Origin of the sequence: Arthrobacter psychrolactophilus, from assembly GCF_003219795.1 — a bacterium.
Lineage (GTDB): Bacteria > Actinomycetota > Actinomycetes > Actinomycetales > Micrococcaceae > Specibacter > Specibacter psychrolactophilus.
The window spans coordinates 1-111,969 of the sequence record NZ_QJVC01000006.1 but is presented as its reverse complement, the minus strand read 5'-3'; the positions used below and the strand labels follow the sequence as shown (position 1 = coordinate 111,969).

Annotated in this window: 120 protein-coding genes and 4 pseudogenes (1 of these 124 only partly in view); 67 read left to right on the top strand and 57 right to left on the bottom strand. The window is 58.3% G+C overall.

Annotation, left to right across the window (positions count from 1 at the left end; all coding sequences use genetic code 11):
* Window positions 1–680, bottom strand: the 5' portion of a protein-coding gene (locus CVS30_RS09255) for an MFS transporter (RefSeq protein WP_110485065.1). Its footprint begins 526 nt before the window's first position; 680 of the gene's 1,206 nt are visible here — the first part of the coding sequence; it begins with the start codon at window positions 678–680; the stop codon falls past the left edge of the window.
* Between the two features lie 147 nt (window positions 681–827).
* Between CVS30_RS09255 and CVS30_RS09250 the strand changes: the two genes are divergently transcribed.
* From CVS30_RS09250 to CVS30_RS09235, 4 genes are all read left to right on the top strand, one after another.
* The gene (locus CVS30_RS09250) at window positions 828–1,625 is read left to right on the top strand and encodes an IclR family transcriptional regulator (RefSeq protein WP_110485044.1); all 798 of its coding nucleotides are present in this window, start codon (window positions 828–830) and stop codon (window positions 1,623–1,625) included.
* Between the two features lie 109 nt (window positions 1,626–1,734).
* A complete protein-coding gene (locus CVS30_RS09245) occupies window positions 1,735–2,868 on the top strand; it encodes a cupin domain-containing protein (protein ID WP_110485043.1) in 1,134 nt (377 codons plus the stop codon).
* Window positions 2,865–3,689: a fumarylacetoacetate hydrolase family protein gene (locus CVS30_RS09240; RefSeq protein WP_110485042.1), complete on the top strand. Its 825-nt coding sequence runs from the start codon at window positions 2,865–2,867 to the stop codon at window positions 3,687–3,689. The genes CVS30_RS09245 and CVS30_RS09240 overlap by 4 nt, the downstream gene beginning before the upstream one ends.
* Window positions 3,689–4,408 carry a maleylpyruvate isomerase family mycothiol-dependent enzyme gene (locus CVS30_RS09235; protein ID WP_110485041.1) on the top strand — a complete coding sequence of 240 codons (720 nt, stop codon included), beginning with the start codon at window positions 3,689–3,691 and terminating at the stop codon, window positions 4,406–4,408. Before CVS30_RS09240 ends, CVS30_RS09235 begins: the two co-directional genes overlap by 1 nt.
* Window positions 4,409–4,483: 75 nt before the next feature.
* Here CVS30_RS09235 and CVS30_RS09230 read toward each other — a convergent pair whose 3' ends face one another.
* The 5 genes from CVS30_RS09230 to acs all read right to left on the bottom strand — a co-directional run bounded on the left by CVS30_RS09230 (window position 4,484) and on the right by acs (window position 10,120).
* On the bottom strand, window positions 4,484–4,987 hold the full coding sequence (locus CVS30_RS09230) for a MarR family winged helix-turn-helix transcriptional regulator (protein WP_110485040.1): 504 nt from the start codon (window positions 4,985–4,987) through the stop codon (window positions 4,484–4,486).
* 150 nt (window positions 4,988–5,137) lie between these two features.
* Window positions 5,138–5,632: a CoA-binding protein gene (locus tag CVS30_RS09225; RefSeq protein WP_110485039.1), complete on the bottom strand. Its 495-nt coding sequence runs from the start codon at window positions 5,630–5,632 to the stop codon at window positions 5,138–5,140.
* Window positions 5,629–6,987 carry an O-acetylhomoserine aminocarboxypropyltransferase/cysteine synthase family protein gene (locus CVS30_RS09220; protein ID WP_110485038.1) on the bottom strand — a complete coding sequence of 453 codons (1,359 nt, stop codon included), beginning with the start codon at window positions 6,985–6,987 and terminating at the stop codon, window positions 5,629–5,631. Before CVS30_RS09220 ends, CVS30_RS09225 begins: the two co-directional genes overlap by 4 nt.
* Entirely contained in the window at window positions 6,987–8,165 is a 1,179-nt protein-coding gene (sfnG, locus tag CVS30_RS09215; protein WP_110485037.1) for a dimethylsulfone monooxygenase SfnG, read from the bottom strand. The genes CVS30_RS09220 and sfnG overlap by 1 nt, the downstream gene beginning before the upstream one ends.
* Window positions 8,162–10,120 carry an acetate--CoA ligase gene (gene acs / locus CVS30_RS09210; RefSeq protein ID WP_110485036.1) on the bottom strand — a complete coding sequence of 653 codons (1,959 nt, stop codon included), beginning with the start codon at window positions 10,118–10,120 and terminating at the stop codon, window positions 8,162–8,164. Before acs ends, sfnG begins: the two co-directional genes overlap by 4 nt.
* 260 nt (window positions 10,121–10,380) lie before the next feature.
* On the opposite strand from acs, the gene CVS30_RS09205 reads away from it, so the two are divergent.
* The 3 genes from CVS30_RS09205 to CVS30_RS09195 all read left to right on the top strand — a co-directional run bounded on the left by CVS30_RS09205 (window position 10,381) and on the right by CVS30_RS09195 (window position 12,954).
* Window positions 10,381–11,004, top strand: coding sequence for a flavin reductase family protein (locus CVS30_RS09205; RefSeq protein ID WP_245934526.1), 624 nt, complete (start codon window positions 10,381–10,383; stop codon window positions 11,002–11,004).
* 148 nt (window positions 11,005–11,152) lie between these two features.
* Window positions 11,153–11,707, top strand: a complete 555-nt coding sequence (locus CVS30_RS09200) for an NAD(P)H-dependent oxidoreductase (protein ID WP_110485034.1) — start codon at window positions 11,153–11,155, stop codon at window positions 11,705–11,707.
* 131 nt (window positions 11,708–11,838) lie between these two features.
* On the top strand, window positions 11,839–12,954 hold the full coding sequence (locus CVS30_RS09195) for an FAD-dependent oxidoreductase (protein WP_110485033.1): 1,116 nt from the start codon (window positions 11,839–11,841) through the stop codon (window positions 12,952–12,954).
* Window positions 12,955–13,026: 72 nt separating this feature from the next.
* Here the strand turns inward: CVS30_RS09195 and arfA are convergent, their stop codons facing one another.
* From arfA to CVS30_RS09160, 7 genes are all read right to left on the bottom strand, one after another.
* Entirely contained in the window at window positions 13,027–14,565 is a 1,539-nt protein-coding gene (gene arfA / locus CVS30_RS09190; RefSeq protein ID WP_110485032.1) for an arabinosylfuranosidase ArfA, read from the bottom strand.
* A 51-nt stretch (window positions 14,566–14,616) separates the two neighbouring features.
* Window positions 14,617–15,519 carry a carbohydrate ABC transporter permease gene (locus CVS30_RS09185; protein WP_110485031.1) on the bottom strand — a complete coding sequence of 301 codons (903 nt, stop codon included), beginning with the start codon at window positions 15,517–15,519 and terminating at the stop codon, window positions 14,617–14,619.
* A gap of 3 nt (window positions 15,520–15,522) precedes the next feature.
* Window positions 15,523–16,461, bottom strand: a complete 939-nt coding sequence (locus tag CVS30_RS09180; RefSeq protein WP_110485030.1) for a carbohydrate ABC transporter permease — start codon at window positions 16,459–16,461, stop codon at window positions 15,523–15,525.
* 75 nt (window positions 16,462–16,536) lie between these two features.
* Window positions 16,537–17,859 carry an extracellular solute-binding protein gene (locus tag CVS30_RS09175; RefSeq protein ID WP_110485029.1) on the bottom strand — a complete coding sequence of 441 codons (1,323 nt, stop codon included), beginning with the start codon at window positions 17,857–17,859 and terminating at the stop codon, window positions 16,537–16,539.
* 265 nt (window positions 17,860–18,124) lie between these two features.
* Window positions 18,125–18,553 carry a GNAT family N-acetyltransferase gene (locus CVS30_RS09170; protein WP_281268076.1) on the bottom strand — a complete coding sequence of 143 codons (429 nt, stop codon included), beginning with the start codon at window positions 18,551–18,553 and terminating at the stop codon, window positions 18,125–18,127.
* 168 nt (window positions 18,554–18,721) lie between these two features.
* The gene (locus tag CVS30_RS09165) at window positions 18,722–19,726 is read right to left on the bottom strand and encodes a LacI family DNA-binding transcriptional regulator (RefSeq protein WP_110485028.1); all 1,005 of its coding nucleotides are present in this window, start codon (window positions 19,724–19,726) and stop codon (window positions 18,722–18,724) included.
* Between the two features lie 127 nt (window positions 19,727–19,853).
* A complete protein-coding gene (locus CVS30_RS09160; protein WP_110485027.1) occupies window positions 19,854–20,897 on the bottom strand; it encodes a LacI family DNA-binding transcriptional regulator in 1,044 nt (347 codons plus the stop codon).
* A gap of 209 nt (window positions 20,898–21,106) precedes the next feature.
* Here CVS30_RS09160 and CVS30_RS09155 point away from each other — a divergent pair, with 209 nt between their 5' ends.
* The 6 genes from CVS30_RS09155 to CVS30_RS09130 are packed head-to-tail and all read left to right on the top strand — an operon-like array spanning window position 21,107 to window position 27,294.
* Window positions 21,107–22,432, top strand: coding sequence for an extracellular solute-binding protein (locus tag CVS30_RS09155; RefSeq protein WP_110485026.1), 1,326 nt, complete (start codon window positions 21,107–21,109; stop codon window positions 22,430–22,432).
* Window positions 22,429–23,367 (top strand): carbohydrate ABC transporter permease, encoded by a 939-nt coding sequence (locus CVS30_RS09150; RefSeq protein ID WP_110485025.1) that lies wholly within the window; start codon window positions 22,429–22,431, stop codon window positions 23,365–23,367. Before CVS30_RS09155 ends, CVS30_RS09150 begins: the two co-directional genes overlap by 4 nt.
* Window positions 23,368–23,416: 49 nt before the next feature.
* Window positions 23,417–24,262 carry a carbohydrate ABC transporter permease gene (locus CVS30_RS09145; protein WP_245934528.1) on the top strand — a complete coding sequence of 282 codons (846 nt, stop codon included), beginning with the start codon at window positions 23,417–23,419 and terminating at the stop codon, window positions 24,260–24,262.
* 22 nt (window positions 24,263–24,284) lie between these two features.
* Window positions 24,285–25,490 (top strand): Gfo/Idh/MocA family protein, encoded by a 1,206-nt coding sequence (locus CVS30_RS09140; RefSeq protein WP_110485023.1) that lies wholly within the window; start codon window positions 24,285–24,287, stop codon window positions 25,488–25,490.
* Complete coding sequence (locus CVS30_RS09135; protein WP_110485022.1) at window positions 25,487–26,185, top strand: ThuA domain-containing protein; 699 nt, start codon at window positions 25,487–25,489, stop codon at window positions 26,183–26,185. Before CVS30_RS09140 ends, CVS30_RS09135 begins: the two co-directional genes overlap by 4 nt.
* The gene (locus CVS30_RS09130) at window positions 26,170–27,294 is read left to right on the top strand and encodes a Gfo/Idh/MocA family protein (protein ID WP_110485021.1); all 1,125 of its coding nucleotides are present in this window, start codon (window positions 26,170–26,172) and stop codon (window positions 27,292–27,294) included. The genes CVS30_RS09135 and CVS30_RS09130 overlap by 16 nt, the downstream gene beginning before the upstream one ends.
* Before the next feature lie 232 nt (window positions 27,295–27,526).
* Here CVS30_RS09130 and CVS30_RS09125 read toward each other — a convergent pair whose 3' ends face one another.
* Both CVS30_RS09125 and CVS30_RS09120 read right to left on the bottom strand, forming a co-directional pair.
* Entirely contained in the window at window positions 27,527–28,930 is a 1,404-nt protein-coding gene (locus CVS30_RS09125; RefSeq protein WP_110485020.1) for a GntP family permease, read from the bottom strand.
* Window positions 28,931–28,995: 65 nt separating this feature from the next.
* On the bottom strand, window positions 28,996–29,541 hold the full coding sequence (locus CVS30_RS09120; protein ID WP_110485019.1) for a gluconokinase: 546 nt from the start codon (window positions 29,539–29,541) through the stop codon (window positions 28,996–28,998).
* 191 nt (window positions 29,542–29,732) lie between these two features.
* Here CVS30_RS09120 and CVS30_RS09115 point away from each other — a divergent pair, with 191 nt between their 5' ends.
* Window positions 29,733–30,467, top strand: coding sequence for a FadR/GntR family transcriptional regulator (locus CVS30_RS09115; protein ID WP_110485018.1), 735 nt, complete (start codon window positions 29,733–29,735; stop codon window positions 30,465–30,467).
* Between the two features lie 738 nt (window positions 30,468–31,205).
* Here CVS30_RS09115 and CVS30_RS18575 read toward each other — a convergent pair.
* The 3 genes from CVS30_RS18575 to CVS30_RS09100 form a co-directional block, all read right to left on the bottom strand.
* Window positions 31,206–31,451, bottom strand: coding sequence for an ArsR/SmtB family transcription factor (locus tag CVS30_RS18575; RefSeq protein WP_181419757.1), 246 nt, complete (start codon window positions 31,449–31,451; stop codon window positions 31,206–31,208).
* Window positions 31,355–32,047: a DUF5937 family protein gene (locus CVS30_RS17985; protein WP_370800702.1), complete on the bottom strand. Its 693-nt coding sequence runs from the start codon at window positions 32,045–32,047 to the stop codon at window positions 31,355–31,357. The genes CVS30_RS18575 and CVS30_RS17985 overlap by 97 nt, the downstream gene beginning before the upstream one ends.
* A 112-nt stretch (window positions 32,048–32,159) precedes the next feature.
* Complete coding sequence (locus CVS30_RS09100; protein ID WP_110485015.1) at window positions 32,160–33,581, bottom strand: MFS transporter; 1,422 nt, start codon at window positions 33,579–33,581, stop codon at window positions 32,160–32,162.
* A 78-nt stretch (window positions 33,582–33,659) separates the two neighbouring features.
* Here CVS30_RS09100 and CVS30_RS09095 point away from each other — a divergent pair, with 78 nt between their 5' ends.
* Entirely contained in the window at window positions 33,660–34,250 is a 591-nt protein-coding gene (locus CVS30_RS09095; protein ID WP_110485064.1) for a helix-turn-helix domain-containing protein, read from the top strand.
* 368 nt (window positions 34,251–34,618) lie between these two features.
* On the opposite strand, the gene CVS30_RS09090 is transcribed toward CVS30_RS09095, so the two are convergent.
* Both CVS30_RS09090 and CVS30_RS09085 read right to left on the bottom strand, forming a co-directional pair.
* A complete protein-coding gene (locus CVS30_RS09090) occupies window positions 34,619–35,041 on the bottom strand; it encodes a PRC-barrel domain-containing protein (RefSeq protein ID WP_110485014.1) in 423 nt (140 codons plus the stop codon).
* A gap of 57 nt (window positions 35,042–35,098) precedes the next feature.
* A complete protein-coding gene (locus tag CVS30_RS09085; protein WP_110485013.1) occupies window positions 35,099–35,530 on the bottom strand; it encodes a CBS domain-containing protein in 432 nt (143 codons plus the stop codon).
* Window positions 35,531–35,734: 204 nt separating this feature from the next.
* On the opposite strand from CVS30_RS09085, the gene CVS30_RS18650 reads away from it, so the two are divergent.
* Window positions 35,735–35,968, top strand: coding sequence for a metallothionein (locus CVS30_RS18650; protein WP_110485012.1), 234 nt, complete (start codon window positions 35,735–35,737; stop codon window positions 35,966–35,968).
* 212 nt (window positions 35,969–36,180) lie between these two features.
* On the opposite strand, the gene CVS30_RS09075 is transcribed toward CVS30_RS18650, so the two are convergent.
* Window positions 36,181–36,618: a MerR family transcriptional regulator gene (locus CVS30_RS09075; protein WP_245934525.1), complete on the bottom strand. Its 438-nt coding sequence runs from the start codon at window positions 36,616–36,618 to the stop codon at window positions 36,181–36,183.
* Window positions 36,619–36,631: 13 nt separating this feature from the next.
* On the opposite strand from CVS30_RS09075, the gene CVS30_RS09070 reads away from it, so the two are divergent.
* The 6 genes from CVS30_RS09070 to CVS30_RS17980 all read left to right on the top strand — a co-directional run bounded on the left by CVS30_RS09070 (window position 36,632) and on the right by CVS30_RS17980 (window position 40,477).
* The gene (locus tag CVS30_RS09070; RefSeq protein WP_110485011.1) at window positions 36,632–37,057 is read left to right on the top strand and encodes an Hsp20/alpha crystallin family protein; all 426 of its coding nucleotides are present in this window, start codon (window positions 36,632–36,634) and stop codon (window positions 37,055–37,057) included.
* A 203-nt stretch (window positions 37,058–37,260) separates the two neighbouring features.
* Window positions 37,261–37,575, top strand: coding sequence for a J domain-containing protein (locus tag CVS30_RS17795; protein ID WP_146233380.1), 315 nt, complete (start codon window positions 37,261–37,263; stop codon window positions 37,573–37,575).
* Window positions 37,576–37,593: 18 nt separating this feature from the next.
* Window positions 37,594–37,968 (top strand): hypothetical protein, encoded by a 375-nt coding sequence (locus tag CVS30_RS09065; protein ID WP_110485010.1) that lies wholly within the window; start codon window positions 37,594–37,596, stop codon window positions 37,966–37,968.
* A gap of 147 nt (window positions 37,969–38,115) precedes the next feature.
* A complete protein-coding gene (locus CVS30_RS09060; protein ID WP_110485009.1) occupies window positions 38,116–38,544 on the top strand; it encodes a hypothetical protein in 429 nt (142 codons plus the stop codon).
* 452 nt (window positions 38,545–38,996) lie between these two features.
* On the top strand, window positions 38,997–39,794 hold the full coding sequence (locus CVS30_RS09055; RefSeq protein WP_110485008.1) for a GAF and ANTAR domain-containing protein: 798 nt from the start codon (window positions 38,997–38,999) through the stop codon (window positions 39,792–39,794).
* A 539-nt stretch (window positions 39,795–40,333) separates the two neighbouring features.
* Window positions 40,334–40,477 carry a hypothetical protein gene (locus CVS30_RS17980; protein WP_181419756.1) on the top strand — a complete coding sequence of 48 codons (144 nt, stop codon included), beginning with the start codon at window positions 40,334–40,336 and terminating at the stop codon, window positions 40,475–40,477.
* A gap of 227 nt (window positions 40,478–40,704) precedes the next feature.
* Here the strand turns inward: CVS30_RS17980 and CVS30_RS09050 are convergent, their stop codons facing one another.
* A complete protein-coding gene (locus CVS30_RS09050) occupies window positions 40,705–41,982 on the bottom strand; it encodes an FAD-binding protein (protein ID WP_110485007.1) in 1,278 nt (425 codons plus the stop codon).
* A gap of 238 nt (window positions 41,983–42,220) precedes the next feature.
* Here CVS30_RS09050 and CVS30_RS09045 point away from each other — a divergent pair, with 238 nt between their 5' ends.
* The 3 genes from CVS30_RS09045 (at window position 42,221) to CVS30_RS09035 (ending at window position 44,700) form a co-directional block, all read left to right on the top strand.
* Window positions 42,221–42,679, top strand: a complete 459-nt coding sequence (locus CVS30_RS09045; protein ID WP_146233379.1) for a MarR family winged helix-turn-helix transcriptional regulator — start codon at window positions 42,221–42,223, stop codon at window positions 42,677–42,679.
* A gap of 56 nt (window positions 42,680–42,735) precedes the next feature.
* Window positions 42,736–43,158: an organic hydroperoxide resistance protein gene (locus tag CVS30_RS09040; protein WP_110485005.1), complete on the top strand. Its 423-nt coding sequence runs from the start codon at window positions 42,736–42,738 to the stop codon at window positions 43,156–43,158.
* Between the two features lie 132 nt (window positions 43,159–43,290).
* Entirely contained in the window at window positions 43,291–44,700 is a 1,410-nt protein-coding gene (locus tag CVS30_RS09035; protein ID WP_245934524.1) for an FAD-binding oxidoreductase, read from the top strand.
* Between the two features lie 118 nt (window positions 44,701–44,818).
* Here the strand turns inward: CVS30_RS09035 and CVS30_RS18305 are convergent, their stop codons facing one another.
* The 3 genes from CVS30_RS18305 to CVS30_RS09025 are packed head-to-tail and all read right to left on the bottom strand — an operon-like array spanning window position 44,819 to window position 46,642.
* Entirely contained in the window at window positions 44,819–45,124 is a 306-nt protein-coding gene (locus CVS30_RS18305; RefSeq protein WP_245934523.1) for an MFS transporter, read from the bottom strand.
* Window positions 45,070–46,209, bottom strand: a complete 1,140-nt coding sequence (locus CVS30_RS09030; RefSeq protein WP_245934522.1) for an MFS transporter — start codon at window positions 46,207–46,209, stop codon at window positions 45,070–45,072. The genes CVS30_RS18305 and CVS30_RS09030 overlap by 55 nt, the downstream gene beginning before the upstream one ends.
* The gene (locus CVS30_RS09025; RefSeq protein ID WP_110485004.1) at window positions 46,202–46,642 is read right to left on the bottom strand and encodes a MarR family winged helix-turn-helix transcriptional regulator; all 441 of its coding nucleotides are present in this window, start codon (window positions 46,640–46,642) and stop codon (window positions 46,202–46,204) included. The genes CVS30_RS09030 and CVS30_RS09025 overlap by 8 nt, the downstream gene beginning before the upstream one ends.
* A 123-nt stretch (window positions 46,643–46,765) precedes the next feature.
* On the opposite strand from CVS30_RS09025, the gene CVS30_RS09020 reads away from it, so the two are divergent.
* The 3 genes from CVS30_RS09020 to mtnN all read left to right on the top strand — a co-directional run bounded on the left by CVS30_RS09020 (window position 46,766) and on the right by mtnN (window position 49,975).
* A complete protein-coding gene (locus CVS30_RS09020; protein WP_110485003.1) occupies window positions 46,766–48,625 on the top strand; it encodes a glycerophosphodiester phosphodiesterase family protein in 1,860 nt (619 codons plus the stop codon).
* A 139-nt stretch (window positions 48,626–48,764) separates the two neighbouring features.
* On the top strand, window positions 48,765–49,217 hold the full coding sequence (locus CVS30_RS09015) for an S-ribosylhomocysteine lyase (RefSeq protein WP_442319998.1): 453 nt from the start codon (window positions 48,765–48,767) through the stop codon (window positions 49,215–49,217).
* Complete coding sequence (gene mtnN / locus CVS30_RS09010) at window positions 49,214–49,975, top strand: 5'-methylthioadenosine/S-adenosylhomocysteine nucleosidase (protein WP_110485061.1); 762 nt, start codon at window positions 49,214–49,216, stop codon at window positions 49,973–49,975. The genes CVS30_RS09015 and mtnN overlap by 4 nt, the downstream gene beginning before the upstream one ends.
* Before the next feature lie 85 nt (window positions 49,976–50,060).
* Here mtnN and CVS30_RS09005 read toward each other — a convergent pair whose 3' ends face one another.
* On the bottom strand, window positions 50,061–50,663 hold the full coding sequence (locus CVS30_RS09005; protein ID WP_110485001.1) for a DUF1349 domain-containing protein: 603 nt from the start codon (window positions 50,661–50,663) through the stop codon (window positions 50,061–50,063).
* A gap of 208 nt (window positions 50,664–50,871) precedes the next feature.
* On the opposite strand from CVS30_RS09005, the gene CVS30_RS09000 reads away from it, so the two are divergent.
* From CVS30_RS09000 to CVS30_RS08980, 5 genes are all read left to right on the top strand, one after another.
* A complete protein-coding gene (locus CVS30_RS09000; protein ID WP_110485000.1) occupies window positions 50,872–52,536 on the top strand; it encodes an ABC transporter substrate-binding protein in 1,665 nt (554 codons plus the stop codon).
* Between the two features lie 25 nt (window positions 52,537–52,561).
* Window positions 52,562–53,539 (top strand): ABC transporter permease, encoded by a 978-nt coding sequence (locus tag CVS30_RS08995; RefSeq protein WP_110484999.1) that lies wholly within the window; start codon window positions 52,562–52,564, stop codon window positions 53,537–53,539.
* Window positions 53,536–54,330, top strand: a complete 795-nt coding sequence (locus CVS30_RS08990; RefSeq protein ID WP_110484998.1) for an ABC transporter permease — start codon at window positions 53,536–53,538, stop codon at window positions 54,328–54,330. Before CVS30_RS08995 ends, CVS30_RS08990 begins: the two co-directional genes overlap by 4 nt.
* Window positions 54,327–56,015 carry a dipeptide ABC transporter ATP-binding protein gene (locus CVS30_RS08985; RefSeq protein ID WP_110484997.1) on the top strand — a complete coding sequence of 563 codons (1,689 nt, stop codon included), beginning with the start codon at window positions 54,327–54,329 and terminating at the stop codon, window positions 56,013–56,015. Before CVS30_RS08990 ends, CVS30_RS08985 begins: the two co-directional genes overlap by 4 nt.
* Before the next feature lie 170 nt (window positions 56,016–56,185).
* The gene (locus tag CVS30_RS08980) at window positions 56,186–56,812 is read left to right on the top strand and encodes an ATP-binding protein (RefSeq protein ID WP_220033900.1); all 627 of its coding nucleotides are present in this window, start codon (window positions 56,186–56,188) and stop codon (window positions 56,810–56,812) included.
* Between the two features lie 19 nt (window positions 56,813–56,831).
* Here CVS30_RS08980 and CVS30_RS08975 read toward each other — a convergent pair whose 3' ends face one another.
* The gene (locus CVS30_RS08975; protein ID WP_110484995.1) at window positions 56,832–57,146 is read right to left on the bottom strand and encodes a hypothetical protein; all 315 of its coding nucleotides are present in this window, start codon (window positions 57,144–57,146) and stop codon (window positions 56,832–56,834) included.
* A 142-nt stretch (window positions 57,147–57,288) separates the two neighbouring features.
* On the opposite strand from CVS30_RS08975, the gene CVS30_RS08970 reads away from it, so the two are divergent.
* On the top strand, window positions 57,289–57,519 hold the full coding sequence (locus tag CVS30_RS08970; RefSeq protein WP_110484994.1) for a hypothetical protein: 231 nt from the start codon (window positions 57,289–57,291) through the stop codon (window positions 57,517–57,519).
* A gap of 371 nt (window positions 57,520–57,890) precedes the next feature.
* Here CVS30_RS08970 and CVS30_RS08965 read toward each other — a convergent pair whose 3' ends face one another.
* From CVS30_RS08965 to CVS30_RS08935, 7 genes are all read right to left on the bottom strand, one after another.
* Window positions 57,891–58,196 carry a putative quinol monooxygenase gene (locus CVS30_RS08965; RefSeq protein ID WP_110484993.1) on the bottom strand — a complete coding sequence of 102 codons (306 nt, stop codon included), beginning with the start codon at window positions 58,194–58,196 and terminating at the stop codon, window positions 57,891–57,893.
* A gap of 272 nt (window positions 58,197–58,468) precedes the next feature.
* The gene (locus CVS30_RS08960) at window positions 58,469–58,843 is read right to left on the bottom strand and encodes a PASTA domain-containing protein (RefSeq protein ID WP_110484992.1); all 375 of its coding nucleotides are present in this window, start codon (window positions 58,841–58,843) and stop codon (window positions 58,469–58,471) included.
* A 174-nt stretch (window positions 58,844–59,017) separates the two neighbouring features.
* A complete protein-coding gene (locus CVS30_RS08955; protein WP_110484991.1) occupies window positions 59,018–59,770 on the bottom strand; it encodes a hypothetical protein in 753 nt (250 codons plus the stop codon).
* Window positions 59,771–59,893: 123 nt separating this feature from the next.
* Window positions 59,894–60,157, bottom strand: a complete 264-nt coding sequence (locus CVS30_RS08950) for a hypothetical protein (protein WP_110484990.1) — start codon at window positions 60,155–60,157, stop codon at window positions 59,894–59,896.
* 815 nt (window positions 60,158–60,972) lie between these two features.
* Complete coding sequence (locus CVS30_RS18570; RefSeq protein ID WP_110484989.1) at window positions 60,973–61,293, bottom strand: DeoR family transcriptional regulator; 321 nt, start codon at window positions 61,291–61,293, stop codon at window positions 60,973–60,975.
* Between the two features lie 984 nt (window positions 61,294–62,277).
* Entirely contained in the window at window positions 62,278–63,042 is a 765-nt protein-coding gene (locus tag CVS30_RS08940) for a TspO-related membrane protein (protein WP_181419755.1), read from the bottom strand.
* A gap of 411 nt (window positions 63,043–63,453) precedes the next feature.
* The gene (locus CVS30_RS08935) at window positions 63,454–64,323 is read right to left on the bottom strand and encodes a DUF1295 domain-containing protein (RefSeq protein ID WP_110484987.1); all 870 of its coding nucleotides are present in this window, start codon (window positions 64,321–64,323) and stop codon (window positions 63,454–63,456) included.
* Between the two features lie 145 nt (window positions 64,324–64,468).
* Here CVS30_RS08935 and CVS30_RS08930 point away from each other — a divergent pair, with 145 nt between their 5' ends.
* From CVS30_RS08930 to CVS30_RS08920, 3 genes are read left to right on the top strand one after another with little or no spacing between them, the layout of a single operon-like run.
* Window positions 64,469–64,930, top strand: coding sequence for a MarR family winged helix-turn-helix transcriptional regulator (locus CVS30_RS08930; protein ID WP_146233378.1), 462 nt, complete (start codon window positions 64,469–64,471; stop codon window positions 64,928–64,930).
* A complete protein-coding gene (locus tag CVS30_RS08925; RefSeq protein ID WP_110484985.1) occupies window positions 64,927–66,795 on the top strand; it encodes an AMP-dependent synthetase/ligase in 1,869 nt (622 codons plus the stop codon). Before CVS30_RS08930 ends, CVS30_RS08925 begins: the two co-directional genes overlap by 4 nt.
* Entirely contained in the window at window positions 66,792–67,232 is a 441-nt protein-coding gene (locus CVS30_RS08920; protein ID WP_110484984.1) for a DUF2177 family protein, read from the top strand. Before CVS30_RS08925 ends, CVS30_RS08920 begins: the two co-directional genes overlap by 4 nt.
* 238 nt (window positions 67,233–67,470) lie before the next feature.
* Here the strand turns inward: CVS30_RS08920 and CVS30_RS08915 are convergent, their stop codons facing one another.
* On the bottom strand, window positions 67,471–69,510 hold the full coding sequence (locus CVS30_RS08915) for a DHA2 family efflux MFS transporter permease subunit (protein WP_306418762.1): 2,040 nt from the start codon (window positions 69,508–69,510) through the stop codon (window positions 67,471–67,473).
* On the opposite strand from CVS30_RS08915, the pseudogene CVS30_RS18565 reads away from it, so the two are divergent.
* The 5 genes and pseudogenes from CVS30_RS18565 to CVS30_RS18130 all read left to right on the top strand — a co-directional run bounded on the left by CVS30_RS18565 (window position 69,410) and on the right by CVS30_RS18130 (window position 73,534).
* Window positions 69,410–70,254: pseudogene (locus CVS30_RS18565) on the top strand (alpha/beta hydrolase). The gene CVS30_RS08915 and the pseudogene CVS30_RS18565 overlap by 101 nt on opposite strands.
* 1,200 nt (window positions 70,255–71,454) lie before the next feature.
* Window positions 71,455–72,339 (top strand): VOC family protein, encoded by an 885-nt coding sequence (locus CVS30_RS08895; protein ID WP_110484980.1) that lies wholly within the window; start codon window positions 71,455–71,457, stop codon window positions 72,337–72,339.
* A 57-nt stretch (window positions 72,340–72,396) separates the two neighbouring features.
* Window positions 72,397–72,894, top strand: a complete 498-nt coding sequence (locus CVS30_RS08890; protein ID WP_245934521.1) for a DUF1801 domain-containing protein — start codon at window positions 72,397–72,399, stop codon at window positions 72,892–72,894.
* Window positions 72,895–73,177: 283 nt separating this feature from the next.
* Window positions 73,178–73,324, top strand: a pseudogene (locus CVS30_RS18560) (hypothetical protein); the annotation flags it as partial.
* Window positions 73,325–73,327: 3 nt separating this feature from the next.
* Window positions 73,328–73,534: a hypothetical protein gene (locus CVS30_RS18130; protein WP_110484979.1), complete on the top strand. Its 207-nt coding sequence runs from the start codon at window positions 73,328–73,330 to the stop codon at window positions 73,532–73,534.
* A gap of 241 nt (window positions 73,535–73,775) precedes the next feature.
* Here the strand turns inward: CVS30_RS18130 and CVS30_RS08880 are convergent, their stop codons facing one another.
* From CVS30_RS08880 to CVS30_RS08870, 3 genes are all read right to left on the bottom strand, one after another.
* Window positions 73,776–74,723, bottom strand: coding sequence for a patatin-like phospholipase family protein (locus CVS30_RS08880; protein WP_245934520.1), 948 nt, complete (start codon window positions 74,721–74,723; stop codon window positions 73,776–73,778).
* Window positions 74,724–75,232: 509 nt separating this feature from the next.
* Window positions 75,233–75,946 carry an SDR family oxidoreductase gene (locus CVS30_RS08875; RefSeq protein ID WP_110484978.1) on the bottom strand — a complete coding sequence of 238 codons (714 nt, stop codon included), beginning with the start codon at window positions 75,944–75,946 and terminating at the stop codon, window positions 75,233–75,235.
* 32 nt (window positions 75,947–75,978) lie between these two features.
* Complete coding sequence (locus tag CVS30_RS08870; protein ID WP_110484977.1) at window positions 75,979–77,055, bottom strand: alkene reductase; 1,077 nt, start codon at window positions 77,053–77,055, stop codon at window positions 75,979–75,981.
* Between the two features lie 170 nt (window positions 77,056–77,225).
* Between CVS30_RS08870 and CVS30_RS08865 the strand changes: the two genes are divergently transcribed.
* Entirely contained in the window at window positions 77,226–77,831 is a 606-nt protein-coding gene (locus tag CVS30_RS08865; protein ID WP_110484976.1) for a TetR/AcrR family transcriptional regulator, read from the top strand.
* Here the strand turns inward: CVS30_RS08865 and mmuM are convergent.
* Complete coding sequence (mmuM, locus tag CVS30_RS08860) at window positions 77,821–78,795, bottom strand: homocysteine S-methyltransferase (RefSeq protein ID WP_110484975.1); 975 nt, start codon at window positions 78,793–78,795, stop codon at window positions 77,821–77,823. The genes CVS30_RS08865 and mmuM overlap by 11 nt on opposite strands.
* 411 nt (window positions 78,796–79,206) lie before the next feature.
* Between mmuM and CVS30_RS08855 the strand changes: the two genes are divergently transcribed.
* The 6 genes and pseudogenes from CVS30_RS08855 to CVS30_RS18300 all read left to right on the top strand — a co-directional run bounded on the left by CVS30_RS08855 (window position 79,207) and on the right by CVS30_RS18300 (window position 83,873).
* Window positions 79,207–80,073 (top strand): alpha/beta fold hydrolase, encoded by an 867-nt coding sequence (locus CVS30_RS08855; RefSeq protein WP_110484974.1) that lies wholly within the window; start codon window positions 79,207–79,209, stop codon window positions 80,071–80,073.
* A 43-nt stretch (window positions 80,074–80,116) separates the two neighbouring features.
* Window positions 80,117–81,112: an NADP-dependent oxidoreductase gene (locus CVS30_RS08850; RefSeq protein WP_110484973.1), complete on the top strand. Its 996-nt coding sequence runs from the start codon at window positions 80,117–80,119 to the stop codon at window positions 81,110–81,112.
* A 61-nt stretch (window positions 81,113–81,173) separates the two neighbouring features.
* Window positions 81,174–82,031: an alpha/beta fold hydrolase gene (locus tag CVS30_RS08845; protein ID WP_110484972.1), complete on the top strand. Its 858-nt coding sequence runs from the start codon at window positions 81,174–81,176 to the stop codon at window positions 82,029–82,031.
* A 163-nt stretch (window positions 82,032–82,194) separates the two neighbouring features.
* Window positions 82,195–82,548 carry an MmcQ/YjbR family DNA-binding protein gene (locus CVS30_RS08840; protein WP_110484971.1) on the top strand — a complete coding sequence of 118 codons (354 nt, stop codon included), beginning with the start codon at window positions 82,195–82,197 and terminating at the stop codon, window positions 82,546–82,548.
* 322 nt (window positions 82,549–82,870) lie between these two features.
* Window positions 82,871–83,302 (top strand): hypothetical protein, encoded by a 432-nt coding sequence (locus CVS30_RS18125; RefSeq protein ID WP_220033899.1) that lies wholly within the window; start codon window positions 82,871–82,873, stop codon window positions 83,300–83,302.
* Window positions 83,232–83,873, top strand: a pseudogene (locus CVS30_RS18300) (AAA family ATPase). The gene CVS30_RS18125 and the pseudogene CVS30_RS18300 overlap by 71 nt, the downstream one beginning before the upstream one ends.
* Before the next feature lie 667 nt (window positions 83,874–84,540).
* Here the strand turns inward: CVS30_RS18300 and CVS30_RS08830 are convergent.
* Window positions 84,541–85,140 carry a TetR/AcrR family transcriptional regulator gene (locus tag CVS30_RS08830; RefSeq protein WP_110484970.1) on the bottom strand — a complete coding sequence of 200 codons (600 nt, stop codon included), beginning with the start codon at window positions 85,138–85,140 and terminating at the stop codon, window positions 84,541–84,543.
* A 99-nt stretch (window positions 85,141–85,239) separates the two neighbouring features.
* Between CVS30_RS08830 and CVS30_RS08825 the strand changes: the two genes are divergently transcribed.
* From CVS30_RS08825 to CVS30_RS08815, 3 genes are all read left to right on the top strand, one after another.
* Window positions 85,240–86,052, top strand: coding sequence for an SDR family NAD(P)-dependent oxidoreductase (locus CVS30_RS08825; RefSeq protein ID WP_110484969.1), 813 nt, complete (start codon window positions 85,240–85,242; stop codon window positions 86,050–86,052).
* Between the two features lie 181 nt (window positions 86,053–86,233).
* Window positions 86,234–87,283 (top strand): saccharopine dehydrogenase family protein, encoded by a 1,050-nt coding sequence (locus CVS30_RS08820; RefSeq protein WP_110484968.1) that lies wholly within the window; start codon window positions 86,234–86,236, stop codon window positions 87,281–87,283.
* Window positions 87,280–87,882, top strand: a complete 603-nt coding sequence (locus tag CVS30_RS08815) for a TetR/AcrR family transcriptional regulator (protein ID WP_110484967.1) — start codon at window positions 87,280–87,282, stop codon at window positions 87,880–87,882. The genes CVS30_RS08820 and CVS30_RS08815 overlap by 4 nt, the downstream gene beginning before the upstream one ends.
* A gap of 1,221 nt (window positions 87,883–89,103) precedes the next feature.
* Here the strand turns inward: CVS30_RS08815 and CVS30_RS17970 are convergent.
* Entirely contained in the window at window positions 89,104–89,262 is a 159-nt protein-coding gene (locus CVS30_RS17970; RefSeq protein WP_181419753.1) for a hypothetical protein, read from the bottom strand.
* Here CVS30_RS17970 and CVS30_RS18555 point away from each other — a divergent pair.
* A complete protein-coding gene (locus tag CVS30_RS18555; protein WP_110485057.1) occupies window positions 89,256–89,402 on the top strand; it encodes an ATP dependent DNA ligase in 147 nt (48 codons plus the stop codon). The two genes, CVS30_RS17970 and CVS30_RS18555, sit on opposite strands and share 7 nt — an antisense overlap.
* 192 nt (window positions 89,403–89,594) lie before the next feature.
* Here the strand turns inward: CVS30_RS18555 and CVS30_RS08805 are convergent, their stop codons facing one another.
* From CVS30_RS08805 to CVS30_RS18550, 5 genes are all read right to left on the bottom strand, one after another.
* On the bottom strand, window positions 89,595–89,828 hold the full coding sequence (locus CVS30_RS08805) for a CsbD family protein (protein WP_220033897.1): 234 nt from the start codon (window positions 89,826–89,828) through the stop codon (window positions 89,595–89,597).
* 70 nt (window positions 89,829–89,898) lie between these two features.
* A complete protein-coding gene (locus CVS30_RS17965; protein ID WP_181419752.1) occupies window positions 89,899–90,372 on the bottom strand; it encodes a hypothetical protein in 474 nt (157 codons plus the stop codon).
* A gap of 96 nt (window positions 90,373–90,468) precedes the next feature.
* Window positions 90,469–90,735, bottom strand: coding sequence for a DUF7218 family protein (locus CVS30_RS08795; RefSeq protein WP_110484966.1), 267 nt, complete (start codon window positions 90,733–90,735; stop codon window positions 90,469–90,471).
* A gap of 41 nt (window positions 90,736–90,776) precedes the next feature.
* The gene (locus tag CVS30_RS08790) at window positions 90,777–91,340 is read right to left on the bottom strand and encodes a YciE/YciF ferroxidase family protein (protein WP_110484965.1); all 564 of its coding nucleotides are present in this window, start codon (window positions 91,338–91,340) and stop codon (window positions 90,777–90,779) included.
* A gap of 742 nt (window positions 91,341–92,082) precedes the next feature.
* A complete protein-coding gene (locus CVS30_RS18550) occupies window positions 92,083–92,292 on the bottom strand; it encodes a DUF4235 domain-containing protein (RefSeq protein ID WP_370800665.1) in 210 nt (69 codons plus the stop codon).
* A 287-nt stretch (window positions 92,293–92,579) separates the two neighbouring features.
* Here CVS30_RS18550 and CVS30_RS08780 point away from each other — a divergent pair, with 287 nt between their 5' ends.
* Window positions 92,580–93,029, top strand: coding sequence for a hypothetical protein (locus tag CVS30_RS08780; RefSeq protein WP_110484964.1), 450 nt, complete (start codon window positions 92,580–92,582; stop codon window positions 93,027–93,029).
* A gap of 537 nt (window positions 93,030–93,566) precedes the next feature.
* Here the strand turns inward: CVS30_RS08780 and CVS30_RS08775 are convergent.
* Window positions 93,567–94,553 carry a DNA topoisomerase IB gene (locus CVS30_RS08775; protein WP_110484963.1) on the bottom strand — a complete coding sequence of 329 codons (987 nt, stop codon included), beginning with the start codon at window positions 94,551–94,553 and terminating at the stop codon, window positions 93,567–93,569.
* 936 nt (window positions 94,554–95,489) lie between these two features.
* Between CVS30_RS08775 and CVS30_RS08765 the strand changes: the two genes are divergently transcribed.
* The 8 genes from CVS30_RS08765 (at window position 95,490) to CVS30_RS08730 (ending at window position 100,198) form a co-directional block, all read left to right on the top strand.
* On the top strand, window positions 95,490–95,687 hold the full coding sequence (locus CVS30_RS08765; protein ID WP_110484961.1) for a hypothetical protein: 198 nt from the start codon (window positions 95,490–95,492) through the stop codon (window positions 95,685–95,687).
* A gap of 204 nt (window positions 95,688–95,891) precedes the next feature.
* Complete coding sequence (locus tag CVS30_RS08760; RefSeq protein WP_110484960.1) at window positions 95,892–96,161, top strand: GlsB/YeaQ/YmgE family stress response membrane protein; 270 nt, start codon at window positions 95,892–95,894, stop codon at window positions 96,159–96,161.
* 163 nt (window positions 96,162–96,324) lie between these two features.
* Window positions 96,325–96,807, top strand: coding sequence for a pyridoxamine 5'-phosphate oxidase family protein (locus CVS30_RS08755; protein WP_181419751.1), 483 nt, complete (start codon window positions 96,325–96,327; stop codon window positions 96,805–96,807).
* A gap of 40 nt (window positions 96,808–96,847) precedes the next feature.
* Window positions 96,848–97,249, top strand: a complete 402-nt coding sequence (locus tag CVS30_RS08750) for a hypothetical protein (RefSeq protein ID WP_146233376.1) — start codon at window positions 96,848–96,850, stop codon at window positions 97,247–97,249.
* A 68-nt stretch (window positions 97,250–97,317) separates the two neighbouring features.
* Window positions 97,318–98,217 (top strand): glucose 1-dehydrogenase, encoded by a 900-nt coding sequence (locus CVS30_RS08745; RefSeq protein ID WP_110484957.1) that lies wholly within the window; start codon window positions 97,318–97,320, stop codon window positions 98,215–98,217.
* A 70-nt stretch (window positions 98,218–98,287) separates the two neighbouring features.
* Window positions 98,288–98,785, top strand: a complete 498-nt coding sequence (locus CVS30_RS08740; RefSeq protein ID WP_110484956.1) for a CinA family protein — start codon at window positions 98,288–98,290, stop codon at window positions 98,783–98,785.
* 52 nt (window positions 98,786–98,837) lie between these two features.
* A complete protein-coding gene (locus CVS30_RS08735) occupies window positions 98,838–99,872 on the top strand; it encodes an iron-containing redox enzyme family protein (RefSeq protein WP_110484955.1) in 1,035 nt (344 codons plus the stop codon).
* Between the two features lie 59 nt (window positions 99,873–99,931).
* Window positions 99,932–100,198 (top strand): CDGSH iron-sulfur domain-containing protein, encoded by a 267-nt coding sequence (locus CVS30_RS08730; RefSeq protein WP_306418763.1) that lies wholly within the window; start codon window positions 99,932–99,934, stop codon window positions 100,196–100,198.
* Between the two features lie 7 nt (window positions 100,199–100,205).
* Here the strand turns inward: CVS30_RS08730 and CVS30_RS08725 are convergent.
* A pseudogene (locus tag CVS30_RS08725) lies at window positions 100,206–100,742 on the bottom strand (DUF6328 family protein).
* Window positions 100,743–101,049: 307 nt separating this feature from the next.
* Here CVS30_RS08725 and CVS30_RS08720 point away from each other — a divergent pair.
* Window positions 101,050–101,724 (top strand): DUF6766 family protein, encoded by a 675-nt coding sequence (locus tag CVS30_RS08720; protein WP_110484954.1) that lies wholly within the window; start codon window positions 101,050–101,052, stop codon window positions 101,722–101,724.
* A gap of 58 nt (window positions 101,725–101,782) precedes the next feature.
* Here the strand turns inward: CVS30_RS08720 and CVS30_RS08715 are convergent, their stop codons facing one another.
* Together CVS30_RS08715 and CVS30_RS08710 are read right to left on the bottom strand one after the other, a co-directional pair.
* Window positions 101,783–102,943: a carboxylate-amine ligase gene (locus tag CVS30_RS08715; RefSeq protein WP_110484953.1), complete on the bottom strand. Its 1,161-nt coding sequence runs from the start codon at window positions 102,941–102,943 to the stop codon at window positions 101,783–101,785.
* A gap of 183 nt (window positions 102,944–103,126) precedes the next feature.
* Window positions 103,127–103,414 (bottom strand): DUF3040 domain-containing protein, encoded by a 288-nt coding sequence (locus CVS30_RS08710; RefSeq protein WP_110484952.1) that lies wholly within the window; start codon window positions 103,412–103,414, stop codon window positions 103,127–103,129.
* 655 nt (window positions 103,415–104,069) lie between these two features.
* Here CVS30_RS08710 and CVS30_RS08705 point away from each other — a divergent pair.
* Window positions 104,070–105,215 carry a carboxylate-amine ligase gene (locus tag CVS30_RS08705; RefSeq protein ID WP_110484951.1) on the top strand — a complete coding sequence of 382 codons (1,146 nt, stop codon included), beginning with the start codon at window positions 104,070–104,072 and terminating at the stop codon, window positions 105,213–105,215.
* Window positions 105,216–105,217: 2 nt separating this feature from the next.
* Here CVS30_RS08705 and CVS30_RS08700 read toward each other — a convergent pair whose 3' ends face one another.
* The 3 genes from CVS30_RS08700 to CVS30_RS17790 all read right to left on the bottom strand — a co-directional run bounded on the left by CVS30_RS08700 (window position 105,218) and on the right by CVS30_RS17790 (window position 107,133).
* Window positions 105,218–105,676, bottom strand: coding sequence for a DUF6328 family protein (locus tag CVS30_RS08700; protein ID WP_245934519.1), 459 nt, complete (start codon window positions 105,674–105,676; stop codon window positions 105,218–105,220).
* Window positions 105,677–105,757: 81 nt separating this feature from the next.
* Complete coding sequence (locus tag CVS30_RS08695; protein WP_110484949.1) at window positions 105,758–106,024, bottom strand: DUF7218 family protein; 267 nt, start codon at window positions 106,022–106,024, stop codon at window positions 105,758–105,760.
* A 716-nt stretch (window positions 106,025–106,740) separates the two neighbouring features.
* Window positions 106,741–107,133, bottom strand: a complete 393-nt coding sequence (locus tag CVS30_RS17790; RefSeq protein WP_146233375.1) for a hypothetical protein — start codon at window positions 107,131–107,133, stop codon at window positions 106,741–106,743.
* Between the two features lie 396 nt (window positions 107,134–107,529).
* On the opposite strand from CVS30_RS17790, the gene CVS30_RS08685 reads away from it, so the two are divergent.
* The 3 genes from CVS30_RS08685 (at window position 107,530) to CVS30_RS08675 (ending at window position 109,806) form a co-directional block, all read left to right on the top strand.
* A complete protein-coding gene (locus CVS30_RS08685) occupies window positions 107,530–107,949 on the top strand; it encodes a hypothetical protein (RefSeq protein ID WP_110484947.1) in 420 nt (139 codons plus the stop codon).
* 1,002 nt (window positions 107,950–108,951) lie between these two features.
* Window positions 108,952–109,107 carry a hypothetical protein gene (locus CVS30_RS17960; RefSeq protein WP_181419750.1) on the top strand — a complete coding sequence of 52 codons (156 nt, stop codon included), beginning with the start codon at window positions 108,952–108,954 and terminating at the stop codon, window positions 109,105–109,107.
* Window positions 109,108–109,290: 183 nt separating this feature from the next.
* Window positions 109,291–109,806, top strand: coding sequence for a hypothetical protein (locus CVS30_RS08675; protein WP_181419749.1), 516 nt, complete (start codon window positions 109,291–109,293; stop codon window positions 109,804–109,806).
* Window positions 109,807–109,886: 80 nt separating this feature from the next.
* On the opposite strand, the gene CVS30_RS08670 is transcribed toward CVS30_RS08675, so the two are convergent.
* The 4 genes from CVS30_RS08670 to CVS30_RS18110 all read right to left on the bottom strand — a co-directional run.
* A complete protein-coding gene (locus CVS30_RS08670) occupies window positions 109,887–110,597 on the bottom strand; it encodes a GAF and ANTAR domain-containing protein (protein ID WP_181419748.1) in 711 nt (236 codons plus the stop codon).
* A 1-nt stretch (window position 110,598) separates the two neighbouring features.
* On the bottom strand, window positions 110,599–110,889 hold the full coding sequence (locus CVS30_RS08665; protein ID WP_110484943.1) for a hypothetical protein: 291 nt from the start codon (window positions 110,887–110,889) through the stop codon (window positions 110,599–110,601).
* Between the two features lie 15 nt (window positions 110,890–110,904).
* Complete coding sequence (locus CVS30_RS08660; protein ID WP_110484942.1) at window positions 110,905–111,636, bottom strand: GAF and ANTAR domain-containing protein; 732 nt, start codon at window positions 111,634–111,636, stop codon at window positions 110,905–110,907.
* A gap of 46 nt (window positions 111,637–111,682) precedes the next feature.
* A partial coding sequence (locus tag CVS30_RS18110) for a hypothetical protein (protein WP_220033896.1) occupies window positions 111,683–111,969 on the bottom strand: 287 nt, incomplete at its 5' end.

Genomic DNA, 111,969 nt, shown 5'->3' with positions numbered 1-111,969 from the left:
GGCAACCAGGTACCCAAGCCGTACCAGGCAAACAAGGTAGCCACGGTGGCGAGAGCAAACAAGAGGCTTGCCCCCAAATACGGGGCCTTGAGCAAGGCGCTGAAGCCGCCACGCTCCGCCGTCGACCGCGGAGCCGCAGTCTTAGGCAGGTACTTGAAGCCCAGGGGAACCACGAAGATCAGCGCTAGACCTGCGATCAGGAACATGACGGGCCAGCCAAAGAGTGGAATCAAGGGAATACCTACCAAGGCCGCCAAGGTCCCACCGATCGGAACACCGGACATCATCAAGGTGGCAATCGCAGAACGCCACTTCTCGGGCACCAATTCGGCCACCAAGGCATTAGCCGAGGGGACCAAGCCACCCAAGCCGATACCGGCTAACAGGCGAAGGCCACCAAAGACATAAGCGTTGGGGGCAAAGGCACATGCCGCGCTCAGAACCGAAAAGGCAATGGCACACGCCAAGATGGTGCGGCGGCGCCCCAGAGCATCAGCGAGGCGACCGGCGACGATCGCGCCAATCATCATGCCCACAAAGGCCAGTGAACCAACCGTTCCGGCGGTTGCCTTCGTCAGGCCCCATCCGGTGTCGTTGATCAGGGAGGACTGGACGGTGCCGTAGACAATCAAGTCATATCCGTCGAAGACCACGAGTAGCCAGCAAACGAGAACGGCCATCAACGATGCCCGCGGGAATTTAGTGGGCTGGCCGGCTGATCTGGCTCGACTCTGACCGGCAACTACGCCGGCCGCGCCAGGGGTGTTTGTGTAATCCATCTCATAAGGGTGGCCCACTTCACACGCCACAGGCAATATAATTCTGTCATGCAGAATATCGATCCACGTAAGAAGCCTCAATATCCCATCGAGGCCGTCGACAACGCCCTGCGCCTCCTCCAGTTGCTGCGCGACGGCGGAAAGTTGCGCCTCAAGGATGCTGCCGCCGAACTGGGGGTTGCCCCATCTACGGCCCATCGACTCCTAGCCATGCTGGTCTACCGTGGCTTTGCCGTGCAGGACGAATTTAAGAACTACGTTCCTGGGGAAGCCATTGGGGTTGGCCCGGCGAGACTGGGCTGGACCCGATTGCTGCGTCAGCTGTCCCAGCCCCATATGGAGCTTCTGTCGGGGCGCCTGAATGAAACCGTCAATCTCATGGTGCGCGTAGGAACCAAGGTGAGATTCCTCAGCACCTCCGAGGGCAGCAATGCCTTGCGGGTGGGAGATCGACAGGGCAGCGTCATGCCTGCCCATAAGGCTTCGGGCGGCAAGGCAATCCTGGCCGAATTGGACCCCGTCATGGTTCACAAGCTCTTCTCCAGCAATAGTGCAGAAATTGGTGGTGACTACATTTCCGAACAGGCCTATCCCGCTTTTCAGCGCGAGTTGGACGCGGTTCGGCGCAATGGCTTTGCAGCAAACTTCGAGGGCACCGAGGAGGGCATTAGTGCGCTAGGCATGAGCCTGCATAATTGGCGCGGCGAGGTCATCGGCGCCCTGAGCGTCGCCACGCCCTTGGCTCGCTTTAGGCCCCTCTTCGACGCCGGCCTCGTGCAAGCCATCGGCGAGACGCGTCGACAGCTTGAGGTCGACATCGCCGCAAACCCGGCCGACGGCGAATGAAAGAAGATTCTGACAGGCAGAATTAGTTTGATGGGCTGGGCAGTCCCCGCCTAGGGTTGTGACGAGAGCAACATTTTTCAGGAACGTCGATCACAGCAGGAGGACAAAAGTGTCTATCAATGCCGAGAACATCACGCATGATTCGGTTGCGGCCGGGGCAGCCGTGCCCGAGGCGACGCCGGAAGAGGCTGCCGCGTTGGAGGTGCTGTACCAGGACTTTGAATCGGAAAATCTGATCCCGTTGTGGACGCAGATCGCGGACTTGATGCCGATGGTTCCCACACCCAAAGCCGTGCCGCATGTGTGGCGTTGGGACACGCTCCTGCCCTTGGCTGAGCGATCCGGTGATTTGGTGCCTGTGGGTCGTGGTGGGGAACGCCGTGCGATCGCCTTGGCGAACCCGGGTCTGGGTGGCAAGCCCTACGTCACCCCGACACTCTGGGCCGCCATCCAGTACCTCGGTGGACACGAGACCGCACCGGAACACCGTCACTCACAAAACGCGTTCCGTTTTGTGGTTGAGGGCGAGGGTGTTTGGACCGTTGTCAACGGTGACCCGGTGCGCATGTCCCGCGGTGACTTCCTGCTGACCCCGGGCTGGAACTTTCATGGCCACCACAACGAAACAGATCAACCCATGGCCTGGCTCGACGGCCTGGATATCCCGTTTGTGCATTACACCGATACCGCCTTCTTTGAATTCGGCACCGAGCGGGTCACGGACGAATCCACCCCAGACATCTCCCGCTCCGAACGACTCTGGGCCAACCCGGGCCTGCGCCCGCTCTCGGGCCTGCAGAACACCATTTCCTCCCCCATCGGTGCTTACCGTTGGGAGCACACCGACAGGGCTTTGACCGAACAGCTTCGCCTCGAAGATGAGGGCCACCCCGCCACGGTCTCCCAGGGCCATGCAGCTGTTCGTTTCGTGAACCCGACCACGGGCGGGGATGTCATGTCTACCATCCGGGCCCAGTTCCACCGCCTGCGGGCCGGCGCTTCCACGGACACCGTCCGCGAGGTCGGATCGAGCGTGTACCAGGTCTTCGAGGGCCGCGGCTCGATCGTCATCAACGGCGAAACGAACGTCCTCGAGAAGGGCGACCTGATCGTCGTCCCCTCCTGGGCAGCCTGGTCACTCCACGCAGAGACCGAATTTGATCTCTTCCAGTTCGGCGATCACCCCATTATTGAACGTCTTAACCTCAACCGCAGCTACACCGAAGGACGCGCCACCTCATGAAACTCCTGACCCTCCGCACCCCCAATGGCACCCAGGCCGTCCGCCAGGATGGCGATACCCTCATCGAGATCGATGGCTACGCCTCCGTGGGCGAACTGTTGCAGAACCCGGACTGGAAGAGCGTTGCCGCTGCGGCTACCGGCGCAAGCCACGCCTACGACGGCGCGGACCTGGCCGCCGTCGTGCCTGCCCCGAGCAAGATCATCTGCGTAGGCCACAACTACCGCAACCACATCAAGGAAATGGGCCGTGAGGTCCCCCAGTACCCCACCCTCTTCGCCAAGTACGCCGAATCCCTGATTGGTCCGAACGATGATCTGGCACTGCCGCCGGAATCGGACGCCGTGGACTGGGAAGCCGAACTCGCCGTGATCATCGGCAAGCCCGGCCGCCGCATCACCGAAGCCGACGCCGCCGATCACATCGCCGGATACGCGGTCCTGAACGATGTGTCCATGCGCGATCACCAGTTCCGCACCATCCAGTGGCTTCAGGGCAAGACCTGGGAAAACAGCACCCCGTTCGGCCCGGCCCTGGTCACGAGCGATGAATTCACCGCAGGCCCGCTCATGACCAGTGCAGTCGACGGCGACATCATGCAGTCGACCCCCACAGGGGACGTGGTCTTCACTCCCGAGTTCCTGGTGCACTACATCTCCACCATGATCACCCTGAACCCGGGCGACGTCATCGCGACCGGCACCCCCGGAGGAGTGGGCCACGCTCGCGAGCCCAAGGTCTACCTCGCCGAGGGCCAGACCCTCGTCACCACGATCGAGGGCCTGGGCACGCTGACCAACAAGGTCATCAAGGAAGTCTGATGGTTGCCCGCCATGACTTGACCACCGATCCGGGCCTGCAGGACGCACTCCTGCAGGCCCGGCGCGGTACGGCGTTCTTTGCGAGGAAACTCAATGAGCTCTCCGATGACGAGCTCGACGGCGCTTCCCTGCTTCCCGGCTGGAGCCGCCGACACCTCGCGGCACACATCGGTTACAACGCGCGTGCGATCGCCCGCCTCATTGAATGGGCAGCCACCGGGGTGGAGACACCCATGTACTCCTCCCCCGCGGCCCGCACTCAGGAGATTGACTTCGGCGCCACGCTGATTCCGATCGCCCTGCGCAACCTCGTGGACCACGCCGCAATCCACCTCAACGTGGAATGGCGTGACCTGCCCGATGAGAAGTGGTCGAATCAGGTCAAAACCGCTCAAGGCCGTACCGTGCCCGCCTCGGAAACGGTGTGGATGCGCACCCGCGAAGTCTGGCTCCACGCCGGCGACCTTAACAACGGCGCAACCATCACCGACATCCCCGCACCCATCCTGCAACGACTCCTCGGGGACATCACCGGAGCATGGACAACCCGCGGGACCGATGCAGGCTTAATCGTGCAAGTGGACAGCACCGACACTCGCCTTGGAGATGTTTCCAACCCCGACGCCATCGTAGTCTCCGGGTCACTGCCCGCCATTACGGCCTGGGCATCAGGCCGCAGCACCATCGCCGGCGCACCTCAAGCGCCGGCCTGGATCTAGACCAACAGCACGACGTCGGACACTCACCTTAGGCGAGTGTCCGACGTCGTCCGTGGTTAAGTGTCAAAAAATCCCTTACGCCCGGTTGCTGGCATCCATGCTGTCGGCGAAACGTTCGAGCAGGCCCGTGAGCGTGGCCGCGTCCTCAGGGTTCCAGTCGTGCACCAGATTGTTCACCATGGTGTCGCCCTGCCGGAAGAGTCGTTGTGCCGACTCCGAGCCGAGGCTCGTCAAGACCACCACGGAGGATCGGGCGTCTTGGGGGTCGGCCACGCGGCGAATCATGCCGCTATCCGCGAGCCGGGCGATCGACTTGCTCACGGTAGGCGCGGTGACCTTCATGTGGACGGCGAGCTGGCTGGGGCGCTGGGGCCCGAGCCGACCCAGGGTGAACAGCACAATCACATCCGAGGAATCGATGGCTAGGCCCGCGTCACTGGCAATCGCGCCCTGAGTTCGCAGGGAGGACCATTCGATCACGATGCGCACCAACGAGGTCAGCAGGCTTGAGTCAAAGGGCCACTCCTGCGGCGTCTCTGGGGTGCCTGCGGGAGTGCTGGGATCGATCCGTCGTGCCATGGTGGGTGCCTTTTCATCAGATATTGTGCTGCTCCTCAATCTTAGGGGCAGTTGCAGCCCGCGGGCTGGAGCAGCAGCGGCTAGAGACTGGAACGGCAGAAGGTCCCCGCATGGTTCTCCGGGGACCTTCTGCCGTTCCAACGACTTCGCCTAAGCAAGAACCTGACGCTTGGAGGAGATCACGCCGGTATCGAAACCGGCCAGGTGCAGGCCACCGTGGAAACGGGCGTGTTCAATCTTGATGCAACGATCCATGACCACCTCAAGCCCGGCAGCTTCGGCCTTGGCGGCAACCTCTTCATGCCAGGACCCCAGCTGCAGCCACACGGTCTTTGCGCCGATGGCGATGGCTTCATCCAGCACGCTGGGGAGATCGTCGTGGCGGCGGAACACATCCACCAGATCCGGCACCTCGGGCAAATCGGCCAGCGACTTGTAGACCGGCTGACCCAGAATTTCCTTGGCCACGGGGTTCACAAAGTACACCCGGTAACGGCTTGAGGAGAGCAGGTAGGTGGCCACAAAGTAGCTGGCCCGGGACGGCTTGTCCGAGGCTCCCACAATGGCGATCGACTGCGTCCGGCGCAGCAGCGCCAGACGTTCCGGAGCCGAGGGGCCACTCCAGGTACGCTCATTCTCGCTCATGCTTGTGCTCCGATCGTGCAAGAAGGTGCTTCGTCCTCGGTCAAGGAGTCCGCGGTGTCATTCAGCAGGGAGTCCTGGGCAATCGTCAACGCCTGGTCCAGGTCCCACAGAATATCGGCCAGATCCTCCAGACCCACGGAGATCCGAATCAGGTCCTCGGGCACACCCGCAGCCTCGAGTTGATCTGCCGTGAGCTGCTGGTGCGTGGTCGACGCCGGATGCAAGACCAGCGTGCGCGAGTCGCCAATGTTGGCCAGGTGGCTCGCCAATTGCAAGGCATCGATGAAGGTCTTGCCGGCCGCCCGTCCACCCTTGACACCAAAGGCAAACACGGAGCCCACACCCTTGGGCAGGTACTTCTGGCCACGTTCAAAGTCAGGGTGACTGGGCAATCCAGCAAACTTAACCCACGAGATACGCTCGTCGGCTTCCAGCCAGGCGGCCACGGCGGCGGCGTTGCGCAGGTGTTCATCCATGCGCTGCGGCAGCGTCTCAACACCCTGCAACAAGGTAAACGCCGACTGAGCCGACAACGCCGGGCCAATGTCGCGCAACTGCTCGGAGCGCAGCTTCGTTAAGAAACCGTACTCGCCAAAGTTTCCCCACCACGAGACATTGCCGTAGGAGGGAACCGGCTCGGTCATGGACGGGAACTTACCGTTGCCCCAGTTAAAGCGACCGGATTCCACCACAACACCGCCCAAGGTGGTGCCGTGCCCGCCCAGGAACTTCGTGGCCGAGTGGATGACAATATCGGCGCCAAATTCAATGGGGCGAATCAGGTAGGGCGTGCTCAGCGTCGCGTCGACCACGAATGGCACGCCCGCAGCGTGCGCCACGGCGGCCAAACCCTCGAGATCGGCAATGTCGCCGGAAGGGTTCGCCACGATCTCGGTGTAGAGCGCCTTCGTGTTGTCTTGGATGGCGGCGGCGAAGTCGGCCGGATCGTTGGAGTCGATGAAGGTGGTCTCCACGCCGAAGCGGCGCAACGTCACATCCAGCTGGGTGATGGTGCCGCCGTAAAGCTTGGACGAGGCCACAATGTGGTCTCCTGCCCCGCACAAGGCGGCAAAGGTGATGAACTCCGCTGCCATGCCCGACGCCGTCGCCACGGCCCCGATGCCGCCCTCGAGTGAGGCGATGCGCTCCTCAAGGGCCGCGACCGTCGGATTGCCGATGCGAGAGTAGATGTTGCCGTACTTTTGCAGCGCAAAGAGGTTGGCGGCGTCGTCGGTGCTCTTGAACACGAACGAGGTGGTCTGGTAAATCGGCACGGCTCGGGCGCCGTGCTCGGCGTCGGGCGTACCGCCGGCGTGCAGGGCTCGGGTGCGGAAGCCGAAGGAGTGCTCGGTCATTAGAGGGAAACCTTTTCGAAGTTGGTCACGGGCAGCAGTGAGGTGTCCAGTTCGGTGCCGTGCTTGCGGGCCAAATCGGCCTCGAGTTCGCGCACGATCGGCATGACGTCCTGGCCGAACGCTGCGGTCTCTTCCTGGAAGTGCAGGTAACCGGTCAACAGCAGGTTCACGCCGCGCTTCTTGTATTCCACGATGCGCGTGGCGATCTGCTCGGGGGTTCCGATGAGCTGGGTCTTGAAGCCGTCGTTGTACTGGATCAGGTCCTCGTAAGAGGAATCGGCCCACATGCCCTTGCCATCCTTGGTCGAGGCGCCAGCTTCCTTCACGGCAGCGGCAAAGCCTTCGACGGCGGGGCGGTGCGCCTTCTCAACAACCTCGCGTAGGGTGTCGCGTGCTTCCTTTTCGGTGTCGCGGGCAATCACGAAGCCGTTGAGGCCAAAGCGCGGCTTCCGCCCTGACTCGGCAGCCGCGGCCAGCACGCCGTTGACGTTTTCGCTGTAGCCCTCGAGCGTGCGGCCGTTGGAGAAGTACCAGTCAGCCACGCGGCCGGCTGTTCCTTGAGCCGCGGTGGAGTTACCGCCGAAGAAAATCTCCGGATGGGGACGGCCGGGCACATCGATGGGGGCTGGCTTGAGCGTGAATTCGTTGATGTTGTAGTACTTGCCAGCCTGAGAGAAGTCCTGTTCGGTCCACAGCCCGCGCAGCACCCGGATGAATTCCTCGGTGCGCACGTAGCGTTCGTCGTGTTCCAACCAGTCCAGACCAAAGTTGACGAACTCGTCCTTGAGCCAGCCCGAGACGATGTTGACGGCGGCGCGGCCATTGGAGAGATGATCGGCGGTGATCATGAACTTGGCGAGCACGCCGGGATGCCACATGCCGGGGTGAACGGCGGCGATGACCTTCAGGCGTTCGGTCGCTCCCAGAAGAGCGAGGGAGAAGCTCGTGGCCTCGTGCTGCTGGTCGGCGCCGTAGGATGCCGCGTAGCGAGTCTGCGTCAGTGCATACTCAAAGCCACTGTTTTCGGCGATCTGGGCGAGCTTCTTGTTGTACTCAAAGCTCCAGTCGGTGCGCTGCTCAATCTTGCTTACCACGAGGCCACCGGAAACATTCGGGACCCAGTAGGCAAATTTGAGCGGGGTGGCGAGGTCGGCAATATTAACAGGTGCGTGGCTCATGAGTGATCCTTCGTGTTGTACTCGGTAACGGCCGCGATGATGCCGGCCACTGCTTCTTCGTTTTGCAGCGAGGTGGTATCGCCGAGGGGCGTCCCCTCAAACATTTGGGTCAGGAGGCGGCGCATGATCTTCCCCGAGCGAGTCTTGGGAACATCAGGAACCACGACGACGGCGGCCGGCTTGGCGATGGGGCCAATCTTGCGTGCCACATGGGCCCGCAGCTGGTCTTGGACTTCCGGCGCGGAGAGCGCTTCTGGATTGCTTATCACCACAAAGGCGACGACGGCGTGTCCCGTCAATGCGTCCGTCACCGGGGTGACCCCGGCCTCGATGACGAGAGGATGGGACACGAGCGCCGATTCAATCTCAATCGTGGAGAGCCGGTGGCCGGAAATATTGATGACATCGTCGATGCGGCCCAGGATCCAGACGTCGCCGTCCGTGTCGTAACGCGCTCCGTCACCGGCGAGGAAGTAACCCTGCTTGGCAAACTTGCTCCAGTAGGAATCAAGGTAGCGCTGGGGGTTTCCCCACACGGTGCGAGCCATGGCCGGGCCAATCCCATCAACCACAATTAAACCCTGCTCGTCGCACCCAACGTCAGCTCCGTCGTCGTTGACAATGCGCACACTTACACCGGGCAGGGCGCGCGCCGCGCACCCTGGCTTGAACGCGGTGTCGCTAGGACGTGGGGAGAGAATTGTGGCTCCGGTTTCGGACTGCCACCAGGTATCCACCATAGGCAAGGTGCCGCCGCCGAGTTGCTCGCGGAGCCACGTCCAGGCCTGCGGATTCACGGCTTCGCCCACGGTACCCAGGAGGCGCAGCGAGGACAGATCGTGGTGGGCCGGAACGCCGTCGGGGAACCAGCCCATGAGGGAACGGACCAGGGTGGGTGCCGTGTAGTAGCTTGTCACGCCGTAGCGTTCGATGATCTCAAAGTGGCGTCCCGGGTGCGGGGTGTTGGGCGTGCCCTCGAAGATGACCTGCGTGACGCCGTTGCTCAGCGGGCCGTAGATCTCGTAGGTATGCGCCGTGACCCAGGCCAGGTCGGCCGTGCACCAGTGAACATCCGTCTCACGCTGGGCCGGGTCGGGGTGACTGAACAGCAATTCGTGGCTGTACGATGCCTGTGTCAGGTAGCCGCCGGTCGTGTGGACCAGGCCCTTGGGCTGACCCGTCGTGCCGGAGGTGTACATGATGAAGAGCGGAGTCTCGGCATCAAAGTACTCAGCTGTGTGCTCCGTGCTGGCCAGCTCGACCGTCTCGTGCCACCACAGGTCTCGGCCTTCGGTCCACTCGATGTCTGAGCCGGTGCGGCGCACCACGAGAACATGCTCGATTGAATTTTCCCCCGAGACCGCAGCGTCGGCATTGGCCTTGACAGGCACGGCCTTGCCACGGCGGAACTGGCCATCTGTGGTGACGAGCAGCTTGGCGCCGGTGTCCTCCACCCGGAATTGCAGCGCCTCAGCGGAAAAGCCACCGAAGACGAGGGAATGAATGGCACCGATGCGGGCAACGGCGAGGGTGATGATGATGGTTTCGGCAATGACGGGCAGGTAGATCACCACTCGGTCCCCTTTGCCAATACCCAGAGACTCGAGGGTGTTGGCTGCCTTGCACACCTCGTCCTGAAGTTCGCGGTAGGTGATGACGCGGCGGTCACCGGGTTCACCCTCGCAATACAGTGCAACTTTTTCACCGTTTCCGGCGCTGACGTGCCGGTCGACGCAGTTCACGGCGGCGTTGAGCTTGCCTCCGGCAAACCACTCAATGCTTGGAACGCGAAGTTCCTCGGAGTCGGGGTCAAAGGCCGAGACGAAGGTGTGGTCCGTGTGCCAGGGCTGCGCCCAATCGAGCCTCTGGGCTTGTTCGGCCCAGAAGCTGATGCGCTCGTGATCTTCATCTGACCGCTGTGCGGCCATGTGGGGGGCAAGGCTGGTGGTACTCATGAAAACTCCATCAATCCTGGTGGTCGCACCCCGTGTATCGGCGAGAGCTTTGATGCTCGCCGTTCCACGATGTACCGCGGCCGCAATGATCCAGGTCTCTTGGCCGCAAGAAATATTTCTTCACAAGTTCAACCCACTACCGGGCTTCTCGCCAAATTTCCGAGTAATAAATGGTCACTATGCGGAACGAATGAGGTAGAGAGACATGATTCGTCACCTTGAATCGTCCAATTATTCGTTAAGATGGTAATTTTTCATTCATGACAGCAGCCGCAGTCCAGGCCCAATCTGGCCGTAATGAAGGAGTCACCATGTCGCAGTCCGCCGTCGTTGCCGAACAAGAGCAGCCCTCGCATCACAGCTTTGTCGACATGCTCAGTGCCGATGACTTTAAATCCGCCTTCCGCAATCACCCCGCGGGCGTAGCTGTCATCACGGCCGACATTGGTGATGGCCCCGTCGGACTGACGGCCACCTCGGTAATCTCCGTGTCGGCCAACCCGCCATTGGTGGTCTTCTCACTGTCATCCGCGTCATCCTCGACCCCCACGGTCAAGCAGGCGGAAACCGTGGTGATTCATCTCTTGGGGGCCGATCAGATTGATTTGGCGAAGAATTTTGCCACGAGTGGCATCGATCGCTTTGCGGATCGCTCCATCTGGTCACGGCTCATCACCGGTGAACCCTTCCTTCCAACATCCAACGCCTGGATGCGCGGTCGTATCGTTAACAAGATGGATGCTGGCGATTCCACGGTCGTTGCTGTACAGATCCTGCAGGTTGACCTGCCTGGCGAATCGGATCGCAGCGCCCAGGCCTCCCGGCCACTGGTCTACTACAACCGCACCTGGCACTCCCTAAGCGAAGGCTCGATGGTCGAATAGCCCATCGATTCAGCGGCGTGTCGTAGCTCACTTAATTTGATGGAATGGGTGCGCGGCCCCCGCCGTTGCCACTAGTTGAAGCTTGAAACTTCGCGGTGAGGTGCATATCGTGCCACACCGTATTACTTCAACATCGGGAGATTTCCTCATGACAACAACAGTCCTTACTCTTGTCGGGTCCCTGCGCGACGGCTCCACGAATCGTCAGCTTGCAGAAGCAACGGCGCTCAATGCTCCCGACGGTGTAACCGTCAAGGTGTACTCAGGACTGGAGAACATCCCGTTCTACAACGAGGACACCGACGTTGAAGGTCAGGTTCCCGAGGCTGCCCGCGAACTGCGCGCAGCTGCTGCAGAGGCCGATGCCCTGCTCTTGATCTCCCCCGAATATAACGGCACCATGCCTGCTGTTCTGAAGAACGCCATTGACTGGTTGTCCCGTCCGTTCGGCAATGGTGCGGCGAAGGACATGCCCTCTGCCGTGATCGGTACCGCTTTCGGCCAGTACGGTGGCGTGTGGGCTCAGGATGAGGCTCGCAAGGCGTTGAGCATCGCCGGCGCCAACGTCCTCGAAGACGTCAAGCTTTCCATCCCGAACTCGGTCGTTCGCTTTGCCGAGCTGCACCCGAAGGATGACGCCGAGGTAGCCGCTCAGGTGACGGCCGTTCTTGAGGGCATCCACGCCGTAGCTGCCAAAAACTAAGGTTCTTTTGCGTGTCGTTGTGCCCTGACCCTTCCACAGGTTGGGGCACAACGCCGTTAACGCCCTTTTGCCACGTGGCATGATGGACGGGACGTCCAGCATGCTGCGGACTGAGGAACGGAGCTATTCCCTTGAACAGTCATGTCGATGTCATAGTCGTCGGCGGTGGAGCCATGGGCTCCGCGGCCGCGCTCAGCGTTACTCGGAAAGGGAAATCTGTTCTGCTCTTCGAGCAATTCTCCGACGGACACAGTTTGGGCGCTTCTCATGGTGCGAGCCGAAACTTCAATACGGCCTATCAAGAGCCCGAGTACCTCACCCTGGTCAGCGAGGCCCGGCTCTTGTGGGACGAACTTGCCCAAGAGACCGGGGTGCAGTTGCTGGACCTCGTGGGGCTCGTCAATCACGGTAATCTCGCGGCCTTGAAGCGCGTCCGTGCGATGCACGAGCAGTATGGCATCGAGAGCTCGTTCTTGAGCGCCGAGGAGGCCATGAGCCGCTGGCCGGGCATGCACTTTCGTGGCGAGGCACTCTTTGTTCCGAACGCCGGCCGCGTACGGGCAGCCGATGCGCTCATGGCCCTGCGCCAGGCAGCCGAAGCCCGTGGCGCGCAGTTCCACTACGACCATCCTGTGCGCAGCATCGATGTGCTCAACGATGAGCTGGTTCAGGTCGTCACGGACGAGGGTAGCTACACGGCCTCACGAGTTATCGTCACAGCAGGCGCGTGGACAAAAAAGCTCCTCGGCGAGCAGATCGATATCCCCCAGCTCGTTGTCACGCAGGAACAACCTGCCCATTTCCACGCTGTGGATGCTTCCATGGAGTGGCCCAGTTTTAACCACTCCCCGGATCCTGCCGAGCGCGCGGATGATTATTGGTACAGCCACACGTATGGCATGTTGACGCCTGGGGAAGGTATCAAGATTGGCTGGCACGGCGTGGGCGCCGTGGTTGATCCCGATGCGCGGGACTTCGCACCCGAACCTACCCAGATGGCGGCTCTGCGGCGCTATGCGCGTGAGTGGTTCCCGGGTCTGGATGCCGATACGTTCGTGCCGATCAGCTGCACCTACACCTCGACCACCACGGGGGATTTTGTCCTGGATCGTTGTGGGCCTCTCGTGGTGGGTGCAGGGTTCTCCGGGCATGGTTTTAAGTTCACACCCGCGATCGGACGTATTCTCGCCGACTTGTGTGAGGGAATCCACGCCCCAGAGATTTTCCGGGCACACCGGGCACTGTAGGGAGTGCGTGGCGCAACTTGAGGGACCGAACCATCTGGTTCGGTCCCTCAGTTGTGTGCTCCGTGTGAGTTGTTAGTTCTTGCCGACCTCGAGAACCACTACCGACCAGGACAGGGCCGGGAGGGTCAGGCGAAGTTCATCACCGGTGGCCTTGACCCCACTCAGCGGGGTCATGCCGATCTGATCCTGTTGCGCCAGCGTGTTCTTGGTGAAGCGATCCGAACCTTCAGGAGCTTCCAGAACCTCTGCACGGATGATGCTCTTGGCATCAAAGCCGCGCAGGGCCACCTCAACGTCGGCGGCTTCTTCCAGACCACGGTTGGCAAAGAACAATGCCATGCGGCCGTTATCCTCGTCCCAGGTGACGCTGACGTCAACGAGGTCCGCATCGCCAAACTTGGCGGTGTCGACCTTGTCGGAATCAACCTCGGTGCGCAGGATCTTCCCCTTGGCCAGTTCGGCCATGAGCGAGAATGGGTAGAAGATGCTCTGGCGCCAGGCCGGTCCATTGGGTTCGGCCAGGATGGGGGCGATGACGTTGACCAGCTGAGCCTGGTTGGCGATCTTCACTCTGTCACCGTGGCGGAGCAGTGAGTTCAGCAGCGTGCCCACAACCACAGCGTCGGTGACGTTGTATTTGTCCTCGATAACTCGCGGGTGTTCGCGCCATCCGGAGTTGTTGACGCGGTGCGGCTGGTCTTCGGTATCCAGACCGCTCTGGTACCAGACGTTCCACTCGTCAAAGGAGAGGTTGATCTTCTTTTTGTGTTTGCCCTTGGCACGGACGGCATCCGCGGTGGCAACGACGGATTCGATGAAGTAGTCCATGTCGACTGCACTGGCCAGGAAACTGTTGGCGTCGCCGTCGTGCTCCTGGTAATAAGCGTGCAAGGAGACGTAGTCCACCTCGTCGTAGGCGTGGGTCAGGACCGTTTGCTCCCATTCGCCGAAGGTCGGCATCGCGGAGCTGGAACTGCCACAGGCCACGAGCTCGATCGTGGGATCGACCAGGCGCATCGCCTTGCCGGCCTCCTGCGCCAGGCGACCATATTCTTGAGCGGTCTTGTGGCCAATCTGCCACGGGCCGTCCATCTCGTTGCCGAGGCACCAGAGCTTGATATCGAAGGGGTCCTTGTGACCGTTCTTGGCGCGCAGATCGGAGAGGTATGTTCCGCCGGGGTGATTGGCGTATTCGACGATCTCGCGGGCAGCATTCACCCCACGGGTGCCGAGGTTGATGGCTTCCATGATTTCTGTGCCGGCCTTACGGGACCAATCGACAAACTCGTGGAGACCGAAAGCGTTCGTCTCTAGGGTGTGCCAGGCACCGTCGAGGCGGCGCGGGCGGTTCGCGACCGGGCCGATCCCGTCTTCCCAGTTGTAGCCGGAGACAAAGTTGCCGCCGGGGTAGCGAATAACCGTGGCACCCAGCTCCTTCGTCAGAGCCAGGACATCCTTGCGGAAGCCCTGCTCATCGGCCTGAGCGTGGCCCGGTTCGTAGATTCCGGTATAGACACAGCGGCCCATATGCTCCACAAAGGAGCCGAAGAGACGGTGGGGAACTTCAGAGATGGTGAAGTCGCGGTCAATACTGATCCGTGCACGTGACATGGTGCTGTTCTCCTGTTGTGTTTGCGTGGTGAAAAGTTGTGGGAACTGGAATTAGGTTCCGGCCAGGCCGGTGGTGGAAATGCCCTTGATGATCTGACGCTGGAAGAAGAGGAAGACCACGATCAGGGGCAACGCCGCCAACAGGGCCGAGGCCATGTTCTGGGCGTACTGGATGCCGTAGGCGCTCTTGATGGTCTGCAATCCGACCGGAAGGGTCAGCATGGAGCTTTCATTGGTGACGATGAAGGGCCACAGGAAGTTGTTCCAGGCGCCGATGAAGACGAAGATCGCGACGGCGGCCAGGATGGGACGTGAGAGCGGAAGGACTACCTGCCAGAAAATTCGGATCCGGCCGGCACCATCCACGAGGGCGGCATCTTCAAGTTCGCGGGGAATCTGATCGAAGAACTTCTTCAGGACAAACACCATGGCTGGGGCAATGACCTGCGGCAAGATGATGCCCCAGTAGGTGTCGATCATGTGGAAGGAGACCATTTGGTAGAACAGCGGGATGATGAGGACCGGCGGCGGCACGATGAGCGAGGCTACGATGATGGTCATCATGAGCTTGCGGCCCTTGAAGTCGATGCGCGAGAGTGCGTAGGCGGCCAGGGTTGAGATGGCTAGGGTGATGATGGTGATGGCAGCGGCGGTGAATAGTGAGTTCAAGGTCCACTGCGGAATATTGCCCTGTTGGAGCACCTTCGCGAAGGCATCAAAGGTGAACCCCGATTTTGGCACCAAGGTGATGGGTGTTGCCGCCGCCTCCGTTTCACTCTTGAGTGCGGTGATGGTGGCCCAGGCAAAAGGCACCAGCCACGTGATCGCCAGAACCGCCACGATGAGGGTCGCGACGAACCGACTGGGCTGAAAGCGCTTCTTGCGTCGCTTGACGACGGCGGAATGCCCACCAGAGTTTCGGGTACTTGTGCGTGTAAGTGTCGAAGCAGTCATGGTTTATGAGCTCCTCTTGCGAGTGAGAAAGAACTGGGAAATCGAGACGATGACAATGATGGCGAAGAAGATGTAGGAGATGGCCGCGGAGTAGCCCAGTCGATATCCCGTGAAGCCCGACTCGAAAATGTACTGGACCACGGTGCGGGTAGAACCGGCGGGTCCACCCGCTGTCATCTGGTACACCTGATCGAAGATTTTCAGCGAGGCCAGAACCTGCAAGATCACGATCATGATGGTGGTTGCCTTGATCTGCGGCAAGGTGATGGAGAAGAACTGGCGCCATCCACCAGCACCATCCAGCTGAGCTGCCTCGAAGTGTGCCTGAGGAATATTGCCCATGGCTGCGAGGTAGAGGAGGAAGTTGAAACCAACTGTCCACCATAGGGTCGCAATGACAATGCTCCACATCGCCACATCCGGGTTGTTGAGCCAGTCGATCGGCGGAATGCCGATCTTGCCCAGCAATTCGTTGATGAGGCCCAGCTGCGGGTTGTACATCCAGACGAAGAACAGCGAGACGACCGTGGAGGCCAATAGGTATGGGGCAAAGAAGGACAGTCGCCACAGCCACTGCGCCGGCAGGCCCATGTTCACTAGGGCCGCCATTGCCAGGGCTACAAGAACCAGCGGCACGGTGCTGATGAGGGTGAAGTAGAACGTGTTGCCCATGGAGTGCCACATATCGGCGTCCCCCAAGGCTTCGATGTAGTTGTCAAAACCGATGAAACTACTGTTGGCGCCCGTGAGCGACTTGCCCGTGAAGCTCATATAGAGCCCGTATATCAAGGGCCAGACGAGGAAGACCCCGAAGAACACCAGAAATGGTGCCATGAATGACCAGCCGTGGCGGCGATCTCGTCGCAAGCGGACGGCGTGGTTGTTCTCGTGAACGTGTTGAACAGTTACTTCTGAGCTACTAGATACGGTGGACGTGCTCATTGCGTTGGCTCCCTTGCCGCAAAAATGACTCTCCCAAAGATGATGTGTAACGCCTTGTGGCGTATTTCAGCCGGACTACACCGGATTGGGCTTGGATAACAAGGTGTCCAAGCGCTTGATGAAGTTGTCCCAGCCGTCCTTGGCAGCCGTGCGGCCGAGGAAGACGTTTTGCACGTTTTCAGCGAAGAAGGACTGGAAATCTGAGCCAGAGCCGGTAAACCAGGCGCGTGGATCGTAGTTGATAATGTCTGCCGCTCCGGCATAGTGAGCTTGTGGCAGCAGCTGAGCGTACTCGGCTGATTGCACCACGGGCTGGAAGGCCGGGATGTGACCTGCCTGCGCCCAGTTGAAGGAACCCTTCAAGATATCCCCCACGAACGCGTACACCAGTTCACGCTTACGTGGGTCAAGGTTCAGCTGGTGCGGCAAGACGAAAGCGTGTGAGTCAGCATAGGCTGCTGGGGTTCCAAACAAGGTGGGAATGGGCATGGCGTCAAGGGGCACCTTGGCCGTCTGCATGGTGGGCAGTTCCCAGACACCGCTCATGAACATGCCCGAGTCTTGCCCGGCAAATTCCGCGATGGCTGTTCCTCCGTCGCCGCTCGGAGTTGCGATGGTGTCATCGAGCAACGAGTGGATGTATTCCAAAACATCGATGGCAACGTCCCTGTCCACCACGGCCTTTTGTCCCTGCACCAAATCCATGGGAGCGGCGTGCTGCTTGTAGAGCGTGTAGAACAAGCGCCACATCTGTGCCCCGTCGCCGAGATATCCATAGGAAAGACCGTGCTTTCCGGTCACCTTCGCCATCTCGACGGCCATTTCCTTGAAGCCGTCTGGCGTGTAGACGGCTTCTAGCTGACCGTTGCTTCCAAGCACTCCCGCCTTCTGCGCCACCTCGGTGTTGTACATGAGGATAAAGGGGTGTGAATCAAGGGCAATAGAGAAGAGCTTGCCGTCTTGCAGGCTATTTTCCCAAATACGAGGCGCAAAGTCTTTCTCGGTCACCCCATTCTTGGCCAAGAGGTCCAGATCCCAGCTATCCAAGAGCCCGCCCGGCGCATAGCCAGCGACACGCGAGGCATGCATGATGGCTACCTCCGGAGGTCGGCCACCGGCTGATGCCATCGCCAGTTTGGTGTAGTACGGAGGACCCCAGGCCAAGACCGTTGGATTGACATGAAATTCTTGCTGAGAATCATTGGCGGCATCGATCATGGCTTGCATCTTGATACCGTCACCGCCCGAGAGCAGGTGCCAGAATCGAAGCTGTTCCTTGGTGGCCGCATTGGCGGAACCGCCACAACCAGCAAGCAGCGCGCCGACTCCCATGGCCGAGAGAGCTAGTCCCCCACCACGCAGCAACTGCCGACGAGATAAATTATTGACTTGATTCATCGCTCACTCCTTTGGATGCGATTGCACTTCAAGCTCATGTAAATTCCGCACTCTCAGCCAGACCGGGAGGGCGGAAATTGCCAATCGCTTGTGATCTACTCCACAGATTACATCGTTGTAATGCGTGGCACAAGAGATTTTTGTTAGCGTGCACAATATTTCTTTAAGAGGCACTCTGGACCAGTGATAGCTTGTCAGCTCGCTCTTCGCGAGCTGGATTCCGCCCCGTGCCCGCGTCCTTACTTGCTTGCTCCCAGGAGTAGCCCTACAGCTCGATCCCGTATCTGCGCTTGCGGCCCAGTTCGGTGTCGCGCACATCCTCAAGGACCCCACCGTTTCCCTCAATGGTTCGCGCTGATGCCAGATTCTGCTCATCACAGGTGAGCAGCACCCGACTCAATCCAGCGCTGTGGGCGTGAGGGAGAACAGCTTTTAGGGCCCACGTCGCAATGCCCCGGCCGCGAGCAGTCGGTCGGACGTTATAGCCAATGTGGCCGACCGCCTCGACCATGACGGGCGTTAGCACATGCCGGAGCTCGATCGCTCCGAGGTAGCTGTCCTCTTCCACTATCCAGAATCTACTGGCGGTGACTTGCACTCCACCTAAGAGGAAGGCCGGATCAGCCGGCATGCTAAGACGTTGTATCCAGGCCTGGAAGTCCTCGGCCGTGTCGAATCGGTCGCCGGGGCGGATGCCCGAACCGTCCTGGTGACCGTCGGGTCATTCCCTCTTGGCCTCCAACCATGACTGATGAAAGCTGACGGACGGGGCGGTGAGTCTGAGGATGAATCGCAGCTTATCAAGACTCCGCAAATATCTCTTGGCCTCGTTGAGGCAGGCAAGCCGCTACGGTGTCGTGAGCTAGTGAGCTGCGGAGCTGGCTCTCGAGATCAGTTGATAGGGCAGCGTGAGTTGCACGGGTTCTCGTTTTCGATCTGCCATCCGTCCTCGTAGGAGCCTCATGACTTCTTCGGCGAGGGCCCGCTTATCAAAGGAAATAGTGGTCAGCGCCGGGACAGCAAATTGTCCATGGTCAATGTCATCAAATCCGGCAATCAAAACATCTTGGGGAACCCGGTGGCCCTCTAGATGCAGGACACTTAAGGCGCCGATAGCGAGCGAATCGGTGAAGCAAAAGATGGCCTCGGGAAGCTGGTTCTCACGCAGGTAGTTCCCCAGGGCGCGGGCGCTGCCACCAGGTATCCACTCATCGCAGGCGATTTCTAGGTGGGGATCGTGGTCGATCCCCAGATCGTCTAAGGCCTGACGATATCCCATGGTGCGGATATTGGCCGTGGCTGTGCGGCGATTTTCCGTGGTACCCAGGATGGCGATCCGCCGTCGTCCTCCAGCCGCGAGGGCTAGCGTCATGTCACGAGCTGCACTGAAATTATCGACGCCGACATGATCGACTTGGTGTTGTTCAACCTCACCAATCATGACCACAGGTGGCAGATTCCCACCCGTTCGAATGGCACTGACGTCCAGGGCGATGGGGTTGAGAATGAGGCCGTCGATCAGATTGGCGCGAGCCTTGGAGACGAGGTCAAGTTCGCGGTGGGGATCATGCCCGGTCTCCTCGAGTTGAACGCTCCACCCTTGCTCGTGAGCCACCTCGACAATCTGGTGCGCTACCTCCGCAGAGTAGGGAGTTCCTAGATCCGGCAGGGCCAGGGCGATGACTCCTGAGCGCCCGTTACGGAGTCCGCGAGCCGAAAGGTTAGGAATGTAGTCTAGTTCAGCAATGGCCGCTTCGACCTTGGCCCGGGTGCTTTCGCTGACGGGCACAAGCCCGTTGACCACGTTGGAGACAGTCTTGGGCGAGACACCCGCACGTGCGGCGACATCTTTGACCGTGGAACGCATCACTACCCCCTTTGGTGCCAATGATTCTTTGACTGCCCATGATGCTGCAGCCAATGACACCATCACCCTACCCGGACCCCCGCAATTTTTGTGGGCGCCACCCACGGGCTAGGTGGAATCGGCCACGCTAGGCGACTCGTGGCGGCGCCGTCGAATCCCTGATAACGAGTTCGGTGGCCAATTCCATATGCGCCGAGTCAAGCTCCTCGCCCTTGACCAAACGTAGAACGGCACGCAGGGCAGCTCGCCCCATTTCTTGCAAGGGCTGCGCCACAGAGGTCAATCTCGGTAGGGTCTGCTCGGTGAGTGGGGTTCCGTCAAACCCCACCAGGCTCAGATCGTCAGGGACTCGCAAGCCATGCTGACGCGCCTCCTCGAGCACGCCAAGAGCAGTCGCATCCGACGCCGCGAAGATTGCCGTGGGCGGTTCATCCAGCGCAAGAAGCTGGCGAGTACCCTCCACACCAAAGGTCTTGGTAAATCCGCCCGTCAAAATGTATTCGGGTCGTTGCTTGATTCCGTGACCCATCAGAGCTGCGAGGTAGCCATGCAAGCGGGCCACACTGCATTCGGCAGCATTCGGGCCGCCCAAAAAAGCAATACGAGTATGGCCCAACGACAAGAGATGCTCGGTAGCTTCTTTGCCGCCTGCCCAGTTGGTCGCACCAACACTGCTAAATCCTTGCCGGGGCGGGTTCAAGGGATCAATGACCACGACAGGAATGTTTCGTTGGGCAAATGAGTCAAGTTGCCGTGTCGTCATCTCCGACGTCACCAAAATCAGACCCTTGCGCCCCGATTCAATCATTCGCTGTGCCCATTCTTCATGGTTGGCCGTCTGTAGTTTTGCCGGCGTCACACTGCCAACAACCACATCCACACCTTCAGCGGCCGCATAATCCAGAATTCCGGTGAGGATCTCCATCGAGTACTGCGTGGCCATCCCATCGATCACCAGGTCAACCATGTCCGGCCCTGTGGATCTGGCCCGACGCTGCATGGGTGATTCATAGCCCAGCTCCGTCAAGGCCGCCTGAACCCGTAGCCGCGTAGCTTCCGCTACGTCATCGCGACCATTGATGACTTTCGACACCGTGGGAGCCGAGACACCAGCGAGGGCTGCAACTGTCGCCAGAACCGGCTTCGCCCTGACTTTTTCTGCTCGCACCATCACACCCTCATCCTTTCGAAAAGTTTCTGTCAGTTGAAGTGTGCAGGAATACCTAAGCCTCCGTCAAATGCCCCAAAAATGGGCTTGACGTGTGATGACAATCACGACTATGTTTTATCCAACTTCAGAATTACTTGCGAAACATTTCGAAACTTGCTTCTCGGTCATCACCCATCTCAGGCCCCGGCCCTTTTCAATGGAGAATAAGAATGGAACACAACACCACCTCACGCCGATCCTTCCTCACACTTGCGGGCCTTGCCCCGCTGGCAGTGTGGGGTCTGAGCGCCTGCGGCACATCTGGCCCCGGCAGTTCATCGGCCAAGGGCGCCTCAATGTGGTCTGTCAGCGGAGATCCGAACGAAACGATCCGAAAGAATTCGATCGATGCGTTCGGCAAGGCAAACGCGGGCAGCGAAATCAAGGTGACGTTCTTCCAGAACGACGCCTATAAGACCAAAATCAAGACGGCAATCGGCGCCGACCAGGCTCCCACCATCATCTATGGATGGGGCGGAGGCGTCCTGAAGTCATACGCTGCCGCGTCCCAGGTTGAAGACCTCACCTCATGGTTCGCTGACAACGCCGCCGTGAAAGAAAAACTGTTTGAGTCAGCCTTCGGCGCAGCCACGATCGATGGCAAAATCTACGCCATCCCGGCCACCACCGTGCAGCCGATCATTTTCTACTACAACAAGGAACTCTTCTCCAAGGCAGGCGCCCAGCCGCCCAAGACCTGGGACGATCTCCTCACGTTGACCAAGACGTTCAACGACCTGGGCATCGCACCCATCGCCTTGGCCGGTCAGTCTCGCTGGACGTCCATGATGTGGCTGGAATACATGTTTGACCGTGTCGGTGGACCCGAGGTCTTCACCAATATCTTCAACAACAAGGCTGACGCCTGGTCCGACCCGGCTGCCCTTGAGGCGCTGAAGAAGATCCAGGAGCTCGTCACTGCAGGCGGCTTCATCAAGGGCTTCTCCTCTATTACCGCTGACTCCAATGCTGATCAGGCGTTGCTGTACACCGGCAAGGCCGCCATGATGTTGCATGGCGCGTGGACTTACGGCGGAATGAAGAACGACGGCGGCGACTTTGTTCCCGGCGGAAACCTCGGTTGGGTAGACTTCCCGGCTGTCGAAGGCGGCAAGGGTGACCCCAAGAATGCCGTTGGTAACCCTTCGAATTACCTCTCGATCTCGGCCAAGGCCAGCGATAGCGACAAGGAAGCAGCCAAGAAGTTCTTTGCCGAAGGACTCTTGGCCACGGCAGAGGTCGACGCCTACATTGCCTCCGGTTCAGTTCCCGTGGTCAACGGACTCGAAGACAAGTTTTCCACGTCCGACGACAAGGACTTCCTCAGCTACGTGTACACGCTGAGCAAGGACGCCCCCAGCTACCAGCAGTCCTGGGACCAGGCACTCAGCCCGACAGCGTCGGAAGCACTCTTGAACAATATCGACCAGTTGTTCGTTGGCTCCATTACTCCAGAAGAGTTCGCATCCAACATGAATGCGACGATCGGCAAATGAGCACCAACAACTTAACCACCTCACCTTTGCGACGGCAACGTCAAAAAGCCGTTGAGGCATCGAAAGGAAAGACCGGCCAGCTGGCGTGGCTTGCCGTTCCGGCTCTCATCTTTTTCATTGTTTTTGCCATCATTCCACTGGCAGGAGTCTTCCTGCTGAGCTTCACGACCTGGGATGGAATTGGCGCCATCTCGGTGGCAGGAATCGCGAACTGGCTGAGCGTCTTCACAGACCCGGGCATGTATCACGCTCTCTGGCTAACGTTTGTTGTCATGATCCTCTCGTGGATCATCCAGACTCCGATTAGTTTGCTGCTGGGAACCTTTACCGCAGGAAGCCAGAAGTATCGGGCACTGCTCGCTGTCCTGTATTTCCTGCCGTTGTTGCTTTCCTCGGCCGCCATTGCCATTGCCTACAAAGCACTCCTGGATCCAAACTTTGGTCTGGCCGCAGGTCTGCATCTGCCCTTCCTTGCCCAAGACTGGTTGGGGAATCCCAATCTTGCCCTCGGCGTCGTCATTTTTGTCATCGCCTGGCAGTTTGTCCCGTTCCACACGCTGATCTACCAAGGTGGCGTGCGCCAGATCCCGCGCTCCATCTACGAAGCAGCCGAGATCGACGGGGCGGGGCGCGTGAAGCAATTCTTCTTCATCACCGTGCCCCAGCTGAAATACACCATCATCACATCCTCCACTCTCATGACCGTGGGATCGTTGACCTACTTCGATCTGATCTTCGTTCTCACCAACGGTGGACCTGGTAACGCCACACGCATCTTGCCGTTGGATATGTACCTGACTGGCTTCAGGGCCAACTTGATGGGCCCGGCCAGCGTGACAGCGGTGGTTCTCGTAGTGATTGGCCTGGTCATGGCCTTGGTCCTGCAGCGATTGGGCGGCAAGGATCGCACCGGCAGCCAATTGGAAGGAATGTAAGATGAGCGCCACGTTGACAGGGTCAACCACGACAAAACGGGACCGGGACATGCAGCCAGCCGTGAAATTGAACCGCCCGAAGGGCCGTTTCAACCTTCCCGGCGGAGCCGCTGGCTGGTTATGGCTAGCCATCATTATCATCCCAATCTACTACATCGTCATCACGAGCTTGAAGACACAGGCCGGGTACTTTAGCCAGAATCCTTTGGCCTTTCCAGCGAAACCAACGTTGGAAAACTACAAGATGGTTATCGAGGCGGACTTCACCCGCTACTTCTTCAACAGCGTCATCATCACCGTTGGAGCGGTAATTCCCACCCTCATTGTTGCTTTCATGGCTTCTTTCGCCATTGTGCGTGGCAATGGCAAGTTCCTCAAGGGCGTCAACGCGCTCTTCTTGATGGGACTGGCCATCCCGCTGCAGGCCACGATCATTCCCGTGTACCTGATGATCATCAAGATGAATCTGTACGACAGCCTCTTGGCCATCATCCTGCCCTCGGTTGCCTTCGCGATTCCGCTGAGCGTCTTGATCATGTGCAACTTCATCAGGGACGTACCCAATGAGTTGTTTGAGTCGATGCGCCTCGATGGTTGCAGCGAATGGCAGACCATGTGGCGACTGGCACTCCCCCTCACCAAGCCGGCCATTGTCACCGTCGGTATCTACAACGGTCTCGGCGTCTGGAATGGCTTCCTTCTGCCCTTGATCTTGACTCAGAGCCCCGAGCTTCGCGTCTTGCCACTGGGGCTGTGGACCTTCCAGGGCGAATTCAGCGTCAATATTCCAGCCGTCTTGGCCTCGGTAGTCTTGAGCACCCTGCCCGTCTTGGCGCTCTACATCCTGGGCCGCCGGCAACTCCTGAGCGGCTTGACCGCCGGATTCAGCAAGTAATCCCGAAAGGACACTTCTTACAATGTCAGCACAGCAAAAGCCCACCCTTCGGGTAGGTATGATCGGCTATGCGTTCATGGGAGCCGCGCATTCCCATGCGTGGCGCAACGCGCATCGCTTCTTCGAGCTGCCGTTCACCCCGGAACTGACGGCCATCGCCGGACGGAACCAATCCGCCGTCGAGCATGCCGCCGAGCAGATGGGGTGGGCGTCGACCGAGACGGATTGGCGGGCACTGATCGCACGTGATGACATCGACCTGATCGACATTTGCACCCCCGGCAACACGCATGCGGAAATCGCCATCGCCGCGCTCAAGGCCGGCAAACATGTCCTGTGCGAAAAGCCGCTCGCGAACAGTGTGGCCGAGGCCGAAGAAATGACGGCCGTCGCTGCGGAGGCGGCACGCCAGGGTGTGTTCGCCATGTGCGGCTACTCGTACCGGCGAACCCCGGCCCTGGCGCTCATGAAGCGCATGATCGCCGAGGGCAAGGTTGGCACGATTCGCCACGTTCGCGCCCAATACCTGCAGGACTGGCTTTCGGATCCCCATGCCCCGCTGACGTGGCGCATGGACAAGACGAAATCCGGCTCCGGCGCGCTGGGCGATATTGGAGCACACAGCATCGACGCCGCCCAGTTCGTCACGGGCCAGCACCTCAGCGGGGTCTCGGCCATCATGGAAACCTTCACGAGCCAGCGCCCCGTCGGTGGTGACTTCGTTGGATTGGGCGGCACAGGTGCGGTGGATGAAAACACCGCAATGGGTCCGGTCACCGTCGATGACGCCGCCATCTTCACGGCCAGGTTCGACGGCGGAGCTATCGGCGTGTTCGAGGCGACCCGTGCCGCTTTGGGCCGGAAGAACGCCATGCGTCTTGAGGTCAACGGCTCACTCGGCTCGCTGGCCTTCGACTTTGAAAACATGAACTTCCTTGAGTACTACGACGAGCGCGACGAGGCCGGATCCCGCGGCTTCCACCGCATTATGGTCACCGAGCCCGAGCACCCCTATGTGGGCAATTGGTGGCCCACGGGCCACGGACTTGGCTACGAGCACGGTTTCACTCACCAGGTCGTGGACCTCGTGACGGCACTGGGAGCTAAAACCCAGCCCACGCCGTCGTTCGAGGAAGCCCTCGGCGTGCAGCGAGTCCTGGCCGCGGTCGAGGAAAGCGCCAGCAACAACAGCAACTGGACCACTATCAACCAAGAGGACACCCCATGACAACTGGAAAAAACGCACTCGTGGTGCGCGGCGGCTGGGACGGACATCAGCCCGTGGAAGCCACCGAACTATTCATCCCTTACCTGCGCGAGAACGGCTATGAGGTCCGTATTGAGGAAAATACCGCCGTTTACGCAGACCCTGAGTACATGGCGAGCGTGGATTTGATCGTCCAGTGCAATACCATGACCACCATCGAGCGCGAGGAATTCAACGGCCTGCGCACGGCCATTGAAAATGGCACGGGCATGGCCGGCTGGCACGGTGGCATCGCCGATTCCTACCGCAACAACTCCGATTACCTGCACCTCATCGGAGGCCAGTTCGCCTGCCACCCCGGCCATCACCCGGATGAGGCCACGGGGGAACAATCCGATAATTACGTCCCCTACACGGTCACCATGAATGCCGCGGCCGCCACACACCCCATCACGGAAGGCATCGGCGACTTCGACCTGGTCACGGAACAGTACTGGGTTCTGAGCGACGACTACATCGACGTGCTCGCCACGACCACGCAAAAGGTTCGTGAGTGGGACCCGTGGACACGCGAGGTCACCTCCCCCGCCATCTGGACCCGCCAGTGGGGCAAGGGTCGCATCTTCGTCTCCACCCCGGGTCACCGGGTAGAAATATTGGAAGATCCAAACGTCAAAACCATCATTGAAAGGGGAATGTTGTGGGCCAGCCGCTAAACATCCTGAACATTGGCATCGTGGGCTGTGGAAACATCATTGCCCAGTACCTCAGCACCTTGCCGTCCTTGGACACGCTGCGGCTCGTCGCCGTCGCCGATCTGGACCTCTCCCGAGCCGAAGCTGTCGCCGCGGATTTGCCCGGCGTCCGGGCGCTGTCGGTCCAGGACCTGATGGACGACGACGAGGTCCAGTTAGTCTTGAACCTCACCATCCCTGCCGCGCATGCGCAGGTCGCCCTTCAAGCCATCGCTGCTGGTAAGAGCGTTTATGGCGAGAAGCCACTGGCGGCCACGGCCGAGGAAGCCGCTGGGGTGCTTGCCGCCGCCGCGGCAGCCGGGCTGACCGTTGGCTGCGCCCCCGACACGGTTTTGGGCACGGGAACCCAGACGGCCCGTCGGGCGATTGACGACGGTTTGATTGGCCGCCCGATTTCTGCGACGGCGACCATGATGTGCCCGGGCCATGAACGTTGGCACCCGAACCCGGACTTTTACTACGTTCCCGGCGGCGGACCGCTGCTGGACATGGGACCGTACTATGTGTCTGCGCTTGTGACCTTGTTGGGGCCGGTCAAGTCTGTCATTGGCGCCGCAAGCCATACCCGTGATTCGCGCACCATTGGTTCGGGCCCGCGCGCAGGAGAAGAAATTCCGGTCTCCACGGACACCCATGTCAGTGGCGTATTGATTCACGAGTCGGGCGCGTTATCGACCGTAATCATGAGCTTTGACGCCGTCGCCACGCAGTCAGCCAACATCGAGATCCACGGCGAGACGGGTTCACTGATAGTGCCTGACCCCAATCACTTTGCCGGCGACGTGAAGCTGCGCCGCCTGGGTGATGACAGCTGGGAAACTCTTCCTGTCTCAGGAGGTTATGTGGCTGGTGCCCGTGGAATCGGTCTGCATGATCTAGCCGCAACTCCGGCCGGCCAGGAACCTCGAGCCGGAGGAGCCTTGGCGTTCCACGCGCTGGAGGTCATGGAATCGGTACTGCGTTCGGCTCACACCGGCCAGCTCGTGGACATCAGCAGTACCTGCCCACGTCCGGAAGCCGTTCCGCTCACGGTGCTATCTCATGCGGAAGCACTGACACACTCCGGCTAAACCCCTCCTCCGGCGAGGTATTTTAGATAAAAGCTGCCTCGGCTCCCACCTCTTCCGTGGGAACCGAGGCAGTCTTTCATTTAAGTTCTAGGGGCCTCACACAAGCTATGTCGCTTGACTCAAGCCTTGAAGCAGCCGTTTGCACCAGCAATACAACGACGGTGGGGCACCCAGGCTCTCCCTGGGTGCCCCACCGTCCTTTAACAGTCAGCCGTGGCTGATACGGGTCAGACTAGCTGCCGATACCTGCCAGCAAGAAGATAATGGTGGCAATAGCAAAGCCCATGACGCCGATCAGAGTTTCCATGACTGTCCAGGTCTTCAGAGTCGTCTTGACATCCATGCCGAAGAAGCGACCGACCAACCAGAAGCCGGAGTCGTTGACGTGGGAGACGACGACGGAACCGGCGGCCACGGCGATCACGAGGGCGGCGATCTGCATGCCGGACAGGCCCGCCAGGGCCACGGCCGGGGCAATGAGGCCAGCGGTGGTGGTCAGGGCCACGGTGGCCGAACCCTGCGCGATGCGCAGGATGGCGGCGATCAGGAAGCCAGCCAGAATCAACGGAATACCTAGGTCTCCTAGGACGTCGGCCAATGCCCCACCGATACCAGAAGCGCGGAGGACGCCACCGAACATGCCACCGGCACCGGTGATCAGGATGACCGAGCATACCGGGCCGAGGGAGGATTCGAGCAGCTTCTCGATGGCGCCGGAATCCTTGCCGCGGCGGGTGCCCAGAACAAATACGGCCACGAGAACGGCAATCAACAGGGCTACGGGGGTTTCACCGATGGTGCGCAGGACCTGGAACCACTGCTCTTCTTTGACATCTTCGGCTAGTACACCGGAGGAGGCGAGGGTGTTCAGGGCGGTATTGATGAAGATCAGGAGCAGCGGCAGGAGCAGCAGGCCAATGATGGTGCGGAACCGCGGCGGGTGTGACTCGGCCTCTTCGCTGGCCTGGCCCAGAATGGCAGGAACCGGGAGAACCAGTTTCTTTCCCGTCCACAAGCCAAACAGGTAGGCGGTGACATACCAGGTGGGGATGGCGGTGATGAGGCCGGCGATCAGAACCAGGCCGATGTTGGCATCAAAGAAGGCTGCAGCGGACACCGGGCCCGGGTGTGGCGGCAGGAAGATGTGCATGACGGAGAACGCACCAGCGGCGGGAAGTCCGTAACGAAGTACTCCCCCGCCTAGGCGGTGGGCCACAGCGAAGACAACGGGCAGCATAACTACCAAGCCGGCGTCGAAGAAGATGGGGAAGCCGAAGATCAGTGAGGCAAGGCCTAGCGCAAACGGGGCACGCTTTTCGCCGAACACGCCGATCAGGTAATCGGCCAGTACCTTGGCGCCACCGCTGGTCTCCACGATGCGTCCGAGCATGGCGCCCAAGCCCACGAGGAGCGCCACGGTGCCGAGGGTGGTGCCAAAGCCATTGACCAAGACGGGAACCACCTGGTTGGCGGGGATTCCGGTGGCGAATGCGGTGGCAAGGCTGATCAGGATCAACGCCACGAGTGCATGCATCCGCAGCTTGATGATCAGGAACAGCAGTACAACGATCGACGCCGCCGCGATGAGCAGCAGCGGTCCAGCACCCAGTGTTTGAGTCCATCCTTCGATGACCATGGGTTCTCCTTTGAACAAGAATTAGTTAGTGATTGAAAAGAATTGGGGTGGCTTGGCGGCCAGATTTAGGCTGCATGGGGTTCCGCGTGAGCCGGAAGCTTGAGGGCCTCCAGCACGGTTGCCACGATCTCCTCCGGGGACTTGGTGATATCCAGACGCAGGCTTCCGGCGGCAAGTTCACTGCTGGTCAGTGGTTCTAGGGTGGCCAGCTGGCTGGGCAGGAGCGTGGGCGGCATGAAGTGCCCTTCACGGCCCTGCATGCGCTGGCCAAGCAGCTCGGCGGTGCCGTCGAGGTGAACGAACAAGACCCGGCCCTTTGCATCAGAGAGCAGCGTGCGGTAACTCTGCTTGAGCGCGGAGCAGGTGAGGACCGTGCTGGTCCCGGCAGCGGCATTGTGAGTCATCCACCCCTGAATTTCCTGCAGCCAGGGCCACCGGTCCTCATCCTGTAAGGGAATGCCCTGAGTCATCTTGTCGATGTTGGACTGCGGGTGAAACTCATCCGCCTCCGCGCAGGCCCAGCCCAGTTGTTGGGACAGGGCTGCCGCAATGGTGGACTTGCCGGAACCGGCAACGCCCATCACTACCAGGTGTGTGACTGAATACTGCATGCTTTACCTCCGAAGAAGACGCCTTTGGCCCAATGAAGAAGATCCGTTGTGCAGCTCACAGTGAACTGCACCGAAAGATAAGGTATCACCATTTTAATCAATAGGTATTATCTTTTAGTGTCACAAGTCATACCTTTGATAATTCTTGGGTAGGATCGAGGGGCGCGCAGGCGCAAAAGAAAGCAGGGACGATGTCGACGGCGACAGTACCAAACGCGAATGAAGAGCACGACGGCGGGACCTCCCCCGCCATGCATGAGCGAGTTCTCGAGGCGGTGGGCTCAGCCATCGCCGCAGGGACCCTCCCTCCCGGCAGCCGACTCACCCTTGAAGATCTCCAACAGGAGTACGGCGTCTCCCGGACCGTGTCGCGGGATACCGTAAAGGTCTTGGAATCCATGAACCTGGTGTATTCGCGACGGCGCGTGGGCATCGTGGTCCAGGAGCGCAGGCTGTGGAATGTCTTTGATCCCAAGCTGGTTCGCTGGCGCCTTGGCTCTGTCCGACGCGACATTCAGTACAGCAGCCTCACGGAGCTGCGCATCGCCGTCGAGCCCATTGCAGCTGCCGGTGCTGCACGCCGAGCGAGCGCCGCGGAACGGGCCCGGCTGGTTTTCCTAGCTTCAGAACTAAGACGGCTGGGAGAGGCCGGTGAACTCGAGGCTTTCCTAGCGGTCGATATCGAATTTCATTGCCTGCTGCTTGAAAGCTGCGGCAATGAAATGTTCACCTCGCTCGAGGGCATGGTGGCCGAGGTACTCACCAGCCGAACCAAGCAGGGCCTGATGCCCTTCAAGCCACGAAATGAAGCCTTGCAAGCCCACGAGGATGTCGCCGCGGCCGTGTCCCGAGGCGACGCTGTCATGGCAGAGACAGCCGTCCACCACATCCTGAACGAAGTCCGGAATGCCATGGGCTTGGGCTGACTCCGCAACTATGTTGGACCTGCCGTCCTCTGCTTTAACCATGACGATCAGCCCGCTCGCCTCACGGCTCGGGCTGATTTTCTTTTGCCACAGAGCACAGTGGCGGAAATGCAAAGTCTTAACTCACACCGGAGGACTAAGTGAACGATGCCGAAAGCCGCGGCGTACGGATCAACGAACCGGACAAGATCATCGAGGTGCCAGGCCGGGTCGACTATTGCCACCTCCCGGGCAAGCTTTAGCTGTTCCACCAAGCGGTCATTTCGGGGCCATTCCTGCCATCAGAATCCCCGTAATGCCGGGCATTCTGGGCCCCTAACTGATACGAATCAACGACCCCGCTGTCGATGCGATCGACCAAACCAACTTATCCAGAGCCATGCCTGATCTTTGACGACTCGCGCCGCGAATAACAACGGATGGTCCGGGGAAGCAGCAGTTGTCACCCAAAATAATGGGTTTCTACTCAGTCGATTGAAATCGTTCCACGTTTTCAGTCAGCCACTCTCCCTTGAGTGAGGTGTGAGCGAATATATATCTGGTTGGAGACGTTCGGCTTGATAAATTGCTGCTAGCCTCCGGAATGTCAATGTTTTGTCCCACTGCGGTAATGGCTGTCGAGATCCTACTCAGTCCGTCCTACGTCATCCTTTCTACCGGCATACGCCCCCTTTTTGGCCGACCAGGGGTCAGCACCACGTTAGGGATAGCAAATTTTCGACAGTTCGACACACGTTTCTAGTGAGTGATGCGGGACACCAAATCGTAGCCGAGGGAATAGACCACCGGCAGGTTTAGGCGATGGTTCGCGTGTTTGCCCTCTCGGCTGGATTCCAGGAGCCCATTCTCGCGAAGGCGCCGCAGATGTCGCGAGACTTGCGGCGCGCTCATCCCAACTCGTCGAGCAATTTCGGCAGTCGTGCATGGCTCGTTGACGAGGTGGCGGCAGATGTCCAGTCGGCTTGCATCGGTGAGGGCAGCCATGCGTTTTTGAACCTGGGCAGCCGTGGCCCGATCTGCCCCGATTTCGGCGAGGGAAACTGGACCACGATCGGCAGGTTGAGTCCGTACGACCGGCATTCTGCGCTGGCCAATGATTCGTCCTGAATGGCGTATCGGGAGTCATGCTTGACAATGACGTGGGGTTGCGTTAGGAGCGATGGGACAAGGTGGAACGAACGGCCCTGACCGATTACAAAAGCGTTCTGGAGCTTGTCGATGGCCACTTGTTGGGTCTCGTTGAACAGTGGTGTCCCGGAGGGGGGGGAAACGAGCATTTGTGCCAGCCCTTCATTGTGAAGACGTGGCGCGAGTTCTTTGGCAGCCGGGCCAAGGCGGGCTTCATAGCCCTTCCATCGGGAGCCAAAGAACGTTGTTTCACATGCTGCAATGAGTTCAAGGGTTTCGTCCCGGAACTGCGCAGGGTCCCTTAGGAGCCGCAGCAACATCGACTGGCGAGTTACTGACCGGTCCCGCAAATCGGCTAGTGCTTCGGCAGCGACCCGGGAATCGACTAGTGCCGCGGAATAGTCGGGTTCGCTGCGGCCGACGATTCCCTGAATGGCCATGGCGCTGAATATCTCCAGGGCAATTTTGCCACGGCTGACATTTCCTCATCGAAGCTGCCGTGCACCAAACTGTCGGCCTCAAGCGGCAGCAGGGCTCGAAACCGGAAACGGTTCAGCCCGAGCTTTATTCCTCTGGAATCAAGGCAAAGCGGCGCTTCGACAAGGATAGTGAGACAGCTAGGACTCCCATGACGGTCGCCAGCCCGAAACAAGCTGTCATGCCCATGGCCGCCCCGTCGGGGCCAGCCATGCTAGTAGTGGCAGTGTTGAAGGCGAGGGCCATAACAGCCGTTGCAGTGATGAAACCCAGATTGCGGGCTAGGGTCATCATGCCAGAAACCGTACCCTGTTGTGCGGCACCGGCTCGGGACATGACGGCTGTGTTGTTGCCCGCCATGAACATTTGGTTCCCAGCAGTTAGCAGCGCGGCGGTCACTAGGAACGCAATCACTCCCCAGATGGGAACCAGAACGGCGAAGCCCAATGCGGCAACCGTCATTGTCGCTAAGCCGGTGCCCGTCATACGCGGGGAACCCCATCGGTCCACCCATCGCCCGGCAAACACCCCGGTGAGAATTGCGACGACGGGACCAACAGCCATGGCGAGCCCCATCCGCCCCATATCCAGTCCGGGCCCTTGAGTGAGGTAGAAAGGGGGAATGATGGTGAAGGTCATCATCATGAAAGATCCACAAAAGTTCAGGGCTAATGCGGGGACGATGCCCAGAACACGGACTTGCCCCAGGTCGACCAAGGGCGAACTGGCTCGCTTCTCCACCCGCACCCAAAGCAAGAGGCCCAGAGTCACCAGAGTCAGCAGCCCGGTGGTGCCCATCCAGCCGCCCGGGGTGAGGGTCAATGCCGTTGCATAGCCTGCCAATACCAAGGCCAATAGCGTTATCCCGGCAACGTCCACTGAACTGCGTTGAGGGGTAGCTGCGTAGGCTGCAGGCACTTTCCGCAGCAAAAACCATGCCATCGCACCCAAGGGTACAAGTAGGAATACGGTGCCGTGCCAGCCTAGAGCGCTGGCCGAGAGCAGGCCGCCCAGGGCGGGACCCAACGCCATGCCAAAGGCCATGGAGGCGCCGATGATGCCCATGGCCCGGCCCATCTGGTCCTTCGCTACAGTTTCACGCACCAAGGCGACCGGCAAGGACAACATGGCAGCCACGCCTGCACCCTGGACCGCACGAACAACGATCAGTAGCTCTAGGCCCGGTGCGACGCTCATGATCAGGGATGCCAGCATGAAAACGCCCAAACCGACTCTCAGTACGCGTACGCGCCCTGCCGCATCAGCCAACCGCCCCACCGGAACGATCAGGATGGTGCTACTTAGCAGAAAGGCCAGCGTCACCCATTGCACGGCCGGCATTGTGACACCGAAGTCGCCAGCAATCGCTGGCAAGAGGACATTGACAAGGCTGGTTCCCAATGCAGCAATGACCATCACCGACGCAAGCGGCGCCACTTTGGACCATAGGGGCCTCGGATCTATATCTGGGGCGGGGAGGTGGGTCTGGGCTGTGTGTTGACGTTCCATATCAGGGAGGCTAGAAGCCAAGGATCCACGCAGGCAAATGTCGTTGCTGATATGGCAAGATGCAGTAAGCTCAAGGCCATGCCCAACTCCACGCCCGAGGATGAAGTGCTCCGCGACGTCGGACCACGCCTGCGCACGCTGCGGCTCGAACGCGGACTGACCCTGGATGAGCTTTCTGAACAGACAGGGATCTCGGCTTCAACCATCTCCCGGCTGGAGACCGGAAAACGCATCCCAACTCTGGAGCTCCTCTTACGGATCAGCCGAATATACCGCGTGCCTCTGGATGACCTGGTGGGTGCGCCAAACCCACAGGACCCTCGGGTTCGCTTGGAGCCGCGCACAATCAATGGGCGGGAGGCTTGGCCGTTGACGCGTCATTCAGACGGTGTGCAAGCGTGGAAAATCCAGCTACCTTACACTACTCGCCCGCCCAAGCTCCGGACTCACGATGGATATGAATGGCTCTACGTGCTGAGGGGGCAGGTGCGACTCATTCTGGGTCAACAAGACCTTACACTGAACGCGGGCGAGGCCGCCGAGTTCGACACCCGGCGGCCTCACTGGTTTGGCAGCGCAACCACTCAGTCAGCCGACATCCTCAGCCTCTTCGGTCGCCAAGGGGAACGCGTCCACCTACGCGAAGACACGACCGCCCCCAAGACATAGATCAGCGTCGAATTACAAACTAAAGGACGCCGGTCAGAATTCGATTCTTCGCCAGCCAGACGCCTCCAACATCAGCACGAAGCGTAAAGCACAGCGGCTTCGGCAACATCTGACACATGACTGGGTTCAAGTATGACAACAGCGACGATGAAGCCGGCGATGACCGTTGCCCGGTGAAGGTTTCGTTTGCTTTGGCACGGTCTGTGCGCGTAGCCACCGGGCAAAGTGTTGCGTGCAGGCACGGCGGGTGTAGCCCCGACATGGCGAAAGGCTTCAGGGTACGAGACCACTGAAGCCTTTCTCTGCGATCGGAGGTTTCACCTATCTGACATTGGCGAGGCTATGCGGGCCCCCAGGCTAACGCAACCCTAGTACCGGTAGTTCGGGTAGTCGGGGTACCGGTATTCAGGGCCCCAAAAGGGCCCGTACCCGTAGTAGTCCAGGATACTGCCGTAGGTGTCGCGTTCCCGGACCAGCTCGGGGTCGTAGGCCGGTGCGTTCGAAAGGCGCTCGCGGGTCTGGTCGATTCGCACTTCGTCGCCGGTGATGGAGGTGATGGCCTCGACTGGAATGAACGTCTTGTCTTGACCGATGCCCAAGAATCCTCCCGATGCGATTTCGATGAACCGGACCTTGCGCTCGCTTTCATCCACGAGCAAGTTACTGATCTTGCCAAGATCTTCGCCGTCTCTGTCCTTGACGTGCCTGTTGCGGATATCCTCCTCTGGAGTGGCAATCGTTTCGTCGGTATCGCCTAGTTTGAGCAGTTTTCCGGTCTCTGGCGTCTGCATGATTTTTCTCCTTACTTTCGGGCTTGAGGATGTCTATTTTCAGCGCGAAAACTTGGGCTAGGTGCGGGTGACGCTCGGCTCTGAGATATACTTGAGCAAGTCCCCGGTACGGCCATCGGGCAGACTACGCGCCACATCGGCCTGGGTGAGCATGCCGACGAGATCGTGGCCATCGATCACCGGCAACCTTCGGATCTGGTGCTCCTTCATGGTTGCCAGTGCTGCGCTGACATCGTCATCGGCACCGATGGTGACGGGCTTGCCCTGAGCTAGGTCGCCGGCCGTCACCGTGGAGGGATCATCGCCTTGCGCGATGCAGGCCACGACGATATCCCGGTCGGTTAGCATCCCCTTGAGTCGCCTGTCTTCGCCGCAGATGGGCATGGACCCGATGTTGAGGTCGCGCAACTTACGGGCGACCTCAGTGAGTGTTTCGTTTTCCCCGACGCAATCCGCGTCGCCAGTCATGATTTCGCGTGCAGTAGTCACGATTGTCTTACCTCCTGAATAGAGGTTTCGGACGTGCTGGCCACTCAACCCGCCCGCATCCGAACTGTGACTCCCTCAGGGAGCCAGAAGCTCGCTCTTCTTTCCACGTTAGGTGCTCGCCGTAAGGATGTCTAGGGGGATCCGCCCCCTAGCGCTAGGAGGTCAGAGGGCGTAGAAAGGAAAGACCCGGGGAAAGGTGATCTCATGCCAATCTGCGACAGCTGCGGCAACGAATACGACAAGACCTTCACTATCACCAGCGGTGACGAAAGTGGAACCTTCGACAGCTACGAGTGCGCGATCAACACAATCGCACCCTTGTGCGCGCACTGCGGATGTCGAATCTTAGGCCACGGGGTCGAGAACGAAGCGGGCATCTACTGCTGTGCTCATTGTGCCCGCCAAACGGGCCCCAGCAAACTAACCGACCGCGCCTAAAACCTCTCGTCCAATAGCCCAAGTCCCGTCATGGCCGCTGACCGGCCCCGCGTCGACGCGAGCCCACTGCAAGTGTTGCGATGGCGAAAATGGGAAACGGTCATCATCGGCGCCGCATGGATGCATCAAGGCGGTAATCGGACCTTCGTGGCGGGCTTGAGGATCGGGGTTTGCCTTAAAGGCCCAGCCGACCAGGACTAGGGTCACCAGGGTCATGATTCCGAATGGAAACCGTCCGCTCGCGACCGCCGCGCAGAGGCGAGCTCACTCTCTAGGTCCCGCATGTCTGCTTCCAGATGCAAGACCATCCGGATTCCGGCCAAGTTCAGACCTATTTCCAACAAATCGCCGATCCGCCGCAGGGTATCAAGGTCGTTTTCGCTGTACTGGCGGGTCCCACCCAGCGTCCGTCCCGGTTCCAGCAGCCCTTTGCGTTCATAGAGGCGCAGATTCTGCTGCCCCATTCCGACCAGTTCGGCGGCCACGGAAATTGCATATACCCCTCGAGTAAAGCGGTCACCGTCTTTCATTGACATCCTCCAAATTTCCAGCGATTTCCCTTGCTCAAGCCCGCGCACAATGCTATAAAAAATATATACCAGCTGATATAGATCTGCTGGTATTACAGGGAAATTGAAAACAGCCTGCAAGGAGTGACAAACCATGCTGATGCGAACCGACCCGTTTCGCGAATTCGATCGACTGGCCCAGCAGCTCCTGGGAACGACGGCGCGGCCCGCGGTAATGCCCATGGATGCTTGGCGAGATGAGAATGACTTCGTAGTCGCCTTCGACCTGCCCGGGGTCACTATTGACTCGGTAGACATCGACGTCGAACAAAATGTCCTGACCGTCAAGGCCGAGCGTCCAGACCCCGTTGGCGAGAACACCGAACTCATTGTCTTCGAACGGCCACGCGGAGTCTTCAGCCGCCAACTGATCCTCGGCGAGTCCTTGGATACCGACGAGGTGAAGGCAAGCTATGACAGCGGGGTCCTGACGCTGCGGATCCCGGTGGCGGATAAGGCAAAGCCGCGCCGCATCAAAATCGAAACCCCCAGCAACCAGCGCCAAGAAATCAACGCCTGACACTGGCAAAGTGCATTCCCGGACCGGGAGCACCGCAAAGACCGGTTGAAGAAAGAGGGCGCTAACTCCATAGGCCACACCAAAGTGCGAGTAGCACTCAGTTCCCCGGACCCTCGCTGATGACTCCCAGACCGATGATCCCCGGTTAAATGGACCGGGGATCATCGGCCCCCTTACCTCTCAACCAAAAAATCCTGCCAGACATGAAGTGCAGAAACCTAAACCTCTACGACGTCCTGCGCATCCTCCCGACTGCAACACCACACGAGGCGGGCAGCGCCTACCGCACCATGGTGCACAAGTGGCACCCGGGGCCGGAGCCGGACGATGTCATGTATGCCGACGCCGTGGGATCTGGGGCCACGTTGCTGATCGGATCGGTGTACCGGGCGCCTCTCTCGCGGCTCTCCCCGTCACCGGTGGTATGGCGAGATCCATATCCAACCACCAGCCACACATTAATCCCACGGATCTCGCTGTTCGGAGTCGGTCGCCACCTCCCGCCCCAATCCACATAGAAACCCCCAGGAGTACGAATGAGTGCTTGGCACGCCTACGACAGCCAGTTGATGCCAGTGTTCTACGACCGTTTCGAGAAGCGCTGGGGCAAGGGAACAGCACCGTTCCTGGACCCCGAAATCCACGAACAACCGATGCCGCGCGCTCAATGGATTAACGTCGACACCGGAGCCGCAGTGGCGGTCGTGCCCATCTGGACCGGAGACCCGCAACACCGATCCTTCGGGGTGTTCTACTTGCCCCCTGCCGGTGACATCTGGATACTGCGGCCAGGCTATACCAACTATCTTGAGACCAGCCCCAGGAACATTGAACAAGCCACCCTCCGGAATGACGCTTTCAGAAAAGCTGTCGAGCACGCAAAGGAATTCATCTTCGGAACCTCACCCTGAATTGTCCACCGTGGTCGACGGCGTAACTTTGTGGATGTTGTCTGGACCTCCGAGTAACATCAGTATTAATTCGAACCGGGCCTGCCTAAGCAAATGGCAGGGCGGCAACACGCCCCGTAGCGGCCCCAGAATCGTTGGGGGTTCCCCATGACCACCGAATTTCCCTCTGCACCGACACAAGTCTTTCAAGACGTTTCGGTGTCACCCTTGGAATGCATCACCTGCCATTCATCCGACCACCTCACCATTGACTCCATCCACGGCTTGCACCCGAAAGTCCGTGGCCGTGTCGCTGTTGAATACAAGTGCATTTTATGCGGAACCACGCACCTGTGCGACGCGGCAGTGGAGGCCGTGGCCAGAATCCTGGCGAACATTCCTACAGCCACGGGAGTACTCAAGATCGGCCGCGACTACATCCACTGCGGTGAACCCATGCAACACCTCTCGCAACAGCGACTGAAGCTGAAAGTGCAGGATCCTTTCGTGGAGGAAGAATCCGTTATTGACGCACCGGTTCTTCGATGCCACTGCGGATTCCAACTCGCCCTCCCCCCTCCGCACCCAAACCGCTAGCCCATCTCCGCGATGCCAACTAAGAGCTCATCCGCTGCGGCAGAAATCCCAAATATTATCCGGCAGCCGTGGCGCGACCGTCATGGCTGCCACAGCGACTGTGGCCGGTACCTCTGCCCATGCTTCACTGACTCGAATCTCACCGATCCTCAGAACATTAAGGTAGTACGGCAACTTGTACCTTGGCCGACATATCACCGAACAAGAATCCCCTCCCGGTCTTCCTCGGGCGGGGTATCGATTCATGTGAGTGCAGGTAGGCGCTCCTTTGCCTCTCTGTACCATCCAGAAGATGAATCTGGGCATAGGGCCGGCCCTGAACGGAGGCGAGAATACCGGGTGCTGAAAGCCCGCTAGCAGACTAGAATTTTGAATATCCATCAAAGATTACAGAACTCGACTGCCGGCCCAGTACCGGCGTCGGGCTCTCAATGACGGGGAGGGTTTTTATCATGGTCGAAATAGAACCAAATGGCGGAAGATCCCAGCTATCGGCAGAACCGGCAACAATCTCGAATGAGGGGTTTGGCCCGGTCACTGTCGCCGAACAGCTCCAGGACCTTGTGCTAGACAGCCTCGATGTAGGAGATTTCTTGCACGAACTCTCCGAATACTCTGCTTCCCTAGCCTCCGAAGCCGGCGGCCCGGACTTGGATTGCGCGGTGACGCTGTATCGTCGGCGGCGAGCCCAGACAGGTGCAGGAAGCAGCCCCCGTGCGACAACTCTCAACGAAATACAGCAGAGGATGGGCGCGGGGCCCTGCATCACCGCATTGGAAGAACAACGCACCATCGTCGTCGACAACACGGCCATCGAAACACGGTGGCCAGATTATGCACAGCAACTGCTGGCCGAAAACATCCACAGCGTCCTGTCCGTTCCCCTGAACCTGGAACAGGATGCCACAGCGTCGCTGAATTTCTTTTCCCCCACAGCCCACCTGTTCACCCACGAGATGGTAACCAGTGCCGAACAATACGCCTGCCAAGCACAAAAGGCCCTGCGCCTGGCGGTGCGCATCGGTTCTCAGCAGCAACTGGCCCAAGACCTTCAAGAAGCCATGAACTCCCGCACAGTCATCGACCTGGCGGTGGGAGTGATCATGGGCCAGCAACGCTGCGCCCAACACGACGCCTTCGAGATCCTCGCCCGGGCATCGTCAACCCGCAACCAAAAACTCCGCGACTTGGCCCAAGAAGTCCTCAGCAACCTCACCAACGAGAACATCCACACACACTTCGACACCTAACGATCCCACGAGGAATCATCAATAATCTGGCCATCACCCGGGCGCTCAAAACCAATAGGCCCAAGGATTGGGCCACAACGGTCATATACCGCCCGTCAGGCCGCCGCACCAAGGCCCACAGGAGTACCGGCATCACCGGGCACAGCAAGAAGTTGCCCGCAGGAGGTTCCGTCCACGGACGGCACCAGGTCTATGCAGACGAGTATTGAAATATGTTCAACCGACTTCTGAGAATGACAACCTTGCGGGTTCAAACACGGTAGGTGCGTGACGAAACGATGCCTCTCAACCTTCGACGCGACTGAGCTTCCGCTGCCAGCCATGAGATACCTCCGTGCAACCTCTACCGAAGGCGATCAGTGACACCCTGGCCATTAGCACGGCCGTATTCCGCGGACAGGCCTCAGGCGGGACGGGGGCGCGCCGCAGTGGGCGGTCGCTGTGACTGACGATGTGCTGTGGAGGGCGGAACTAACGGCAGAGGCAGCCTCGGGAAGGGGCGACCCGATACGGCCGGGGATCAATTTAGTGTGTTTTCAATGAGCCTTGACAGCATGGCGCATCTCGAAGCGAACTCCCCCAAACGCATCACCGCAGGTCAGCCGAAGCCGCAGCACCCCAACCATCGCTTCGAACCGACGACCGGTACGTTCGAGCACCACAAGCATCTAATCACGCAGTGACGGGGAGGAAACGCTCCCCGTCACTGCGGAAAACCCAGTAAATTCGGGGTTTGAGCCCTGCGAATACCGAGAGACTGATTCCGATTCAGACCGACGACGAGTGCAATCTATGTGGCCCATGCCGCCAAAAAACGGCCCCAGCATGGTCACAGAAGCCCAGATATGGCGGAGTGTTGGTCATTATCGCCACCCATGGGCTCCTATGGGATCCGAGCCCATGACCCGCTTTAGGCAGCAAAAATAGTCCGCTCAAGGAAGTCGTTGCGGAACTTACCATGGGGGTCTCGAAGCTGTACTAGCGCCTTGAAATCCTCGAACTTCGGGTACAGCGGTGCAATCGTGGCCGCGTCGGCAGTGAATACCTTGCCCCAATGCGGACGGGCACCAAAAGGAGCCAATGCCTGCTCAATGAGGGGCAAGACACCTTCGACTGCTGCCTGGTCCAAGCGCCACGTGAAATGCAGGCCAATACCGTTACGGCCGTAGTTTCCACTGAGCCACAGATCATCCGCAGCGATTGTACGAATCTCAGCAACGAGCAGCAACGGCGTAATGACGTCCCTGAGTTCGCGCATGGCAGCAATCGCGGCCAGGGCATGTTCGCGCGGGACAAGGTATTCGCTTTGAATCTCATCACCGTTGCTGGGCAGGTAGTCCATGCGGAAGTGCGAGAGCCTGTCGGCGGCATGTCCAGCAACGCCCAGCTGTGGGGTGCAATTAACTGCCGAAACGCCTGGCAGTGGATGCGACTCCGTCAATGCTGCCGCTCCGCCAAATAGCTGTTCCGGGAAATTCGCTGCGCGTCCGTCGCCCACGCGCTGCTTGAACCAAGCTTGACCGACGGTATCGCCGCTCCAATCGGTGAACAGGCTGACCGAATAGGCACTTGAGGTGATGGCGTCATAGTTCTCCAAGACAGTCACCCACGGCAACCCCGTGTAGACGTGCTGGGCCACCTTGTAGTCAGCCTCAATCCGGAGGGTAACCCGGGTGAGGACGCCTAATGAACCAAGCCCGACGACGTAACCGGCAAAGTCGGGAGTGTCGGCCCGCGTCACCGTGTACATCGCGCCGTTGGCGTCGATAAAGGACAAGGCTAGGACCGAAGTTGCGAGATTCCCGTTGCCATCCCCCGAACCATGTGTTCCTGTAGCAATAGCCCCTGCAATAGAGATATGTGGCAATGATGCCAAGTTATGCAGCGCAAAACCTTGCTTCTGCAACTCCGTCGCTAGGACACCATAGGTAGTTCCGGCGCTGACGCTGACAGTCAGCGCTGCGGCGTCAACCTCAATCTCTGGCGCAATCTTGGCCAGGCTGACCAAGACCCCTTCGGAGTCGGCGATCGGGTTGAAGGAATGACGAGAACCCAGCGCACGCACCTTGGAAGCCGAGGCAACGACGGTACGAAGTTCAGCAATAGACTCCGGATAGTGAATTTCTCCGGCTCCATAGCTGTAATTTCCAGCCCAGTTCCATTCATTCGTCTCTAGTTTCGTCGTCATAGAATCGCCCTGTTCCTCTAAGTTACACACTATTTGATGTGACTAACAACATATCAAATCTGCTAACGCTTATCCATCAATATCGCTGTAATTGAGCAGATTCATGATGAGAAACAGCGCCTCCGCGTCAGTAACTCTCTATTAAGTTGACTGTCAGCACTTATCTCCCACCTCTTCAATTCCCCATCCTGTCTTTGGAATTTTCAGTGTGCGCAATTAAGTTGTGTACAATCAAAACATGAACGTGAATCAGTATGACTTGGACTCCATGGTGTGTTTTGCCGTCTACTCGGCATCCAACGCCGTAGCCAAGGCGCACCGCGTCCTGTTGGAACCTTGGGAACTGACCTACACGCAGTACATCGTCCTGCTGGAAACCAGCACGACGGACGATGGGCTGACCGTCAGCGAACTGGGTGCCAGAATGGGGCTCAATTCAGGCACGCTCTCTCCGCTCCTGCGACGGCTGGAACAACGCAACCTTGTGAGCCGCCAGAGAACCTCGAGCGATGAGCGAATCGTCACGATCACGCTCACACACGTCGGTTCTGAAACCTTGGCGGAGGTACTTCGAGCACTCCAAGTCTTGCGACCCGCCTACGGCTTTGAATCTGCTGCAGAAGCCCAGAACCTCGTTGCCACACTCCATCGAATCACTCAGGGCATGCAGCAGCTGTCATCACCGAACAACTCCTGAGTTGAACTCACTCACCTTCACTTCCACCCCGCCAAATCAACCACCGAAAGGTCACCATGACACCCCTCTACACCGCAGAAGCACTCGCGACTGGAGCCGGCCGTAACGGCAAGGTTCGCACCATCGACGGAGAACTCGATTTGAATCTGGCCATCCCCAAGGCCATGGGTGGCTCGGGCGACGGTGCGAATCCCGAGCAGCTTTTTGCCGCCGGTTACGCCGCCTGTTTCCACTCAGCCTTGCAGCTGGTGGCCCGTACCCAGAAGGTCGATATCACGGACTCCTCGGTGGGCGGCCAGGTCCACATTGGGTCAAATGGCAAGGGCGGATTTGAATTGGCAGTCGCCCTTGAAGTTGTTCTCCCAGGGATTGAAGCAACTGTCGCTCAGGCGCTTGCCGACGCTGCCCACCAGGTGTGCCCCTATTCCAATGCGACCCGAGGCAATATCGAGGTCACCATCACAGTCTCCGATGACTAAAAGTTGAGCTAACGATTGAAGCAATCGATAAGGCCCCCATTGTTGTGATGTACTGCACCGCATAGCCTTGACTGGGTCAGCTTGGCGTCCGCCGCCGGGACAATCATTGTCACAGTAGAGGAACGCATCATCATGATTGCAATGGAGCCCGAGAATGGTGTGGCAGCAGAACTGTCGCATCTGGTACCAAACGGCACAGTGCTCAACGATGGGCCATCTCTTGAGAAGTACAGCCACGACGAGGCACAGTGGGCACCTTTTGCCGCACCGCTTGCCGTTGTCTTGGCCCGAACGACTCAGGAGGTGGCCGCCGTCGTGCGCTATGCGGGCGAACGCGGCATCCACGTTGTTCCACGAGGCGCCGGAACGGGATTGTCCGGTGGTGCCAACAGCATGGAAAACTCAATCGTCATTTCCTTGGAATTAATGACCGCGATTCGAGAGATCAACAGTGCCGATGGCTTTGCTGTTGCCGAAGCGGGCGTCATCAACGATTCGCTCCGCCAGACAGTCGCCGCCCAGGGTCTTTGGTACCCGCCGGACCCTGCCAGTTACAAGACCTCCACCATCGGAGGTAATGCGGCCACCAATGCTGGCGGAATTTGCTGCGTGAAGTATGGCGTGACGCGTGACTACGTCCTCGGCCTGACAGTGGTTCTAGCGGACGGCGAGATTGCGCACCTGGGACGCCGGACAGCCAAGGGGGTCACGGGTTACGATCTCACCTCCCTCATGATTGGCTCAGAAGGAACGCTGGGCATCATCACGGAAGTGACAGTTAAGCTCCTCCCCCTCAGCGGTCGTGAGGACCGGGCCATCATCGGTTACTTCCCTTCGCTCCGGGCCGCAGGTCACGCGATTGCAGCCGTCAAGGCCGCAGGAATTGTTCCTTCGGCGCTGGAACTCATCGATAGCACCTGCCTGCGTGCGGTAGATAACTGGCTCCATCTAGGCCTGCCGGAAAACGTCAATGTCATGTTGCTCGCCTCGGTTGATGAGCCCGGCAGCACGGGCGAACTTTTGGCCAACCGGCTCGCATCCATCTTCCTGACCCACGGCGGCAGCCATATCGAACAGGCCACGGATCCGAAAAAGACCGAAAAACTCTTCCTCGCCCGCCGCATGGCGTACCCCGCACTGGAACGCCTAGGCCAAATCTTAACCGAAGACATTTGCGTACCCAGATCGGCTGTGCCGGACATGCTCTCACGCATTGAAGCGTCAGCCGCGAAGTACGACGTCGTGATCGCCAACATTGCCCACGCCGGCGACGGAAATCTGCATCCACAAATCATCGTCCCCCACGGCGACGTTGCGTCCAAGGCACGAGCCAAACTCGCCTTTGATGAAATTGTGACCGACTGTCGGCTGCTCGGCGGAACCGTGACCGGTGAGCATGGCGTTGGCTTGCTCAAGCTCAGCGGCGCCGCCGCCGAACTAGGGCAACGCGTCATTGACATGCACCAAAGTGTCAAGAACGCCCTTGACCCGAACGGCACCTTGAACCCCGGCAAAGCCTTCCCCCACACCCACAGGAACTGAAAGCCGCCGCTGCGACCCGTCGACGAGGGCGAAGCGCTCGGCAAGCGGGCGGTAAGCACATTTTTCGATGCGAAAAACCTCGCTGTGTGTGAGTACCGACGCTTGCCGGTCTTAACGCCTAGCCCTTGGTTCGGCGAAGACCCCCGCGAATGGTATTGATGAGCAGGGCCACGCAGACAGCAAGACAGAGCAACGCACCGAGGGCAAAGGTTTTCGTGATGCCTGCGCCACTGGCGTGCAGGTCCGAAGTTGAGTTCGCCGCGATGATGGCGGCAGCAACAGCCGTGCCGAAGGAACTGCCAATCGTCCGCAGGACTTGGTTAAAGCTGACTGAGCTGCCTAATTCTTCAGTTGCCACACTGCGGGCAATCAAGGCGGGCATAGCCGCGTAGGCCGCGCCCATCCCCCAACCAAAGAGCAGCATGCCCAAGAGAATCCACACAATTGCGCATGAAAGAGCCACAGCAAGCAGCCGGCGACCGCCATCAGCCCGGCACCGACGGGGAGCAGGGTTGCCAAGGAAACCCTATGCGAAAGCTTTCGTACCAAGCGATTGGCGCTGAAACTTCCTACCGAGAGCGGGAACATGACAAATCCGGCCCAGACAACAGGCAAGGCCATGCCGTAACCCGTGGTTGCGGGTGCCTGGGCAACCAAGCTCGAAACCGATAGGCCAATATACAAGGCAGCACCCAGACCAATAGCCGTGACGTTGGCCAGCAGCACCTCACCATTTCTAAAGACACGCAAGTTGATCAAGGGATGATCCGAGCGCAACTCGGTGCGCATCCAGATCAACAGCAACACCAGGGAAACGGCAATGATGCCGAGAGTCCACGGCGAGGTCCAGCCCCAGCGAGGCCCCTCGCTGATACCCAGGAGCAGAGTTCCGAGGCCAAGTCCAAGGAGCGTTGCCCCGGAGTGATCAAACGGCACAACGGGTGCGAGCTGATCCGGACCATGGGGCACTACCTTGGCCACCACGATGATCGCTGTGAGGACAAAGGCTGCGGCAAACCAGAACGCGAACCGATAATCAAAGAGTCCTGCAAGGATTCCCGTGAGTGGATAACCAATTCCAATTCCGGTGGCCACCGTGACGGACAGGCTTGAGATGGAGGACTGCACCTTTTCTTTGGCGACGTAACGGCGAGCAAGGGAAATCGTGACAGGAACAATTCCATAGCTCAGGCCCTGGAGGGCGCGTCCTATCAGGAACACGCTGAAGTTCGGAGCAAGAGCGGCAATGACGGAGCCGAGCAAGATCAGCACCAAGGAGAAGAGCAGGAGCTTCTTCTTGTGTGGACCATCGCTGAGCCTGCCCATGACCGGGGTCGCTATGGCTCCGGCCAAAAGATTGATCGTGAGCATCCATTGCGCCGTGCTCACGGGAACATCCATCTCGTGGGCAATCGAGGGAACCAGCAACATCCCTAGGGAGCTGACGACGGCGGTCGAGAGCGCGGCATACACCAGGGACGGAACGAGTCTTGGCGTGGACTCAGACATTCTCGGCCTCGTGGCCAATGATCCGCAGAACCGGAATCGCCGCACCCAGGAGGCCTTGCTCCTCAGCTGTCAGTTTTTCCTTCACGACGTGCTCAAGCCACGCATGAGCGGCCGACGACTCTTCGCTGAGTTTCTGCCGGCCCATGTCGCTGAGCTGCAGCCACATCTTTCGACGATCAGTATCGTCTTGGACGCGGCTCAAAAATCCCAAGGCCTCCATCTCACGCACGGCCAGCGAAATTCCTTGTGGGCTGACCTGGATGGCGGTGGCCAACTCTGCCGTGGTGGCGCGGCCATATTCGGCTAAATGCCGTAAAACGGCCAACTTGCCTGAGGATATGGAGCGGCGGGCGTGGATTTTTCGAAGGATCGGGAACAGTACGTCAAGGAGCGCATCCGTCGAGAGTGGGGTGGTGACAGCCTGCTGTTTCATAGCAAAATAATACAATCAAATTGATCAAGTTACTTGATAATATGACGTGTAGAACGTTGAGGAGAGACGAATATCATCTCCTCAAAATGTCTCAGCACCGCGAAATGTCGCGATACTGGAAGAATGTCTAAAAATGTTTTTCCGCCCCGCACTGCACTTCTGGGGCGTTCATTCAGGCAGCTGTGCATCCTGCCACTGCGCTATTGGGCTCTCATCAGTGGGATGTATGCGGTACTGGCCCTGTGGGTTAGCCCGCTGATTTCGCGGCTTCTTTTATTCTCGATTCATCTCGCTGGTCTGGAAACTCTAACGGATCGCACCATGCATGGGCTGTTCACCTCGCCCATTTCTCTGCTCATTCTGGCGCTGACCTTCATCTTGATTTCGGCAGCGACACTGCTCTCCTTTGCCACACTGCTGGTCATCGCCGATCTTCAGTTCACGGCACAGCCACCCTCGTTGCTCGCCGTGGGCAAACGACTCCTCCGCCTCGCCAGGAAGTCCTACCGCCCCGGCGCCCATCTGGTGTCTGCGCAATTGGCCCTCCTCGCGCCCCTCGTCGGCTATACACTTTTCGCCCCCGTGACAGGGAACTTCGGCCTCCCGCCCTTCATCGGCCGTGAATACATGAAGAAGCCCATGTCGGCGCTCTTGCTCATCGCGGTGGCCGTAGTCATCATCGCCATCATCTACCTTTCGATCCTCACGCTGCCGTTTGCTCTGGTACGGAATCAGCCGCTGCGTCATGGCTTCGTGGACGGGATGCGCGCCATCAAGGCCGGGGGAATTCGTCTGCTGGTGGCATTCGCGGTGGCTGCTTTGGGTGCTATTCTCGTCTCGCGAGGCGGGGCCTGGCTTCTGGGCTTTGCCGTGGACGCCCTCAACGCCCGCTTTGAACACACGGAGGCTGCCGTGACGGCCGCCAATCTGATCTTTGCCTTCCTAGCCCTCGCCACGGCTCAAGGCTTCGCCTTCCTGTTCGTCGGGGAAGCTCGGATTTTCTACAAGATGCCCTTCGTCGCCAGCCACCGGCCCCGGGGTTCTGCCGCTCGCTCTCCCTTGGCACGAGGAAGAGATGCCCGCACCGTCTTGACCTCCGCGGTCGTTCTGGCCGTGGTCTGCGGAACAGGTGCCATGATCACGCCCGCGGCAACAGCAACGTCAACACCCGTGCCGTCGCCAACAGCTCCCATGAGCAGCGATGCCAGCCCTGCCCTGGTGATCGGGCACCGTGGCTACGATGCCGGTGGGGTAGAAAACACACTGGGCGGGCTCGAGGCCGCCAAGACCATAAAGACGGATCTTGTCGAGGCCGATTTTCAGCAGACGGCCGACGGTGACTTTGTGGCCAGTCACGATACGAACCTCTTGGTGCTCGCCGGTAAGAACGAGAACATTTTTGACATGACCACCCAAGCCGTCACGGAGACCACCGTCACGATGAAGGGCAACAGCGACACGATTCCCACCATGGCCGAGTACGTGACCCGGGCCCGTGACATTGGCATGCCGCTGTTGATAGAGCTCAAGGTGACCGGACATGAAAATCCTGGTTTCGTGGAGGAGTTCCTGGCCGAGCTGGAGGCCGTCGATGGTTTTGACGGGAACATTTTCCACTCACTCAACCCGGACGCCGTCGAACATATCAAGAGCCTGCGTCCTGAGTTGCGCGTGGGTCTGACGATTGGGCTGCTCTACGGTTCCTTACCGAGTACCCTGTGCGACTTTTATGTCATCGAGCAGGCCTCGCTGACCTCAGAGATGATCGATGCGGCGCATGAACAGAGCAAGGACGTGTATGCGTGGACCGTCAACGGTGACTTGAGCATGCGCGCCCTCCTGCGCTCCGGCGTGGACGGTATCGTGACCGATAAGCCCGATCTGGCACAGGCTGCCCGCGACGAGCTCTCCCCCGAGCCGAAGTATGTCGATGGCGATGTGCGGACCAAGCTACTCCTTGGCTCACGATCGCATCAACCCTAAGTCACAGGGCGTGATCCCTCCGGCAGGAGCCACGCACCCGGGCGGCGATGACGGCTACTATGAAGGTGACATGAAGTGGCCCCGAGCACGACCCGCTTTGGCACCCCAGCAGGAAAGTAAAATCATGAATCCTTCACGCATGAATGTAGAGTCATTCAATCTTGATCACCGGTCTGTCGCGGCACCGTATGTGCGGATCGCCGATCGCAAGGAACTTCCACTTGGCGACGTGATCACCAAATACGATGTGCGCTTCACCCAGCCCAACGTTGCCCATTTGGAGATGAAGGCAATTCACTCCCTCGAGCACTTGTTTGCCGAATGCTCGCGGAACCATTCCCAGCAGGTCATTGACTTTTCCCCCATGGGTTGCCAGACCGGCTACTACCTCATCCTGCAGGGCGAGCCGAATGTTCCGGCCGTATTGGACCTCATCGAGGCCACGTTGACGGATGTCTTACAGGCCACCGAGGTCCCTGCCGCCAACGAGATCCAGTGTGGCTGGGGCGAGAACCACTCCCTGAGCGCCGCTCAGGATGCCGCTCGGGCCTTCTTGGCCAAGCGTGCTGAGTGGGAGCAGGTTTCCGCTTGAGCCACGTCGAGGTCATTGTCATTGTGGCTATGGAAGAGGAAATCACCCCCTTCCTGGAACGCGCTACCGAGGTCGGCGAGCCGCAGCGCATCGGCAATGCGATTCACCGCCGCGGCGTCATCAGCGGCGTGCAAACCCTGATCGTCCAAGGCGGCATCGGCCTGGCCAACGCCGCCAGCGCCGCAACCTCGGCACTGGTGCTCGCGAATGCTGACGCACCCGATGCAGCACTCCCCCTCGTCATCAGCGCCGGAACTGCTGGCGGCCTAGGCGATGCGGTCCGGGTCGGCGATGTGGTCATCGGTAGCGACAACATCAATGCCAATGCTGATGCTCGCGCCTTTGGTTACGTCCTCGGTCAGGTGCCCGGCATGCCCGTGTCCTACCCCGTCCCGACAGCGCTGCTGAAGATTAGCGCCATCGACCTTCCCGAACACCGCGCGGGCGCCACACTGCACGAGGGCCTGATGCTCTCGAGCGATTCCTTTGTCGATCAGGAACGCGCTGTTGTGGTCAAGGATCTCTTTGATCAGGTGCTTGCCACTGACATGGAGTCGTCCGCCATCGCCCAGACGTGCCATGTCTTTGGTGCTCCGTTCCTCTCGATCCGTGGCATCTCGGATCTGTGTGGCCCGGCTTCTGACGCTGATTTCCTGACGCATGTTGACGACGCCGCCGAGCGCTCGGTCGAAGTAGTTACGGCCGTCATCGGCGCGTGGGCAGCTGCGGGTTCTCCCCGAGTCGTCACTGCCTATTGAGCTCTTGGCCGGCAATGACACACAATGAAGGGCGCTTGTTCAGATTCCTCTGGGCAAGCGCCCTTCGTGTTAACTCCGGCCCTTGCTAGCTGCCGTCGCGGAGGTCCTCCGGCACCTCAAGACGCAGGTCGATCTCCTCAAAACGTGCCACGCAGCTCTCCCCGAGGGGCGCCTGCGCCAGGAATCCCACGTGCACCGGCGCGTCACTCGCGAGACGGAAAAGGCGGATGAATTCCCAGAACTGCCCATCCGCGGAGGCGTGAAATACCCACCCCGGGCCGACCCGACTGACCCGCAGATACGTCCAGTTGCCCTGCACGGGGCGAGAGTTACAGTCGTCCGAGTAGCCGTTCGTCACGACGCTGACAATCATGGTCTCACCCTGCGGAGAGTATTCAAAGCACAGCTTGGCCCAGTGCTCGGGGTTGACCCATAGGCTCAGTGCGCCCGCATCAAAGGTGGTGCGAGGCCCATCGATCACCACCTTGGCCGAGAGCGAAAAAGTCTCCGGTGCCACAAATCCCAGTGCTGCCGCGGCATGTTGTTGTGGCCCGCCGAGGGCGTCGTTGCTCCAGTCAACAGTGGCGGCCGCGGTTAGCGTGAGCGACGCCCCGCCCGCGTCATAAACGGCCTGTCCGGAGGTGGGTTGCCAGCTCAGGGTGGGCAGCTCTTTGATGGTGGGTGGCACTTTTCTTCCTTAACTTCCGACGGCGAACACTACTTCGGTGGGGACCATTCCTGCCGCTTTCCTTGAGAACGAGGGATGCCACAAGGATTAAGCTCAACTATGATCTCTCCCACACGCAGCTGAGCATACTACGTCCCAAACGCTATGGTTGATGGCGGTGCACTGCACCACTGGCAGCTCCCCTTCACCGGTTTGCAGGAAGAAGTACATGACTTACGCACGCCCCTTGGCACATAAACTCGTTCCGGCTGCGGCCGCCCTCGCCGCGGCTCTGGTTTTATCCGCTTGCACGCCGGCCACCTCGACAACGGAAAACAGCGCCGATGATGGTACTCCCGTCACCGGCGGCACCTTGGTCTATGCCTCGGGTGATGCCGAGCCGAGCTGCCTCGATCCTCATGTGGGCGGAAACTACCCGCAGGCCTTGGTTGCCTCGCAGTACCTCGAGACGCTCTACACCAAGGATGCCGAGGGCAAGCTGATCCCGTGGCTCGCCGAAGACTCCACGGTGTCCGAGGACGGATTGACGCGCAGTGTGAAGATTCGCGACGGCATCAGCTTTACGGATGGCACGGCCTTGGATGCGGCAGCTGTCAAGGCAAACTTTGAACATCTGCTGGATCCCAACACCGCATCCTCCACTGGATACCTTGCGCTGGGAAAGATCGCGTCCATGACGGCCGTTGATGCGCGCACCTTGGAGCTCAAGCTCAAGACCCCTGATAACTCACTCCTTGAGTCCTTCTCGATGCCGTGGGTTGCCATTGAATCTCCCACGGCACTCAAGCGTAGCCAGGAAGAAAACTGCGCGGCACCCGTCGGGACCGGCGCCTTCAAGATTGCCTCGTGGAAGAAGCAGGAAGCCGTCAACCTGGTGCGCAACGAGGGCTATGTTCGCCCCGTCGCCTCCTCGACGCATGAGGGCCCGGCCTACCTGGATGCCATCACGTGGCGTTTCATTCCGGATGCCGCCACACGTTATGCAGCGTTGCAGTCCGGCGAGGTTCAGGTCATCGATAACGCCCAGCCCGACGCGATCGCCACGGCCACCAAAACCGCCACGCTCAAGCACCTCGATGCTCCGCGCCCTGGTGCGTCCAACCGCATCGAGCTGAACTCCTCGAAGGCGCCCTTCAATGACCCGAAAACTCGTGAAGCGTTCGTCCATGCCGTGAATGTCAACGCCAGCATCGACTCACTCTTCTTCGGCACGGCTAAGCGCTCCTACTCACCGCTGTCCAGCGTGGAGCCGCTCGCTTACTCCGACGATTCACTCTTTGACTACGATCCCGCCAAGGCCGCCGAATTGCTCGACGCCGCTGGCTGGACCGAGCGCGACACCGAAGGTTACCGAATCAAGGATGGCCAGCGTTTCTCCCTGACGTTCCCCGTGAGCACCAGCCAGTCGATCCCGGCCGAGCAGTCAATCTTTGAACAGATGCAAGCCACCGCCAAGGATTCCGGCATCGAGATCAAGATCAACCTGTTGGATCTCTCCAGCTGGTATGGAGACCTCGCCAAGAACAACTACAACTTAGTGTCCGCCCCGTACACCAAGGTGGGTCCGAGCGTTCTCTCGATCCTGTTCCATTCTGACTCGACGATCCCGGCACCCTCGGGGTACTTTGCCAACCATTCCCAGGTCAAGAACCCTGCCCTGGACGCGTTACTGACGACCGCCGGTTCCACGAAGGACGAGGCAGAGCGTAAGGATCTTTACACGAAGGCTCAGAAGCTCGTGCTCGAGGGCTACTACCTCTTGCCGCTGTACGATCAGCAAAACCACTTCCTATACTCGGACAAGTTGAAGAACGTTGGAGCAACAACGGCAGTCGCCAGCCCCCTCTTCTTTGATGCCTGGCTGAGTAACTAAAGTTCTTGCCGCAAAGACGCCTCCCATGAGCACCTCCACAGCTCTCACGCCCCGAGCTCCGAGCCTTCTTGGCGCATCCGTGCGTTGGCTACTGGGCAAGCTCATGGGAGGCATCTTTGTTTTATGGGCCGTTGCCACGGCGATCTTCTTTGGCATCCGCATGATTCCGGGCGATCCCGCCGAGGCCATTATGGGCGGGCCTGGTTCGCAAGCCTCGGCCGAGGCTCTAGCGGCTGCCCGTGCTCATTACGGTTTGGACCAGCCGCTCATTGTTCAGTATGGGCGGCAACTCAAGCAATTGGCTCTGGGCGATCTCGGCACCTCCTATTCCCTCAAGAGTCCTGTGGTTGAGGTCCTTGGCGAGCTGGTCCCGCCAACGTTGATTCTTGCCAGCCTCGCACTCCTAGTTGCGTGGATGATGGCTTTGGCTCTGGCCGTTTTCTCCACGCGTAGTGGCGTTCTCGCGTCGGCTGTCGCCTCGGGTTTGGAGATTGTGTCCGCCGCCGTACCGCACTTTTGGTTGGCTAGCGTGCTCATCATGGTCTTCTCGTCGATGTTGGGCTGGCTGCCACCGGTCAGCACCAATACAGCAGCCGGACTCGTCTTACCAGTCTTCACCTTGGCCCTCCCCCTGGCTGGATTCCTAGGACAGGTCATGAGGGACACGATGATGGAAGCGCAGCGCTCCGCTTTTGCTCTGTCGGCCAGGGCACGTGGCGAATCCGAGACCGGTATCTTGTTGCGCCACTCGCTGCGTCACGCCGCACTCCCTGGCATCTCACTCTCCGGCTGGGCTTTAGGGTCGCTACTCTCCGGTGCCGTCGTGGTTGAATCCATCTTTGCCCGTCCGGGACTGGGACGGTCCTTACTGTCTGCCGTCACCGCTCGGGACATCCCGCTCGTCACCGGCGTAGCGCTGCTTTCGGCCGCCGCCTATGTCGTGATCATGACCGTCTCGGACATCGTTGAACGCCTTGCCGACCCTCGGATCAAGCAATCATGAGACAACTATTCCGGGTGCTGGCCGCCGTCGTGCTGTTGTTCTTTATTCTGGCCGCCATCGCACCGAATCTTTTAGCCCCCTTCGACCCGCTCGCCATCGATCCCGCAGCAGCCTTCTCCTCGCCCAGTGCCGGGCATGTCCTGGGAACCGATGAGTCGGGGCGCGATATTTATTCACGCATCATTCACGGCGCGAGGCCCTCCTTGCTGATTGGCGCCATGGCCACGGCGATTGGCCTAGGAATAGCGCTGGTCCTAGGAACGATTGCGGGATTTGGAGGCAGGTGGTTGGACTTTGGCATCGGCCGAATCCTTGAGGTGCTCTTTGCGCTCCCCGGACTGCTGCTGGCCTTGGTGTTCATTGCCCTCGCCGGCCCTGGCGTCACGACCACCGTCATCGCCGTGGGCATCACCGCGGCGCCCGGCTATGCCCGCATAATCCGGGGACAGATCCTAACCCTTCGCAGCTCCCCCATGGTTGAGGCCGCCACGGTCCTGGGCCGCAGCCGATTCCATGTGCTGCGAGTTCACATTCTGCCCAACGCTCTCGCGCCCATTGGGGTCCTGGCCACCTTGGGTCTGGGTCAAGCAATTCTCTGGGCGGCCTCGCTGAGCTTCTTGGGGCTTGGTTCGCCGCCGCCCACGCCGGAGTGGGGCGCCATGCTGTCTGCCGGCCGGACCTATCTTTCGCTGGCCTGGTGGATGACGTTCTTCCCCGGCATGGCCATTGTGCTCGTGGCGGCTGCCGCGACGGTGCTGGGACGTTCGACAAAATTTGGTGGTGTCCGATGAACGAACAACAGGCCATTGTTGAGGTCAAAAATCTCTCCGTTTCCTTTGGCGGAAGCAAAGTTGTTAAAGACGTCTCCTTCACCGTGCGGGCCGGTGAATGCTTGGCACTGGTGGGCGAATCCGGCTCCGGAAAATCGGTCACGGCGAGATCCTTGCTGGGTTTGGCGGGTCCCGGATCGACCGTCACGGCGGAGACGTTGACCGTGGCCGGGCAAGATGGCCGCAGTCTCTCTCAGCGAAGCTGGCGCACCCTGCGAGGCAAAGAGGTGGGCTTCATCCTCCAGGATGCGCTGACGTCATTAGACCCCTTGCGAACCGTCGGCAAGGAAATTGACGACTCCTTGCGATTGCACACCCGAGCCTCGGGCGCCACACGAGCCACCCGCGTCATGGAACTGCTCGAAGCCGTGGGCTTAGACGATCCGGAACGCCGTGCCGGGCAACGTTCCGGTGAGCTCTCCGGAGGCATGCGCCAACGGGCGTTGATTGCCGCAGCCATAGCGCTCGACCCACAGCTGATCATTGCCGATGAACCCACCACGGCACTGGATGCGACCATCGCCGCATCCATCATGGATCTGCTCGGCACCCTGCGCCAGGCCGGTTCGGGCGTGCTCTTGATCAGTCACGATTTGGCGGCCGTGGCGAAGGTGGCCGACACGATTGCCGTCATGCAGGCAGGACACATCGTGGAGCGTGGCACACGAGACCAGATCTTCCACGATCCCCAGCATCCCTACACCCGGGCCTTGCTGGCTGCCGTTCCCGCGGGCAAGCCACGCTTCGTCAAGCTCTCCCCCACCGAGGAGGCTTCGTCCCAGGTGCACACTCGAGACTCCGAGCAAAAGGTGACTGCTGCGGAAGACGCGGGAGGTGAGGCGGGCGCCGTCGTACGTCCCGTGCTGAGCGCAAGGAAACTCTCGAAGAGTTTCGCGAAGGGCAAGCACGCAACGTTCATGGCCATCAAGGACGTCAGTTTCGAGCTGCTGCCCGGCCGGACCCTAGGTGTGGTGGGCGAGTCGGGCTCGGGGAAGACGACGACGGCGCGCATCGTGCTGGGGCTGCTGGCGCCCGATGCGGGCGCCGTGGAACTTTTTGATGAGCCATGGAGCTCGGCACGTGAGGTTGACCGCCGGAGCCGCCGTTCGCAACTGGGCGCGATTTATCAGGATCCACTGTCGTCCTTTGACCCGAGGCTGTCTGTGGGGTCGTTGCTGGCCGACGCCGTGAGTTTTGGTGCCACACGGAATCCGCGCAGCCATGCCGCAAGGATCACGGAGTTACTTCAGATGGTGGGGCTGGACGCCGAGATGTCTGGACGCAATCCCGCCACACTTTCGGGCGGGCAGCGCCAACGCCTGGCGATTGCCCGCGCACTGGCGCCCCAACCGCGCGTCCTGATCTGCGATGAACCCGTGTCTGCCCTGGATGTTTCGGTGCAGGCCCAGGTGCTGGACCTCTTGGATGAGCTGCAGCAACGACTCGGGCTGAGCTACGTCTTCATCTCGCATGATCTCTCCGTGGTCCGGCATATGAGTGACGACGTTTTGGTCATGCGGGCCGGGCAGGTCGTCGAATCGGGTGCCACCGAGCGGATCTTTACCTCCCCGCGCCACGATTACACGCGGGCGCTGCTGGCAGCGTCTCCCCTGGTGGGCACGCAAGAGTCGGGTGGCGGCCTCTAGCATTCCAAGGGCATCGACGTGACCTGCAACGACAGCCGCAGCTCGCTCACGATCGGCATCCAAGATGAACGAGTATTCGCCGGGGTGGAGGAGTACGCCAGAAACAACCCGGCCTGACGAAATTCCAGGGATCGAGCTTTAGGGCGTAAGGTCGTGTAAGAATCTTTGGTGTGTCTAAAGAATCAGGAATCTGGCAAAACACCACGCACGATTGGGCCATGGACGTTGACGTCGACCACCTCGAGCTCATTCGAACCGACCCATCTTTCGACGCTTACAAAACCGCACTGCACCTGATATTGGAGGTCCTTGCCTATCCAGCTGATGAGGCCTTGGACCGCGGGACCGGCGCTGCCATTGTTTCACTGCATCCAGACGGTTCGATCTCAGTGTCCGACAACGGGCGAGGAACTGATACCCGCACGGACGGTCACGGCCGCATGATCAAAAAGCCGATTATGGCGACGAAGGATCTGCGATTCTTCGAATCCCCCGACTCACCACCACTTCCTGACGGGCTGGCCCGGCGAGGCATGTCCGTCGTTGCCTCACTGAGCGACTGGCTTATTCACAGCAACCGGCGGACGAATGGCTCGTGGACCCAGCGATATGAACTGGGCCTGCCGACGACGGGGCTGACTCCCCTGCACGACGACGGCACGACCGGCACCACGGTGCATTTCCTACCCAGTCAACGTCTCCTCGGTGAGGGCGAAATTTCTGTGACAGGGCTTCAGCGGCTGAGTCGGGACTTTGCCCCGGTTCTAACTGTTGAGATTCAGGATCATCGACACTGACAAGGCCTGAGCAAGTGCCTCAGACGGACGCTTCTGCACCAATTTCCGCCAGCATGCGCGACTCAATAGCGCTTTCCGGGAAGTCGTTCGGGTCCATGCCAAGAAGCCACGTCAGCCCCTTCAATCCCCGGGAGTCTAGGCCAACAAGGGCGATCGCGACGATGGTGTCATCGCCGGCCTTCTCCTGTGCCCACCTCTGGACCTCGCTGAACGTCGCATCGGAGACATCCATGGTCGTGATTGCTCGGTCAATGCCCTTGGCAAAGTAGACCCGAAAAGTGGAGTCGTGCTGTTCCCAGGTGCTATCGCGCTCGTCGACTTCTTCAATGTTCATAGTCATCATGATATTGACTGTGATGATTCAAGCCACATCACGGCCTGTGAATCACCACCCAACGGTTTCCAAGGCTGTACGGTGAGCTCAAAGAACAATCAGCATTGTTGCTGGTGAGCTCACAAGCGGAAGGCATCGGACCATGGCCAAGGAGTCAGCCGCAACGCCACGTAGTCAGTTCCGAGCCTGGGGCGGTCTAGTCGTTGGCCTATGCGTCGTCGTTTCCGCAATATTGCGCTGGCAAGGCGAGGACCCGTCGTGGATTGACCTAGCCTTGATGGCGGCAGGAGCAACGCTGATCGTCATTTGGATCGCCAAATTGGCCGCGTTACGCAGGACCCACCGCAGAAAAGTGTCCGCGGAAACACGCTAGCGAGGAGCCCAGCAGACACCATCAACGTCCAGCTGGTTCTGCGCTTATCAGGGTCTGGTCATTCTCTGGCCCTCTCGCGTGCAGCAGCAATCCCCCACCGCTGGTGAATGCCGTCGTGGGAAAGCTCGCTGCTTTAACAGCCTCTAAAGCGCCCTACCGGCGGTGCAACGCAATGAAGGCCTCCCGCCGATGCCTCGAATCACCTCGACGCCATCCAGTGTCGCGACCCTGACAGTTATTGGGTCGCTCAGAGCCTTGCCGAGGAACTTGCCCTGTGCCGCCTCAGAATGCACGGTCTCCAGTGCCACGCAGCAGCGAAATCTGGGGAGAACGCTCTCGCACATCGCAGAAACAGCCCGCGGGCAGCTCAGTTAGGAGTTGGAGGCGTTCTCAAATGTTTGAATCGATCGGCTCGCGAGCCGGGGAATGATTTGCGCCACTCCGAGCCGCTCAATGTGTTCGTATTCGCGATGTCCGGCAAATCCGGCGGCGTCGACGTAGCGCTCCAGGATCACAATCTGATCGGGTTCTTCCACGCCACGGAAGAAGTCGTAGGAAATATTCCCTTCCTCGGCACGAGTGGCCACCGCCATCTCACCCAAAAGTCCCAGGACGGTTTCAACCTCTTCGGGCTTGACCGTATAGCGAACAACTACCTGAAAAAATGTCTCGGACAACTCTGCATTCCTTAGCTCGGGACTATGGGGCCACTGGAAAAATGGCTTGGCACGAGTCTACGGCAACCGGTTGCTTAGTCTCGAGAGTGAGACCAGGTACGACGGCGGGTCCCAAGTCCCGCCGTCGAACTTCAGTCTCGCCGTCGAACCACGGGGTGACGTTTCATCTCAGTACGACCCCGCGTCTCATACGAAGCAGGATCGCTGCGGCATTAAAGAAAACGGGCCGGTATCTCAATAGCTTGAGATACCGGCCCTTAACTCAATCGGCCTTATTCAGCAGCCTTCGTCGACTTGGCGTATTCTTCCTGCGTCACGGTGAGGGTCAGGTCAACGTAGGATTCATCCGTCATGGTGCCGGCGGCCGGTTCCATCGTGGCGATCGTAACGTCAGCCCAGGGGCTTCCCTCAGTCCAGTTTTCTCCCTTTTCGTCCTTCAACTGGGCGAAGAAATCATCCTTGACCAGGGCTTCGTAGGCTTCTTTGTACGTCATACCGACAACGTCGGGAACTGCTCGCTTTTCCTGGGTAGCTGCAGCGGAAACGCTGGCTGTGTCACTCGGGCTTGTTGCCGGCGCGGCGCTACCGCAGGCGGAAAGCCCGGCAAGAAGGAGCGCTGCAAGGGAAAGCTGTATAAATTTCTTCATGGGCCTAACTTAATGTTCACTTTTCGGGTGGCTATGATCTGCCATCCGACTGCTTTGCAAACATCAATCTTAGTCCTCTTCTAACGACCACAAGGCCAGCGTAGGGTGAGGGCCCCGGAAACTGTGTCTCCGGGATCGTCCATTATTTACTGGTTTTCCCCGACGATGAGCTTGCTAAAAAGTTGGCAGAGCGAATGCCGGTTCCGGGCGTTGAACACCCCTCGGCCAGTAGCCCAAGGAATCCGCGCAGCCCAGCAGATCAGCGAGATTCCCGATGATGGCCAACCACATCTCGGTTCCCTGCAAGGACGGCTGGCGCCGAGTCCCGCCTTCCATCGCAGCGCTGAAAGCCATTCCCGCGCCAGGATGCCACCGTTGCAGTACCTGAGTGAGCTGGTCTTGCGCCCATGCAGTAGCTTCGTCTCGGCGATGGCTGCTTTGCTTGGCCGCAAGCCACAAAGGGAGCGTGACATCAAGGACATTGCAGGCGTTTGCATGTCCTGGGGCGAAATAGCGGGCATCCGATCCATGGTGGAGCACCGTGTCGATGAGTCGCTCAACATGCGGAACCGTGACTCCAAACTGGACAACAGTCCCTCGGGTCAGCCGGTAGTATCCGTTGACCGACTTCAATCGAGTGTCATCATCGGAACTCCCCCACACTCCGGACGATGGGTTGACCCGGGTCAGCAGCCAGCCGAGTAGAAGATCAAGCGAAACCTCCGCGTTTTTATGCCCCCGCGCTAGGTTCCAATATGCTGCGGTGCCCCAGACATCAACCCACGCTCCAGACTCCCAAGCCTCCTTCTGCCAGGGAAGTGCGTCCAATCTCTGGAGTAGATCCGTCGCGGACATGCCGGCCACGTCATGGATCGGGTTCCGGAATTCACTGCCCAAAAGGTCAAGGGCATAACCAACGGAGAGCACATGATAGTTTTCCGGATCGGCGCCGAATCGACGAGCATCCTCAGGCTTTGCCCCTGGGATCGATGTTCGGGGACTAGCCCAGTTCGGGGATTTTGACGTTTTTGGAGCTTGAGGATGTGCTGCTCATGCGTCAGCTGCTCCGGCACCGTGTTGAGCAGAAGCATCGAGACTTGCGAGCCTCATCAAGTCAACAATATGTCGATGTCCGACAAAACGCTCCGAGTCAAACTCGGTCAACACTTGGTTATTTAGGACATCGGCAAACGTCAGCAGTTCTTCGAGGCGATCCGCCGAGAACAACTGCTCCTTCAATTCCTGAGAGCCCAAGGCGAAAGCAACCTTTGGACGCCACGAATATTTTTCAAGGCTGGACGAATGGCTTTGCATGGGCAGTAAATCCCTTGACGGCTAAGAACGATTCAGCTCATTCTTGGCTCGGACATTCATTCGGTCAAGGACTACCCGCCCAATCGGTCATTTTCGGTCTGCCAAGACACTTATTGATTCTCGAATACTCAAAGAGGGCAACAGCGTTAGGTGCCGGATCGGCAGTTCCTTGACACTCTGCGGGCTCTGTAATCTGGCATCTAAGAGCCGCGCATGGCAGCCTCGCCAACAGCTTCCTTAGGAGGTGCCACAGTTGTGAGCGGAACGGCGGCAAACACGGCCACCTCGTCATCGTAAGCCACGATGGAAAATCCTCAGGAACACGCAAATTGCGTTCCAAAATGAGTTCGACGAGACGGGCCGCGTGAGCATCTGCATGCACCACGGCAGCCTGCGTCCCATTTGAGTGCAGCATCGCTTTCAACTGCATTCTTGGCAATTTCCGGAAGCGATTTGAGGGGCGCTTGGTCATCAAGACCGAGAAATTCGACGGTCTGATCGTATCCGGATCGAATTCCATCCGCAGATGGCGTCCACTCACAAAGGGCCAAGGCAATCGATCTGTGACCTAGATGCTCAAGGTGCCTAACAGCCAAGGCTGCTCCATAGGCTCGGTCGGCTTGCACCCGGTCGTACTCTCGCGAGATTTGTGGGTAAGTGAAAGATCGCTCCATCAAGACCAACGGCACGTGGACGGAATCAAGCCACTCGCCCGCTTCTTTCCTCGTCGAAGCAAAAGAAGTTGTAGCGATCATGAGTCCTTGCGCCCCAAGAGTCAGGAGTCGATCTACACGCTCTTGCTCCTTGTCTGTATCTTAGTGAGTCATGCCAAGAACAAGACCTGATCCTAGCTTTTTTGCCGCCCATTCCGCTCCCGAAATGATGCGCGCAAAGTAGTACTCATGAGTTGGTACAACGAGTCTAATGATGGAGCTAACCAATTCGACAAGGTCCCTTCCGGGAAGCATCGCACCTCCACGAACTCGAGTAAGTCGTCCCGCAGCAGACAGCGAATTTAGAGCACGCCGTGAGGCAATTTCCGAGATCCCTAGTTCCCTAGCAATTTGCACTGTCTCGACGCGCCCATCTCTGCGTGCTAGCGTGAGGATTCTTTGATCTCGCTCAATAGCCAGCATTAGTGCATCCGTGACGATGGATGATCCGTATCATTGATCATAAACGATCGTTTTTGACCGTTTAGAAGATGACTTGATCAAGTTTTCAGGAGGTAGCTGCAGCTCTGCACTTGCTCACAGCCATCAGGATCACCGATGGCAGATGATGCTTGAGATTCGACGGCAGTTGTGCGCATGGCCACGGCGGAATCCACTCACGACACCTCTGTTCCTGCGGGTCCGCACTTCCCCATGGCCCTGACCAAGCCATCCGAGTGCGAAGCGAAGCTGATCCGGCGCGGACGCCTGATTTGATGGCTGCCGCAACAGCACATGGAGACTACGAGGGAAACAACCCAAGCCCTCCAAACAAGGATCCATTGGCCTCAGTCCCTGGTGCAGGGCGCGGCAGCCCAGTCCGACGCCAGTCATCAGCTTGTCTCCATGATCCCCGTAGTGCCCCAGATTCCTGGAGTGAACGTATCCGGTGTCGCCACTGATGCCTTGAATGACTTCAAAGAAGCTGTCGGGGCTTGGGTGACACACTCACGCACATCGGTGAAATGAATATGGCTGGCCCCTTGGGGCTGACCAAGGGGCAGAGCTGGTAAGGCCAGAAACTTTGGCCCCCGAATTCCTGCAGTGTCTGCGGAGAGCCACATTAGCTCCGTGCAGGGGTGAGCCTCTGATCAGCCAATTTCGAGTACGCCCAAGAGCTCTGGTGGCAGAGTGGCCCTGCGCATAGATAGCTCAAGGCGCCGCGCACGGCGCGGGGATTCACCTGGTTCGACACCCAACAAGGAGTCCGGCATAAGTGCCTGGACATCCGTGAAGTGTCGGAGCTTTCCGCAGCTGCCAGAGTTCGAGCCGATAATCAGTCAAGCCTTCAAAATCTCATAAGCTATTTATTCGACGGGTCCTGCACACACGTCGCGTCCTGGTCCTCAACGAACGAGAACAAGGCTTCCCCGATATATCCGGCTTCACCGGCGGTGACGACGGCACTCAAATGGCATTCTCCACTGCACGAATTGACCGGATCCGGCGCGCGAAGCCTGCCACGAGTGCAAAAAATACGACCAGAGCGGCGGAGCATAAGGCTGTGATCGACACTGGCGCTGATTCCAGCCCACCGTCAGTACGGCCAATACCAATCCACGCAATACCCCACGCCATGGCCAGCGCGGTAGCTACTCGCCCTCCGGAAAAGTGGACTGTACCGACGGCAATAAGCGCTGCAACGACCACTAGCACCATAGCGAGCGGGGTGACCCACTCCGCGCCGTCTCCCACAGCCATCGAGGACAGCCACGCCGCAACGTTTGCCACTGTAGCGACGGTGACCCAGCCCAGATAGGGGCCGAAGGCGAGTGCTGTAATCCAACGCTCCGTCACGGATTCCGAGGAGCGTTTCATGAGCAGGAAGATCCTGATCAATACACCAAGAAGAACTACGATGACCAAAACACTGAGCCCCAGCCAGCCGAGTTGAACCACACCAATCCACAGTGCGTTGATGACGGCCGAGGCCCCCGCCCAGGGGCGCATCTTTCGCTGTGACTGGCTCAAACCCGCTTTGGCAGTCAATTGCCACACCGCATAAACCAATAAGGCGGTGTAGATGAAGCTCCAGATGGAAAAGGCTCCAGTTCCTGGTGCCAACAATGTGGAGTCAGCGCCTAGCCGCCCACCTGCTGCGTTGGCTGTGGGCGTTCCTCCCAGCGCTCCGCTGCCATAGAAGGCTCCCACGGTTGCCAGCAAGACTGCCACAGCACAAAGTATCCGTGCGGTTATTGAAGCTGAATATCGTGTTTGTATCGTTCATACTCCTCACGATTGAAGTCCGTTGATTCGAGTATTTGCCCTCGTCAACCAGTGCGATTCACATAACCCATAATGGCTGTGGACTGGCGAGCAATCAACCCCCGCGCGTTCACTCTTAGAAAACCTCTTCGTAGTCAGATACGTTGCGTCACATGAAATTTCCGTGCGCAGCGCACCCCCTATCAAACGTTGCAATCCTCGTAATTGAACACTCTCATTATGAACGCTGGCTATGTGGCCACCCCGGTCAAATGGCAACACCGGCGCGGCGCGGCAGACATGTCTGATCCATGATGAGGTGCCGTATTGATAATTGGAACCCACGGTTCGAGCAAAAAGCACCGTGAGCCGGTGGGTTTAGAAGAACTTAGGGATCAGGACTGGTGTCTTCGACTTGTAGGCTTCGTAGTCGGCCTGTCCGCCCCACTTGGAATCCGACTTCTTTTCCAGCAACGGCACCCCGCTGACCTTCGTCAGCAACAAGATGACAAAGACCGGTGAGATGAGCGCGATGTTCTGCCAGCCTTCTAGTGCAGGGAAGGCAATGATGCCGACGCCGATCCACAAGAGGATCTCACCAAAATAGTTGGGGTGGCGTGAGAGGGACCACAGGCCAGTGGAAATGAATCTGCCCCTATTTGCAGGGTTGGCGTTGAAGCGTGATTTTTGCTGGTCAGCGATGATTTCCATGCCGATTCCCAGCACCCATACGATCAATCCGGTAAGCGCGAAGCCATCAAGTGGGACCGAATTTCCCGAAGTCATGGCAACCCATGCTGCCGCTGCCGTAAACGTGACCCACAGTCCTTGAATAGTCCAGACATTCAAGAACCGAGCAAAAGAGGGCTTGAGTGCATCGAAGCGATCGTCCTTAACGGCCTTGTTGATACGCCGGAACAAGAAAATGCCTAGCCTTAATGTCCACACCAAAACTAGGGCACCCAAGATCAAGGATCGGGCATCGAGCTCGGGGGTCACCAGGAGAATCATCACTGTGATGGACACATAGGTCAATGTTCCGGTGATGTCATAGAACTTCTCAGTTTGTTTGATGAAAGAGGGAATGAAGACGATCCACTGGATCGCGATAGCAGCTGCTACCGCGATAGTGAAGGTGGGAATAGCTCCGATGAGGCTACCGCCACTACTGCCAGCCAGTGCGAGTAACGCTCCGATCAGCAAAACCACGGGAAAAATAGCGAGTGCCTGACGATCAGACTGTTTCATGGGAGGTGACCTCTCTTGAATGGGGCTGTGAGTGGAGACTTCATTGGTGACGAAGCTCCCAGTACATACACTCTAGCTTCTTCAAATTGGTTTGATGATCAAAGTTTATTGACTATGCTGGAAGCCTAAGAATGTGAGGAAAGCCGTGAGTGAATCGTCATGCGAACCCGTTGCTGGAACTCTCCGGGCTCTGGTGGCTCTGGTCCGGGAAAGCGAACGGGAGATGGCGCTGATACTGGGTCTTAACCTCACCGATTACCGTGCCTTGTGTGCGCTAGCGGAGTCAGGGCCACTCACATCGGGGCGGCTGGCCGAGGAGTTGGGCTATACCGCTGCCACTACCACCGCTATCACCAACCGCTTGGAATTACACGGCTATGTGACCCGTGAGCGCAGCGAATCAGATAGGCGCTTGGTGACCTTGTCAGCAAGCCCGGAAGCGTCCCAACGCATCTTGAACCTGACGTTCCCCTTAGTATCGGTCCTCTCCGAACAGCTCCAAGCCCTCCCGTCTGATCAAATCACCACGGTGATTGATTTTCTTGACGTAACACAAGATCTCATGCGCACACATCTGCAGACACTTTCTAGCAAGGACAACACATGAAAGAGATCACCACACCAGCCTTGCCCGGGGCCTCCGATTACCCCAATGCCACTGAATTGCTCATGCAACGGTTCCGCATCGCACCAGATCACATCGCCTTTGAGGTACGTTCCAGCCAGAGTTCCATCACCGATCCATGGCGGGGCGTCAGCACTAGCGAGTTCGTTACTGAAGTCCGGGCCTTGGCGAAGGGATTGATGGCGGCCGGGTTGGAGCCCGGTGAAACTCTGGCGATCATGTCTCCCACCCGGTACGAGTGGGCACTGGTGGATATGGCCGCGTGGTTTGCTTCTGCCGTGGTGGTGCCCATCTATGAGACATCGGCACTAAATCAGGTCTCGGCTATCCTTCAAGACGCCTCGGTGCGCTTCGCCGTGGCGGGAACTGCAGAACATGCCCAGTTACTGGAGCAAGGATTTATGCAGACCGGCGTGTCCGGCTGGCAACTCTGGACCATGGACGCAGGTCCAGGGGCAACGCTGACAGAGCTGATCCATGGCGGCGTGGATATAACCCTAGAAGCACTAGAGGATCGACGCCTGCTGGCCACCCTAGATTCAGTGGCCACCATTGTTTATACCTCAGGAACCACCGCCGCCCCCAAGGGCGCACTCATCACACACGGCAATTTTGTGGGCCAGGTTCTCAGTGTTGCTGGGGCCTATACCGAGGTGGTCAAGGAATCCGGGAACACCATCATTTTTCTCCCCATGGCCCATGTGCTGGCCCGTGGCTTGCAACTGATTTGTCTGGCCAACGGCATGCGCATTGCTCATCTCGGTGAGACCAAGGAAATAGTGCCGGCATTGGGGGTTCTGAAGCCTACATTTTTGGTTGTCGTGCCACGCGTACTGCAGAAGATTCAGGCCTCTGCGGCAGGTGCCGCCGCGAAGAAGAACCTTGGGGGCCTGTGGTCTGTGGCCCAGGCAAGCGCAGTGGACTGGGGGCTTCTGAGTCAGGAGCGCGAAAGTGATCCCAGCAGGAAAGCTGGGCTCTTACTCTGGGCTCGGCATGAACTCTTTGACCGCTTGTTCTACTCCCGCATCCGCAAACTCGTGGGCGGGCGCCTAGAGTATCTTCTCTCCGGAGCAGCTGCCCTCGACGCCGAATTGTCGCTGTTCTTTCGGGGGCTGGGTTTGCCGGTCATTGAGGGTTACGGGCTGACAGAGACCACGGCGCCATTGACGGGAAATTTGCCGGGCTCCATCAAGTCAGGATCTGTGGGCGTTCCTATGCCCGGAACCACCATACGCATCGCGGAGAACGGCGAGGTACTAGCCCGTGGCGTTGGAGTCTTTGCCGGATACAACAGGCCTGCGGATAACACTCACGCGTTCCAAGACGGTTTCTTCCGCACCGGAGATACCGGTGTTCTCGATGATCAAGGACGACTCACCCTCACCGGCCGCATCAAGGACGTCATTATTACCGCCGGAGGAAAGACCGTGTCACCCACTATCTGGGAAGGCTATGTGGAGAATGATCCACTGATAGCCCACGCAGTCATGGTAGGCGAGGGCAAACCCTTCTTGGGAGGACTGGTCCTCTTGGACTCCGGCTCCGTCTCAGAATGGGCGCAAAGTAAGGGTTTCACCGACCTTCAAAGCCTGAAAACCCCCGACGACGGCGGATGCGTGGAAATAGACGACGCTCGCCTGCGCAAAGCCATCAGCAAAGTGGTGGGCGCGGCCAACTCCAAGATTGCCCGCTCGGAACAGGTCCGGAAGATCGTGTTGCTGGTAGCCGACCTCAGTGAAGCCAACGGGCTAGTGACCCCCACCATGAAGCTCAAACGGAACATCTTTACCGACCGTTCGCTGAACTTCATTGACAAAATATACGCAGAGACAGGGTCACAAGTATGACTTCTCGCAGCAAATCATGGCTCCTGCACTATATTCTCGCAGCAATGATTTTCGCAGTCATCGACGTGGTGTGGATCCTTACGGTTGCGCTGCCGCAGTACCAGCGGAGCATCCCTGAGCTGATGGCCGCTGAACCCCAACTGGCCGGAGCTGGATTCTTTTACTTGATCTTTGTGGCAGGAATAGTGCAATACGGCGTCCGCCCACTCGAGCTGAACGCACCGCTGAGCCAACGCATAGCCGCGGGGGCGCTCTTTGGTTTCTTCAGTTACGCAACCTGGGCCCTGACGGCATTTTCAATCCTGAAGGACTTCCCACTCGGTGTTGCTATTACAGACATCCTCTGGGGCACTGGCGCCTCCGGCGTGGTGGTATGGCTAACGCTTATGGTCTCTAGGGAACTAAAGAAAAGCCGCAGGCAGCAACCCGTGCCCTAGTTGGGAACAAGCCCGTAAGCTGAGAGACCACGGCCGCGGATCTGAACCTGACGATCCCCAAGGGGCGAAATTGGCATGTCGGTCCCTGCGTCACTCGAACGGCGCCATCGTGTTTCCCAAGCCCTCTACTCCGTGGTGATGAAGGCCTTACTGGACGAGGACACCCCGGAAGGCAGGGGAAAAATCCTTTCTACAACTTTCCTGCCCCAGTAGTGCATCTCAGTCGTAGCTTGTGATGTTACTGAGAGGTCTCTTCGCTGGGTTCAGCGGCCTGCTCGGGCTTCGCGCCAGAGGGAAGCGAGGGTTTGAGCCTAAGACTCGTCAACAATCCCAAGGTTAAGACTGCCGCAGCGATCCAGGCCGCTACTGATACCCCTTGGGTCAGCGCATTTCGGGCCGCCTCCGCTATAGCGGCGGTCTGTGGATTGCCCGCCAGTGCCGCGATGGTTCCCCCAGAACTACTCGTTACTGAGTCCACCGCGCCCTGCAATTGCGGAAACTGGGAGACGATCTCGGTAACCTGGGTTTCCGTCGAGTTCTTGAGGGTGCTAAACAATGCTGTGCCCAGAATAGCGATGCCCAATGCAGAACCCACTTGACGGGCCGTGGACTGTGTCGATGCGGCTTGGCCCGACTGCTGGACCGGGACATCAGCCAGCACCACTTGAGTCAATTGGGCAGTGGCAAAACCCACCCCAATGCCGTAGAAAAACAGAATTCCCGAGGTCATCCAGATGGACGAATCAGTCTTCAAAAGTAGGGCCAATGCTGTAATGGAAATGATTTCTAAACCAACGCCAAGTTGCACCATCCGCACAGCGGAAAAAGACTTAGACAGCGCAGAGACGGTCCCTGAAGCCACAAACGACCCCACTGCCAACGGCACCAGCGCCAACCCGGCTTGTAGCGCATTGAGCCCCAACACGTTTTGGAACCACAACGGCAACGTGAGAATCAACCCGAATTCACCTAGGCTCACCGTTAATGCCGTGAGGTTGCCACGGGAAAATGAGGAAATGTTGAACAAGGACAGGTCCAATAAAACACTTCGATTGGAGCGCTGCCTCGATCGTTCCCAGAGAAGGAATCCCGCCAGTGCAGCAATGGCAAGGACAAAAGCCGCCGGGACTGGGGAGAGCCCGAAGAGGTTGAAAGGCGCACCGCCGTTAGCGCTCCACCATCCATAGTGCCGGCCCTCGATCAGACCAAAGACCAGCGAGCCAAAACCCACCACAGACAGGAGGGCACCAAAATAATCGTTGAGCTTCCCGGTAGCCACCTCACTGGACTCAGCAACGAAGCAGATGACACCGACGACGGCCATCAGACCCAATGGAACGTTAATTAAGAAGGCCCAGTTCCACGAGAAAGAAGAGGTGAGCCATCCTCCAACGATGGGACCAAGGGCAGCCATGCCGCCGATAGTTGAACCCCAAACGGCGAAGGCGATGGTGCGTTCTTTGCCACGGAAGTTGGCGTTGAGCAACGAGAGAGTGGTGGGAAGAATCATCGAGCCGCCGATCCCCTGCACTGCACGTGCCGAGATCAACCACATCCCTGAGGGCGCCAAAGCGCACAAAGCCGAACTAGCCAAGAAAACCACAAGCCCCACTACAAGGATCCGGCGTCTGCCCACACGATCTGCGACCCTACCCCAGACCAACAGCAAGGCAGCGAATACTAGGGTGTAAATTTCCTGGATCCATTGCACCTCCGTGGTGCTCAGGCCCAGATCCTTGATGATCGCAGGCACAGCAACCGCAACGATGGTGCTGTCCATAATGATCAGCGCCACCGACAAGCTGATGGCCCCAAGTCCAAACCAACGTAGTTTTACGTATCTGCTGACATTGTTTGCTTCCACGCGTGCCATACTACTCTCAGATATTTCCATGATGGAACTATCTGAGAGTAGGTATTTTTTCCAAAAATATTCCACATCCAAGGCGTGGGCAAGGGGACTCTTAGCGGTCTTCTTGGCGGGAGAATGATGTCCAACACAAGTCGTCAGTTCGGAGCGAAAAATGACCATTAAGGAACCGAATACACCCGCAGAATTAGCGGCCTGGAGCACCAAGGCTATATCCCGTATTGATACGTTCTTGTTCTGGGCAGTCCGCAGCGTATCCACCCTTGGCGTTATTGTTTCCGCCTGGGCGGCCATCTCCACCGGCGGGATGCTCGTCCATGGCCACCCGGCATATGCGATTCTCTTGGGAATTGTTTTCATCAGTTGCGCGGCGGTTGCCGCGCATTCTTGGCTTAGCCGCACAATCACCCGCCGCAGGTTTAGGGTCCTGAGAGGCATTGGCCTGGTGGCGTCGTGTGCGGTCTTGGCCCTTATCTGGTGGCTGGTTCCCTACGGTGCAGCATCTCCTGCCCTCGCGGCCATGACCTCCGATGAGACCTTCACCGTCACCGAGTCCGCGAGTCAGATAGTAATGACACCAACGAGCACCCCAAGCGAGGTAGGTGTGTTCTTCCAGCCAGGCGCCCTCGTTGATGCCCGAGCCTACGCCGCGGTCTTAAGAGCACTGGCCGAAAGTGGCCACGTTGTTTTAATTCCGAAACAGCCATTCGGTATCGCTTTTCTGTCCACCAGAGCCTTCACCTCAGCACAAACCCAGCACCCACCCGTAGCGCGTTGGGTACTCGGTGGCCATTCACTCGGTGGCGCGGTCACGGCCAATGATGCCCAAGCGTTCTCCAAAGACCCAGCTAGTCCTGTGGCTGGTGTAATTTTTTCGCATCCTACCCAGCTTCAGACATGAGCACTTTACCCATACCCGTTCTATCAATCTCCGCCTCCAACGACGAATTGTCCACCACCGAGAAGATCAATGCCTCTAAGGACCTGCTTCCAAAGGACACCAACTTCACGGTGATCGAAGGGGGCGTCCACGCAAACTTCGGTGACTATGGGCCACAATCTAGCGACGGCACACCGACCATTTCCCGTGACGACGCCCGCACCGAAATTTCACGTGACAGCCTCGCATTTGTGGAATCCGTCAGCAAGTAGCCCCTTCAGTTCCGCGGAAGCCTGACACAGAACCAGAAAAGCTGGCAAGGAGGCGTCCTTTCCATTCATTCGATCACCGAGCGCGGCCCATCACCCTCGACTAGTCGCCAGATTAAACACTGCACTCTCTGCTTGCACCGATATTTGCCCGCACGTCGAGACCCACGCGAAAAATAGCTACAGGTAATCGTTCGACGCCGAGATTGAGCCCATCCCGAGCTAAACACCAACATTTTGCACCAATCACTTTATTTAGTGGCCCTGCCATATAGGACCGGAGCGACCTTTCGACTGTCAACACCGGCGTCCTCGGGGTGAATACAGCTACTTCATAAAGAAGGGGGCCAAAGGCGCTCGCGAACGAACTGCTCTGCGAAAGTTGGATTGATTGCTTCGGGTCCATAACTTCCCGGTCTTTAAACCACAACCGGATTCATAACCACGACCCCTCATTTGGCCAAGTCCGAAGGCACGATGGGCTGCGAGTCGATCCGAATCATTCGATATCGGTTTTTCTGGCCTGCAAAAGTCCGGTGCCAGCTCACCCTGCATCTCGTTGACGCAGCGAGGCGTCATGCCCTGCACTGATCTAGAGAGTGAATCTGATCGAAACGCGCTGGCTCGATTGAAGCTCCGACTTCGTTACTTTGAGCGGAATACACGAAAAAATCCATGGCACTCCGACGAATCCGACTACCCAGGCAACAGCGCCCCACATGAACGCATTTCCGAGGAATCCGAGCCAGCTGTAGTCGGTGGGGACCTGTGCCGTCTTGACTCTGCTGAGCCACATCTCCACTATCTGCGGGAAGTCGGCATACAGGAATTGTGACTGATCTTGGGTTATCCACGGGATCGGGAACCCGAATTGCACAGAAACTAGCTCTGCTTCTGAACCGACCGATATCCTTTGAGCAGCGCAAATCCACCAACTGACAATACCGCCCACCACCAGTGAAGCAAACAGCTCGATACATCGGCCCGATTTGGCACGTGCGGGGAGATCTGTTGGCGGCGATGGGTGAGGAAAGGACACCACACCCGTCTAGTGTGGGCGGACAGAACTGAGGTGCCGCCGTCGTCCTCTCCAACGCATCACCAAAGGTGACCGTCGCACTTCTTGGGCCGATCCACCGCCGAATCTCTTGATGGCCAGAAGCTGCCGTGACAAGCTGAAGGGAACAGCTTCGAGGAGGAATCATGCAACGGATCGTGCCCAATATTTGGTGCCAAGGCAATGCGGCTGAGGTGGGAGAGTTTTACTCCAAAGTTCTCCCGCAGACATCGGCCGAGACCACGATGAGTTATCCCACGGAAGGACTTCCGGACTTCCAATTGCCGTTTGCGGGCAAGCCTCTGGTGGTGGATGTCATGGTAGGTGGATATCAGCTTCGTCTCATCAACGCCGGGGCCGAATTCCGACCAACACCTGCCATCTCCTTCATTCTCAACATGGATCCGTTAATGTTCGACGGCGGTGAGGACCAGGCCCGCGCCACCCTCCAGGAAGTGTGGGCTGCTTTTTCAGATGGCGGGCAGGTGCGTATGGAGCTGGGAGTTTATCCACATAGCAAGCTCTATGGCTGGGTTGAGGATCGCTTCGGTGTGAACTGGCAGCTTATGCTGACAGATCCCGCCGGGGAGCCACGACCGTTCGTGATCCCCCAGCTCCTCTTCACGGGGCCGACGGCGCACGCGCAGGAGGCCATGGATCTCTACACGGGACTTCTCCCGGATTCAGCGACGACCATGGTGGTCCCCCACGCCAGCGCATCGGATGGCATTATGTTCGCCGAATTCATGCTTGCGGGGCAATGGTTTTCCGCAATGGATGGCGGAAGCATCCACGACTTCACGTTTACACCGGGGCTATCTCTGGAGCTTTCCTGCGCCGATCAAGACGAGATCGATTCCGTGTGGGAGGCCTTGTCTAGTGTGCCCGAAGCCGAACAATGCGGCTGGGTGGTGGATCGCTTTGGGGTGAGCTGGCAGATCGTGCCGCAGAATATGGGCGAACTCATGCTGCACCCGGGTGCCTATCAGCGGATGCTCTCGATGAAGAAACTCATCATCGCCGAGCTGTGACGCCCTGAGCGCAGGGCATGAAACGTGGTCACAACACGCAGCTCCAAGGGAGGCCTCGTGAAACGAAATGAGTCTGGTCCAAGCCAAGCCTCAGCAAAGGACGAGTCGGCGCTGGCGCCCCTACGCAGCTCGGCGCCGTTGCTCGCGGCTATGACGGGCAAGGCGAGCCCTGCGAAAGCAGCCGTTGGTGACGCTCCAGTCTTCGCCTACATTGCGAGCCTCCCGCAACCCCAACGTGGTGTTGCCGAGGCCGTAGATGCTCTTGCCGCTAAAACCCTGCCACGTCTTCGGCGATCCGTGAAGTGGGGTATGGCCTACTACGGCGTTGGAGACGGGTGGTGCTTTAGTTCCGGCGCATTTGTTGGACACGTCAAGGTCATGTTCATCAAGGGTGCCGAGATTCTTGACCCTGTGCCGCCGGTGGCCCCTATCGGCATGGGCAAGGCCACTCGCGGCGTGGAATTGGAATCCATCGATGACATTGACGAGCATCAAATGGAGCTGTGGATGCGGCAAATTGCGGCCGTGCCCGGTCTGGGTGGGAAGAAGCGCTGAGCGTTCCACCGTCTCATTTGAGGTGAGAAACGTCGAGTGATCGGCGTCCGCTTAACAATCTTGGCCACACGTGGAACAGCGCCATTTCCTTCAAGGAAGGTCGTCGACGTCCAGGACGCAGACCAGTTCAACCCTGCTAGATAAAGTTGTCCAGATCAGCCTTATGCTCAAGGCCCTGGACGGAATTCTGAAACTCGGGGGCGAGGTTCTTTCACGCATAGGCTCGCCAGCACTCACTAGTGAAAATCTTAACTCAGCCTGAGCTTTCCGAAGACCCCATGACTTCATCGCCAGCTACTTGGTGCACTTGCTTGGGAACCTGACGGTTTCCGCAACCGTCTTCGGCGCGATTTATCTCCCGCTGCACGGCCCTGTAAAGATCGTCGTGGTCTGGGCTGTCTTGAAGGACACATTGTGCGCCTATCACTAGACGATGGCTTTCCTGCTCACCTTCACTGCTTACCAAAGCTATGAACTTGTAGTTGCCTTCACCTGGGGCATGCTCCTCCCGATGGTCTTTGACATCTTCATCGTGTGGCTCACGTGGCACGCATATCGTGCTCATCGAGCGCACTCAACCTCCGCTACCGAGGGTGTAGATGCTGTCCCATCCGAACATTCACTTCTCCGCCCCAAGTAACCTTCTTAGCAAAAGGCCGTTGCATCAAGCTCGTTCTCCCGGTCAAAGGTATGCGTTTTCAGTGAGACAGTGTCCTCGCATTCACCAACTAATCGGCACCAAATACATCACCTCAAGTTCAGTTCCCCGAGAGAGGTATTGCGGTCGAGTCCAATACGTCCTATGGTGAAATCGCTCTCAAGATTGCTCCTCCACGCGACCCCTCCGTGGCCGGAACCATCATGTACTTCATGCATCGGGCTCAGCCCCAAAAGTCAGAGACACGACGGGCAAGAACCTTGCCCTGCTCATAGCCGGCTTGAGCGGCATCCGGCCTCATCGACAGATCCATCGCATTGACCCCAAACAAGTGCTCTTCTTCTGCATTCGGCATGATGATCTCGACCAGACTGCCAGTGGCACTCAGCTCTTCAACCTGAGTAGCGAGCTGCATCCCCCACTCAGGTGGCTGCAGGCTTCGTCCATCCAAAGGGGACAGCACGAGTACTCGTGAGTACCCGGCTGCGAGGTCTGCATTCTCGCTGGATCTCCGGAAGCCGCCGTCGAGGTAATGCCTGTCCCCGATCTTGTAGGGCAAGCCGCTGGAGCAGCTCGCAGCGACAGCATCGACGAACTCGATCCCGCTATGGCGATTGAAGACCACGGGATCACCAGATTCGGCATCGATCGCCGTGAGGAGCACGGGCTGGTGTGGCCATTCCACGTCAGGCAGCCGTGCGGCAACTGTGGCGCGCCATTGCGACTGCCATGAACTGTCCGTTGCTGCCGCCATCTGCAGAGCCGCTGCACCCATCTTGCGGCGCATATCGGCCGGACCTTGGGAAGCATCAATGAGTGTGCGGAATCTACCTAAGTGATCCGCAGTTCTAGTACTAGTGGAAGCTGGACGACGAGGAGCTGACCGCGCCAGAGGAACGGGAGCTAGGGTTTCTTCGAACAGCCGAGGAAGAGCAGCTCCAGTGATCTGGGCAGTCGCCGTAGATCCGGCCGAGGTGCCAATGATCACATCGGCATTTGTCACGTCCACTGCTGCATCGAAGAGCCCAGCAATCACTCCAATGAGCCACGCGTTGCCCGTGGATCCTCCGCCGCCGAGGACAAGTGCTCGATCGTGAGAGTCTCCACCGCTTGCCGGCAATGCCGTATCAGATGGCGTGATGAGGGTAGTTGAAAAAGGTGTTGAGTTCATGGGAGTCGCCTTTCGCGATTAGCCTTGTTCGGCACTCCCAATGGCGGCTAAATTAGCCGCTCAATCGTGGACTGCAGGGAGAGCCCATTACGGTTGCTGCGTTCACGGGTCTCACCTCCTAGTCATTAATCACGATTAGACAAAATTTATCACTTCACCCGAGCGCCCCACAAGGATTTCCTTGGCAGCTGCTTCGCATCTCGACGAGTCGAGCAGCGAAGCAGACACTCTCCATAGCCCCTGCAGCGATCTCGGTCTGGACATTGATTCCCACCCTGAGTTCGTCATCGCACCCGACTCCTAATTCTCATATCCCAGTGCCTCGAGGGCTCAACCTAGACCTACCTAGGTTGAGCCCTGCCCTAGAAGAACGACTATCCTGACCGCAGAGATCAACACTCGTTGGGTAACAATATCCGGGCAGGCCAGCGGTCAACTGACTGGTATTCGAACTACCCCGGAACCGTTGCTAGGGAAGCGTCCTATCCGCGACTCCGACAGGCCCCTGCCTATGCAGTTGTGGCTGCTAGCTGCGGGTAGAACGCGTCGATGGGGGCACCCAGTCCGGCCTTAAGATTCACGGAGGTGTCGTCAGCCAACACCTCGTACTCTCCTGCCTCGACGGCGTCGAACACTGCGTTAACCAGCTCCGCGGGGTCCTTCTTCGGATCGTTGGAGTGGGCGGCCATGGCCGTGTCAACGTAGGCCACGTGCACTCCCACCACGTGCACACCGGCTGGCGCTAGCTCCAAGCGCAGCGAGTTCGTTGCCGACCATAGGGCTGCCTTTGTGGTGCTGTAGATTCCGGCGACAGCGTACCAGCTCAGCGCCGAGTGGATATCGATGATGACCGCTCCGGTCTTGCCCGAGAGGATCGGTGCGAACGCGCGGGCCATGAAGAGCGGGCCGAGGAAGTTCGTTTCCACATTGGCACGAATCTCCTCGTCCGTGTGGCTCAGAATCCCAGGCGTGGGCGTAGCGGCACCAGCGTTGTTGATCAACACCGTCACATCCCCTGCCGCCTCGACCGCAGACTGAATCGACGCCGAATCGGTGACATCCAAGGTCAGCGGCACAATCCGCTCGTCATCCCACTCGCGCGGGGTGCGTGCGGAGGCATAGACCTTAGCCGCGCCTCGGGCGAGGGCGTGATGGACAAAATGAGTTCCGATGCCACCGTTGGCTCCGGTGACCAGAACGACTGCTCCCTTAAGTGAGGGCATGGATTTTCCTACTTTCAAGTTGAGAGAAAAGTTTAGACGTTGACTAGGACGGGGTAATCGGTGTATCCGGCTGCTCCGCCACCATAGATCGTGGCGGGGTCCAACTCATTCATGGGCGCCTCGGCTCGCAGGCGCTCGACGACGTCGGGGTTGGCCAGAGCCATCCGGCCCACGGGCGCGATGTCGGCAAAGCCGGCGTCGATGTCCGCGGCGAGCTGCTCGCGGGTGCGGCCATAGCGGACCACTAGCACCGCCGTCGGCCATACCTCACGGAAGGACTGCAGCAACTCATCGTCGCCCACGTGATGGAGGTGCAGATAAGCCAAGTTCAGCTCGGCCAGCTCACCGACCAGGTGGCGGTATTGAGCGCGTACATCGGCAACGTCACCTTCATTGATGCCACCGAGCGGCATGGACGGGGACAGGCGGATACCCACACGGTCCGCACCGATCTCTTCGGCTACAGCCTGTGCCACCTCAATGACAAAGCGGGAACGGTTCTCCACCGATCCGCCATAGGAATCGCTGCGGTGGTTCGCGTTCGGGGAAAGGAACTGGTGCAGCAGGTACCCATTAGCGCCATGGATTTCGACGCCGTCGGCACCGGCAGCAATGGCGGACGCTGCCGCGTGACGGAAGTCTGCGATTGTGGTTTGGATGTCCTCAACACTGAGTTCACGCGGCACCGGCATCTGCTGCTTTCCGGTCAAGGTAGGAATCTCCTCACCGGATGCAATGGCCGACGGCGCTACCGGCTGGCGATGATGCGGGGTGTTATCCGGGTGCGAAGTCCTGCCTGCGTGCATGAGCTGAATGTAGAGCGTACCGCCGCCGGCATGCACGGCGTCGGAAACTTTTTGCCATCCGGCAATGTGTTCCGGGGCGTAGATGCCGGGCGTGTTCAGGTAGCCCTGACCGTCGGCCGAGGGCTGAACGCCTTCGGTGATCAGGAGGCCCAAAGACGCGCGTTGGCCGTAGTATTCGGCAACGAGATCGCCGGGGGTGCCGTCGGCGTTGGCCCGGTTACGGGTCATCGGTGCCAGCGCGAGGCGGTGTGAAAGCTCCACACGGCCCAGAGTGAATGGTTGCCACAGAGAAGACAAAGTCATAGGGAAAACGTTCCTTCTAAATAGGGAGTGCACTACGCCGGTACTACAGTCCGCGAAGCTGGGGGCTCCGGACCATCATGGGAGAATGAGTTGACCCATATCCGAGCCTACATCGTACCGACTATGCTCATAACTGAGCATAGTCAGACTTTATTCCTGAAGGGACCATCGTGTCAGAAATTTCCCCGCCACTTGGACGACGTGAGCGGAACAAGCAGGCCAAGCTGGACCGCATCGTGGCGGCCGCTGGTGAGCTTTTTGCCGAATATGGGGTAGACGAAGTCACCACACAGCAAATCGCGGAAAAGGCGGATATCGGAGCAGGCACACTTTTCCTCTACGCCAAGTCCAAGGGCGAGCTGCTGTTGATGGTGCAAAACTCCAGCTACGCCGATTCACTCGTACGAGGCAAGACTGCCGCGGAGAACATCCCCGAGCCGCTCGAGGCCATTATGGCGATCCTGACCGAGGTGGTGCACTGCAACCGCACCCAGGTGGAGAACGGCCGGACATACTTGCGCGAGATGGTCTTTGGCGACCCGGAGGAACCGCACCGCCGCGAAGCGCTCAGCCTCTCGCAACAGACAGAGGAAGCCGTCGCCGAAGTGCTTCAGCGAGACCAACGCACCGACGCCGAGGCTGCCGTGACACGCGCGCACATCATCTCGGCCATCATGTTCCTCACGATGTCGGCCACGGGCAACGCCGCAAAGAGCGTCGAGGAGTTGTTGACGGAGATGAGAACACTGATCCAGGTCTTGCTGCCTACTCGCTAATCGCCGCTTCGTGAGTCAAAGCGTCGGCGACGGCGGCTATGTCCCGCGGTGTTGTTCGGCAACAACCCCCGACTAGCCGGGCACCAGCGTCCCGCCACGAGCTTGCTAGTTCTACGAAGCTCTTTCCCGGGGCACCCTCGACGCCCTCCGTCGACGGAGTTGGTCCCCAGGTCTTGCTTGCCGGGTCATAAGTTTCACCAGAGTTTGGATACGCGATCAACGGCAGGTCGGTGGCCTGGGCTAACGCGTCCACGGCCGGTGAAACCAGCCCCAGCGGAACACAATTTAAGCCTATGGCCGTCACGTGGGAATACTTTTCACACAGACTGGCGACCTCGGCCAAGGGTGTGCCATCGCTAATATGACCGCCATCGCCGAGTGTGAATGAGAACCAGGACTCCACGCCATACTCTTCCACCAGTTCCAACAAGGCCCTCGCTTCGGCAAGTGATGGCAGCGTCTCGCAGGCGAGAAGATCCACACCGGCGCCCACCAACGCCGCGATGCGGGGCCTATGAAAATCTTTAAATTCCTCGTTACTGAGGATGTAGTCGCCCCGATACTCGGATCCATCGGCGAGAAATGCCCCATAGGGGCCCACCGATCCGGCAATCAATAATGGGATCGCCCGAGGATTTTCTGTCAGGAACTCCCGCCGCGCTTCCTGCGCCAGCTCCACACTCAAGGCCACGAGCTGGAGGGCTTCTCCTTCGGAGATGCCCTTCTGCGCAAACCCCTGAGGTGTGGCCTGATAGCTCGCCGTGATGGCTATCTGAGCCCCAGCGGCAAAGTAGTCGAGATGAACCCGCTTGATCAATTCCGGCTGTTCAAGAAGGACCTTAGCTGACCACAACGAATCCGTCAGGTCACAACCATGGGCTTCCAGCTCCGTCGCTAAAGCCCCATCAACCGTCAGCTCGGCACCGGCCAGGAGCATACGGGAAAGCAGATTAGTACGCGGCATGATGTGATCTCCAGGCTTTTTGGCTCTTCACCAAAGTTGTTCGTGATCATCTCGGGCAAACTTTCCCGCTGATTCCGGCAAGTCAGCGCATTCCCTAGCCCGGGGCAAAGAGGCGATCCGCCGGTGTCCACTAACCCTTCTCACTGGCACGAACATTGCGGCCGTACTTGAAGTAGAAGAAGGCGTAGCATGCGCCCACGAAAGGAATTCCAAAGTAGAGTGCTGCTATTTGTTGCGATGCATATCAGCTCGCCACTGAATGTCATAAAACTCACGTGACGCCCTGACAAACAGCCACCAACTCCCCTTGACACATTAAATGAATGCGTTCATTATTGAGTATACTCAGATATCGTAAATATTTGCCTCGGCAAAACCACCACCCAGCTTGATTTGGAGCCTTTGATCGTCATGACGAGTGCACAGCAGGGACCGAACGACGTTTCAGTGCAGTTTGTCGACCCACCCACGCGCACTGTAGCAATTGCGGACGCGCGATTTGTCTACCGTGAGCTCGGCACACAACACGGTGGCATACCTGTTGTGGGATTGACGCATCTGGGAGCGAATTTGGATAGCTGGGACCCTGAGGTCGTAGACGCCCTAGCTGAAAGTCGATGGGTCATCCTGATCGGGTACCGCGGCGTCGGAGCTTCCACCGGGTCTGTGCAAGATCGGTTCGAGGACATGGCCGCGGATGTGATCGCGATGATTCTTGCGCTTGGGTTAACTCGTGTGGATGTGCTCGGAATTTCGATGGGTGGCATGGTCGGCCAGGAGGTCCTCCGGCAGGCCCCAGAGCTGGTGGAACGGGTGATTTTTGCCGGTACTGGCCCGCAGGGTGGTCCCGGGCTTACATCGATGACCGCAGTCATGGTGCGGTCTATCCTGCGCGGCCTACTCACGTTCACACCCGTCACGACACTGCTGTTCTTTACCCGCACCTCCACTGGGAGGCAAGCCGCGACGGCCTATCAAGCCCGGCTAAAGAGGCGTTACACCGGTCGAGACAAGCCCGTGACACCGGCGGTCCTCCGAGCGCAATTACGCGCGGTGAACCGGTGGGGTCACCAACAGCCGGCAGCGAACACGTTTACCGGTCCGGCGCTCATCCTGCACGGCGGCAGCGACCGGATGGTCCCGAGGGAAAACGTCGAGCCGCTGATATCCCGGTTCCCGCACGCCGAGCTGCGTGTCTTCGCCGACTCCGGCCACGGCGTCGTCCCCCAAAACAGGCACGCCATTACCGACGTCATAAAGCAGCTACTGCAGCGCTGACCGCCACTATCAACATCTAGACTCACAACAAGGAGAGACCAACATGCGAGCATTCGTATTCAACACATATAAGAGCCCACTGCACGAGGCCCAGGTTCCCGAACCCACCGTGGGCGAGCGAGATGTTCTCGTCCAGGTGCTCGCTGCTGGAGTGAACCAACTGGATGAGAAGATCCGCGAAGGCGAATTCAAGGCAATCCTTCCCTACAAAACCCCGCTCACTCTGGGCCACGATGTTGCCGGCACCGTCATCAGCGTTGGTCACAAAGTCACTGGGTTCAAGCCCGGCGATCAGGTGTATGCCCGTCCCCGGGATCACCGCATCGGCACCTTTGCCGAGCGCATCGCGATCAACGAGGCCGACCTCGCCCTCGCACCCACCACGATCAGCGCTGTCGAGGCAGCATCGCTACCGCTGGTCGCCCTCACAGCATGGCAAGCACTTGTCGTCAGAGGCAACGTAAAACCGGGCCAAAAGGTCCTCATCCACGCTGGCGCTGGCGGCGTTGGTTCCATCACGATCCAACTCGCCAAGCACCTCGGCGCCCACGTCGCCACCACCGCTTCCGGGAAGAACGCCGACTTCGTTCGTGAGCTTGGCGCAGACGAGGTCATCGACTACCGCACCCAAGACTTCGAAAAGGAACTTTCCGGGTACGACCTGGTCCTGGACAGTCTTGGCGGAGAAAACCTCGAAAAGTCCCTGCGCATCCTCCGTCCCGAAGGAAAGGCGATTGGGATTTCAGGCCCACCCGACCCCGCCTTCGCGAAGAAGTCCGGCATGAACCCGGTGCTCCGTTTGGCGATCTCTGCGCTGAGCAGCAAGATTCGCCGGCAGGCGAAGAAGCTCGGAGTGAGCTATGAGTTCCTCTTCATGGACGCCAGCGGCGACCAGCTCCGTCAAATCGCGGAGCTCATCGACAACGGCACGCTGCGCCCAGTTGTAGGACAGACCTTCCCTTTCCATGAGACCCCTCAAGCCCTCGAAGCACTGGCCAAGGGTGGCATCCGTGGCAAAGCCGTCATCACCGTCCCGTGATCGCACGGCGGCTCTGATCAAATCCATAAGCTCAGCAATCAGCACGCAGAGAGAACCTCACATGAACACACCTAGCGAACCCGTCATCACGTCCTACGCAAAAGCCCCCGCGAAAACCATCACGGCAGGAGGCGTCACGTTCGCCTACCGCGAACTCGGCCCCAAGGGCGGTATTCCGGTCGTGTTTTTCGTGCACCTAGCGGCCACCCTCGATAACTGGGACCCGCGCATCATCGACCCGATCGCTCAAACACGGCACGTCATCACCTTTGACCAACAGGGCGTCGGTGCGTCCTCCGGTACAGTCCCCGACACCCTCGAGGAAGCCGCGGACGACGCCTACATGTTCATCACCGCGCTCGGCTTCGATAAGATCGACATCTTCTCCTTCTCCATGGGCGGCATGATCACCCAAGACCTCCTCGTCAAGCACCCGGACCTGGTCCGCAAGCTCGTCCTCACCGGGACAGGACCGCGCGGAGGTAAAGACATGGACAAGGTTGTCGGAGTGACTTACTACGACATCTTCCGCTCCATCATTGCCCGCTCCCATCCGAAGGAATTCCTCTTCTTCAACCGCGACAGCGTTGGCAAGCAAGCAGGGAAGGCGTTCGTCGGACGCCTCAAGGAACGCACCGCCGACCGGGACCAGCCCATCAACAACAAGGCATTCAGCCGCCAGCTCAAGGCCATCCAGCGGTACGGACGTTCCACGCCGTCGGACTTGTCAGTGATCACCCAGCCGACCCTGATCGCCAACGGCGACAACGACCGCATGGTCCCCTCCATCCTCTCCGCCGACCTGCACCAGCGCATCAATGACAGCGAACTGATCATCTACACCAACTCCGGTCACGGCGGAATCTTCCAGTACTGGGAGAAATTCGCACCCATCGCCGCGAAGTTCCTCACCAAGTAGGCCACTTTCCAGGCTCTTATCGTCCTCGAACCTTCCGTGGGCGGGCACTGACACCAACGGATTTGCCTTTCTGAACGCTTTCCCCGCTGTGTCAGAGAATGTAAGTATCCTGGGTCGTGATTCCAAACAGTCCGGAGACGGTCAAGGACCTCAGGAGGACGATATGCAGGGCGATGCCCTCCAAGAGCATGCCCGTAACATTGCGGCAGCGCTTAAATACGTCACGAGTGGTCACCCTTTCACCCCACACTTGGAAGTATGGAAGGTGCAAGAAAAAGTATTCCTCATCGTCACCGACGATGATCCGAACCTGCAGATCATCACCGTGAAAGTCGATCCCCTTCACGGGGACGCGCTCCGCCGCGACTTCGACACAATCACGGTCGGCCGCTATTTTAACAAGCAACATTGGATCTCTGTCGGACCCGGCTCGGGGATTACGAAGAAGCTGATCGGAGACTTGGTGCATGATTCATATGACCTCGCTCATGATCGCGACAGGCAGCGAAATGCGTGAGTGACACGCCGTCGTTGTTCGACATTGACGACACCTCGCGGCCATTGGCTGACCGACTCCGGCCGTGCGCCCTACTCGACGTCCTCGGGCAAGACCATCTACTGGCGGCAGAGGCACCCATCGGACGGATGGTTGACGCACAGAGGCTAGTCTCGATGGTGCTGTGGGGTCCGACTGGTTGTGGGAAACCCACAGTCGCCGGGCCCCTCGCCGAGCAGACCAACCTGGCGTTCGAACAGCTCTCCGCCACCTTTCCGGCGTCGCCGACCTACGCAAAGTATTTCAACTCGCTCAGCGCTGGCGCGAGGTCGGGCAAGGAACGATGCTGCTCGTCGACGAGATTCACCGCTTCAACCGCGCCCAGCAAGATTCATTCCTGCCCTACGTCAAGGACGGCGCCATCGTGCTGGTCGGAGCGACCACGGAGAACCCCAGCTTTGAGCTCAACGGGGCACTGCTATCCCGCAGCCAGATCTTTGTTCTGAGACGCCTCGACCACGACGCGCTCAGTATCCTCATCACCCGCGCAGAGACACTCATGGGCCGCCCTCTACCACTCACTGACGAAGCTCGTGAGGCGCTGACGGCTCTGGCCGACGGTCACGGTCGGTACCTGTTAGACATGATTGAGCAGGCTCAGGCCCTGCCCACCCCCATAGGCCCTACCCGCTCTCGCTGCCGCCATGCAGAAACGGGCACCGTTGTACGACAAGGCCCAGGAAGACCACTACAACGTCATCTCCGCGCTCCATAAATCGATGCGTGGTTCGGACCCTGACGCAGCACTGTATTGGTTGGCGCGAATGCTCGACGGCGGCGAGGATCCCCTGTTCATCGCCCGTCTGATTACTCGGTTCGCCACCGAAGACATCGGCATGGCCGACCCGAACGCTGTCCAACAGACCCTCGCTGCTTGGGACGTCCACGAACGTCTAGGCGCTCCCGAGGGCGAACTCGCCATCGCACAGGCTGTCACCTATCTAGCGACCGCTCCGAAGTCCATCGGCGTGTATCGAGCGTTCAATATGGCGCGCGCCACCGCGAAACACACTGGATCGCTGATGCCACCTGCGCACCTCCTCAACGCACCGACTCGACTGATGAAAGACCTCGGTTACGGCGAGGGCTACTAGTACGATCCAGACACCGAAACCGGGTTCTCTGGGGCAAACTATTTCCCCGATGGCTTACCACGGGAGCAGTTCTACGAACCCACTACGCTCGGGTACGAACGCGCCATTACCGAACGGTTGCGACACTGGGAGCATCTCCGCCAAGGTGACACCTCTCGAATCCGGCGAGGACTAAATCCACCAAACACCTGAGGCGGGGCGGGAGACCTAGGCCCATCCCCCACGTCAGGAAGCTCCGCAATGCGTGGCTGCAGCCCAACCCGTCCGAGGGCAAAAGGCCGCTGCCTGTCACATTCGTAATGCCACCGCAGCTCATTGCCAAGGATTATGAACGGCATGCCCAAACATGGGGTGAGATCCATGGTCGCTCCAAACAAGGCCTATCCTCATGAACCGGGACATCCCACGCGGCGCCCGCAGAGTACACATGGGAGCCATCCGGCCCTGCCAGTGTGGCCTGCACGGACAGCCAATCAGTCAGGTCCACCACTCCTGATCGGCGAGTTCCCCAATCAAGTTCGCGGAGCGTTTCGGAGAACTACAGATCAGTGATCAGGCCGAAAAGCTGGCCGCACAGATCTGCTTCCACACGAAGTTTGGCAAGATGACGTGAACTGCAGCGACGAAAATACTCGTGGCAATAAGTACTTCTATGAGACTGGATGGAACAGCCCGACCATCTGTGCCAATAGCCTGAGTATGCCTAAATTGCGCACTACCCCACCCTAGTTTGACGCCAGACAACAATTCCGGCCTCGTTACAGGTCACCCCTAAAACAACTAGGATCTCCAGATGCCAAAATACGACTCTGACCCTAGCCTATGAATCCTCAAGCTCTACTGGCCTTCCCGGGGCTGGTCACGGTTGGAGGCCATTCCAGAAAAGTTCACTCGCGGTCGCGACCAAATCGGCTGCCGGCACCTCGTCAATGAGGCCTCCAGAGGTCAGTATCGCGACACCATGAAAGGTCGCGAAGGCAACAAGTGCGATCCGCTGGGGGTCTCCGGGGCCGATCGCGCCGATCTCCTGAGCTGCCACGACGACGCGCATCGTCAGCTCCATCGACGCGTGTCCTGCGGCAAGAAGCTCGGCGCGGGCGCTGGGTGCATGCTTGAGGCTGAACATGAGCGACAGGAGCGTGGGCTGGGCGAGAGCGAACCCAACGTAGCTGCGCGCCAAGTCGTCGAATCGCTGCCGGGCCTCTGTCGGGGTTGTCGGCGCACCTTGAGTTGCCTCATCGAGGGAGACTGTCAGTCGATTGAAGCCATCCTCTGCAAGGGCGTCTAGTAGAGCTTGTTTGTCGCGGAAGTGACGACTCGGAGCGGCGTGACTGACGCCAGCGTCACGGGCTAACTGGCGCAGCGAAAGCGCTTCAACACCGTTAGCCTCGATGCTGGCTGCCGCAGCTTCCAGTAGGGTGCGGCGGAGATCGCCGTGATGATACGAGTGAATGGGCACCTGACAATTCTACCTCGATGTTGACATTGACAACAAGAGCGCGTCCATGCAGAATGATGTCACTGACAACATTGCATATTTCAACCAAAGGAATCCAACATGAAGCTTGACCTCAGCGGGGGAACCGCTCTTATCACCGGCGCGAGCTCAGGTCTCGGTGTCGAATTCGCCAGACGGTTCGCGGCTCGTGGATCGAACCTCGTTCTCGTGGCCCGTCGAGCCGAAAGACTTGAGGACCTCGCATCCGAACTACGAGACTCTGCCAACGTGCACATCGAGGTACTTCCAGCCGACCTTGGTGTTTCTGGTGCCGCAATCGCCCTGCGCAGCGAGTTGGAGCGCCGCCAAATACGGATTAGCTCTCTGATCAACAATGCCGGCTTTGCGAGCCACGGCGCGTTCGACCAGGCGGACCCAGCACGCATGGCCGGTGAGATGCAACTAAACGTGGGCGCCGTCGTCGAGCTCTCCCGGGCTTTCATGCCTCAATTACTGCAGGGCCAAGGTGCGCTCGTCATGGTTGCGAGTACAGCAGCGTACCAACCGACTCCCGGCATGGCCGTTTACGGCGCGACCAAGGCGTTCGTGCTGAGTTTCACCGAGGCACTCTGGGCCGAAGCCCGGGGCACAGGGCTTCGCGTGCTTGCCGTAAGTCCCGGATCGACAAAAACGGAGTTCTTTGATGTTGTCGGCACCGATGAGGCCTCCGTCGGGAAACAACAGACACCCACCCAGGTGATCGATGCTACGTTCCGGGAGCTGGACAGGGCAAACGGTCGCCCCAGCATCATCTCAGGGCGCATCAACCACTTCACCGCACTCAGTACGCGCTTGCTCTCTCGCCGAACACTGGCTCGGACAAGTGCCCGCGTTCTGGGCGACATCCGCCTAGCCGCGCCACAAGTTGGCTGACAACGGCGTAGGCATCCGGCCCAGGTGCCGCAAACCTGCCACCATTCCCTGAAGTCTGGAGCTACTTGAAACCCGTGCGGCGGTTCTTACATTCATCCCTGACAATTTGTTGGGCCGCCGCTGGGTTCGAAGTAGTGACACCCAATTCGACTTAATAGGTCAAACGACCTAAATTGAATGCATGACAGATCATCTTCAGTACTCACCCAACGGCCCCATCCTCATTGTCGGAGGCTACGGCACCGTGGGCAGCGAGCTGGCGCGGCTTTGCGCGCCTACATGGCCACTGCTGCTTGCCGGACGGAACCCATCAAAAGGACAAACGCTGGCCGCCGAGCTTGGAGCTAATGTCAGTCGATGGGATCTGAACGATCCAGAACCGTTTTCCGCCACGGCCAGGGCTATTGTCAGCACCGTCAATGATCCCGAGGATCGGATTTTGCGCGCTGCGGTACGCGCAGGAATCCCCTATGTGGATCTGACCCGCTGGACGAGTCGAATGTTGCGGGCCGCAGCGCTGGCAAACCTGCTGCAGCCGACCGCACCCGTACTCCTGTCATCAGGATGGATGGGCGGCATTGTGAATATTGTGGCAGCTTCCCTCAGTCAGGAGATAGGTGGCGCACAAAGTGTTGAAATTGCGATCAGGTATGACGTCAATGACCGGGCAGGGGCCGACTCAGTGGACTTCATCGACCGTCTGGGCCAAGACTACGAGGTGCGCCGTGATGGCATGCTGGCAACAGTCAGCCCACTCTCCGACGCGATATGGGTAGACATCGGTGGACACCGCACGAAGGTGGCCCGGCTGGATACACCGGAACAACTCACGCTGCCCCTCGCTTTGGGGGTGGAATCCGTGGCGACCCGAATCGGCTTTAGTTCCAACGCCTCAACCTCCGCCTTGCTCGCAGCCAAGGCTCTAGGGTTTTTCCGATGGGGACGCGGCGAACGGTGGACCGGCCTGCGACGTTCCCTTCTTCACTCCCCCGGGCAAGGCGGGAGCGCCATCATCCGGATCGACGTACATGGCGCTAAAGGAAGCCGCTCGGCCGTAATCACCGACCCAGCCGGCCAAGCCCACCTCACAGCACTGGGCGGATATCTTGGACTCCGACAAGTCCTGTCTACTGATTCCACGGCGGGCGTGATGTTCCCAGAATCCCAACCAGACATTGCCGCCGCTCTGGCTGAAATACAGTCCAACAAGGTGATGGTGGGAATCGAATGACGCCGACTAAAGGTGAGTTGAGAAGGATTGCCCTTCTCGATGCAGCGGAGCATGTACTCGTCACTTCGGGCAATGCCAATGCCACGATGCGCAATATTGCTGCGGCATCTGATGTTCGCATTGGCCATTTACAGCACTACTTTCCTACCCGCTCGGATCTAATGCAGGCGGTCCTAGAACGCGTACTTCAACGATCCCTGGCCTGGATGCGGGAAACTACGGGGATCGACCTTGATGTTGGTGGCGATGCTCCCATCTCCCGCGTGCAAACCGCCCTCATTTTTGCGTCGATGATGCAGCAGCAAAATGAGCCCACTACCGTGCGGTTGTATGTTGAAATTTGGGCGATGGCAGCCTCGGACGCGGAAATAGCTACCGTGCTCCGAGACTTCTACGCCCACTATTCAGGGTACGTCGAAGTGATCGTCCACCGTGCGCAACCCGGGCTCGAAGCCAGCGCACTCCAGGCGAAGGCAAATTCTATTGTTGCCCTTTTCGAAGGAGCAGCTATCGTGAGCGCCGGTTTTGCCGGCCTGCGGTCCGAGGGCACGGACATCGTACTGTTGGACGCCATTCAACACCTCATTCACGGGTCCTAACCGGAGTCTGTATCGAATACAGGATTGCTCCTGAAATGCATATCAGGTAGCCATCGAAAATCAGAGACCCCAACCTTCTGCTCGCGGGCCAATGCTCCCTTCAATGATCAGAGGTCTTTATGGATGCAACCGAGAGACCTCACGAGAGGTCTAGGCTAGAGGGCACCCACCGTAAGACGACATGCTTTCTCCAACTGAACACCGGAGTCCGCCCGAATGCCAATCTGACACTTTGTGACTATCGGACGAAGCCAATGGAGTGCCGAAAGCCACCCGGTGCGCTGGCTTCTGTCACCCTTTGCTCGCCAAAAGGGCCAGGCTACGCCAGGGAATCTTGCCCGTAAATATTAGGGTTGGGCGGCCGTTCCGGTCCATCATTCTAAAATCAGGGTCTAGAGTGTAGCCAAGGTAGGAATCGAAACAGACTCCAACCTCGGGAAACAACGGAAATTTGCGGATTCATGCGGAAGTACGGCCCAGCACACGCATTCCAGATCAGTCCGTAAGGAATATGCCCCAGAAGGCAACAGCCCTCCCTCCATGATTTCTGGTTCGACGTCAGGCAAGTTTAGAGTGTCGTGGCAATACCTGTTTTGCACGAGGTGTTGTGTGACTAGTCCTGCGCAAGGCGCAAATGTCAGCCATCACAGAGATACTGAACCCGGCAAACGATTCAAAAATATAGATCTGGTTGTACTGAGGTTGGGCGCCGGATTTCTACCGCGGGCATCTCACGCGTGATCAAGTGGACGTGGTTTGGTTCATCTCGGAAAGGAACCGCCAACGATTTCCGCACTGCTGACTTCCCGGGGCTGGTTAATTTGGCATTCCATCCCTCGATCGGCAACGTGATTTCCTACGCGACGACGTTGAGCCTGGCTTTGCTCCATTGACTCTGACCGCGGCCGGGTGCATAGTCACGCGCGGCGGGCGCGTAGTGGCGAGCTCCGGCCCGAAGACATGACCACCAATGTCGTCGCTGGGAAATTTGAAGGTAATCGGTTGCCCGTGACCAGTCCAGCGGCCCAGTTTCCCGCAACCGGCTGCACGGCCGGGGAGAGATTGGCGTGCTCAGCAAGTCCCACACCAATTGGTGCCACTAAGAACCCCATCCGCTAACCACACCCCATGCAACATTAAATTCCGCGCTGCTCCACACATTCGAGCTCCTCAGACGGGCTCCTCGCCTCTTGCCGACAGTCTGAAATCCAACGACGAAGCCTAGCTGCGAATGAAACCTCTACGCCAACTCCACCCCAGGACACCAGCGACGACAAACAGAACGATGCCAATAACCGCCAACCAGATAAGCCCTTTGAGAATGAAGCCAAGTACAGCTAAAGCCAACCCAATCACGAGCAACAGGATGATCCATCCCACGCCGACTCCCTTCCACTTCACCAGAGTTCGTAGCTGAAGGTCGGTACACCGAGCTCAACAAAGATGGCGAACTCCGTCATCCAACATGGCGCGGATGGCGCCCAGACAAGTCCGCCCAAGATGTGCGCTGGGAATACTAGGTACCTTTCCAGCACCCTGACGAGCGCCGCCCACTACGCGGGCTCCACAACGATCCGTTGCTAGGACCCGAAGAAACGATTCAGCTCCTCACCATGTCACACACGTCTGGCGATCCAATGTGGAATATTTGACTACTGCAGACGAGGAGGGCAAGCTCCTGCACCCTCCTCGTCTAGGCCTCTTCGCGGCACTTACTCCTTGTGACTGACGTAGGTTCCACCCTCGGTGTCATCGGTATGGACGTCGGATGCATCTTCCTCAAGATGAGCCTTAGCGTCTGCCAGCTTGTCCTTCGCAGCACCCTTTGCCTGCTCTAGCTTCCCTTCAAACACTTTGGAATGATCGTCGGTGGCCTTGCCTACGGATTCCTTGACCTTTCCCGCGACCTTGTCTTTTGCTGCATCAAACTTGTCTGCGATACCCATTGCATTCCTCCTGTTGTGTTTGGTTATTTCTTCCCCGGAAATAGCCCACAGGACTATCCGGAAAGGTGTGTCATTCCTTGGCAAGACCTGCGTCTTCGACGTAAGTCTTTCCCTCCTTGGTGGTATAAACCAACAGGTCGGGATCTGTCTGATCCTCAAGTGCATCCATGGCGCGGCGCGTTGGCGGCTCATCGATGGCTGACCGCTCCGCGTCCCCGTACACGGCACCGAGTCCTTTGGAATCCTCGGTCGCCTCTCCCGGAGGAATCACTTCCCCATGTCCGCGCGAATTTTCCGCTTCTCGCAAAGTGCTCTGCCCCATCTCCGCAAAGGTGTGCGATCCGGTGCGTTGCCAACTGACCTTGACCGTGGCTGAACCGTCTGGCGGAGTCTCCACGGACGTTTCGATTTCTGAATCGGGCGCACCCATTTCGCGCAATTTGTCTTGATAAGAGCCAAGTTGTTCTGCGAGCGACTCAGGGGTCCATTCCCCTTCCGCCATCCGCGTGGATATTTCCACCGGTTCACTAGTATTCTCGATCATCTCGTCCTCCTATGTCATAACAGATGGGTATGCGGTAGGGCTTGGGGCTGTTCCTTCTGCTCCCTGCAACTTCCAGAACCAGGCTCTTCGATCCAATCAGGGATTGTGCCAGGAGTGGATCAGTTCATCCTTACGCTGCTTTGAATATCCAGTCAGCCCAATCTCCTTGGCCTTCTCCTTCAGTTCAGGCACTGTCCAGTCCTCATAGTCCTTGGATTTTCCACCTTTCCTTCCCACCGCCGATCTTCCCCGTTCAGCGGCTGCGTTGGAGATTCCGGCGGCCTTATACCCAGAGACGCCGTCGTCCCGGAGCGCCTGGTACATCTCGGGATCTTTCATACTGGGGTTCTTGCCTTTAGACATGCTCTTGACCCTCCAGCTCTCATAGCGAATGACATTGTTGGCTAGATGCTCCCCGGCGGAAGGTAAGGCGGTATCACTATCGCAGGTGCATCAGGTGCCGCTGATTCTTCCTGGATTGCAGCATCTTCAGTTGCAACGGATTCGAAAGCCGCCTTGATGTCCTCGATCACAGCCTTTTCCTGACCAAGGTTTTGATGCAATAACTCAGCGATTCCGGCAGTACCCTTGGCCTGTGCTTGTATGACAAGGCCGTCATAGACAGCAGTCTCATAGTGTGCGAGCTCTAACCCACCGGCCAGCAGCGCGCCATCAAGAACAGCATCATCGGTTTTGGCGATATAGGATCTAGCTTCCTTGGCCATTCCCTTGCTGGCTGGTGAAGGCGCCTGATGGGCTTCGATCCCAAGGAGGCTAAAGATCTGCTGCAAATTTTCAATTTGCTGGCGTGATTTATGAGCGTGATCACGGAACAGATCCCGCACATCGCTGCGCAAGGCGGCCTCTTCCATCTCTACGAGCATGTCCAAAGAATCGTATTCCATAGTCAAAGCCAGCCCCAGCTTGTAATGGAAGACCTGGTCCGCAGTGTTGAAGTGTTCAAACATGGTTTAACCTCCGCATTCGCATCGGGAAACGATATTGACTTCGAATCAATTCGGCAAAGCTCCTTGGCGCATAATCGCGCAACACCTTCAGGTGTAATCGCGGCGATGCCGCTTCACCTATTACTTCGACTCTAGCGAGGGCTGTCGAAAAAATCCATGCCCCAAAATCAACCCTAGTATCGGCTGGGCCAGGTGTCCTACACGTTTTCGAATCCAGCGCTGGTGGACTCGTTCCAACGGACAGAGATGAGTGGTGCCGGTGGGACTTGTCGGGGCCATATGTGGACTATGGACGCGCTCAAACTAGCTCGCTAGCATGGAAATTAGCCGCCCTAGATGTGGACGGCAGGTACTCTGCCAAGGTTCATCCACCTCTGGCAACGAACATGAGACATTAACGAGAGGCTTCAGAAATGAATGAGCACCAGCCAACCCAACCCAACGTCCCGGACCCTTTCCCGGCAAGTCCAGGGCCCGACTCCCCCACAGTTCCCACGACGCCCCCGGATCCTCACGAGCCCGATGAACCAAGCGAGCCTTTTCCTCCAGTTCCGGAGCCCGGCTCCCCCACCCATCCTGACCCGTTCTTTCCCGAGGCCCCACCAGTGATCTAATCCCACACGCACACTAATACAAATACCAAGCCGAACTACTCAAAAGTCCAAACCGCTACAGCATGGGCCGTGATCGAACCACACGAGTTTCGAATTCGAAAGTGTCCAAAACTGAATCGGCCATCTGTCTAGACTTCTTCCGGATGGCGCTCGATCTCACGTGTGACTTTTCCTCCTAGACGTTGAGTCAGCACTTGGATCACAGCACCTGACACTGCGGTGACCAAAGCAAACACTAAGACACCCGGAAGGGAATTGAGCAGGTCTCCCGCATCCTTTGGCAGCTTGTGTCCCGTGCCTTTTCCATCCCATCTCCAACGCCTTGCGTGCTGCAGCACCTGCAGCCAAGCTAGCTAGGACGCTGAAAATTTTGATCACGACGTACATTGAATTGCCTCCATTTTCTTGATGAGGAGTCTCTTGTCTGTCCCCATACTGTTGCCAATTCCGTGGGGTTTCGCCAGTAGCAACATATAGCTACAGTGAGAAAGGCAGGCACCGCACTTAGTACTTGTCAGCGGCATATCAACATGTCGGTGCTAGGCACCTTTCCTGTGACAGAGTCTCTGATGTATAGGCCATCTGACATTAAGTTCATCCCTGGAAACAACATACGGAGAGCACCATGAACAACAACGATTCAGCCAACACCGAACTTAACCAGATACCAGCCGAGTCCGGTTACGGTTCTCCAACTCCTGAAGATGAGATGCCAGAGGGATCCGTGACAAATCCGGGATCCTCTGACCCCACGCTGCGTGGTCAGGAAAGCGATGAGCTCTCGCTGCGCGGTGATGAAAGCTTGGGCGCCCCGGATCGGAACTTCTTTGAAAACGAAGATGCCGGGAGCGATGGCGAACCCGGAGCAGGCCGACTCGGTGGCACAGACGATCAATACCGCGAAGAACTTGCCCGGGCAGATGATGAAGCCGTTGGCGAGAACCCGATCGAGCCGACGCCCTTGGAGGCACCTTCCACGGATGCCCCGCTCGATGAGGGCAATTCGGGTCCTACTCGGACTGAACGCGAATCTTTTTCCTCTGAGCCGGATGCGGACGCGGCAGGCAGCTCCTAGATCCACCTAGATTCCCTCCCCGAGTGCGCAACCATGACTTCGTCGAGCCGCGCTTCGCGTCATATCGACCACGATTGCAATCCCTTATCCTCTACCCGACTGATCCACAAAGGAGTTCAAACGCCAGGACGCAATAGGGAAGATCAAAAGGTGAACCACCTAACACCAGAACCAGTGAGCGGCCATCAGGATGACACCGACAACACAGAATCGACGGGACATAAGGCCCGTGGGGTTGATGAACTTCCCGATGGATCTGGCTCAGACACACAGGGAGTAGCCCCAGAGCATGGCCAAGAAAGTAGACGTGAGACTTTCGAAGCTGGATAGGTCATTCTAAGAATCATGGACGGGTGGCTTGTGCAGGTCACTCGTCCTCGGCATTACCGCCTATCTAGGCCCTCATACAGCGTGACGTGATGCCCGCCCATCTGACCAATCAGCAGTTCCTGATCTTGTGTGGCCTGAGAACGTCTGCACCGGGTAGACCTCCGTCCCGAATGTGTCATGAGCGAAGGCAATCTGGCCCTGGGAAGGTCAGTGTTTCGTACCGTCAGCCTCAAGCAGTCTCAGAACCGCACTGTCATGCTGGCAGTTCAACTGAGCGACTTTTCCGAGTTCAAAAAGCGCAATGACCCGGGGATTAACATAGGAATCCTTAGCAATGGCGGCAGTATTGTGGAGCCAAGCGGCGGCGTCTTGAATCGCTGCCGTGACCGCAGTCGAGGATGAAGTCCCCTTGCGGTATGACTTTGCCAGAGAAATGGCAGCCACCACGGTCCCTTGCCACGTGCGAAAGTCCTTCGCTGTAAAGCCCGACCCCGCCACCTCGCCGAGATACCTGTTGACCTCCGAATCGGAAACCGCATGCCACTGTTTGTCCCGGCCCGATATCAACAGGTAGCTAAGTGCCGGCCCCTTCCGCGGCGTGCTTGGGACAGAGGCGAAATAGGCTCCCAGCACCTCGTCGACCAAGTTAACATTCCACCTTCCGGCTGATTTTCCTTGGAACACCAAGTGAATCTTCTCCCCTTCCGAGTGGACGTGCCGACGTTGCAAGGTCGTGACCCCAAAAGATCCGTTGTCCTCGGCATAGCTGGCACCTCCCACGCGCAACCCGGCACGATCAATGAGACGAACGGCAGCAGCTAAAGTTCTCCGTTTGGTGTCCTCAAGTTGTTTCAGGTCTCGAGTGACGGCTCGGCGCATGGCTGGCAGGCGCTGTGCGAAGGCTTGGGAATGGATGAACTTTTCATCATCACGCATCTCGCGCCACCGCGGATGGTAAATATATTGAGTTCGTCCGGCCGCATCAACACCGGTAGCTTGGATATGGGATTGCGCATCCGAGGCAATCCACACCTGAGTCCAAGCCGGTGGTATAGCCAGCGCTTCGATACGATCCCGCAGCGCATCAGAGGTGATCCTCTGGCCATGTGCTGAGACATAACTAAAGCCACGTCCGGAAACCTTGCGGATAATCCCGCCAGCGCCCGGCTCGACCCTAAGCAGCTGCGCGGCCATTGGGGTACCCTTCCACGGTGACCGGTGACCCTCTCCCCCAGGTCGACTAGGGGCTTGAGTGGCACCTTCGTAACGCCGTCAACACGGTTATGAAAGTCAGCATACGCTTGCATGGAACCATTTAGCGGAATTTCATGCGAGACGATTCATTGCGGTATTGGCTTGCCTCTGATGATGGATTCTCGCAGCTCGCAGTTGTATTTCCTAACCGGGCACTGGCTACTCACTTTGCTGATGCCTTTATCGAACACAAGACCATAGCTGAAGGCAATCCGCCCCTCCTTTTTGCCGCAGGAGTGGATTCTTTAGGTCTTTCGGCGTACACACGCCGATGTGGCTGGTAGCTTGAACGAGGCTGTCCAGAACCAAAGCCGGGTGCCCTGCTCCGGCACTGTCGAAAGCTTGGCAACCCACAAAGTTCACGGCTGAGGCGCCGGTCGGCTCGGCGAATCCCAGCCTGTCGGGCTCCTTGGCCAAGACGGATATTTGATAGGCGACTTTGGGGAATAAACTATGCACCCCCTTCAGCCCCACCAGTCCAGTGCCAAAGACCACCACAGACTTCTCTGACACCACAGAGGATATTTCGTCGCCGCACTTCTTCAACGCCGCGTTCGTAGATTCCTTCCTGGAGTGTCCCGTGGCGGCCTTAGTTGCGCTAAGACATGGGTGGGCAGCTTTGGATCTCTAGCGCAAACCGCTCCCCTTTGTACTTTCGACAGGCAAACCTATTGTCAACCTCTGCAACGGGTTGAAGTGATTGGGCCGAAGCGAAAAATCACGCTTGAAGAAGCACCTGATGAAGTCGCAATATGAGTCCATGTTGAGGCTGGAAATTAAAATAGATCGGTCAGTTTCTTGATTTTTCAGACCTATTTGTGCTTATGGTGGGGTTAGGACGGTCGTTGAAAATCGACCGGATTGAGAGGAGTTCGAATGGTTTCCAAGAAAACTTCCACTGCAGCGTTTACGGTCCAGCGCCTGTCGTTGAAAGACCGTATTGACAGTGCTTCCACGACAGAGCAACTAGCGGTTCTGTATCCCGTGTATGACGAAGTCGTTTCGAGTCATCGCCAGGCGATCACCGCCACAGGGGAACTTGCGTTCCTTACTGACGACATGTTGTCCGTCTAAACAGCGAAACTCGTGCTCTTTCAATGGTTCATGCGGGCTCATTTTGAATATCACACCGCAACACTCAGTCACGAACACGCCCTATCTGAATAGGCGGCTGGCGCGAAAGCGAAGAAATAGACAGCTTGCCACCTAGCTTTACGGTCTTCAATGACTGTTAGGCAGCACTTTTTCTCGTAATGCACTTTCTCACAAGGAGGAATCATGGGTTTCATCGGTTGGATCGTTTTGGGTCTTATTGTCGGAGTCATCGTTAAGGCAATCATGCCGGGCAAGGTTGGTGGCGGCTGGGTCACCAGCCTGATCTTGGGTGTGGTCGGCGCAATTGTTGGTGGGTGGATCGGAGATTTGCTTTTTGGCGGGGGCAAGATGGAATTTTGGAACCTCGGGTCTTGGATCCTCGCCATCGTCGGCGGCCTCGTCGTCGCCGGCATTTACGGCGCTATCACTGGTCGTTCCAATACCACCGCCTAACTTAACTCTAGCCAACTTGACTCAGGCCAAACCCATGTCGGCGGCTTGGTGGTGGTCGCCTCTTCTTCAGCGTGTTAATGACGAAGGGAGTCCGCCATCTCGGCCGCCGTCCACGGGCTTGAAACTGAATGCGGAATCTAAAACCAATAAGAGGGTTGAGAATATGTCACTGAATGAGGATATTCACAAAGTTACAGAAATGATTGAACACCATCGAATCTGCATGCTAACGACCTTAGACACAGATGAGGCCCTTCAAAGTTGGCCTATGACCGTGGTCAAGGTTGAAGACGATGGCCAACTATGGTTCTTCAGCTCCACAAGTGCCGGGCCTGTCGCAGAAATTGGTGCCGAATCACAGGTTAATCTTTCCTTTACCGGAAAGAATGACTGGCTTTCCGTTCATGGTGCGGCTGTGGTTATCACCAGTGAACCTAAAGCTCGGGAGATGTGGAATGAAACCGCGGCGGCGTTCTATCCCGACGGTCCAGAGTCCAAAGATCTAGTCCTTATCCGTGTCCGTCCCGAGGGGGCCCAGTACTGGGAAACACCAGGAGGAGCCATTTCCACCGTTTTCCAGTGGGCCAAAGCCCGGATAACCGGTGAAGATATCGACGCCGGTGAGAGCCGAACCGTAAATCTCTAAGAACAACTGTCGGCCCTGAACGCTCTTCAGCCAAGGAGACATGATGAAAGCAAAGCTCACCTTTGTTGCGGGTCTTGCCGCCGGATACGTATTAGGTACCCGCGCGGGCCGGACCAGCTACGAAAGAATCAAGACAGCCGCCAAAGCACTCTGGACCAGTGATGCAGTGCAAAGCAACATCGCCACCGTCCAAGAAACTGTCAGAGAACAGGCCGCGGACTTTGCCCACAAACTAATCCCGCCTTATACAAACAACCATGCCCCAGATCACTCAAGCCAGACTGAACTGATGACTGACCCTGGCTCCAACGCTGCCAACCCGTTGGATATCGTCCCGGAAGTTTCCGATGAATTCCCTGACTCAGCTCTGAGCGGCAGCGAAACGGGCAAGGTCAATTCCAGCTGGCATCGGCCAGAAAAGGAAACTAAATCACCGGCTTAGCCGTCCAAGCCGGAGTGCCACGACAACACTCAACGCGCCCTAATAGGCGCTAAGGAAAGGAACCCAACATGGCACATCAAGACCAATATACTTTCCAAAATCCTGTCACCCGCTACCCCAGCATCAGCCCGCCGAAGCAAGATCAACCCGAACCCGGCCTGGATCGTGATCTAGAGCCTAAGTCGGACCGCGGCGAGAAGTCTTATCGCGGCACCGGCCGCCTCGCGGGGCGCAAAGCGCTCATCACAGGCGCCGACTCAGGCATCGGAGCAGCCGTTGCCATTGCATTTGCGAGGGAAGGGGCCGACGTCGCCCTCTCGTATCTGCCTGTTGAAGAACCCGACGCTCAAAAGATCGTGGAATTGATTCGCGACTGCGAGCAAAAGGCGGTCCCGCTGCCTGGCGATATCTCGGAAGCCAAGGCTGCACGAGACTTGGTCGCGAAGGCCGTCGAGGAGCTCGGAGGATTAGACATCATCGTCAACAACGCCGGTCGTCAAATCGCGGTTGAACAGCTTGAAGATCTTAGCGACGAACAATTCGAAGAGACCTTCAAAACCAATGTCTTTGCCATGTTCTGGATCACCAAAGCAGCTTTGCCCCACTTGACTGCAGGTGCCACCATCATCAATACAACGTCCATTCAGGCCTACAAACCTTCAGCTACCTTGATCGACTACGCCTCCACGAAAGCCGCAATCAATAACTTTTCCAAGGGACTCGCTCAGCAGCTCGCCCCTCGCGGTATCCGGGTCAACGCCGTAGCCCCTGGACCCATTTGGACACCCCTCCAAGTCAGCGATGGACAACCTAAGGAAAAACTCCCGAAATTCGGTAAAAACACGCCACTGGGAAGGGCCGGACAACCCACAGAACTGGCCCCGGCCTATGTTTTCCTAGCCTCGGCTGAATCCAGCTACGTCACCGGAGAAACCCTCAACGTCAATGGAGGTACTCCCTCACCTTAAATCCTGCCGTATCTGAGGTCATGACCTCCATAAGCCTGCCGGAACCTAACGAACCGAAGGTGAGAGTCACATGAATAAATCTGATCCGGACCTTTTGACACAAGCTTCAATGGACGTGTCCGCGTCGATTTCCCGGAAAATACGCCAGATTCGGGGCACCATTGCGGTCGCTGAATCAATAACCAGCGGCAGTCTTTCGTGCCATTTAGGTGCGGCTGAGGCTTCCTCGGAGTGGTTTGTCGGCGGCGTCATTGGCTATAGCAGCGAGGTAAAGTTCTCGCTGCTTGGTGTGAACCGTGGACCTGTCATCACCGCCGCGTGTGCCCTGCAGATGGCTGCCAGGGTTGCAAAGCTCACCGGTGCTGGGCTGGCCGTCGCAGTAACAGGAGTCGGCGGGCCCGGCCCTGAAGAGAACAAGCCCGCAGGAACTGTGTTTATCGCCGTTCATTCAACGGCTGGCTCCCGCGTTCAGGAACACCATTTTGAGGGCAGCCCGTCCGATGTTGTTAAGCAAACAACCCTACACGCGCTCCGGATGGTAGAAACAGCCGTAGCTGAACTTCGCTAAGACCTTCCCCTGCTCCTAAGGGCTGTTCCACCCCAACGAGAGGACAAACTGAATGAGAATACCTTCAGCCCGCGGCCGCTTCAGTGGTTCCTTGTTCGAGCTCCTCCGCCGTCCTCCCGAAGAGGAGACAACTGGCACTTTTTCCTTGGTGGAACAACTAGTCGATCAGGCCATGGACCACCACGAAATTCTTGTCGATGAAGACCTACAGCTGGCCCTGTTCTGCCTCTATGAACTTCATTATGGAGGATTGGAGGGTGCGAACGAACGATGGGAATGGAACCCGGGTTTGATTGCCGCTAGGCAGAAAATCGAGGCAGTGTTCGAAGAGGCCTTACGCGGGGCCGTCGTGCTTCCTTCCGATCGGCCAGAGAACAGCGATAGCGTCGCCGAAGCCCTCTTTGGCCTCACCGCCGCTGATAACGGTCCCTCCATGTCACGATATGTCGCTAAATCAGCCACAGTGGAGCAGGTCCGTGAGTTTGTGGTGCACAGGTCTATCTACCAACTTAAGGAAGCTGATCCTCACACATGGGCCATTCCGCGCCTCACAGGTCGAGCAAAAGCTGCATTGGTGGAGATTCAGGCAGATGAATACGGTGGGGGACGTCAAGAGCGTATGCATTCCGCCCTCTTTGCCCGCACGATGCGAGTTCTAGGGCTACATGACAGTTACGGTGCCTACGTTGACGTGGTGCCGGCATTGACACTCGCCTCCACGAACATGATGTCGATGTTCGGGCTTAATCGGCGGCTACGGGGCGCCATCGTAGGTCATCTGGCAGCCTACGAAATGACATCCTCTCAACCTAACAGGCTTTACGGAAATGGCTTACGACGCCTTGGATTCAGCCAAGACGCCACCTGGTATTTTGACGAACACGTCGAGGCCGACGCGGTTCATGAACAGATTGCTGGCCGGGACTTAGCCGGCGGCCTGTTCGAAACCGAACCACACTTACTAGAAGATATCTATTTTGGCGCAACCGCAGCCCTCGCGCTGGAGACAATGTCCACCGCTCGCATCATGGCCGCATGGGAAGCTGGCAAGAGCTCTCTACTAGTTCCCTTGCCGTCTAGTTCCTGACGGATCAGCAGGTCGCCTGCTAGAACCCGTAGTCCTTGACCAGCCAACCCATAGGAACGATGGTTATGAGCGCCGCATCCCCACTTGATGAACAGAACGATAGGCATGCCCCCTTGAGTAGCCCCGAAATCGTTGTCTGCCCCAATGGTCCTTTGCTAGTCCGTGGTGACTTCACCATAGCCGCTGCCAACGGCGGGAAAATTCCTCGCAGACGAAGGACCGTCGCCTTATGTCGGTGTGGTGCCTCCGGCATCAAACCCTATTGCGATGGCACCCATAAACTCATTGGTTTCCGAACCAAACCAGATACCGAGAACGCTGTATAGTGTCGCCTCAACGCCCGTGCGGGGCCCTGCCTCTCCGGGTTCGGCCAGGATAGATAAGCAGGGACACCACCAGTCCGACGCCACAAGCCACCGCAGCGATCACAGCTTCTTGGGCGCCCAAGACCACGTAGAAGATCCGTGCTGTCGTTCCGGCAACGAGCAAGCCGATGAGCCACAGCACCGTGGCAACCACACGATGCCCGGATTCCACGAGTCGGTCCTTGACCCGCAACCCAAACAACTGTCGCTGCATTGCAACAGGGACGAGCATCAGAGAAGTTGCCACAGCTGCCATAACCACTAAACACAGGTAGAGAGAGGACCACTGCTGCTGTGTCCAGATCCACGAACCTCTGCTGGAAAGGCAATGTCAGCAGAAAACAGCGATAATACGCGTGCCGGTCTGCATCACTCGCAGCTCTTGGAGGAGATCATCCCAATTCCGGTCATGCTTCTCATTCCGAGTCCCATTCCGTCCGCTCTGGGCATCTGCTCCACCACCGGATCCCACCGCATCCGCTGCATCTGTTGCAGGGGCCTCCATGACTTCCTCTTTTCTCAGGCCTTCATCGCCGTCTGCAAAAGTATGTACCGGATTGAAGAACTGACTCTTTTGCATCGGCCAGAAACTGCCGGAATACTCTCCTTATCAAACAACCGGCAGGTTGGCAGTCAACCCATTGGCCCCAAGACATGGCACTTTAACCCAGCAAGGTTCAAGCGTATGATCCGGAATAGCGACGACGAAAGGCTTCGACGATGAGGTGGCAATTTTTCGGATACCTAGCTGTCATTATGCTCGGCCTGGCATTCATCTTAGTGATCGGCTTCTCACATACTTAGGGGTTCTCATGAAGAAATCACTGCGGGAAAACGGGTTGGGCCTATTCTTTGCCCTGATATTTCTCCTGGCCCTGTTCGGCCAAGCTGTCACCGGGCATGCGCTCTACAACGAGGATCAGCTCACGGCGGGCTTCTCCACGGTTAGTTTCGGCGAGTACGTCACCTCAGCCAGCTTTGGTGTAGACGTAGCGGAGAACTGGCAATCTGAATACCTACAGTTCCTGCTTTACATCGCGGCTACTATCTGGCTCGTACAGAAAGGATCTCCGGAGTCCAAGGACCTCAACAATGCCGGAACAGGAACCGACAAAGAACAGCTGACTGGAGCCTTCGCCACGAGTAAATCACCTGCATGGGCCACGGTAACTGGTTGGCGCCAATGGCTTTTCTCCAACTCCTTGGTCCTTGTCATGGGCACCATCTTTTTCCTGTCATGGTTCGCCCAATCGGTTGCTGGCGTCAGCGCCTACAACGAACAACAAATACAGGAGCTGCAAGCACCTCTCTCCTGGGTGGAATACGTCCTCTCCCCGGAGTTCTGGAACCGCACCCTGCAGAACTGGCAATCAGAGTTCTTAGCCGTGGGTTCAATGGTGGTTCTCTCGATCTATCTGCGCCAACGTGGATCCCCTGAGTCCAAACCAGTCGGCGCGGCCCACGACGCCACAGGAACCACCGGATAACCACGAACTCGCATTAGCGACTAGTCGTTCAGCCTCAGGCTGGGCCGGTACAGATCTTTCAATCAAGAGAATCGGATTCCAGCGGTCTGGGATCATTCGGCCCGAGATGACCGGCCAATGGAAGATCAGCTGAGGAGTCGTTTCTGATGGATCTGGCTAGAAATGAGGCAAGGCCTACTTTCCCGGCAGTATTAAATGCCAGTCGCTGCCGGTCAGCCCCAGTACCGACCAGCAGTAGTTGCTCAGCCAACGCAGTGACGATGGCAAGGTCCCCCAACACTTCCAACGCAAGATGAGCCGCATCGAGTAAAGACTGCACCGCCTCTGATGCTGGCACCAGCCGGTGGTGCAACGGATGTACTAGTTGGGCTGACAGTCCGTAACGCGCCGCGTGCCATAGCCCCGCGTCCAATAGCTCCGGGGCCGGGTCAGGCGGCACCGTCTCGGACTGGGTCATGGACGCAAGAACTAGGGCACGAACAATCAATGCCAACAGAAGAGTGGTGGAAGGATCCAGTTGAGCATCCGCGACCCGAATTTCCACAGTAGGATGACGGGCAGAAAGCCGAGCCGACCACGAAATTGAACCCTTATCAGGGGTGACTCCGAGACCGATGAGGGCTAGGATTCTTTTCTCATAATCGATAGCATCGATGAATTCGGGCGGACACCCCGCCGAGCTCCAGCGCCGATACTGGATCGCCCGCCAGCTGGAAAACCCAGTGTCCTGTCCACACCAAAACGGAGAGTTGGCCGACATCGCCAATAGAGTCGGCAGCCACTGGCGCAGATAGTTCAAGGAAACAACGCCCGCCTCCCGGCCAGGGACTCCCACATGGATATGGAGACCATTAATATAATGCTCCGATGCCAGAATTCCGATGCTCTCTGCAATGGCGATGTAACGACCTTCCTCGGTGACCATTGCTTGTGCCGGATTCCTGAAGGAGGTACCCACACCAGCCACAACGACACCATATTCGTCAGCGCATTGCGCCACAGCTGACCTGAAGTCCCACAACGCTTGGGCTGCCTCGTCAAAATGCATCAACACCGGCGAAGAATACTCCAGCTGACACCGTAGAAACTCGCTTTGAACGACGGTGCGCCCAAAGTTGAAGTTTGCAAGCGCACGTTGAATATCCGCCGCTATCGGAACGGGCACCAGAGTTGAGCGGTCAAGAAGAACGAACTCTTCCTCAATCCCGAAAGTCAACATTTACTGCACCTACTTTCATCCTTGCCCTTGGGAAATTCGTGAAATCAACAACGGTACGCCGAACAAGAAATGTCTTTGAAATCTTCGCCAAGGCCTTCTCAACACACAAATCAAAAGCTGCGTCACACGGCCCAAGAGATGCTCGCCAGCCACACCCACGAAGCCATCCCTACACTCCTACATCTAGCGATCCCATGAGGAATCGTGAATGATTCGGGTCATCGCCTGTGTACTAGGGACACTCAGTATCAGCAAGGCCACGGAGACCAACATCAGAACCATAGACTGGGTAATAAGCGCCAAGACAAAGACAACTATCGCCGGCATCAGTGTGCAAGCAAGAATCACCAGATCAAGAGGCGGGCGCTTCACGGCTCCGGTGCGCAACATTTCAGCCAACCTCGGAGCATCCTTTCTGAAGTCCTCTTCTACTTCTGAAAGGACGCGGCGTTCGTACTCAGAAAACAACATCAGAACCTCCCTAAACAAGATCCTGTATCCAGTCCACAGCGCCCACGAACCGCATGTCAAGACCCACGATAGGATCCCTCGATCGATTCCCGGAACGGCAGAAATCACTGTGGTATTTCACCCAGCCCAGAGTATTTGACACGGGCAGCGGTACCGAAGTGTGAAGAAGGGCTTAGTCGGAAATGATGGTTTGATTTCAGTGGTGCCCCTGAAGGTCAGGAAAACATGGAAGATTGCGATTACCGCTGGTAGGCTCCTTCACCTACGAGATGTGATGCGTTCCGGGCCTTCTCAAACAACTGATGATGACCTCGGGTATACGATGACTTGCAGCTATGCCTCTCGTAGTCTCAATATCGGAAGAGCGTTTCTGGCCACACCAGAAAATTTTCTGTAGACAGCTGGCTACGCTGCGCCTATCGTCTAGACATGGGGGACATTGAGTTCACCAAGAAAGGTGCCAACCCCGGCATGCCAAAGATTGGCGATGGGGCCAGACGGCAAGCAGTGTCCGTTCGAACACGAACCAGCGGTGTGGTGTCCTGAGAAGCGATGGGTAGGCTTGGAGGCTGACGGTCCATGATAGTCGTATCAGTCACGCATTAACCGGGCAGGCACTCCACCCCGCACCAGATTGGGAGAGGCGGGAGCTTCAATGCGTACCTTTGGTGTTGAAGAAGAATTTTTGCTGGTGAATCCGGCCACAGGCAATCCGGTGCCCGTGGCTCTGGCGGCGCTGACATTCCCGGCTACGGATCCGGAATGGCATGCTGACGGTATCGGCTCCCGGCTCACGGGGGAATTGCAGCTTGAACAGTTGGAAGTATCCACAGTCCCCTGCAGCACTTTGTCTGAGATAGCTGAGCAGTTGAGGGCGGGGCGTTGCGTCGCCGATACAGCGGCGGCGGCCAATGGTGCCAGGATCACGGCTCTGGCCACTTCGCCTTTGCCTGTGAGTCCCCACCTGCGTGCTAACCCACGGTATCGAAAGATGGCTGGAATGCACGGAATCGTCGCAGAAGAACAGTTGACCTGTGGGATGCACATCCATGTAGAGGTCGGTTCCGATGCAGAGGGAGTTGGCGTCCTTGACCACGTCCGCGTCTGGCTGCCAGTCCTCTTGGCGCTCAGTGCCAATTCACCGTTTTGGCAAGGTCGGGACACAGGCTTCGCCAGTTTCCGGTCCCGAGTGTGGAACCGTTGGCCTTCCTCCGGCCCCACGCCGTTGTTTGGTTCGGTCCGCGCCTACACCCGTCTCGTCGAGGAATTGTTGGCTACAGGTGTGTTGCTGGATCCAGGCATGGTCTACTTTGATGCCCGCCTTTCAAACCGCTACCCTACCGTGGAAATCCGTGTCCCGGATGTGTGCCTCGAGGTGGAAACAGCAGAACTGATAGCGGGCCTTGCCCGAGGTTTGGTGGAGGTTTCGGCGAAGCGTTGGGCCCAGAAAATACAGCCCCCCGCCATCCCCGAAACTTTGTTGAGGACCGCCATGTGGTTAGCCGCACGCAACGGCATGAGAGGGGATCTACTCGACCCGGCCACGGCCCTGCCCGTGGCAGCTGCGAAAGTCGCTACGGACCTGCTGGAGCACGTGGCCGGTTCTGCGGGCACTCCCGGTGAGGAAGCCCGCATCCGGCACTTACTGTCCCTCCACCTACGCCACGGCGGCGGTGCCGATCGCCAACGCACCACATACGCGCGGACGGCAGAGTTGGAATCTGTGGTGACTGATGCGGTGTCGGCGACCCATGGCCAGACACATAGGGAGACAGAACTGAGCCTACCGGCGGAGCTGTAACCTTACTGTCCGATGTTCCCCCTTGTGCGTTGGGGACCCCAAAGGGCCCGGGGATAGATAAGTAATCCAGCAGCCAAAGACAGCCCAATTGCTGTGCCGGCAATCCAGCCAGCCGTCCCGTCCACCACGAAACTGAAGATGAGCGCCGTGGTGCCAACGATAAGTCCTGCCACCAGCCCTAGGGCAAGCACCGCAATGTGGTTGCCCGACTTGACCAGAACGTCTTTGACCCGGTGTCGGAACAGGCGCCGGTGAACTGCAACTGGAACCAGCATTAATCCCGTGGCCACTGCCGCGTCAACCGCGAGCACCAGATACAGCAGGGTTCCACCGCGTCCCAGATCATCGAAGCGCTGTTGGAATGGAAGGGTCAGAAGGAATCCTGCCATGACCTGCACCCCCGTCTGCATGACCCGCAATTCCTGAACCAATTCCTGCCAGTTTCGGTCCAGTTGCTCCAACCGTGTTTCATTCCGCCCGTCCCCGGCAGGCGCAAACCGCTGACTCCCCAAGGTCATCACCTCTTGTCCCTTATTGCCTTCCTAGGAATTCCGGAGTGATTGGATGAGCTCGGCCTTACGCTGTCCGGAGTACCCGCTAAGACCTAGTTCTTTTGCCCGTGCCCGTAGTTGGGGCACAGTCCAATCGTCGTAGTCTCCGGCTTCGCCCCCCTTACGCCCGATCGCGCTGCGCCCTTCTTTCGCCGCGGCGTTGGAAATGCGAGCGGCCTTCTTCTTGGAGGCTCCATCCTCCCGGAGTTCTTCATACAGTTCAGGATCCTTAAGGCTGGGATTCTTCTTTCTTGGCATGACAATTCCTTCTTCTCTCCGGTTGTACTGAGCGTGTCATTTGTGGCCCAAGGGGCATTGACCGAAGCGGGCGTCCCCGCCGGCGGCACCCTAGCGTGCCCCATAGCGGTTGGGGATCTGGAATCGCGCGCGGGCCGCCCCCGGCACCAGTGGCCAGTAGGCGCGATGTTCCCACATGAATTGACGCGCCACTGTGGAAAACGGCATAACGGAAATGTGCCGACGGAAAGCGTCATCTAGTACATGGCGTAGGAGGACATCCAGATCATGGATGCCCGCCAAATGCGTGGACTCTGTTGACAGCAACCAAAGTTCTGAGCCACGCATGCAGTACCTGAGGATCCCGATGCGTACACCAGAACTGTACAGCTCAAATTGCGACAACATTGCGTTGTGCGAGCACGCCAAGGTCGGTCGGATCCACGCCGAAGGCAAAACCGTTCCTGGGGCATACGCGGAGGATAGAGCGGTTGCGGAATAGTAGGATACATGTCGTGATTCCATGACGACCCCGCTTACTAACAAGTGGTTTCCATGGCCCGCTGCTAGGTCGTCTCCAGCCTACAAAGCTCAGATCGTCATGGCAAGTAGTGGCTCCGCAACGACGCCAACTTCCGCGATGCCCCTTGTCAAGACACTCGCCAAATGTCTCCTGCTTGCCTCACCTATTGAACTCGCATAATCATCATGCTGCATGGTTTGTTTGGGCATAGGTCTTAGCCGGACTCAGGCAGATCCAGCGTTGCTGGATCTCGTTGATCTGGTACGTGAGGCCGATCATGTCTAGCTGTTGATAGAGTTCGTCCAGGTGTCAGCGTTGGGGTGCGAGCATGACCCCGATGCCCATGGATCTGTTGGTCCCAGGTATGGCAATCGTTGTAGCTGCACATCGTTTCCCCTTTCCGGCTCAGATGGTAGCCGGTGGCTTTCTTGGTGGCCAGGAACAGGTTCCTGCGCAGGATTACCATTGACCAGAGCTCGTTAAGCATGCGCAGCTCGGTATCGGTATCGTAGCGGTATTTGGACGCTGATCGGCGCACGATGGCAGCGTTTTTATGCTCTAAGACCGGGTTGTCGTTCGAGTGGTGCGGGCGAGCCAAGACGGTCAAGGAGCACTCCCTTGACCGGCTTCAAAGCCGGTACATAGCGGTCGGCGTCTCTTCTTCGTGATTTCCCTGCGGGCAGACAACGCTAACCTATCCATCCATCCGACCAACCATCGCACCAAAGCACCCGAACATGCGCCAGAGATTTCGCGAGCGTCTCCCATATGTGGCACGCACCCCATTTCGCGAGCACTCTAAATGAGTCTCGTCGACTTCTAGACAGAAATTGGAAATAGAACTAACATTTGCTGCAGATACATGCTTTCCCACGGCCTAAGAAGATGGCTCGGGTGCTTGCCACCCTGGATCCATTTGGGTTGCTCCTGCCGCCACAAGATCAGGCAGATGGCCTCACCCAAGTGCAACAACTTTCCCGAATGGGTGTCTAGGAGGACAACAATGTCCATCGACCACTCCAGCCCAAACGCCGTCGAGGTCCAAGATACACAAGGAGATGGCCTCAGCTGCGTCTACTGCCGAACTGACCTGCACTTGATCGTCGAGTCGATCCAGACACCTGATTCTAAGAAGCCAGGATTCGTCTCCATCGAGTACAGCTGTGGCCATTGCGAGGCCTTCTTTGCCCACGATGCCTCAGTGGAAAGCGTGGCAAAACTATTGGCCAACAGTCATTGCGAAACCGGTGTGCTGCAGTTCGGCAGCTACTACATCCACTGCGGCGAACCTATGACCCCTGGGCGCATCAAACTGGCTAGGCTTAAGGTTTCCGATGGAGACCTAGCGGATGCTCCTGGCTTGGCAGTTCCCAGCATGGTGTTGCGTTGCCGCTGCGGCTTCCAGATCTCGTTACCCGTATAAGCGGTTCGATCACTTCGTTCGTCTCTAGTCGCAGCCCGAATATAGAAGCGAAGAAGAGGCTATAGATCATAGTGAGCGTCCACATCGTGCCAGCCCGGTAAGGCACTCCCACTGGTCAATACGTTCCATGTAGGTCATTGAGCAGACGTGCCCGCGGTGTGTGCCCGGCCCCGGTCGCTGATTTTCTGTGCCGGTGACGAGTCCCGGCACAATCAAAACCTTCACCACCATCTACAGTCACCAAGGCTGCGGAATACACCGACAATTCACGGCGGAATTCACTATCTTCCACGCTGTACAGAACCAAATCCTAACGCTGCTCGCCACAGTGATCTTTGGTAACACGGTAAGTCCTTACGCGGATATCCCTGTAGTAGAGGACTTGTCTAGGGGAATACTTCCCTCCAGTCCAATGGGCCTTGTCCATCCTCGTGTCCGATTCGTCCAACTCTGGAAAGGTGAATCTTGAAGCTGCCAAGATCGAAACTGCACAGCGGCACCAAATCGGTCCTCATTGTTTATGAACTAGTCTGATTTTACGCCTAATCGCTGCTGATGGAAGGCAGCGCGTTGACTCATAGAAAATCTCCGCGTACCCAGATACGTTGCCTCATTTGATTTCCTCCGCTGCGGCGTGGCATCAAACCCGGGTTTGCGGTCTCCGGTACGCCAGTTTCTATGGAGCTGACAATGGCGCAACGACAGGCAGTAGTGAAGAAGCGGACCCTGACGTACAAGAGGTCGCCGTGAGCCGTGAAGACCCGGATCTCGGATGAGCCGGTCGAGTTGACCGGCTGGCACCGAGACTACGCACGGGCGGCATTGCGGCACGCCTTGAACCCTCCGCTACCGAAACCGCGTACCGGCAGGCGACCACTCTACGGTCCGGACCTCATCCCGCCACTGGTGTTGTGCTGATCAGCACTACGCGCCCCGGCCGGGAAGCTACCGGCCCCGAGGACGCCGACCCTGGTGCAGCTGCTACGCAAGGAGAAAGAACTAGTGGTCACGGATACCCAGGCCGCCTTGCTAATGCGGATGAGTAACGCCACGATCGATCGTATGCTCAAGGGCGCCCGGTCCACGATGCTCCCGCACGGCCGCACCCACACCAAGCCAGGGTCTTTGTTGAAATCGCAGATTCCGATGCGGACCTAGGCTGAATGGGACGACGCCGAGCCTAGTTTCGTAGAGATCGATCTTGTCGCCCATGAAGGCGAGACGCCTCCGGTGAGGTCTGCTTTACCCTGACAGCGACTGACATTTCCACGGGCTGGACCGTCAACCGCTCAGTGCGGAACAAGGCCGCCAAATAGGTGTTCGATGCCCTCGCAATACGTGATGAGCGTATTTCCGTTCCCCATCATCGGGATCGACTCAGATAATGGCAGTGAATTCATTAACGATCACTTATGCAACTACTGCAAAGAGCACCAGATCACCTTCACCCGGTCCCGGCCCTACAACAAAAATGACGGAGCCCATGTGGAGCAAAAGAACTGGGCCAGGGTCCGTGAACTCGTCGGCTGCCTGCGCTATGACACCCCGCAAGAGCTACCCAAACTCAACGAGATCTGGGAGCTCGACCGGGTCTTCACGAACTACCTACTGCCCCAGCAAAAGCTGATTTCCAAGCAACGCTACGGCTCCAAGGTCATCAAGCACTACGACGTGCCAGCGAGCCATCCAAGACCACACGGTGCGAAAGAGGCCGAACGCCACCTTCAAACGCATCAAGCCAGCCCAGCCCCAACGAGAAATCCTCCGCCTGACCGGCGAACTGGAAAAGCTCTCCCTAGCCAAGAAAATCCCGCTGGCCAACCACCTGTCAAGAACTCGTGGAACAAGAATCACTAGCGGAGGTTTCTAAATGAGGCAGCGACTCAGCTTCCCGGAGATATTGCCATGAGGTAAGAGGGGTAACCCCAATCAGCGATTCAAATGGTTCTTCTGGACTCCCACAGCAGTATCGCCGCCTGATCCCTCATCCGCAATTTACCGGCCAACGCCAGCTGACCCAAGCGACCAAAGGCCTCTTCACGGCTGCATCGTTCCTTCATCATGATAAAACCTACTGCCGAATCGACTACAGCCCGGGAATCTATTTCTGGGATCGATCCGCTCCCGGCAGACACTCCCGGATGAATTCTCAGAGCAAGTCTCAGTATGCCGGACAAGGAAGCGGCCATTAGCTCCACGGCCGCTCGAAAAGAAACATCCATGGTGATGGTGTCGAAGGCGTAGCAATTCAGTGCAGCAGCAGTTCTAGGCCCTGCCGCCACAGGGATGGCCAAAATCGCAGCGACGCCGCTGGAATGGATGTCCAGACTATAAGCCGTCCAGTGCTTGGATCTCGCTAGGTTCGGGACGAAAACGGTTTTTTGATTCCGCAGGGCACTCAAGCAGGGCCCGGAATTCCGCACGTATTGACGCTCGTCCAAGATTAGTGCCTGCGCCCCACTGCTAGCCACAGTGATCGGTAGGAAGTCTCTCTCTACTGTAATGGAGCAGAGTACCGGGGCGCCGGAACCGAGGTCGGAAGCAGCTGAGACGGCCAGCTCCAGCATAAATTCGCTAAAGCCGTGGCTGTCGAGCAACAGATTCTGCAAATTCTCCTGGCTGTGTGATCCCGCGTTGTTGGTATCCAACTTAGCCGCCCAACTCGCCCGAGCCAGTTTCGCCTCCGGGATCCACTGCCGCAGAATAGGGAATACGAACGTCGACACCCAGATCCATGAAATGCTCATTGAGGGCTTGCGCCACCAGATCTCGTTCAAGGACTGGCAGGGTGTGGGCGGCAAACAAGTATGCCTCTACTTCAAATTGACCTGCCGAACCTCCGATGGCGAAGTACTTGAGCCAAAGTTCTCCCACGGTGAGATGGGCAAGAGGCAGCACCCGGCGAAGTTCCCTCAGCTGCTTATCGTCATCAAACGCCATGACCAGCCCCTGTCGCTACTTACCCTGTGGGGTGGCTGCCTTGACCAGACTCACCGCAGTTTCCCTCAGTGTCGAGCGGTCGGCGATGGCACGTTTCATCAATATCTGCATGGCTCGTTCCTCGGAAACCCCTTCACGCTCCATGACAAGACCTTTAGCCATCCCTATGAGATCTCTGGAGCGCAGCGCGAACTGGAGGTCCTCGCTGAGACGATGTGCGCCTTCGGTTGTTTGGGCGTGTTCCAGTAAGACCGTTGCCTGGGCTGCGAGTAGTTCCAAGACCCGACGTGAATTGTCATTGAAGGCTGCAGCTCGGCTTGCATACACCTTTACAGCTCCAAATGACTCACCAGAAGATTTCAGAGGTGCGCTGAGGGATGACCACACTGCCAAAGGCGCTACCGCCTGTGACCACTTGGGCCAGCGACCGTCAGCGGCGACGTCATCCACCACGACTGTTTGACCAGTAGCCCAGGCCGTCAAGCAGGGACCCTCATCTAGTTCATATTGCAGGGCATCTGCTTGCTCAACCAGGGCATCTGAGGCGGCCATGCTTGTCTTGCGTGCGTTGACGTCGATAAGAGTTACACCAGCACCGAGTGCATCCGGAAAACTGAGCTTTGCCGCCTCAGTAATTAGCTTGAGCGTCTCAGAAACTGTATTACCCGTCAGCAGGAGCCCAGCGGCGCTGGCAGCTACCGCAGCTAGCTCCTCAGCCAGCGGAAGCGCATTTTCTACCTTGTCCACCGTTGTCCTCCTGTCGCGGGCGCGTCAAAGTTGCCCTCCATCAAGGCTACACACCTTTTGCATCTCCGGCATGGAATTCCGACGCACTACGCTTCGCAGACTGTTCGGAGCCACATGCTTGTACTGGCAATTTTCGACGCAAAGTCGAGTAGCTGGCATTGGAAATGCACCTTAAACACTCGCCCTCCGCACGTTTCATTGTTAAATGAAATCCCATAAAGATCACCCACAGCATCTGGGGTTCTCCCCCGTCATATGTTAGCTGCAACTTTAAACTGACCAGAGACGGCAATTTGGATTGACCGTTCGCGGCAGTGGTTTTGACCAGTGGCT

Bases quoted from the DNA above. Each gene is read 5' to 3' on its own strand.
- CVS30_RS17965 (WP_181419752.1), bottom strand. From the start codon at position 90,372: ATGATCGAGAATACTAGTGAACCGGTGGAAATATCCACGCGGATGGCG.
- CVS30_RS08840 (WP_110484971.1), top strand. From the start codon at position 82,195: ATGCAGGGCGATGCCCTCCAAGAGCATGCCCGTAACATTGCGGCAGCG.
- CVS30_RS09140 (WP_110485023.1), top strand. From the start codon at position 24,285: ATGTCAGCACAGCAAAAGCCCACCCTTCGGGTAGGTATGATCGGCTAT.
- CVS30_RS08825 (WP_110484969.1), top strand. From the start codon at position 85,240: ATGAAGCTTGACCTCAGCGGGGGAACCGCTCTTATCACCGGCGCGAGC.
- CVS30_RS09015 (WP_442319998.1), top strand. From the start codon at position 48,765: ATGAATGTAGAGTCATTCAATCTTGATCACCGGTCTGTCGCGGCACCG.
- CVS30_RS09225 (WP_110485039.1), bottom strand. From the start codon at position 5,632: ATGAGCGAGAATGAGCGTACCTGGAGTGGCCCCTCGGCTCCGGAACGT.
- acs (WP_110485036.1), bottom strand. From the start codon at position 10,120: ATGAGTACCACCAGCCTTGCCCCCCACATGGCCGCACAGCGGTCAGAT.
- CVS30_RS09060 (WP_110485009.1), top strand. From the start codon at position 38,116: ATGACCACCGAATTTCCCTCTGCACCGACACAAGTCTTTCAAGACGTT.
- CVS30_RS08760 (WP_110484960.1), top strand. From the start codon at position 95,892: ATGGGTTTCATCGGTTGGATCGTTTTGGGTCTTATTGTCGGAGTCATC.
- CVS30_RS09165 (WP_110485028.1), bottom strand. From the start codon at position 19,726: ATGCGTTCCACGGTCAAAGATGTCGCCGCACGTGCGGGTGTCTCGCCC.
- CVS30_RS09100 (WP_110485015.1), bottom strand. From the start codon at position 33,581: ATGGAACGTCAACACACAGCCCAGACCCACCTCCCCGCCCCAGATATA.
- mmuM (WP_110484975.1), bottom strand. From the start codon at position 78,795: ATGCCGCGTACTAATCTGCTTTCCCGTATGCTCCTGGCCGGTGCCGAG.
- CVS30_RS08990 (WP_110484998.1), top strand. From the start codon at position 53,536: ATGAGACAACTATTCCGGGTGCTGGCCGCCGTCGTGCTGTTGTTCTTT.
- CVS30_RS09090 (WP_110485014.1), bottom strand. From the start codon at position 35,041: ATGCAGACGCCAGAGACCGGAAAACTGCTCAAACTAGGCGATACCGAC.
- CVS30_RS08855 (WP_110484974.1), top strand. From the start codon at position 79,207: ATGACGAGTGCACAGCAGGGACCGAACGACGTTTCAGTGCAGTTTGTC.
- CVS30_RS08780 (WP_110484964.1), top strand. From the start codon at position 92,580: ATGAACAACAACGATTCAGCCAACACCGAACTTAACCAGATACCAGCC.
- CVS30_RS09145 (WP_245934528.1), top strand. From the start codon at position 23,417: ATGCAGCCAGCCGTGAAATTGAACCGCCCGAAGGGCCGTTTCAACCTT.
- CVS30_RS09045 (WP_146233379.1), top strand. From the start codon at position 42,221: ATGAACGTGAATCAGTATGACTTGGACTCCATGGTGTGTTTTGCCGTC.
- CVS30_RS08805 (WP_220033897.1), bottom strand. From the start codon at position 89,828: ATGGGTATCGCAGACAAGTTTGATGCAGCAAAAGACAAGGTCGCGGGA.
- CVS30_RS09235 (WP_110485041.1), top strand. From the start codon at position 3,689: ATGGTTGCCCGCCATGACTTGACCACCGATCCGGGCCTGCAGGACGCA.
- CVS30_RS09155 (WP_110485026.1), top strand. From the start codon at position 21,107: ATGGAACACAACACCACCTCACGCCGATCCTTCCTCACACTTGCGGGC.
- CVS30_RS09070 (WP_110485011.1), top strand. From the start codon at position 36,632: ATGCTGATGCGAACCGACCCGTTTCGCGAATTCGATCGACTGGCCCAG.
- CVS30_RS09185 (WP_110485031.1), bottom strand. From the start codon at position 15,519: ATGACTGCTTCGACACTTACACGCACAAGTACCCGAAACTCTGGTGGG.
- CVS30_RS09115 (WP_110485018.1), top strand. From the start codon at position 29,733: ATGTCGACGGCGACAGTACCAAACGCGAATGAAGAGCACGACGGCGGG.
- CVS30_RS09180 (WP_110485030.1), bottom strand. From the start codon at position 16,461: ATGAGCACGTCCACCGTATCTAGTAGCTCAGAAGTAACTGTTCAACAC.
- CVS30_RS09150 (WP_110485025.1), top strand. From the start codon at position 22,429: ATGAGCACCAACAACTTAACCACCTCACCTTTGCGACGGCAACGTCAA.
- CVS30_RS09135 (WP_110485022.1), top strand. From the start codon at position 25,487: ATGACAACTGGAAAAAACGCACTCGTGGTGCGCGGCGGCTGGGACGGA.
- CVS30_RS09220 (WP_110485038.1), bottom strand. From the start codon at position 6,987: ATGACCGAGCACTCCTTCGGCTTCCGCACCCGAGCCCTGCACGCCGGC.
- CVS30_RS09205 (WP_245934526.1), top strand. From the start codon at position 10,381: ATGACAGCAGCCGCAGTCCAGGCCCAATCTGGCCGTAATGAAGGAGTC.
- CVS30_RS08665 (WP_110484943.1), bottom strand. From the start codon at position 110,889: ATGGCGTTTGATGACGATAAGCAGCTGAGGGAACTTCGCCGGGTGCTG.
- CVS30_RS08995 (WP_110484999.1), top strand. From the start codon at position 52,562: ATGAGCACCTCCACAGCTCTCACGCCCCGAGCTCCGAGCCTTCTTGGC.
- CVS30_RS08705 (WP_110484951.1), top strand. From the start codon at position 104,070: ATGCGTACCTTTGGTGTTGAAGAAGAATTTTTGCTGGTGAATCCGGCC.
- CVS30_RS08970 (WP_110484994.1), top strand. From the start codon at position 57,289: ATGGCCAAGGAGTCAGCCGCAACGCCACGTAGTCAGTTCCGAGCCTGG.
- CVS30_RS09055 (WP_110485008.1), top strand. From the start codon at position 38,997: ATGGTCGAAATAGAACCAAATGGCGGAAGATCCCAGCTATCGGCAGAA.
- CVS30_RS09065 (WP_110485010.1), top strand. From the start codon at position 37,594: ATGAGTGCTTGGCACGCCTACGACAGCCAGTTGATGCCAGTGTTCTAC.
- CVS30_RS08850 (WP_110484973.1), top strand. From the start codon at position 80,117: ATGCGAGCATTCGTATTCAACACATATAAGAGCCCACTGCACGAGGCC.
- CVS30_RS09020 (WP_110485003.1), top strand. From the start codon at position 46,766: ATGTCTAAAAATGTTTTTCCGCCCCGCACTGCACTTCTGGGGCGTTCA.
- CVS30_RS09240 (WP_110485042.1), top strand. From the start codon at position 2,865: ATGAAACTCCTGACCCTCCGCACCCCCAATGGCACCCAGGCCGTCCGC.
- CVS30_RS08695 (WP_110484949.1), bottom strand. From the start codon at position 106,024: ATGCCAAGAAAGAAGAATCCCAGCCTTAAGGATCCTGAACTGTATGAA.
- CVS30_RS18570 (WP_110484989.1), bottom strand. From the start codon at position 61,293: ATGCTGGCTATTGAGCGAGATCAAAGAATCCTCACGCTAGCACGCAGA.
- CVS30_RS09160 (WP_110485027.1), bottom strand. From the start codon at position 20,897: ATGGTGCGAGCAGAAAAAGTCAGGGCGAAGCCGGTTCTGGCGACAGTT.
- CVS30_RS09250 (WP_110485044.1), top strand. From the start codon at position 828: ATGCAGAATATCGATCCACGTAAGAAGCCTCAATATCCCATCGAGGCC.
- CVS30_RS08775 (WP_110484963.1), bottom strand. From the start codon at position 94,553: ATGGCCGCGCAGCTGCTTAGGGTCGAGCCGGGCGCTGGCGGGATTATC.
- CVS30_RS08950 (WP_110484990.1), bottom strand. From the start codon at position 60,157: ATGCAAAGCCATTCGTCCAGCCTTGAAAAATATTCGTGGCGTCCAAAG.
- CVS30_RS18125 (WP_220033899.1), top strand. From the start codon at position 82,871: ATGCTGCTCGTCGACGAGATTCACCGCTTCAACCGCGCCCAGCAAGAT.
- CVS30_RS08960 (WP_110484992.1), bottom strand. From the start codon at position 58,843: ATGAAGAAATTTATACAGCTTTCCCTTGCAGCGCTCCTTCTTGCCGGG.
- CVS30_RS08740 (WP_110484956.1), top strand. From the start codon at position 98,288: ATGAATAAATCTGATCCGGACCTTTTGACACAAGCTTCAATGGACGTG.
- CVS30_RS09050 (WP_110485007.1), bottom strand. From the start codon at position 41,982: ATGACGACGAAACTAGAGACGAATGAATGGAACTGGGCTGGAAATTAC.
- CVS30_RS09035 (WP_245934524.1), top strand. From the start codon at position 43,291: ATGATTGCAATGGAGCCCGAGAATGGTGTGGCAGCAGAACTGTCGCAT.
- CVS30_RS08820 (WP_110484968.1), top strand. From the start codon at position 86,234: ATGACAGATCATCTTCAGTACTCACCCAACGGCCCCATCCTCATTGTC.
- CVS30_RS08730 (WP_306418763.1), top strand. From the start codon at position 99,932: ATGGTTATGAGCGCCGCATCCCCACTTGATGAACAGAACGATAGGCAT.
- CVS30_RS08715 (WP_110484953.1), bottom strand. From the start codon at position 102,943: ATGTTGACTTTCGGGATTGAGGAAGAGTTCGTTCTTCTTGACCGCTCA.
- CVS30_RS08795 (WP_110484966.1), bottom strand. From the start codon at position 90,735: ATGTCTAAAGGCAAGAACCCCAGTATGAAAGATCCCGAGATGTACCAG.
- CVS30_RS08920 (WP_110484984.1), top strand. From the start codon at position 66,792: ATGACTTCTCGCAGCAAATCATGGCTCCTGCACTATATTCTCGCAGCA.
- CVS30_RS08845 (WP_110484972.1), top strand. From the start codon at position 81,174: ATGAACACACCTAGCGAACCCGTCATCACGTCCTACGCAAAAGCCCCC.
- CVS30_RS08710 (WP_110484952.1), bottom strand. From the start codon at position 103,414: ATGTTGTTTTCTGAGTACGAACGCCGCGTCCTTTCAGAAGTAGAAGAG.
- CVS30_RS09200 (WP_110485034.1), top strand. From the start codon at position 11,153: ATGACAACAACAGTCCTTACTCTTGTCGGGTCCCTGCGCGACGGCTCC.
- CVS30_RS09030 (WP_245934522.1), bottom strand. From the start codon at position 46,209: ATGTCTGAGTCCACGCCAAGACTCGTTCCGTCCCTGGTGTATGCCGCG.
- CVS30_RS09000 (WP_110485000.1), top strand. From the start codon at position 50,872: ATGACTTACGCACGCCCCTTGGCACATAAACTCGTTCCGGCTGCGGCC.
- CVS30_RS08720 (WP_110484954.1), top strand. From the start codon at position 101,050: ATGAAGAAATCACTGCGGGAAAACGGGTTGGGCCTATTCTTTGCCCTG.
- arfA (WP_110485032.1), bottom strand. From the start codon at position 14,565: ATGTCACGTGCACGGATCAGTATTGACCGCGACTTCACCATCTCTGAA.
- CVS30_RS08935 (WP_110484987.1), bottom strand. From the start codon at position 64,323: ATGAAACAGTCTGATCGTCAGGCACTCGCTATTTTTCCCGTGGTTTTG.
- CVS30_RS18650 (WP_110485012.1), top strand. From the start codon at position 35,735: ATGCCAATCTGCGACAGCTGCGGCAACGAATACGACAAGACCTTCACT.
- CVS30_RS09095 (WP_110485064.1), top strand. From the start codon at position 33,660: ATGCCCAACTCCACGCCCGAGGATGAAGTGCTCCGCGACGTCGGACCA.
- CVS30_RS08765 (WP_110484961.1), top strand. From the start codon at position 95,490: ATGGTTTCCAAGAAAACTTCCACTGCAGCGTTTACGGTCCAGCGCCTG.
- CVS30_RS08675 (WP_181419749.1), top strand. From the start codon at position 109,291: ATGAGCGTATTTCCGTTCCCCATCATCGGGATCGACTCAGATAATGGC.
- CVS30_RS08875 (WP_110484978.1), bottom strand. From the start codon at position 75,946: ATGCCCTCACTTAAGGGAGCAGTCGTTCTGGTCACCGGAGCCAACGGT.
- sfnG (WP_110485037.1), bottom strand. From the start codon at position 8,165: ATGAGCCACGCACCTGTTAATATTGCCGACCTCGCCACCCCGCTCAAA.
- CVS30_RS08975 (WP_110484995.1), bottom strand. From the start codon at position 57,146: ATGAACATTGAAGAAGTCGACGAGCGCGATAGCACCTGGGAACAGCAC.
- CVS30_RS09120 (WP_110485019.1), bottom strand. From the start codon at position 29,541: ATGCAGTATTCAGTCACACACCTGGTAGTGATGGGCGTTGCCGGTTCC.
- CVS30_RS09040 (WP_110485005.1), top strand. From the start codon at position 42,736: ATGACACCCCTCTACACCGCAGAAGCACTCGCGACTGGAGCCGGCCGT.
- CVS30_RS09125 (WP_110485020.1), bottom strand. From the start codon at position 28,930: ATGGTCATCGAAGGATGGACTCAAACACTGGGTGCTGGACCGCTGCTG.
- CVS30_RS08815 (WP_110484967.1), top strand. From the start codon at position 87,280: ATGACGCCGACTAAAGGTGAGTTGAGAAGGATTGCCCTTCTCGATGCA.
- CVS30_RS08755 (WP_181419751.1), top strand. From the start codon at position 96,325: ATGTCACTGAATGAGGATATTCACAAAGTTACAGAAATGATTGAACAC.
- CVS30_RS08880 (WP_245934520.1), bottom strand. From the start codon at position 74,723: ATGAACTCAACACCTTTTTCAACTACCCTCATCACGCCATCTGATACG.
- CVS30_RS08985 (WP_110484997.1), top strand. From the start codon at position 54,327: ATGAACGAACAACAGGCCATTGTTGAGGTCAAAAATCTCTCCGTTTCC.
- CVS30_RS08745 (WP_110484957.1), top strand. From the start codon at position 97,318: ATGGCACATCAAGACCAATATACTTTCCAAAATCCTGTCACCCGCTAC.
- CVS30_RS18305 (WP_245934523.1), bottom strand. From the start codon at position 45,124: ATGCTGCTCTTTGGTTGGGGGATGGGCGCGGCCTACGCGGCTATGCCC.
- CVS30_RS08895 (WP_110484980.1), top strand. From the start codon at position 71,455: ATGCAACGGATCGTGCCCAATATTTGGTGCCAAGGCAATGCGGCTGAG.
- CVS30_RS09230 (WP_110485040.1), bottom strand. From the start codon at position 4,987: ATGGCACGACGGATCGATCCCAGCACTCCCGCAGGCACCCCAGAGACG.
- CVS30_RS08685 (WP_110484947.1), top strand. From the start codon at position 107,530: ATGTCCATCGACCACTCCAGCCCAAACGCCGTCGAGGTCCAAGATACA.
- CVS30_RS08790 (WP_110484965.1), bottom strand. From the start codon at position 91,340: ATGTTTGAACACTTCAACACTGCGGACCAGGTCTTCCATTACAAGCTG.
- CVS30_RS09175 (WP_110485029.1), bottom strand. From the start codon at position 17,859: ATGAATCAAGTCAATAATTTATCTCGTCGGCAGTTGCTGCGTGGTGGG.
- CVS30_RS08870 (WP_110484977.1), bottom strand. From the start codon at position 77,055: ATGACTTTGTCTTCTCTGTGGCAACCATTCACTCTGGGCCGTGTGGAG.
- CVS30_RS08750 (WP_146233376.1), top strand. From the start codon at position 96,848: ATGATGAAAGCAAAGCTCACCTTTGTTGCGGGTCTTGCCGCCGGATAC.
- CVS30_RS17795 (WP_146233380.1), top strand. From the start codon at position 37,261: ATGAAGTGCAGAAACCTAAACCTCTACGACGTCCTGCGCATCCTCCCG.
- CVS30_RS17980 (WP_181419756.1), top strand. From the start codon at position 40,334: ATGAGCCTTGACAGCATGGCGCATCTCGAAGCGAACTCCCCCAAACGC.
- CVS30_RS09025 (WP_110485004.1), bottom strand. From the start codon at position 46,642: ATGAAACAGCAGGCTGTCACCACCCCACTCTCGACGGATGCGCTCCTT.
- CVS30_RS08735 (WP_110484955.1), top strand. From the start codon at position 98,838: ATGAGAATACCTTCAGCCCGCGGCCGCTTCAGTGGTTCCTTGTTCGAG.
- CVS30_RS18575 (WP_181419757.1), bottom strand. From the start codon at position 31,451: ATGGCTGCCCTCACCGATGCAAGCCGACTGGACATCTGCCGCCACCTC.
- CVS30_RS08925 (WP_110484985.1), top strand. From the start codon at position 64,927: ATGAAAGAGATCACCACACCAGCCTTGCCCGGGGCCTCCGATTACCCC.
- CVS30_RS18130 (WP_110484979.1), top strand. From the start codon at position 73,328: ATGGCTTTCCTGCTCACCTTCACTGCTTACCAAAGCTATGAACTTGTA.